Origin of the sequence: Flavobacterium ovatum (assembly GCF_040703125.1) — a bacterium.
Lineage (GTDB): Bacteria > Bacteroidota > Bacteroidia > Flavobacteriales > Flavobacteriaceae > Flavobacterium > Flavobacterium ovatum.
In genome coordinates, this window is record NZ_CP160035.1 from 2,827,057 (window position 1) to 2,942,399 (window position 115,343).

Genomic DNA, 115,343 nt, shown 5'->3' on the forward strand with positions numbered 1-115,343 from the left:
CAGCGCTACTTCTTTTAAAGGCATTGCATCCTGTTTAGCATTTTCAATACCAATTTGAACGTCATTTATATTGTTTATTTCCATCATTAAAAGGATTTAGTGAGATAAACAATAGTTTGAGTATGACTGTCAAAAAATGGTTTTGTGCCATCAGGTCTATTTGCTAGGTTTTTAACTGGTTGATACCGTTGTTTTAAATTAGCTAGTAAATCTTTCATATCTCCTTTCGTAGCTACTTTGTCTTCCTCCTTTGTAAATAGCGAAGTAATTGCATTTACCGCTAGTGTTCCAACAGCAGCATTACCCACACCTGCAAAACTCATTTTTTCGACTTTTAAAGGAGCTTTTTTTTCTACTTCATTTACTGGTAAGCCAAGGCCTTTTTCTTTTTTAAGATTGAATGCTCCAACTCTACAACTGTTGGAGCAAAATTTTTGTTTATTTCTTCTGTTTGGTCTGAATTCTTTGCCACAGTACTGGCATTTGTATAAATAATTGTCCATTGTGCGTAAGTATAACGTTAGGTTAACGATTAAAAAAGTTTGTTTTTCAATAAGTAAGCATCAGCTAGATCTTCTTGTTCACATTTAGTTTGATGCTTTCCACTCTTTAACCATGTTAAAATTTCGGACTTTAAAAAGTATAAACGCTTTCCTTTTTTGTGGTAGGGGATCTTGTTTTTGTGCACGAGACCATAGACAGTTGGTTTTGTAAGATCGATGAGTTTTGAAGTTTCATCGATGTTCATAAAGGTATCTTCACTGGAAGGAGTTGAGGGAGTAAGGTTCTTTAAAACCTTTTCGGCTACTTGGTCAGAGATTAGATTTATAATCTCTGAAAATGGCATGTTAAAATTGGTCATAATTTTTTGGTTTAAATATTATTGTGTTTTTATTTGAAACCAAAAGTATGAGGGATGTAAGGATAATTAAATGGGTGTCGGATAGCGGTTCATCAAAACTTTGTTTTATAAGTTTTTGTTTTTTAGATGTTTAGTGTTTTTTTTGGTTGTGTTTGTACATGAAAAAACATCTGATATTCTTCAGATGTTTTATTTTTGTTGTTTTCTTATGTAGATGTTTTATTTTGTACCTATTGAAATACTTTTAAGTTTTCTTAAAAACCCTTTTGTTATATTGAGTTCTAATGTTTCAATTTTAAGCAAAATACTATCAAGATAAACTTCCTGATTCTTCTTTCCATAATGATCGATTCCTGAGGCTACTTTTTTGTAAAAAGTACTATTTTTTGCAAGCCCTTCGAATAAACTATAATCAGTTAGTTCTCCAATTAGCAGAATTAATTTTAATTTTTCTGTTTTCTCAATTGTATCGCCCTGAAAAAAAGCTAGATTCAATAATATTATCTTTTCATTTTCATCAAAAGTTGATTTAATTTTATCAATAATTGATTTTTCATTACTAGACTTATGAGTAATTTTTTTCAAGTCAAATTTCCGTCCATATTTTTTGAAAATATTATTGATTTTAAGAACTGTAATCTTTTCACTTTCGTCAATTAAAAAAGTAGTACTAAAATCAGTGTAATTATTTAGCTCGTAAAAAAGCTTTATAGCTTCTATTAAATGTGGAATCGAATTTTCTAATCTTGCATTTACTTTTTGATACAAAGTGTATTTTAATATTTGAGAAAAAAAACTTTCATAAGTCAATTTTTCAAATATTTCATAATCTTCTATTTTATGTTTAGAAAAAGTTTCTTTGATTTCCATAAAATTTCCATAAACTTCATTTTCTAATGTTTTAAGGATCCTGTCAACTTTTTTAGGATCATAGTTATAGCTGTGAAATCTTAAATCATTAATGATTTTTTTGAAATATTCTTTATGTTTTTCAATTAAGTTGCTTGAAAGGTATTCTTGATAAAATAGATCTGCTAAATCAGAAACTGCTCTATCAGTATTTCTTCCTTTTTCATCCTCATTTTGTAAAAAAGTAATTATAAATTTCTTTACCGAATTAGCTTCTTTTTTGATAATGTTTTTATGTTCTTTAAGATATTCCATCTAAGTCTAAATTTATTCGGTTTGCGGCTTCAATTTTATTTTTGTCTAATACTTTGGTGTAAATCTGCGTAGTAGAGACGTTTTTATGTCCTAGTAATTTTGAGACTGTGTATATGTCTGTTCCATTAGCCAATTGCAATGTAGCATAACTATGTCGAAAGTTATGATAAGAGATCTTTTTTCTAATACCTGATTTTTCTATCCACTCCTTCATAGGTCTTACTATTTGGTGGTACTCAATTTTTCCAAATATGAATCCATCTGTAGTATCTTGTTTCTTCAAAATATCATAAGCTGTTTTGGATATAGGATGATTCTGAATAGATTTTGTTTTCTGCTCCCGTAGAATGATGTAATGATTTTGATGTTTGTCGTTAAAAACATCATTCCAATCTAGGTTATTGACATCCACAAAACGAAGACCTGTTAGTGCCGAAAAGAACGCCATGTGTTTTACTTTTTCAATTTTAATCTCGGTATTCCATAAGACACCGAGTTCTTCTTCGGTCAAGTATTGTCTATGTGTTTCTTGCTCTTTAATGTATTCTGCTTTTTCGGCTAAATTTTCAGTTATTATTTTTTCGTCAAACGCTAATTTTAAAATAGCTATGAAATTCTTGAAGTAAGAGGAAGCGGTATTTACAGATAATTGCTTTTCAGCTTTTCCTCTAGTGGTTTTTGCCGTCAATAGGTAAGCACGATACTTTTTGACATGGTTAAGGCTAAGTTGTTGGCTCATAATTTTGTCACCATACAAGAATTTAAAGTGATTCAAAGAAGCTTTCCACGACTGATAATTTGAGTTACTTCCTTTGTTGAAATAATCATCAACAATAGATTGATAAAATGTAATAAAGTTAACGTTCAGATTTATGTTGTCTTTCAATCCGAACTCTCTATTTCTTAGCTGCACTAGTCTTTTAGCTTTTACAATTTCAGCCAAATCGTTTGTTTGTGAATTGTGTTTTTTTTCCTCAGCATTCTTAGGGTTTTCATGAATGTGGAATTTGAGGAATTCACGTCTGGTTTCTTTTCCTGTTTTTGAATCTATGATGGGAGGATAGTAATCTAAGTAAAGACTTAGTTTGTCTCCACTAATCTTCTTGTATCTTAATGTTACGTTGCTCATAGTTTTTTATGTTAGTAATTTTTCTATGTGTTCTTTTTTGACCAAAGTGTATTTTCCCTGCTTCCTTTTTGGAATTTTAAATTTAATAATGATATTGTATAAAGCAGCACTTGAAATTTTGAACTTTTCTTGAATTTGTTGAATGCTATACGAATTTTCAAAACTGTAATCAGCTACAATATCTAGTTTGTTTTTCTCTAAAATTTTGAGGTTGGCATCAAAATAAAAATCGATATCCTTTCTTCTAATAGTTGTTTTTCTATCAGAGAAATTAAAGGAATTAATATCATTTCTTTCGATCAGTCTGTAAATAGTTTTTGTTGACATATTCAATAGGAGGGAAGCCTCTTTGACAGTTAAAAAATCTTTGTCTTTTACGGGCTCTTTTATCTTATGAATTTTCGAAAATGATTCATCATTAGTTATTTGGATTAACTTCTTTCTTTGCTTGGTTTTATAGTGCTTACTGTTGCAAGATAACGAACAATATCTTGTTTGAGTTGTTTTTGCTGTAAACGCATTCTTGCAATTCTCGCATATTCTAGTTACTGACATGTTTGAACTCATATAAATAGACTTAAGATGAAGTAAGGGTATTTAAGGGTAAATAAGGGACATAATTTGGCCACTTTTTACAAATATAGAAATATCATCATTTCGAGGTACAAAATCGGTACAAATAATTGCGAAAAATGTAAAAATAGTACGTAATTAGAAAATAGTAAAAATGAAAAAACCCTTTAAAATAAAGGGTTTGCTGTGTTTTGTTTTGTGATTTTTTGTGCTGCTATTTGCCAATACAGAAATTAGCAAAAATATTCCCCAGCAATTCATCATTGGTAACCTGACCGGTGATCATTCCAAAATGGTACAAAGCTTCTTTGATATCGATCGCCATAAGGTCGCTGCTGAGGTTGGTTTCGATACCGTATTTTACTTTTGATATTTCGTCCAAAGCTTTAAGTAGAGAATCGTAATGTCTTGTATTGGTAATGATTGTCTCGTTGTTTCGCAATGCTCCGGTGTTTACAAAAGACAGTAATTGATTTTTGAGTTCCTCGATACCAATGTTTTGTTTTGCCGAAATTTTTAAGAGTGTAACATTCAAAGATTCCAGTTGGTTTTCTATGGTGGCAACTTCTTCTTTAGTCAGTAAATCAATTTTATTGATTACTACAACTAATGGTTTAAGAGGGAACTTGTTCTTGATTTTTTCGATTTCAACTTGAAATTGTAAACCGGATATTTTAAATTCCAAACTATTAAACAAGTAAAGAACAACTTGTGCTTGCTCAATTTTCTCGAACGTTTTCTTGATTCCGATACTCTCAACTACATCTTGAGTTTCACGAATTCCGGCAGTGTCTATAAAACGGAAACCGATTCCGCCAATAGTCAATTCGTCTTCAATTGTATCACGAGTAGTTCCCGCGATATCAGATACTATGGCGCGTTCTTCGTTTAACAAAGCATTAAGTAAAGTCGATTTCCCAACATTAGGTTCTCCAACAATAGCAACTGGAATTCCGTTTTTGATTACGTTTCCAACTGCAAAAGAGTCGATTAAGCGTTTAAGGACAAACTCAATGCGGTTGAGCAATTCGTTGAATTGCGTACGGTCAGCAAATTCTACATCTTCCTCGGCAAAGTCCAGTTCTAATTCGATTAGTGAAGCAAAATTCAATAACTCCTCACGAAGTTTTGCAATTTCGTTAGAGAAGCCACCACGCATTTGCTGCATGGCAATTTGGTGACTGGCTTCATTGTCAGAAGAAATCAAATCGGCAACGGCTTCGGCTTGTGATAAATCCAATTTCCCGTTCAAGAAAGCACGAAGTGTAAATTCTCCCGCATCGGCCATTCGACAGCCTTTGCGAAGCAATAACTGAATGATTTGTTGCTGAATATAAGTAGAACCGTGGCAGGAAATCTCAATGGTGTTCTCGCCAGTATAGGAGTTTGGGCCTTTGAAGATAGACACCAAAACCTCATCTAGGGTTTTAGTGTCATCCATGATATGACCAAGGTGTAGCGTATGTGTTTTTTGGATAGTTAAATCTTTGTTTTTTATAGACTTAAAAACCGAATTCCCAAGGGTAATTGCATTATGACCTGAAATTCGGATTACAGCAATGGCTCCCGCACCAGATGGTGTGGCCAAAGCCACTATAGAATCGTTGTTTAGCATTTTGTTTTGTATTGGCTGCAAAGGTACTAAATCTAATGTAGTATTGTCAAAAGGAAAACTATTAAGCAGTAATTACTGGGAATTAATAGGTTAAAATTGTATCTTTATGGGAGAGTAAGTGTTTAATCTTTTAAATGATTTAAAATGAAACGCATTCTATTTCCTACTGATTTTTCTGAAGTTGCTACCAATGCTTTTGTTCACGCTTTGGAGTTTGTCAACGCTGTTCAAGGTGAGATTATTTTATTACATTCCTATGATTTACCTCCTATTGACGATCAATTTTTTCCTGAAAACTTCACTGAAGTATATGATACAATGGAATTAGCACATTTTGATTTGTTTAAGGATGAGATTCCCAAACTTCGCGAAATAATCGAAGAACATCATTTTACTAAGATTAAAATGACCCATCGCTTAATGGAAGGGGATTTGGTCGAAAATATAAAAAAATCAATTAAAGAGGATGCTATTGACATTGTAATCATGGGAACCTCTGGCGCAGCCGAATGGGAAGCACTATTTGCAGGGTCTAATTCGGGATCGGTAATTTTAGGATTATCAGTTCCTATGTTGTGTATTCCTGATGGCGTTCAGTATAAAAAAATAAAAGACATTGGTTTCATAACCCATTACCGTCCTGAGGATAAGAAAGCGCTACATACTACATTGGACATAGCCAAAAGTTTAGATGCAAGAATCAAATGCTTACATATAAAAAATGCTAATACTGAAGTAACTACAGGTACCATTAGAGAATGGGATAATGAATTTAATAAAGAACCTATCACATTCTTTACGACTCAAAGCGACCAAATCAAACAAGTGACTTTGGATTTTATAGAACATCATAACATAGAAGTTTTATCTATGTTGACCTATAAAAACAGTTTTTTTGAAGCTATGTTTGTGCCTAATTATTCTAAAAAAACACCATCAGATATCCAAATTCCTGTTTTAGCAATTCATGCCTAATGAAATTTAGAAAATTTATGCAATATATAATTAAAAAAAATCTTATTTTTAAATCTGATTTGAAACTATCTTACCGTAAACCTTTGTAATATGAAACGTATTTTATTTCCCACTGATTTTTCCGAAGTCGCAAATAATGCCTTCGTTCATGCTCTAGAACTAGCCAAAACCATGCAAGGCGAGTTGATCGTGCTACATAGTTTTGAATTGCCAGTAGTGGACAATCAGTTTTTTCCAGAAAACTATATGGTCATTTATGAATCGTTAGAATTGGCGCAATTTGACATGTTTAAAGATGAAATTCCTAAACTTCGTGCCATTGCCGAAGAACGAAATTTAGACAAGATTAAAATGACCCACCGATTAATGGATGGAGATTTAACGTTTAATATTAAAAAAGCCATTAAAGAAGATCATATCGATTTTGTAGTCATGGGGACCTCGGGGGCTTCAGGTTGGGAATCTTTTTTCCTAGGGACTAATTCGGGTAATGTGATAACTGATATCAGTGTGCCCATGCTTTGTGTGCCGCATGATGTGCCTTTTCGAAAAATTCACACCATTGGGTTTACCACTCGCTTTAGGCCTAAAGATAAAAAAGCATTAAAAAATGTCTTGAAAATTGCTCGTAAAACAAATGCTGAAATCAAGTGTTTGTATGTGAAAACAAATGAGTCAGATGTTGATGAAGCTACTGTGAAAGAATGGGAAAAAGAATTTGAAAATGACTCTGTGACTTTTACTATAATTATTTCTAATGAAGTTAAAGAAACGATTCTGGATTTTATTTTACAAAGAGACATCGATATACTTACAATGCTCACCTACAAAAAAGGCTTTTTTGAAGGCTTATTTCATTCTAGTTTGACTAAAAAAATTGCTACGGAATATTCGACTCCTGTGTTGGCTATTCCTATTGAATAATTTTTTAAGGGCCTAATCCAGCACTATTCTATAGCCCTCATTCATAAAGCATTTTTTACAAGGGAGTTACAGGAGCTTCCTTCGGTCGCTCTGTAACTCCCGTAAAAAAAAGCTTTTTTTCACTCGGGGCTGCCGCTTCGATCTGGGGCAAAAAACACCCCGTTCACCCACCTATTTATTGAAAATTTAAGCTATTGGGTTTATAAGGATTTGTGTGTCCCATCGCAAAATGGTACGTTACCAGACTGCTTGCATCCACACCAAGCCACTGTTTTTTCTTAGGTTATGATTTCTATAATAGGACTAAGGTCTGTTTTTTTATGTGAGCCGTCACGGTAAGGTTGGTTTTTACTTTCGCCGCAAGCGCACCACGCATAAGTACCGGCAGAAACCTTAATTACATAAGGTTCTTTTTGAGGAATACTTGGTTTTTTCATAATCTTATTTTTTAGAGTTTTTTATCTTAATTTGGATTGATATAAGGTTTTGAATTTCTTTAATTTAGGGTCTATTATACTTTTACAATAACCACCATTAGGGTTGCGGTTGTAATAATTTTGATGGCGTTCTTCTGCTTTGTAGAAATACTCAAAAGGAACAACTTCAGTTACAATTGGATTGTCGTACGCTATTTGAATTTCCTTGATCATATCGTTTACGGCGTCTTTCTCTATTTGATTTCTATAAAATAGAATACTTCGATATTGAGTTCCCCATTCTTTCTCCTCTAATTGTGGGCGAGTAGGATTGTGGGATGTCAAATGAATCCGTACCAAATCCGAAAAGCTAATTTCATTAGGTAGATAACTAATCTCTATAACTTCAGCGTGACCCGTGGTACCACTACAAACTTCTCTATAAGTAGGATTCGAAATTCGTCCACCGCTATAACCACTTTCAATTTTAATAATACCTTTCAATTGTTGAAAAAGGGCTTCTGTACACCAAAAGCAACCGCCACCAAAAGTGCATTTTCTTTCTTCCGAATCAATTTTTTTCAAAGCAATAGCATTAATACAAAACCGCAAACCGCTTGGTGGTGGACCATCAGGGAATACATATCCTAAATGCGCTTCGCAACTATTGCAAACTACTTCAATTGCCGAACCGTCTTTATGAAAAGCAACAGCATTTTTATTTAAAGGTTGCGTAAAACTAGGCCATCCTGTAGTACTCTTGAATTTTTCGTTACTATTAAATAAAAGGGTTTGGCAGCAGATACAAGCATATTTTTCGGCGCTAATTAAGTTGTAACTCTCGGAACTAAAAGCTCTTTCATTTCCCTTTTGACGGGTAATAACAAACTCTTCATTGGTCAAAACTAGTTTCCATTCTTCCTCTGATTTCTCTATTTTATTATCCGAAGCAGGGTTTCCGTAGTTTGCATATTTGATGATGTCGAGCCATTTAAGCATAATTAATCTTGTGTAGATTGTAAATAACCTATTGCCGTTTTTGAATTGAGATGAAAGTCATTGAAAACAACGATCCCGTTTGAATCAATAATAACAAACCAAGGTGTCCCTCTAGTTTGATAATGCTGCATTGTTTTAGAAATAAAAAGGGTAGTCGCATCGCCACTATCGTGTCCAAAAGGTATTTTTAAAGCGTATTTTTTTTGATTTACGAGGAGTTTGTCAAAGGTATTCTCAAGTTGCCCTTCAAAAACAGTTTGAATAGCAAAAATAGCAATATTTTTATTTTTAACTAATACTGTTATCAATCTCTTTAAAGCCGGAAATCCAATAGTGTGACAACCTTGACACCAATCTTGGAAAAAGAACAAAACTCTTTTTTTACCTATATAATTTCCAAAATCAATACGGTCATCAAGTTCCCCGTTTTCATTAATCCAACTGGAAACTTCCCATTTTGGAGCAGTCTGTCCCAAAATTCCATAAGAGTGGTTTTGGTTCATAATAACATTTTTAGGTTAAATAAGTGACTTTTTACATGAGGCTTCTAATTAGTTAAGCCTGTTATTCATATGAATATGCTGAACTATTTTTATAAGATTTTAAATAGGTTCAGACTGATATTTTACAATCTTATAAACAAATTTTGAATTCTAATTAGCGAACTATGATTAAGAGGGCGCAATTGTATTCATAGTTTATCGTACTATTTCTATCAACTATTTATAACGGTCTTTGATGCTGATTTGAATAAGCACTTCGTGAGCTTCATTGATAGAATTTGCCGCAAAACCAGCCACATAAACCCCTTTCTTTCCAGAACTACATTTAATGCCATAGACTACCGCTTCGTCATCAGGATTCGAGTCGCCTTCGTATCTGTAAATGTGTACAATCTCGTACTTACTGGGATCTTTAACGATTTCAGCTTCATTTATATTATAATCATAAGTAAAGCCTTTTTCATTTAGTTGGTCTAAAGCTTTGGATACGGAGGTATAGTGATACATTCGGGACATAATAAGGATGTTTTAAGTTGATGTTTAAAGATAACTGTTTTAAAATTAATTCTTTACAAATCTCTTGTTAAAGTATATCATTAAAAATGAAAAAACGCTTGAAATAATGTAAATTTGCATCACAGACCGCCTTATCGCTTTGTGCTGAACTCGTTTCAGTACCTGCTGATTTTTAGTTTAAATTTCATAAGGTTCCGAATCAAGTTCGGAATAAAGAGGAAAGTCCGGACACCATAGAGAAGCATAGCGGGTAACACCCGTCGGTTTGTTTTGAATTTATTCAGGATCGATTAGGACAAGTGCAACAGAAAGTATGTACAGGTAATGCTGTAGTGAAACCAGGTAAACTCTATGCGGTGAAATATCAAGTATATCAGCATTTAAGGATTTCTCGTCCGTTGCTGAAGGGTAGATAGCTTGAGCTTACGAGTAATTGTAAGCCTAGATAAATGATAAGGCTCCGATTTATCGGTGACAGAATCCGGCTTATAGGTCTGTTTTTTTTATTAGGTTAAAGTTTAAATGGTTAGGGATTAATTGTTTAAAAGTTTAGGGGTTAATTGTTTAAGTGTTACTGTTTAACTAATTAACCACATAATCGATTAACCGTTTAACCCTTTTTTAACCAACTAACCTCTAACCTTTAACTTTTTCAAAAAATGCATACTCGAATAGGAATATTAGGATTAGGTGGAGTAGGAGGTTACTTTGGTGGACTTTTGGCCAAGGAATTTGTTGATTCGGATACTGTCGAAATTGTATTTATTGCTCGTGGGCTAACCCAAAAACAAGTTATTGAAAAGGGGTTGAAAATTGTAGATGATAAATCAGAATTAACTGTTTTTCCATCTAAAATATCTGATAAGCCTGAGGAAATTGGGAAACTCGATTATTTAATTTGCGCTACTAAGACCTATGATATAGAATCTAGTTTGGCTTCAATAGCAGGTTGTATTACCAAGAATACACTAATCCTTCCTTTATATAATGGAGTAGATGCTGCCGAACGTATCCAAATTTTGTTTCCAGATACTGAAGTTTTGTTGGGCTGTGTTTATATCGTCTCTAAGATTGAAACTCCAGGTGTAATTCGCAAAATGGGATTATATGAAAAATTGTTTTTTGGTTCGTCAACGGCTCCTATGGGGAAATTGAAAAAACTGCAAGTGCTTTTTCAACAAGCCAAAATCCAGAGCTATTTGGTTGATACCATTGAAGAGACCGTTTGGGAGAAATTTATTTTTATTTCAGCATTAGCTTCGGCTACCTCTTATTTTAATCAAAGTATTGGTCAGATTTTAGAGAATGCCGAAAGTCGCCAACTCTATATTGCCTTATTACACGAAATCACTTTGTTAGCAGCAGTTAAAGGCTTGGATTTACCTAATGATATTATTTTGCAAACGATTTTGAAACTTGAAAAATCTCCTCATGATGAAACTTCATCAATGAATAGAGATATTCGAGCAGGAAATAAATTTGAATTAGCTTCGTTAATAGAGTATGTTGTTAATGAGGGGCTTAAATACGAGGTGGAAACACCAAGCTATAAAATGGTTTGGGAAAGGTTGTCAACTATCAAAGCTGACGTTTAATACTATGTTTATTCTGGAAAAAATAGCGAAGTAATTACTCCTCTTCGCCATTACCATTTTCCTCTAAAACTTCTTCGGTAGCATTATTTATCTCAAAAAAACTAAAGATAGATCCTCCGTACGTTTTTTTGAAGGAGAAATGAATCATGTGATCCAGTTTGGTGTATTTAGAATGTTCAATAACCATCATTCCATCATCATTCAAACTGTTTCTTTCAAAGATTAAAGAAACTATTTTTTCAAAAGTTTTTTGATCAAAATTATAGGGAGGGTCAGCAAAAATAATGTCGTACGAAGCATTGTTTCTTTCTAAAAACTTAAAAATATCACTTTTAGTAGCAGCAATATTAAAGTCATATTCGTCTGCCGTTTGTTTTATAAATTTTACACAACCAAAATCACCATCAACTGAAGTTATAGGCGAACTTCCTCTAGAAGCAAATTCGTAACTGATATTTCCTGTTCCTGAAAATAAGTCTAAGACTTTTAATCCTTCAAAATTGAAATGGTTATTCAATACATTGAATAAAGCTTCCTTTGACATGTCGGTTGTGGGACGCACGGGAAGTCCTTTTGGAGGAGAGATGCGTCTGCCTTTGAATTTTCCTGAAATGATTCTCATGAGTTGAAAAGTATAAAATGTTTTCTGTTTTCGGCCTCAGAAAAATAATTGTTCCATCGCAAATCTTCAACCTCTTTTAAGTTGATATTGCGAATGTATTTATAAGCTATTTTGTAAAATGGGCAGTCTGTAGTAATATCTCCAATTAATTCCAAAGGTAAATTTTCTGGATTCATTTGGAGTTGTTCGGAAGTAAATAATAAATAGTATAGGAAATCCTCCGGAGATTGATATTCAAATGAATTGAATAAAAGCAATTTTTGATTTTGAATCACAATAATTTCAAAATGCCCTTGAGCAAAATGAACCCACATAGTTTTAGTGTCATTATTTTTGGATTCATCCATTAATTTGGTAACCAAAATACTATTTGCATGCTTGTAATCAAAACTTCCATACTTATCAATAAAATAGTTATTCATATTGACGTATGGAATATAAACCGAATTGATTTGGTAATTGCTGATTTCATCGAAAGCAAAAAAATCCGTATCAAAAACCTTGGTATTATATTGTAAATAACTGCCTAAGAAGTTTTCATCAAATAGAGCAGTAGGAACTAAAGTAGAAAGGTTATTGTTGTGTATAATCATTACATCATCATAGCTTTCGCTCAACTCAGGGTGTTTTTCAAAAGCATCAGAAAATAACTCTTCAATCTTAATTCCTTTATCGATAGTATCAAAACCAACTTCATTGAAAGAAGATATCGTGTTATTCAAGGTGTCAAAACAACAAAAAGAAAGCCCAGTCAAGGAAACTTGAATGGATAGTTTTTTATATTTCTTTTCGGTGATGCTCATGAATAACGCATTTTATTTGCTACGGCAAACTTACAAATTCAAAAATCAATTGCAAAGGTCAATTGCAAAAATCAATTACAAAAATCAATTACAAAAATCAAATTCATAAAACAATTACAAAAATCAATATCAACTACAATAATAATATTAATTAAATATTCAATTTTTGCTCAACTTTCACATTGAGTACAGTCGTGATTTTTTTATGTGAGGAAGTTTTATAGAAATGGTTTTCGACTTCGTTCGTACTGACGAGCGTTTGGTTTGTAAAGTTATAATTAGCTCTTTTTATATTGCCTTTATTGGTCTCAAATTATAGTTAAAACTATGTACTTTAGTGCATTTCGCTTTAGCTTCTAAAAACTTTTTGCCACAGATTATTTGAATTAGAAGGATTTAATCTGTGGAAATCAATTTGATCAGTGGCTAATTTTCTTTTTTTGTAATTCATCCTTGCAGACTTTAAGTCTGCCAACCAAATCTATGGATTTTAAGTCCATGGTTTAGTTTAATTGAGGAAACAATAATAGCTGGTTTTCTCAATTGTCACATCGAGGAGTAATTTTTATTCTAAAAAAAGCAATATAAAATGACGTTATTTGAATGTTAGCACTTCTAATTCCCCTCTTGAGAGGGGCTAGGGGTGTGTTTTTTTTAAGTATCTATAAGTCAGATGTTTAAGCTAAAAAGTCATAGGTAGTGCAGTCGAGATACACTTAAAAATTTTCCCTCAAAATTTTATAAACCAGTTCTTTGCTAGGTTTTTGGTCTTTTAATTTTTCTCGAACCAAATCAAAAAGTACTTTAAAATCACAACCCAGTTTGTAGTTGCTACAGCCATAAGCCGTTTTTCCCTTGATAACGATTCCTTTTTGGCATTTTGGACAAGGTAAATCATCTGAACTAGATTTCTTATCTGTTGGTGGAGTAGGAGTCGCTGTTTTTTTAGTTTCTAGTTTTAATTTGAAATTTTCATCCAAACGCAATAAACCTTCTACCGTTCCAGCATCGGTTTTAAAGTCTTTTAAGTTGACAGTAGAACCTTTTTGTAACAATCGTAAATATTGGTTTTCGGATATTTTTTTATCGGCGAATGTAAAAGGCAAAACAAAATCACAGCCAGAGCTATAATTGCCACAGCCATAAGCCGATTTTCCTTTAATCAGGGTGTTCTTTTTGCATTTCGGACAAACTTCAGCCGTGATTCCAGCCGTTTTCTTTTTCTCAACAACCGCTTTCTCTTTCTGAACGTTCCCTGCATGTGAAATATTGGCACGAACGGTTTCACTTCGAACTTCATACACCAAAGCATCCACCATTTGCTTCATGTTCTTTATGAAGGCTGCGGCTGAGTAAGTTCCTTTTTCTATGTCTTTCAACTGCTTTTCCCAAGATCCCGTCAATTCCGCCGACTTGATTAAATCGTTCTGAATCGTATCAATCAATTGGATTCCGGTTGGTGTGGGTAAAACCTGTTTTTTATTTCGAACAATATACTGGCGTTTGAAAAGCGTTTCAATAATATTCGCTCGCGTTGACGGACGTCCTATTCCGTTTTCTTTCATCAATTCCCTTAAATCTTCGTCGTCGACTTGTTTTCCTGCCGTTTCCATAGCACGCAATAAAGTTGCCTCCGTAAACTGATTGGGTGGTTTGGTTTCTTTTTCTAAAAACGAAGGTTGGTGTGGCCCTTTTTCTCCAATGATAAAATCAGGTAATAAATCCGCTTCTTTTTCTTTAACATTAGGACTGTCCTTTTTCGATGTCTCAAAAACCACTCTAAATCCTTTTTTTAGAATTACTTTACCTGTCGTTTTAAACATAACTTCAGCCGCTTTTCCTATTACTGTTGTATTAGCGACTAAACAATCGTCATAAAAAACAGCAATAAAACGCTTGGTAATCATATCATACACCAATTGCTGGTTGTGTTGTAAATTGGCTTGTATTCCCGTTGGAATGATAGCGTGGTGATCTGTTACTTTTTTATCATTAAAAACCTTGGTCGATTTTTTAATCTTTTTTCCCAAAAGCGGTTCGGTCAATGCTGCATAATTCGTCAGCTTTTGTAAAATACCAGGGACTTTCGGGTAAATGTCATTCGGTAAAAAAGTAGTATCTACTCTGGGATAGGTTACTACTTTTTGTTCGTACAAAGTCTGAGCTATCTTCAAAGTTTCCTCTGCCGAAAATCCAAATTTCGTATTGCAATACACTTGTAAACCCGTTAAATCAAATAGTTTGGGAGCAAATTCGTTTCCATTCTTTTTTTCGATAGAAACAATTTCGAACTCGCTTTCTTGGACTTTATTCGCCAAAAGCTCTCCGTCTTCTTTCTTTAAAAAACGACCTTCTTCATAACTAAAAAGCGTTTCTCTATATAATGTTTGTAATTCCCAATAAGGTTGTGGTTTGAAATTTTCAATGTCTTTCCAACGATCGACGACCATTGCCAAAGTAGGCGTTTGCACGCGACCAATAGATAGTACTTGTTTGTATCCGCCGTGTTTTACAGTGTACAATCGGGTAGCATTCATGCCTAATAACCAATCGCCAATGGCTCTAGAAAAGCCAGCGTAGTATAAATTATCGTAGTTGGCAGAGGGTTTTAGGTTTTCAAATCCTTCTTTTATAGCTTCGGTTGTAAGGGATGAAATCCACAGTCGTTGTACTTCGCCTTTGTAATTGGCTTCGTTCATCACCCAGCGCTGAATCAGTTCTCCTTCTTGTCCAGCATCCCCACAGTTGATGACCAATGTGGCTTTGTCAAACAAACTTTTGATGATTTTGAATTGCTTTTGAATTCCAGAATTCTCCACGACTTTGGTCTCGAATTTTTCTGGAAGCATTGGTAGGTTGTTCAAGTCCCAACTTTTCCAATAGGGTTTGTAATCGTTGGGTTCTTTGAGGGTACAAAGGTGACCAAAAGTATAGGTTACCGCATAGCCATTCCCTTCAAAGTAGCCATCATGTTTGGTGTTGGCTCCTAATACGGATGCAATTTCTCGTGCTACACTGGGCTTTTCGGCAATACAAACCTTCATTTATTCCTTCTGTTTTGAGGGTGCAAATTAGGAATTTAGAATTTGGTATCGAAATGGAAAGCGGTCGATTGCCTAATTTTTGTTAACATAAAAAAAAATCGCAAAGACCCACAAATAGTGCGGAGTACTTCGCGAAGCTTTTATAATGAGATATGATTTGAAAAAAAAATATGTTTTACTAAATAAATGGACCAATACAAATCTGCTTTCCTCAAGGAAATCAAAAGGGATATTGAGAAAATTTAGCTCTTGTTTAGTTGTTTAAATCGTCTCAATTACATTTTCTAATAATCGTCTCGATTTTGGTGTTTTATCAATATGGTTACTATCATCTTCTGCACCGTAACCAACTGCCATTGCAAATAGGGGTTTGTGTGAGGACATATTAAGAATCGCCATGTACTTATCTGATTCGATTCCTTCCATTGCAGTAGAATCTAGTTCCATTGCTATACTTGCGGTCAAACCTACTCCCAAGGCGATATACACTTGCTTTGCAAACCATATTTTTAAATCGGCTTCAGAGGTGCTTGCTTTTATTTTGTTGTACCATTCTCTTCTTGCTTGTGGTAATTCAGTATCAACTACTTTTTGAAAAGCATCTAAATCCTCAACAGCACTAAAAACAACCAACAATTTAGCTTGATTAATTTTGTCGCCATTGTGCATAGATACCGCAGCTAGTTTCGTTTTTACTTCTTGATTTTGAACGAAAGTAAATTTCCAAGGCTGAATATTAATAGACGAAGGGGTAAGACGCAGAATTTCTTTCAAAGAATCAATTTTGTCTTGAGGGATTTCTTTGTCAACATTATAGTGCTTTGCAGTGTATCTTTTTTCGATTAATTCTAAAATATTCATAGTTGTTTTTTCTAATGGATTCTACTGCAAAGTTAAGTGATTTGAATGTTTTATTAGTAGATTTTGGTTTCGCAAGCCAACTATTTCAAACTTTATGAATAATTAGAAGTAGGTGTAAAATCATGAGACATTTGCGAAGCTTACAAAATGCTATTTTGTTTTAGGTTTATAGGTTTAAAAAGAGGTATTGTGTCGTTAAATACTATAAATTTTGAATTACTTTTTGAAGCTTCTCTCTAATTTCTATCGCAATTTCCCCAAGTGCATCATTTTCTACCGCTTGCATGGATGCAGCTGGATCAACCGCCGAAACTTCAACTTGACCTTTTACTTTCTCCTGAACAATTACATTGCACGGCAGCATCGTTCCTATTTTATCTTCTGCCAAAAGTGCTTTATAAGCAGCATGCGGATTACAAGCACCCAGAATGGTATAATTGTAAAAGTCTACATCCAGTTTTTTCTTAAGGGTTGCTTTCAAGTCAATTTCTGTTAATATTCCAAAACCTTCCTCTTTAAGGGCTTCTGTAACTTTTTGGATTGCATTTTCGAAACTGTCATTTATAGTTTTACTGAAATAATATTCCATGATTTTGTGTTTTTAAAATTAAATTATTTTCTATTATTTTTTCTATATCGGTGCGCTACCGCTAAAATTACAAGTGCAAAAAGTAAAATTGAAGCCCACCAAAACCAATGCATTCCCATAAATGAGTAGCCCTCCATCTGCATTCCTTCATGTCCTGTCGTATTCATAATTGTATAGTTTTAGTATTTAATTGGCGAACTGTTCTTTTTGACGCTATTTTGATTTGTTATCTATTTCTTCTTCCTTTATCATGGTGGCTTGATTATAAAAGTTCAAACAGGACTCTGTTTTTAGCATTTAATTATCTAAAAAAGTAGCTGTCCTTTTCGTTAAGTTTGAAACAAACAATTGTACAGACTTTCAAATACTTAGATTTATTTATAATGTGTACTCGAATAGCATTCATCTTAAAAACAACTATAATTTAGTGACTGCATTGCCCCAATAAAACCCAAAGGAGTATAAAAATTAAGACAGTACTAAAACAACCTCCACCTAATTTTTTCGCACCATAACCTGCTAAAAGGCCTTTAAATAAATTATTCATAATGCTAAGTCTTAAGTTACTAATAATTTTTAAATGGTGGATTCAAGTAACAAATGCAACATTATGCACATTGTTTAAGTTTTTGTTCAAAAATTTCATTTGGACTTTTAAATCCAAACCTTTTCCTGGGTCTATTGTTTAATTTATTTGTTACTCTTAAAACCTCTTCTTCTGTTATTAAATCAAAGTTATATTTTTTGGGGAAATATTGCCTTACTAGTCCATTTAAATTTTCATTAGCACCTCTTTCCCAACTACAATATGGGTTGGCAAAAAAGTATTTAATTTCTAGTATTTCTGACACTTTTTTGTGGTTGGCAAACTCTTTTCCGTTATCAGAAGTGATAGTGTGCAAAATAGGTTTCCATTCCATTAATAATTCAATTAATTTCCCCTGAACTTCTCGTGCTTCCTTACTATATATTTTAGCCATTTTTAGCACGCCTGTTGCTCTATCATTTATTGTTAATAAAGCTCCTTTGTGATTTCCACCAATAACCAAATCTATTTCAAGATCACCTATTCTTTGCTTTTCTTCTACAACTAAAGGTCTGTTTTCGATACCTTCTCTGTCTTTAATAATACCTCTCGACCCCTTTAAAGCTCCCCTTTTAGCATATCTCTTACCTTTTGAGCGAAGGTGCTTATAATGTTGACCTCCTTTCTTTTTATCATCCCAAATGAATTGATAAATTCTTTCAGCAGAAACACATTTAAAGTCTTTTATTTTGCAATGACCAACTATTTGTTCGGGACTAAAATCTTCCTTTAATAGTGATGTTACAAGTGTTTTAATCTCTTCAGTAAAGTGTATTTTCTTTGCTTTTTTTCGCTGTCGAAAATGGAATTTACTTTGAGCTAAATCTGCTTTATATACATTATTTCTTTGGTCTGAATTTCTAGAAAGTTCTCTTGAAATTACAGATTTGTCTCTACCTACAAACTCTCCAATTTTACTCATGGAAAATCCTTGCGAACGTAGTGTAGCAATTTCGTATCTTTGTTCAATCGTTAAATGTGACATCTTTTTTTGTGCTTAGTAACCCAAAAATAAGTGAAATTTTTTTCGTAGCCTACTGATAAGTCTTGAAGATCTAGATCTGCAAGACTTATCAGTAGGCTTTATTTAATCAATTTCTAAGTGTTGCATTTATTACTTGAATCTAAGAATCATTAAAATTTCATTACGTGAAGTTCGGGATTTAATTGCAAATCGTATTATATAAGTATTAGAAAATGTATCAAAATTAGCACTTAAAAACACAATTTAATATCGTGCTTAATTTTACAACATTGACTTCGAAACTATTTTTATTTTGTAATTTTTTAACTTGTATAAGGTACGAAAACGAGCCAATTTGAAATTAGTTTTTAAAAATTAGTTTTTTATGCGCCTATTCCAGGACTCCGCTATAGCCCTCCATTCGTTGGCTTTTTTTACTAGTCGCTAGAGGAGCTTCCTCCGGTCGCTCTCTATTGACTGTAAAAAATAGCCACCAAATTCTCGGGGATGCCACTACGGTCTGGGGCGTAACGTGCAGTTCTTATAATTTTGTAAAGAATTCCTTTTATTATTTTTCACTTTGAATTGTAAGGGTTAGCGGTTATAAAGTATAGTAATTGAGAAAACTAAAAAATTTAATCGCATTGCAAATGATACGATTTCGTTTATAAATAAAGTAAGTACTCGTTGCAAACGAGCACCAGATTAGGGAAATTATTACATCCTACCACCAAACAATAAAAAAAGTAGAATACGAGTCTTTGTGTTTTTGCCAGCACAAAGGAGATTGTTTTTCTAGCATATTGATTTCAACTGTCTTTTTTATACTTTCAAATTCAGACCAAATTTTGCTGTTTTTGGGATCTATTCCCCATTCTTTTTTGGCGGGTAAACAATAGGTTTTCTCTTCATTGTGTTGACTGATGAAGGTTTCAAAGTTGATGTAATAACCCTTTATGGCTTTTTGATAAATAGGACTAAAATAACCTTTGTATTCATAAGGAATAAACAAGGAAACTAATAAACATAACGCTTGTGAAAATTTATCAATTGGTAAAGTACTTAAAGTTGATTGCGTACACTTATGGTATAATAAAGGGAATTGCTTTGTTTTTAATTTTTCTAATTTCTCTTTTAAATAATCATTTCTGTTCGGGCCAATCCAGTTGTTTATCGGTTCTGTAGAAAGGGTAGGGTCAAAGAGGTAAAATTTATAAGCTAATTCCATGTGAATTAACTCTTTTGATATTTTATTTTCGATAATGAAATCAATTTCCCCAATGGTCTTTTTACCTTCAATGATCTGAATGTTTTCAGCTATTATACTATAGTTGGTAGAGGATTTAATCAATTCAGAAACAATTTTCTCCACTAGATGACCCAATCTTAGTTTAGTGGGCAACTCAAATTCCAAATCATCTTGAAGGTTCAAAACCGATAACTCAAAAGTAGGCACAGCAGTAACCGAAAAGTCGAGACTATTCGCTTGTAGTATTGAAGCTATTCTTGGGTTGGTTTGCATTTTGTTTTTCAAATTATAGCGTAATTGTGCAAATTAATAGATAGGAAATGAAAAGACAAATAGGAGTGTGTAGTAGTTGCAAAAGTTATAGGCTACAGTTCGCACAAGAATCGACTAACTCTGCGCTTAGATAAACAAAAAGAGTTTACAACTCATTCACCAATATATACATCTAATTCTTTTCGAAAGGAGTCACTGTTCCAATCTGCTGTTCCAATTTTAGCCAAAACAATATTGCCATGCGCATCAATGACATAAGTAGCTGGAATTGTCGAAGACTCCAATTCTACAGGAGGGTTGGCAGCAGCTTGATAGATGGGCAAGTTTAAATTCTGTTTAGCCAAAAAAGCATTTGTTTTTGTAAAGTCATCATTGGTAACAAACAAGAACACCATTTTGTTTTGATAATCATCATATAACTTTTGCATACTCGGCATCTCAGCAATGCAGGGAGGACACCAAGTAGCCCAAAAATTAATGAATATTATTTTGCCCTTATAATCGTTTAGCGAAACTGTCTTTCCGCTAGCATCCATCAATTGCCAATGGTAGCTAGAGAGTTTCTTTTGATCTGTAACCGCAATCGTTTTTGGGGAGAACGCTATTAATCGGTTTAGTTGCACTTTTACAAAAGTACCCATAGGACTGAACAATAGTAAACCAATGAATACGAAGAAAATTATGTTGTGAACGGTGGATTTTTTTATATTTCTTAAATTCATTTTTTATATTTTAGCAGGAAAGCTGTTTATTGCGATTACAAGTTAGGATAGCCTTATTAATTGTGCTAACATATTAGGAAAGTTTTATACTTATAAGTTGTTTTTACTTTCCATTTTCTTCATGGCAGGCGAATAGTTCCTTATATTTTCAAACCCATTACAGCCAATTCTGTTCAGTAGTAATAAATTGATTTTTCATCATTGAAGATTTGATGATATACTTTGAAGGAGTTCAAAAATTGGTGTTAAGGATTGTTTTTATATCTGCCTATCGAAGAGTATTAATCGTAATGATGTCTACATTTTAAAATTTGAATTTCATCATCGATAAATCGGTAGATCAATCTATGTTCGTCATCAATCCTTCTTGACTAAAATCCAGCATATTTAGGTTTCAACCCTTCTGGTTTTCCTATTCCTTCAAAAGGATTTCTAGCAATATCTTTAAGTAGATCATTTATTTTCTTAACTTTCTTTTTGTCGATTTTCTGCCAATACAAATAATCTTCCCATGATTCATCTACAAATACATATTTCATTCTATTCTTCAATTAGGTCTTTAGAAAACGTATTTCCGTTTTTAAATTTATCAATTGCAGCATCTAATCTTCTTTCGTTAGTCCTGCTAGATAATTCATAATTTGTAGCAATAAGCGAATTGTATTCCTCAAGAGATATAACCACAATTCCTGAATCTTTACCGCGATTGATTATTAGCGTTTCAAAGTTGATTGCTACTCGATCAAAATACGATTTGATATCTTTTCTGAATTCTGAAATATTTGTAACTACCATAATTAATGTATTTTGTACAAATTTATGTACAATACTTGAGTATTTTATAGTTTTTAACGATTTATTATGGGCAAAGACAGTTTGTCATTGTTTAAGTATCTCTAGATTACCGAACGTCTTTTAAACTATCGCCTAACGTTTGGTCGCTTGGCGATGTGGCGATTTTTACCACAAATGTTGATGCGGAGAACCAAACTTTGATTAACCACAAAACTGTCTGCGGAGCACTGAACCGCCACTTTTGCCAAACGCCTGTTATGCCTTCGTTCTTCTTTCTGCAGTGTCATTGTCTGTTAAGGTTAGTGTTGTATTTCATTTATTCGCTTTTGCAATTCAGTCAGTCTGTTTATGAGTTTATCAAATTCTAATGGTTGACCGTAAATCATACTACCTTTCATTTCTTCATAGTCAGCTTCCCACATTTTTATGATGGAATCGGGTGGAATAAATTTGATGTTTGCAGGATTGTGTTTTGCATAATCAATACCTGAAATAGCATTGAATTTACTGCGATGTTTTACGATTGTGTTATATAGCTCCGTGTCTTGCAATGCAATTTCTGCATATTCCGTTTGGCTTAGTTTTTCAATGTCGTAAAGGTGCCTGCTAAGACGTTCAACTCGTATTTTGTCAAACGGTTTCTGAAATTCTTCGTGCAATAAAAATATCTTCTCTAAAAATGTCCGTTCAGGATTTACAATAGGAATTGTTATTGGTTTGTCTGTGAAAGGATTATCTGTGTAGATTTCAGAAACAAACGTACCGAAAGTCCTTTGTGTAAAAGGTTCTTTCAATGAGCGACTGCCAACTTCCACCAGAACACCTGGTTTTAAATAAGTATCTGTCTCTGTGAGTTTGTTGTAATAGATTTCAATAATTAGAGGGTCTTGGTCGTGATTTTCTACTTCACGAGGTTTTATAGTTACATCTTTGAAACCCAATTCGACAAATTTATTTTTCAATTCTTCGGTAAAAACTTCTGAGATAAATTGAAACGATTTTCTTCTAAGTTTTCTGACGTCGCCTTTTGTGAGTTCGCCCGAAAAACCAAAAAATTCTCTATCTAATGCCAAATCAATATCTTCTGAAAATCGGTGTATTACGTTCCAACCTTTGCTTAATGAAGTTCCGCCTTTAAAAATCAGGGCATTGGCACATTCCATTGAAAAAATTATTGCCAATGTGTGAACTACCCACCAATCTTTTTCTGCGGCTGATGTAGAAGGCAAACCAATTTGTCGGCTTGTTTCTGCAAACAATCTGATTTTAGTTTCATCGGGTAGTTGAAACCATTCTTGTAAATGTGTAAACTTATTCATTGTCCAGAATCAATTTTCTAATCCAAACAGGTGCTAATTGCAAATCGTGTTGTAAGTGTTTTGGATTTTCATTTTTCAAAATCTTCTTTATCTGTTTTATTTCTTCTGCCGACGCTTGGTCTTTGCCGATTGTCCGTAATGCTTGAATTGCCAATGTGCTGATTTCGCCAACAAACGCCAAGTTCTTGGAACTCGCTTTTTTAAACGTAATGGTTTGTTTTCCGATTTTTATTTTTCGTGCTGAAGTGTCCGAATAAAAAACAATGTTTAGCGGCACTTGCGTTGTCAAGCCCAATTTATACATTGCGTAACTTCCTGTCGGTACAATCGTAGCTCTGTCTCTTTTTGCTATTGCTATGGCAATTTCTTCAATGCTCGGTAACACTTTCCCGATATAATCGTCAATGACAGGACGAACATAAATACCTTGTGCAACTCGTTCTATTTCACCCGACTTTACTAAGCGTTCCAATGCCTTGTTTGCTGATTTAGCATTAGCAATTTTGGTAAAACTTTCCACAAAGAAAAGCGTTCCTCTTGGACTTCTCTTTAACTTATCTAACACTTGTATTTCAATGCTTTTTGACATTTTTACGCTTTAATTTTGTCGCAAATTTAGTAAATATTTGCGACAAAAAATGAATTGAGAATAATGTTTATATAAAAATTGAAGCGGTTACTTTTCTGAATATTCATAAATGCTTTTTTTGCCCGATTTTAAAAACTCAAAGAAATTTGTGCCTTGATATTTACAAGTTTGAAGTATCGAAAGCAAAATCAAGTGATGTTCTATGTTTTTCTTTGAGAGGCTTTTGCTGACTTTCTTTCTCCATTTGGCAAATGGTTTTATGGAGTGTTCTGCATTATTGTTATTCCAAGGAATACCATCGTGATTTAAAAACAAAAATAATTTCTCTTTGTATTTGATAAATCGTTTTTGATAGGAAATGGCTAAGTCAGATTCAAATTCTGGTAAAATAACTTTCTTGTAAAATTTTTCTACTTCTTTTTTGTGCTTATTCAAATGAAACTTTTTTAAGCCATATTTGTCAATCGTAGCAATGATATTCCGCAGTAGGTTTCCAAATTCTGATATTATCTGTTTAAATTCTTCGTCCAATTGATGTTTCATAAAATCTTCATTCAAATCACGAATAAGATGAACTAAACATTTTTGTTGCTCGCACTCCATAGAGTCATATCCTGTATAAAAATCAGAAACCAGAACACCTTTGAAGTCCCTTAAGAGTTCTTTCAAAAACTCAGGTTCTCTTGTTTCTCGAAATTGGTAATAAACACTATCATAATTGGCAAATACCCAAACATATCCATCAATTCCATTTATACGTGCAATAGTTTCATCTGTATGAATGAGTTTTGACTGGCTCATTTTTTTGATAATTTCATTGTACGTTTCTTCATATTTTGTTGCTATGATTTCTTTGAAACGAGTCATTTGAGTAGCCGAAACACCTATGTTGAATGAGTCTTTCAGTAAGTTTATAATACTTTCCGTACTAAGTTTGTATTGAATTTTTTGGTTGACTGACCACAACATTAAATTATACCCGTAGGTAGGCAATCTTCTCATATCCTCTACCATAAAGTTTTTTTTACAATTTTTACAAAAATATGCTCCACCTTGGTATTCTATAACTTGTTTTTTTATCCCAGACTTCATAAATACCAAATCAATTTGTGGCTTTTTGCTACTTCTGATTATTTTGATGTCTTTGTTACTGCATTTTTCACATTTATCAGGGAATAGGTTGATTTTTTTGTCAATGCGATTGTATTGCTTTGAAGTTTGTTTGGTTTTTGAAATGGCTTTATAAACTTTTCGTTCGGTTCGCAAAAAAACATGTTGTCTTTGGTAGTCAAAATAGGCTTTTGCATTGATTTCGTTAAAATGCTCAAGAGCAAAGACAGTTACGCCCCACTTGAAAATATTTTGCTGTTTAATGCTATTAGCTAAAACCGTTTGGTCATTATTTTCGGAAAGTGAAATAAGCCATTCCTGAACTTTTATCAAAGCCCTACAATCCTCGATATTATAGGTAATCAATTTTTCTTTCAGGTAGTTTGTCGGATTCAACTCCCAATTATATCTCCAAATAATGCTTTGTAATCCTGATGCTTTTTCATCTGTCCAATTAAATTCCATATAGTTTCCTATATCTTTTAATCCGTTGGTATATGTCGGAGTGTAGATATCATTCGAAAATAGTGTAAGTACATTGAACGAATTTTCAATGATTTTCTTTATTCTGTTTTGATAGGGCAGAGAAACTTTCTTGGCGATTCGTTTTAACACCTGAATTTCATAAGAACCATAATGATAAAGAATAAAATCATTTTGCGTGTTAATTAAATCAATGAATTGTATAAAAACATTCTGTTGTTCAGTAACATTATTTGCCCAAAACGAATATTCTGTTGCTGAATTTTCTGTTTTGACGATTACTCCAATTAAGTAATAAAAATCTCTGTCGGGAATACTCTCAATATCAAAGAATATTTCCGTTGTTTTTTTTACTAATTCAGGCAATTTTTGAATAAAAACTTTTTGCTCCCTAATTGCCAATGCCTTTAATTCAGGTAGAAACTTACGTCTTCGGTATGGGTTTTTTTTCGGTCGAAAATTATATGATAACTGCTTTACAGAGAAAATACCTCTGTTGTTTTTTTGTTCAATTTCTTTCGGTTTTAAATTTCCTAAAAGGCTCAAATCATCTCTTTCTTGTAGCTTTTTGATACATATCGGATTAAACTCGCATACTTGACAATGGCTAATTTTATAAAATACAGGATGAGTTTCAAATTTTTTAATTTGCTCAATCGTAGCAATTATTTTCTTTACATCTTTTGAGAGATTTCTCAATATTACTTTTGTGCTTTTCTGTTGACTGCCAAATATTATTCTGACTTCTTCAATTTTGAGGTTGAAGTTCTGTTGCAGGTAATGAGATTGTAACGCAATGAATAGTTTGTCTGATTTTTGGACTTTCTCAAATGGAGAAATAAGAATAGGTGCAAAACTGTTTCTATGGTCGTAATAAATTCCGTCCAATTTCAAATCTACTTCTGCATTTTTGAATGAAATCTGAAGATAGGTTTTTCCTTTTTCAAACTTTAAATTAGATGAATAATCAATATTTTGAAAATCTAATGAGAGTTTAGTTTGTATTACTGATTGTTGTTTTTGTTTTAGCGTTTCAAAAATAGTTTGAAATTCTGTCTGAGGTAATTGATTTCCTTGAACCTTTTTTAAAAAGGCTTTGTGGTTGCAATGAATAACAGCGTGTAGAATTTCATTGGTTATTTTCATTTAGCCAAGTGTTTACATTTCGTTTATTCTTTTAACATTCTTTGATGTTTAGCACGGTCGTTTTATAGAATGAGGCATAACGTCTTGGCGCTTGCCGAGGTTGGGGGCTTTTGAAACCTAGTATTTTCGGCTTAACGTAAATGTAGTTAAAAAACGCTAATTCCACTAAATCCCCAATCTTGGCAAACGGCTGTTGAACTAAACCTTCGGTAGTGTATTGGGTTAAATAGCAGTCCTTTGTAAAAGTAAATAAAAACTTTATAGGATGAATAAAAAAAACCACTAGAAGAATTAAAGTACAACAAAATCATCAATCAGGCCATACGAAACGTACCTGATTTTGAATCCTTGTTGGGCAGATTTGAACGCACAATTTCAGTTTTAGGACGCAGTCAGAGCACTTTTTCTAATTACTCCCGCCATGTTGCTTCGATGGCGTTGCATTTTGGTAAGATTCCAACAGAGTTGGATGTAGAGCAAGTACAGGAGTACCTGTTTATGCTACAAAAACGATCTAAGACACCTTCTCAAACTTACTTTAAACATTGTGTTTATGGACTGAGATTTCTACTCAAGTCCGAAGGATTGCCTTATGAGTACCTGCATTTACCTTCGATTAAGCACGAGAAAAAACTCCCTACGGTACTCAGTAAAGAAGAAGTTTGGCGGATGCTCAAAAGTTGTCAGTTGCTCAAACACAAAGTCCTAATCGGACTTTTGTACGGCTGTGGACTTCGTTGCATGGAAGCGCGATCGGTACGCTTACAAGACCTTGATTTTGACCGTCAGCAACTTAAAGTAGTTCAGGGAAAAGGCAAAAAAGACCGCTATGTTCCGCTATCGGAGCATCTTATTCGGGTGCTAAAAGTATATATTGAAGCCGAAAAACCAAAAACCTATCTCTTCAACGGGCAACCTGTAGAACGCGCAGGTGGAGACTTTGACTCTCGTTATTCCCAACGTGGCGTGCAATGGGCAGTCAAACAAGCTAGTAAAGCTGCTGGAATCACCAAAGAGGTTTGCGTACATACGCTCCGACACACTTTTGCCACGCACTTACTCGAGGATGGACTTGATATTGTGAGCCTAAAAAACCTTTTGGGACACGAACAAATCGAGACTACGATGGAATACCTGCATATCGCTCAACTCGACACCCAAAAAGCTTTTAGTCCGCTCGATACCTTGTTTGCCAAGTGCGGCAAGAAGTAGCCCATGTACTAGAAAAACTCGGGACAAAGATTGATGATTTAGGACTCAACAGTTGGCAACTGCGCACCTTATCGGCAGTTCGTAGGTGCAGAACGGCAGCTTTGGGAGGTCATATTGACGCTTGTGATTCCTGCGGAAACATCAGCATAAGCTACAACTCCTGCCGCAATCGGCATTGTCCTAAATGTCAAGGCAAAAACCGAGAAGATTGGATACAAGCACGGCAAAGCGAACTCTTGCCTGTGCCGTACTTCCATGTGGTTTTCACATTGCCTGAAGGGATTAATCCACTTGCGATAAAGAATCCAAGATTGGTGTATAATTTGCTGTTCGAATCGGCTTGGGCAACGCTCAAAACATTTGGAGTACGAAAAGAAATCCAAAGCGGAATGATTGCTGTTTTGCACACTTGGGGACAGAATTTATCACTTCATCCGCACCTGCATTGCATTGTGCCGGGTGGTGGAGTTGACAAAGGCGGCAACTGGAAAAGTATTCGAGGAGATGGGAAATACCTCTACAATGTCAAAGCGTTGTCCAAGGTATATCGAGGGAAATTCTGCGATGCTTTGAAGCAGCGAGATCCTGATCAGTACACCCGAGTGAAGAAACAACTATGGGAGAAACCTTGGGTGGTATTTGCCAAAAAGCCTTTTGGTAATCCGAATTCAGTTGTTGAGTATCTTGGTAGATATACCCATAAAATAGCGATTAGTAACAACCGATTAAAAAGCATTGATGATCAAAATGTAAGTTTTCATTACAAAGATTACCGTCAGAATGGGCAACGCAAAAGCATGACCCTCACACATGAGGAATTTATCCGACGTTTTACGATGCATATTTTGCCTAAAGGATTTGTAAAATTACGGCATTATGGCTTTTTGAGTAGCAATTGGAAACGAGAGAAACTAAAGATTTTACAAGAAAAACTAAAGGTACAACCCCAAATAAAAGTAGCCAAAGAATCGAAAATAAGAAAGTGTCAATGTTGTAAAACGGGCAATTTGCACACAATTCTAATGTTCGACCAACGAGGACCGCCTACTTGGTATCTTGGCAGTAGCCAAAAATTAGCTCCCTGTAACAATTAACGTTGTGGGTAAGGGCATTTGTGTCCAACGGTGAAGGAAAATACAATAAAACCAGCCTAATTTACGGCTCAAAAAAAAAAGAGGACGTTTTGTCCTCTTAAAATCCCTAAACTTGTTTATCGATATCCCCATAGTGGCGGAAGTAGAGCGGTTCCGTTCAACCGCGGTTTCATTGTTGGCTTTTCAAGCCCAACGAAACCTTAGCTGTTATGTGCCGTTTTTATTCGTCTTCTAATGTAAAATCTAATATTCTAGCTTTAAGAACATAGCCTTTTTTGAAGCTATCCATAAAAATAGTATGATTACATTCTATCGTTTTAGCCAGAAATGGCTTAATTCCGTTATCTTTTCTATAACCACTAAAATAAGTATCTTCATAATAATTCACAATAACTCCTGTGTTATCATAAACCAAAATCAATACTTTTATGCCACTTACAGATACAGGAAGATTATTTTTTATTGAAAAATTAAAACTAAATTCGTGACTACAGCCCCAAGCAAGGTTTCTTATTATTACACCTTCTTTAATATTAGGCTTTATTACATTTGTTTTTGTAGACTTTAAAGGTTTCTTTACAGTTGAGACTGGAGTTAAAACTCCTAAATTGTTCATTAATGCTGATAAATATTCAACTGGAATTGCAAAATTTAAGTTTTGCCCTTCACTGTAAGTTGCGAAAGCAACCCCAACAACTTCGCCTTTTAGATTTACAACAGGACCACCGCTACTACCTGGCGATATTGGAGCAGTAATTTGCAAAACTTGATTTTTATCAAAATTTCGAATTCCACTAATTATTCCTTCTGAAAAAGTTCCATTAAATCCTTTTGGATTTCCTATTGCATATATTTTTTCTCCAATTTCAGGAATATTTCCTTTATTTAGAATCATACTCTTATGTTTTAGTCCTGAAACCTTTAAAATCACTAAATCATTTGATTTGTCTATTGACAAATATCCATCTATTTTATATTTTTTTTCTTGACCATTTACTAAAACATAGGCTGAAGAACTTCCTTCAATAACGTGAACATTAGTTGCTATTAATTCGTCTTCAATAATAAAACCTGAACCAAATCCTAATGGTTGTGAAGTGTTATCTAATGCGACTATTGAAACAGTTGATTGGATTGCATTTTTTGCTATTTCAGTAGCAGATTGACTAAAGGCAAATGAAGAGGAGAGTAAAACTGTAAGTATTAATAAATAATTTTTTTTCATCGTGTTTATTTTAATATAGAGTATTTTATTTTTTTGTTTAGGTTGTATTTTATAGTTAAGTCTTGAATTATATCATAAAACCATTTTGGAGAATAAGGACTTAAAATTATTTCGTCAATCAATATTTCTAAATTATTATTTAATTGCTTTCCTGAACTATTAGCTTCGGAATCCCAATCGTATACAAGACCATTTTCTGCTTTTACTAAATGAATTAATCTCAACTCATCTTCATAATTATAAGCAATATTTTTATGAATAATCGGATAGTTTAGATTGCCTTTTCCAATTAAGTCAGTTTCGTGATTTATATATCTAACTTCACTTAATTGTATATTTTCAGTCGTTGTCTCAAATGATTTAATTAAATTTTCAATATTTGAGGTTATCATAATTCCTTTATTTATTTCAGAATAAATTTTCCACAAAGCATAAGATTCTGAATTATATTTATTCCAACAACAAATGCAATTTAAGCTTTTAAATTTCTCTTCGATATCTTTTCTATCCGATACATCTTTTGCAACGGATTCGTCAATATTAGAAGATTTTAAATGTTTTTGTTCGTAAAGTTGTCTATACCAATATTCGTTATATTCTAAATTAAGTTTAGGAGAAGAGCCTTCAAATTTATCTTCTAATTTATCTAAACGACAAAAAAAGAGAGATTTTGAATGTAATAAAGAGATGAATTTTGCTAAATCCATATATTTTACAATATTGTAATTGTCCTCTGGAAAGAAAACTGGTGCTGTTTGGTCAGTTGGTTTTTCAATTGGCATAAATTCAATTTTATGGTTTTATTTTTCTGCGATTTTTTGGCAAAATGGCACATAACGTTCCCGTGCTTTGCGAGGTTTGGGACTAAATTAAGATTTGTTTTTCGGTTAAACACAAGTTTTCCAAGTACAAAACCAACTTTAAATTAAGCCAAAAACCCAAATCTCGCAAAACATCGTGTTAGTGGCTGGTTTTGTTTGTCTAAATTCTAATACTGTTCAATTTCGACTATTTCTTCAGCAGGTGTTGGTTTTCCATTTAATTGTAATTTAGTATACTTAATTGCTAACTTAGAGTTTAGCTCAATAAAACCCCATCTATTCCATCCTTGGTCAAAATTATAAACGGATAAAAAGAATTGATTTTTCTCATTATCTTCTGCAAAAAGAAAATTTGAAATACCAAAACCACGATCATCTGGAATATGATAAACTTGAACAATTATAAAGCCTTTTTGAATAAGTTCTTCAATATGTTCACTATCATAAGTAGTTTCTGTTTGATTAACGTACCATTTTACTGAATGTAATGGATTTGGATTTAGTTTTAAATTATATATTCTTTCTAAAAATTTTTGATTTTCAAGTGAACTAATACTTTCGTTTTTCAATCTACTCAATATGTTAAAATAATGATTTGATATGAACTTTACCCAAGAAGAAATAAAATTTTCACTAAAAGTCTTTTTTGATAAAAGTATTTCAATTTCTTTTATTAATTTATTTGACTCAATACATGCTACATCTTGATAATTTTCTGTGTTAAAAATATTTTCAAAAATTTCAATTGATTTCAAAATTGTACTTTCGGTATCTTTATCAGATAAACGACTAAATTCTACACTTCTTTTGAGTGCTGAAGCTCTGTAAACGCCATACATTACCTTCCATATTGGAGAATTTTCCCAATTTTCAGTTATAGTAATAATCTTATCATATTTGCCTAAATATAATAGGCTTAAAAAGTATAATTTAGTTATGCTATAACTAAATTTATTAGACGAAATTAACGGGTCATCATATTTTTTACTTAATAAATATTCAAATACTTTTAATGCTTCATCATAATCACTTTTGTAAAAATGATGTAAAGCAATTGCCATTTTAATTCTTGGAGATTCAGAATTTATTTTTTCTGCGTTATTTAGAATTTCTAATTCTCCAGTTGTATCTTTTAGTTGTTTTAATATTCTAGAATAATGATATAAAAGTTGAATATCGTTAGCTCTATATCTTATAGAATCTACAAATCTGGTTTTTAATTCAATTAAATCATTATGATTTCTATTTGAAGGATGTATCGCAAGAAATTTATTGAGGTCAACAATTAATCCGTGAACAGTTGAATCTGTTTCTGTAGAAACAAATTCATCATCAAATTCAGAAACACCTAATTGTTGATTTTTTTTTGTTTGCTCAATAATTTTTTCTTTTCTCTTTTTTAAACTTTCAGAAATTTGATTTCTTATTTCAATGTTTTTTGGATTAATCAATAGTAAGTCTCTAATTGACTCACTCAATTTATAACTGTCATTACCAAACTCTTCGGTTCTTCTAATTATTAAACTTGTTTTAGATAATTCGTTGATTGATTGAGTAATCTCTTCATTTGAAAGGTCTAGAAAATCGATTAATTCGGATTTAGTAGAATCGCTAATTACATAAATTGCTTCTAAAATAGAAATAGAATGATTACTTAAAGATTCTATTAAATTCTTATATGAAAAAGATGCAATATCTTTTTGAGATTTTTGTATTGATTGAGATATGTCAATACCTTTATTATACAAATCTATTGTTAATCTTATTGCTAATGGGTTATTATTAGCAGCATCAGCAATTTTTTCTAAATCCTCTAATTTAAAATCATTAACACCTCTTTTTCTTAAATAATTTCTACTCAAATTAACTGCATGCCTTTTAACTAATGGCTCTATTGGAACAGTAGTAGCTGAATCGATGGATATTCTACTTGTTACCATTACTCTCCATAATAGAGGAAGGGACTCATTAAATTCAATAAATTCTGTTTGAGAATGAACTAGAAGTGTTTCAAGGTTATCAATACAAATTAGAATTTTCTCGTCTTGTAATTTATTACAAGCATCCTCGAAATCATTTAGTTCTTTTTGATTGTATAATTTTTTTAAATCTTCAAGGATTGATTCTTTTATTTGTTCAATACCATTTATTGCTTCAATAATTTCTATTCCATTAGCGGTTAACCTTTCATTTTTGAGTGTGCAAAAAAGTATAGAGCTAATTTTATTACTCCAATTAGGACTTAAGCTTAAATCTTTAAGGAATTGTAAAATTAAAGCAGTTTTACCAATACCACCAGGTGCAACAATTGCAATTAAATTATTTCTTACTTTAGAAAGAACAGAATCTAAATCTTTAAATTCCTTTTCTCTACCTAATAAGCCTGTAATTTCATGGTCAAATGAGTGAGGCAATGTATTTGGAATTGCCCAACTAACATTTGAAATCCAGTCTTCTGGAGGCATATTTAAATTTTCTTCAACAGCAAAATTTAATGCTTGTCTAACGCTATTTAAACCAACTTTATCAATTAGTGGATCACTTGCTATAGTTGCAGCTCTGAACCAATAGCAATCGGGGAAAGGACGATTTGGATGGCTTATAGCATTTCTAATGTCAAAAACTCCTAATATTGAGCATAGCAATTTTAAATCTGTAATGTGTTTGTTTATTGAAATTCCTTGTGTTGAATCAATTGCAAAATTGAAAATTTCATCTAAATAGCTTGATTCAACAATTAAATTAATATTGTCTTTTGAAATCTCATTTCCTTTTCTTTTTTCTCTATCAATTATTGTCGTTTTGCTTTCTTCACTAATATTGTCAAGCACTTCATTATCTAAAACATAATTACCAAGTGCTAATTCAAGTTCATAAATAATCATAGCACTTTTAATTCTTAATTTTTGTTGAGCATCCATTAATTTATTTTTATTATTTTCTAGACAATATTTTCTTCTGTATTCGGTAATAAACTTGCCACTAACGGTAAGCATTGTTGCAGTTGTGGTTTTGACTGCCTAATATCTTGATTTAAAAACCATAAAAACAAGTACAAAAAATAATAACCAAAGCCAAATGCCACAATTGCTACAATGCATTGTTAGGGAATCGGCTTTTTTAAACTAAATATTATGAATATTCAAGACGAATTACAAAAAATCCATCATCAATATGGAACTACAGAAAAAGCTAATTATGAGATACAAAAAATGTTTGATTCTGAAATTAACAAATACAAGAAAAAAGCTGAGAAATGGGATAAACTGGGTGATGAAATCGAAAAATATTATGAATCAGAGGACGAGGACAATGATGACGATGAGTATGATAGAGAAGAAGGTAATTTACTAGATATAGGAGAAGCGGCAGCTAGTGCTTATGGGTATCTTTAACCGTTCCAACTAAGCTGTTCCCTAACTAGTATATATGTGTGACAAAGTCACACAAAGCCACCCATTTATGGGTGTATATGTGTGATAACTATCACACAATATTTACTTTCAAATATATTATTTTTTTCTTACAAATCATCAAAAGGACTTTTTATTTGTTGCAAACTTTTTGTACTTACGTGGGTGTAGATTTCGGTTGTTTTGCTACTGTTGTGGCCTAATAGTTCTTGAATATAACGTAAATCGGTTCCGCTTTCTAATAAATGGGTGGCGTAACTGTGTCGCAGCCAATGTAAGGTAACGGGCTTTGTATTGCCTATTTTTTTTAAGGCTTGTTTTAAAACACTTTGCAAACTATATTCAGAGTACATTTCTCCTGCATTTTGTCCTTCAAACAGCCATATTTTAGGCTTGTACGCGATGTAATATTCACGAAGCATTGCTAATATTTTGGGTGATAAGGGTGCGATTCTGTCTTTTTTTCCTTTGGCGTTTTTTAGCAACACAATATTTCTTTTAGAATCGATATCTGAGAATTTTAAATTTAAAAGCTCACTTCTGCGCAATCCACAACTGTAAATCATGCTTAGCATCATTTTGTGTTTGATGTTGGAGTGAGCATTGAGTATCAGTTTTACTTCTTCTTTGCTCAAAACATTGGGTAAAACTTTGGCACGTTTTGGACGATGTATTTTATCAACTAACATCTTGGTGTCTCTAATGGTCTGAAAAAAGAGTTTTACCGCATTTACCGTTTGGTTTTGATAAGAAGCTGAAAGATTATTCTTTAAGATATAGTCATTATTATAGATAATCACATCTTCATTAGTGATTTCGGCAATTGGTTTTTCTCTATAAAACACCAAAAAAGATTTTAAAGCTTCGCTATAGGTCACAACTGTGCTTTGGCTATATCGTTTGGAACGCAACCATTGCTTAAATTTTTCGATTTGTTCCATTCCTTCGGATGACGGAAGGTTATTGGATTGTGGCACTATTTTAAATCGAATTCGGTTTTCGACGGTGTCGGGAAGATGCCAAGCCACGAGTGAAGGACTCCATCTAGCGCCCTCGACTTGTTTTATGCGACGGATTAAGTCCGTGTTTTTTTCAAAATACACGGCTATTCTGTTGTTGCCTTTGTATTTTATGGGTTTTGCTGACCAATTCATTTCTACTGATTTATAAAATAAAGGTAGTTAATTTTCTTATAAAGTAGTTTGTGTTAAAATAATTGATAATATGATGTAATAACAAATGCCTATCCAATATAGTCCAATCTAATTTTTGTCAGATCGAGGAGTAATTTTTATTCTAAAAAAAGCAATATAAAATGACGTTATTTGAATGTTAGCACTTCTAATTCCCCTCTTGAAATCGGAGATTCAACGATTCCAAAAACAAATATCAACTAGAGTTATAGGGGCTAGGGGTGTGTTTTTTAGGTGTCTGTAATTTAGGTATTTAAATCAAAACGTCATAGGTAGCGCAGTCGAGATGCTATGTGTGGTTCTCGACTGCACTCGACCTCAATGTCATTAAGTTAATGTTTTATTTAGTTGATTAACAGTTATTTAATTGATTTTAAATTGGTCATATCGTATTATTTTTCTTATATTTATACTATAAAATATATAGTTTTGAATATGCCAAAGAACTCAATCGCGATAGTTGAAATATTAAAAGAAGTGATATTTAGTGATAAAATAAGAATTGAATTTAAAATGAATGATAAAGATTTTAGTCGAAAACGTAAACAGCCTTTTGGAGAAGTTTTACTTTTCATGTTCAATTTATTGAGAAAAAGTTTGGCAATAGAAATTGATAGTTTTATAAATCATCTTAATTCAAAACTCGAATCCGAGCCTATTAAAAATTTCACTAAAAGTGCTTTTGTTCAGAAAAGACAAAAGATAAATCCAGAGGTTTTTAAATATTTATCGAGAGTAATTATGGAAAATACTTACATTGAAAGAAATAAAAATGTCCAACTATTTTATGGTTATAGACTCCTTGCAGTTGATGGTTCTATGGTTACTCTACCATATACAGAGAATTAAAGAATGTATTTGGAGTATCAAAAAACAACACTAAAACAGTTCTAGTGCAAGGAAGGGCTTCTGTTTTGTATGACGTACTGAATCGTCTCGCATTGGATTCGTCGTTGAATAATTCAGCATTGGGAGAAAGACAATTGGCATTGAAACATTCTGATTATTGGGCCAAGAACGATTTGATTATATATGATAGAGGCTACGTGGGTTATGATTTTCAGTATGAACATTTTAAAAAGAATATAGATTATTTAATCAGAACAAGTGTTTCCCATAGTGACCTAATAAAAGATTTTGTAAAAAGCAAGAAACAATCAGCCATAGTTGATTTATTTCCAAATCAAAAACACGCTATAGTTGATAAGCAATACACAAAAGAGACATCGCTAAAAGTTCGATTAATTAGAATCGTTTTGTCTAATGGAGAAATTGAAGTTTTGATAACATCTTTATTGGATAGTCAAACTTTTCCAGCCAGTATATTTAAAGAATTATACTTTTTGAGATGGGGCATTGAGACATTTTACGACGAATTGAAAAACAAACTGAAATTGGAATACTTCACGGGTTATTCCAAAGCAAGTATAGAACAGGACTTTTTCTGCACGATATTCATAAGTAATTTGCAATCGACCATTGTAAATGACTTACAAGATGACTTAAAATTAAAGAACAAAACCACAAAACTGGATTACAAGATAAACACAAACTTGTCTTACGGTTTTTTAAAAAATAGAATACTAGAGTTGCTTTTTAAAGAAGCTCCTTTGGATGAAGTATTCGAAGAATTAGAAAATCTATTTCTTAAAAATACAATTCCAATTAGATTAAATCGGAATAATAAACGAGAAGCAGGTAAATATCTCAATCGAAAAAGACCTTTAGTACTTAAAAATCAGAAAGATGCAATATGAAAATTGCTTAACTTAATGACATTGCAGTCGAACTGACAAATAGGATTATTTTATAAAAAGTGTTGGTATTACAAAAAAAAATCCAAATCTTTCTCTCTAGCCCCAATAGCAGTGAAAATCCTTTTTATCCCGACTTTTTCGGGATAAAAAGATTGTAACGAATAGCGGGAACCCAATTTTCCTAAAAGACCAAATCATTCGCTCCCCGAAAAAAAAGACAATGAATAATTTTGACTCTTGGACTGATTGTTTATTTTTGGTGGACTAAAAAAAACGACAACCATGTATAATTTATTGAAAGGGAAAAGAGGGATTATTTTTGGCGCTTTGGACGAGAGTTCTATAGCATGGAAAACGGCCGAACGGGTGCATGAAGAAGGCGGTGTTTTTGTGTTGACCAATGCTCCGGCATCGATACGATTGGGGAATATTGAGGCTTTGGCGCAAAAAACCAACTCGCAAGTGATTGCAGCAGATGCAACTTCGGTGGCCGATTTGGAGAACTTGGTAGAGCAAGCCATGCTGATTTTGGGCGGTAAGATTGATTTTGTTTTGCACTCCATCGGGATGTCGGTGAATGTGCGCAAAGGGAATCACTACACCAATCAGAATTATGAATTTACTGAGAAGGGGTGGAATGTCTCTGCGGTTTCGTTTCATAAGGTGATGCAGGTTTTGTATAAAAAAGATGCCATGAATGAGTGGGGGAGTATTGTGGCTTTGTCTTATATGGCGGCGCAGCGAGTGTTTCCTGACTACAATGATATGGCCGATAATAAAGCGTTTTTGGAATCGATTGCCCGTAGTTTTGGCTACTTTTTTGGGAGAGATAAAAAGGTGAGAGTCAACACGATTTCGCAATCGCCTACAGAAACGCGTGCGGGTACCGGAGTGAAGGGTTTTGGTGGTTTTATCGCTTTTGCCGATAAAATGTCGCCTTTAGGAAACGCTACTGCTGAGGATTGTGCCAATTATGCCATCACGCTTTTCTCTGATTTGACCAAGAAAGTGACACTGCAAAACCTACTACACGACGGCGGATTTTCGAATATGGGCGTGAGCCAGGAAGTGATGGAGATGTTTGAATAAGTCTTGAAAGATTAACGAATTGAGATTTCTGATTTTTGATTTGTTGGAATGTATAAAAAGATTAACGATTTTTGATTAACGATTTCTGATCTTTGATTTGTTGGAATCTGTAAAAAGATTAACGAATGATGACTAACGATTTTTGATTTTTGAATTGTTGGAATCTGTAAAAAGATTAACGATTTTTGAATAACGATTTTTGATTTTAGATTTGTTGGAATCTGTAAAAAGATTAACGATTTTTGATTAACGATTTCTGATTTTTGATTTGTTGGAATCTGTAAAAAGATTAACGAATGATGACTAACGATTTTTGATTTTTGAATTGTTGGAATCTGTAAATAAGTTTAACGAATGATGATTAACGATTTTTGATTTGTTGGAATCTGTAAAAAGATTAACGATTTTGGATTTGTTGGAAATTGTATTAATGCGAATCAAGGTTTGAAATGTTTCGTAGGTTTAGGTTTTCTTGCGTCAGTACGAGTGTTTTTTGATAGTAATGCGATAGCTTTACTATCAAAAAATGTATCGAGAAGATACAATCAAGACCGTTCTCGATACATTTTATTAAAAAAGCTGTCGCATTCGCCGAGGCGAACACTCGAACTGACGAATCGTTAACTTAATATGTCCATTAGTCCTTGAGCCACATAAACAATTAACGATTTGTGATTATGGATTTTGGTTTTCTACTGATTGCTCAAAAAAACATGATTTGATAGAAAAATATGATTTTACAACGATTTTACATCGTTAATGCTTCGCCAGTTCGCACTTTCAGGCTCGGGTCAAAAATCGTTGATCAAAAATCTTAAATCATTTTATCAAGTCTGTTCCAATATCCATTATATTTGCGGTCAATTTCTATTTTAATTTAATCCTTGTTTGAGTATGTTTTTCTCATTAATAATACCGGTGTATAATCGTCCTGACGAAGTGGCTGAACTTTTAGAAAGTTTGACGCTATCAACTTACCAAAATAAATTTGAAGTGGTCTTGGTCGAAGATGGTTCTTCGATTCCCTGTTTGGAGGTTGCTAATAAGTATGTTGATAAATTGGCAATATCCTATTATAATAAGGAAAACTCAGGACCTGGAGACTCTAGGAATTTTGGAATGAAAAAGGCGCAAGGAGATTATTTTATCATCTTTGATTCTGATTGTATAATTCCCGCTCAGTATTTGAATGAAGTCGAAAAAGCATTAACAGCAGATTATGTGGATTGCTTTGGTGGACCCGATGCGGCTTTGAAGAGTTTTTCGGACATTCAGAAAGCGATAAATTTTACCATGACTTCGTTCTTAACCACTGGCGGAATCCGTGGTGGATCAGAGAAAATTGGAAAGTTTCAACCCCGTAGTTTCAATATGGGATTGTCTCGCAAAGCGTTTGAAGCTTCGAAAGGTTTTGGAAACATACACCCAGGAGAAGATCCAGATTTAACTATTCGTTTATGGGAATTGGGTTTTGAAACCCGATTGTTTACCGATGCTTTTGTGTACCACAAACGCCGAATAGACTGGGATAAATTCACACTTCAGGTGAGTAAATTTGGCAAAGCACGCCCTATTTTGAATAGCTGGTATCCTAAGTACAGTAAGTTGACTTTCTTTTTTCCATCTCTATTTGTGATTGGATTTTTTATTGCGGTACTCTCGTTGATTTTTAATAATGACTATTTGCTAAAATTATATTTCTTATATTTCTTCTTTATATTTTTGGCTTCGACTTTCAAAAACAAGAACCCTAAAATTGGATTTTTTTCGGTTGTGGCGGCATGGAAACAATTTTTCGGCTATGGTCTTGGTTTTATTGAATCCTACATCAAAGTAATTATTTTGAAGCGAAAACCAGAAGTCGCATTTCCAGCGTTATTTTTTAAAAAATAAATTATGACAAAAACCATCGGATTGACAGGAGGTATCGGCAGCGGAAAGACAACGATTGCCAATTATTTTCAGTCAAAGGGAGTCCCTGTATATATAGCTGATAATGAAGCTCGAAAGCTAATGCAGTCGGAAGTGATTCTTGAAGCTATAAAAAACAGTTTTGGAGAATCTATTTTTGAAAATGGCGTTTTGGTTCGACAAAAATTAGCCGGAATTGTGTTTAACGATGCCGAACAACTAAAACGCTTAAACTCCATAATTCATCCTGCAGTAAAAGAACATTTTGAGGAGTGGTTAGCCCAAAAAAAAGACATTCCGTTCATCATTTATGAAGCGGCCATTTTATTCGAAAATGGCAATTATAAAAATTTTGATACAATAATCACCGTTACCGCTCCGTTAGAAACTCGAATACAGCGAGTTATAAGTCGTGATCAAACGAATAAAGAACAGGTGATGAAGCGGGTTGCTGCACAATGGACTGATGAAGAACGCATTTCAAAAAGTGATTATGTTATTGAAAATACGGACTTTGTGGAAACCAAAATAAAAATCGATGAAATTCTTAAAATTTTAAAGATTAAACAAAAAGATTCTTAAATGTTAATCTTTGGTTAATGCATTATTGTCTAAACTGTTAAAATGCTAATTTTGCTTTGATGAATAAATTATTTTTTAAATTACTGGTTTTATTAATGAGTTTATCTCTGATAGGCATCATTCTAGTTCAGGTATATTGGTTCAATACGTCATTTAAAAATAACGATGAGCAATTTAAATTCCACGTTAAGCAAGTAATAGGCAATGTTGCTGACAAATTACAAAAGCAAGAGGCATATAGTTTTTATGATAAATACAATCATTATAAAGACAGTACAGGTAAAATTCCGCAAAAAAATGATTTGTTAGAGTTTTATTATGTACAAAAAAATCCAAAAACAAACGAAACTATTGTGTATACTAATAGTCTAATGGCGGAGGATTACAATATTTCGGCGACGCTTTTTGATAAAAAGTTTAGCACGGATAGGTTTAAAAACTTTAGCAGTCGTAGAACTACAGAAGTTTATAATAATAGCGGAATTGATAAATCAGGTTTACAGCAAAGCTTAACACCAGATGTTAAAATTGAAAAAAGTGGTAGCTTAGACATCTTAGATAATGCGCAGTTTGAAATATTTTTCAAAGACATTGCTTCAGTAATGCCTATTAATGAACGAATTTCGAAAGAGAAATTAGCGAAATTAATAAAAAAAGAATTAGAGCAATACGGTGTGAATACCAAGTTTGAATTTTCTATTTTCAATAATGGAGTTCAAACAAAAATAATGTCCAAAGGGTTTTGTCATAAAGAAGAAGGGTATTCTATCCCGATTTTTACAGACAATGAAGGAAACGAAAAGTATAAGTTATTTGTAATGTTTCCTTATAAGAAAAAGTTTTTGCTTTCAGAACTATTGAGTATTACGATATTATCCATCGTTTTTACCTTAATCATACTTATAGCATACACCAGTGCGTTAAATCAATTAATTAGACAGAGGCAAATATCAGAGATTAAAACCGATTTCATCAATAATATGACGCACGAGTTCAAAACGCCAATAGCGACTATTAACTTAGCACTAGACGCGATAAAGAACCCTAAAATAATTGATGACAAGGAAAAGGTCTTTAAGTATTTACAAATGATTCGGGATGAGAATAAGCGAATGCATGCCCAAGTGGAAAATGTATTGCGTATTTCTAAACTAGAGAAAAGAGAGTTAGATATCGAAAAAGAATCTAGCAATGTAGAAGATGTTATAAGCGACGCAATCGAACATGTAGGTTTGATTCTTGAAGATAGAGGAGGAGCAATCACCACTCATTTTGACGCTGCTCGCACCACTGTATTAGTAAATGAGGTTCATTTTACCAATGTAATAGTGAATATCCTAGAAAATGCAATAAAATACACCGCAGGAATTCCTGAGATTGATATTTTTACAGAAAACATCAAAGACATGATTTTGATAAAAGTTCAAGATAATGGATTAGGAATGAGTAAGGTGGCTCAGAAAAGAGTTTTTGAAAAATTCTATAGAGAGCATACCGGCGACATCCACAATGTAAAAGGGCATGGTCTTGGATTAGCGTATGTAAAAAGAATTGTTGAAGACCATAATGGTCAAGTATATGTAGAAAGTGAAAAGGGAAAAGGAAGTACCTTTATTATAAAAATACCCCTAATAAATTAAGATATGGAAAGTATAAATAAAAGAATACTCTTAGTAGAGGATGATTTGAATTTTGGAGCTGTTCTAAAAGATTATTTAATGCTAAACGACTTTGATGTTACTTTAGCGAAAAATGGTATGGAAGGTTTTGAAAAATTCAAGAAAGACACCTATGATTTATGTATCCTAGATGTCATGATGCCATACAAAGACGGTTATACATTGGCCAAAGAAATTAGAGAGAAAAATAGCGAAGTGCCTATTATTTTCCTAACGGCTAAATCAATGAAAGAGGATGTTTTGAAAGGATATAAAGCAGGAGCAGACGATTACTTGAACAAACCGTTTGATTCTGAAGTTTTGTTGTTGAAAATCAAAGCGATTATCCAGCGCAAATCATCTGATGTAAAAGCAGAGCAAGTGCAGTTTGAATTCAATGTGGGGAAATTTCACCTGAACTCTAAACTGCGTTTCTTAACTTTTGATAATCAAGAGCCATCTAAATTATCTCCAAAAGAGAACGAATTGTTGAAAATGTTGATTCTTCACGAAAATGATTTGATGCCAAGAGAATTGGCCTTGACAAAAATATGGAGAGACGACAACTACTTCACCTCTCGTAGTATGGACGTTTATATCGCCAAATTACGTAAATATTTAAAACAAGACGAAAACGTCGAAATCCTAAACATACATGGAGAAGGTTTCAGACTAGTAGTCAAAAAATAATACGCAGTACTAATTGTAATGCTAAAAAGCTTCGAGAAATCGAGGCTTTTTTTTTAGGAACTATTTCCTGTTCCCGAGACTTCGGGACATTACAATATTTTTTATAAAAGCCTCAATTTTAAAGATCTAGCAAGAGCTTCCTCCGGTCGCTATGCTAGACCAAGAAATTGGGTTTTTTATTTCAAAATGCTTTCCACTACAATCAGGGTTAGGGGAGTTGGGAGTGATTGGTTTTTTGTTTTTATGAGTTGTATAAAGGAAAGATAGAGATTCGCAAAGTTTTTCAAACAGTTTGATGCTTTGAATGAATCAGTAAGGGTTTTTAAACCATATAAGTCATATAAGATTTTAGAACTTTAAAGTTAAATAGAAGTTCATATAAGTAAAGTCGCTTAAAAGCGCCTAATTAAACACAGATCATTGTGAGGAACAGCCTGTCCCGATTTTTCGGGAAAGCAATCACGTAAGCTACTTCGACACAGTTTGTTATTCTGAAAAAATCGCTACCCATTTTTGATTTAGACAATGTAATAAAGGAATTTTTAATGTATTTTTCTTAAAGTTTGTCATTCAAAAAAAATTTCAAAGCTCTTGATTTGTCTCAAATCGATTGGTTTACTTTCCGTAAGATCTACAAAATAGTCAGCTTGCCAAAACTGCGTTTGTTGTGCTTGTTTACTAGTAGTTTTATCCCAAATCGGATACACTCTAAAACCCCGTTTCCCATCTCTAGAATCGTCTGATAAAATACGGTTTTCGTGTAAAACAGCTTTCGGAAAAAGGAAAATCCCAAAATTTCTGTCTTGTCGTGTTACAATAATATAAAAATAAAAATCGTCCGATATGCTATGCGGTGCTGTGATTCCTTGATTGTCGCGTTTCCAGAGCGTTACAAATTGCCCAGTTTTTGTTGGAGTGATTTTTGCAGTCCTGAATTTTACTTTATATTGCCCCAATTGAAAAGTATGTGCAAAATATTCTTTGCTTTCTAATTCTGTTTGCAAAATTGAAAGTTCAAGCCCAGAAGGTTTGAAAACTAATTCGTTAAGGTTTTGCAGTTCGGGATACATGTTTTTATTTTATGTATAAATAGAAAAACTTTGTTACACCAAATTCAATTGCAAAGCAAAGCAGTTTTTGTCCTCCTTAGTGATACTGAAAACAATCGATTCATCAGATATATTTTCGTGAATGACTACTTGATCTCGAAGGGAGAGCTCTCGCATGAAGTTCATTTCAAAACTATTTATTTTTTGGTTCAAAATAATTTTTTCATCCACCACATCCATGCACCATTCTAGGTATTTTACATGATTCACATGATTGACGATATCTAAGTCAGATAGAATGACAGATTTACCAAAAACTTCTTCTTTTTCAGGGTTTATGATGATTTTGGAAAAGCTTTCTTCTGTGGCTTTTAAGTCTGGGAATAATTCAAAATGTTCGTGTTCCAAAGCCAATGATTCGGGACGACGTTTCTCAGTATTGAAAACAGCCCAAAAGGTCTCACAACCTATTATTTTTTCACCATTAAGATGTATTTCTAAGGCACGAATGGAACGAGAGTTCTCTAAGGTGTTAATCCATGTTTTGACAGTTACAATATCCTTCCATTGTGGTAAGGCTTTAATTTCAACGCGCATGCGGCTCAAAACCCATGCTTGGTTGAATTTTTGCATGTCTGTAAAGCTAATACCTCCTAAGTCAGCGTGAATAGCTGCCGTAAGTTGCAAAAGATTACACAATTCGGTGTATTTCAATCGTCCTGATGGCAAGCATTGGGTGAAATTGATTTCGAATTCTTTGTGAAATACAGAGCTGAAAGTAGGGTCTATTAGCATTTGTGAGTAGTATTCGGTTTGGGTTGGCAGTTTTTTTAGACAGTTTGGTTAATTACAAAAATAATGAAAACTATGGATTTTTTACTAGTTTTCAGCCACTGATTAAAAGGATTAAATAGATTTTTTTATACGTGTTTCTGAGAATCGTCAGTTCGATTAATTTTAACTTAAAAAGCGACAGTATTTGGCGTCAAAAGAGTGTCGATAAATTTGGCAAAAACAAGACAAATTCTCAATACCTGTTTGTGGATATAGGCATTTTTGGTACCATTTAATTATATGAAAAAAAAACTCATACGGATGGTTATAAAAGCAGGAATGATATTTTAAATCTGTGATAATCTGTGATAATCTGTGTTGCGTTTTAAATTTTACTCTTTATATAATCAATAATTTTAGGTGTCGGCGTTTGAAAATCGAACCATTTTGTATTCTCATCTCGTTTGAACCAAGTGAGTTGTCGTTTGGCAAAACGACGGGTGTTTTTCTTGATTTCTTCGATGGCAAATTCTAAACTAATCTCTTTGTTAAAGTATTGAAATAACTCTCTGTAACCAACAGTTTGTAAGGCATTTAGATCTTTGTTTGGAACTAGGTTTTTAGCCTCTTTTAAAAGTCCTTCGACCATCATGATTTCCACACGCTGATTGATGCGATTGTACATGACAGAGCGTTCCGCTTCCAGTCCAATAAGAATAGGAGTGAAGGAACGGTTGTTTTTTTTCTGATTCAAAAAAGAGGAATAGGGTTTTCCTGTTCCGATGCAAACTTCTACAAATCGCATCATGCGTTGTGGGTTCATTAGCGTTTGCTGATTTTCGGTCGTGATGCTTTCGTAGTATTTCGAATCTAAAACTTTAAGTTGTTCTTGGAGATAACCAATACCTAGTTTTTCGTATTTGTCATTGACAGCAGTTCGTACCGATGGGTCAATTTCTGGAAATTCGTCAAAACCTTTTAAAACGGCATTTACATACAAGCCCGAACCACCAACCAAAACTACATAATCATTGGTTTGAAATAATTGTTCGATTTTGGCAATGGCTTCTTTTTCGTAATCGCCAACGGTATAATTTTCGAAAATGGATTTATTTTGAATAAAATGGTGCGTCGCTGCTTCTAGTTCTTTTTGATTGGGAACAGCAGTTCCAACAGTCATTTCTTTGAAAAACTGACGGCTATCACAGGAAACGATGTCGCATTGAAAATGATTGGCCAATTGAATGCTCAAGGACGTTTTGCCAATAGCTGTGGGACCGATAATGGTAATAAGATATTTCATATTGTGTGTTTAGCCCAGATAAAAACGAAAACCCCGGACGGTTGCAAGTTAGTATTTCTTGCTATAAAAGAGCGATTTTATGAGCTCCTTTTATGGCTTAGAAATACAAATTGCAGACGGAGGAGTTGTAGTATATAGCTGGAAATAGCTTCAAATAAAACTAATTGTCTAGAGAATGTCCGCATTTGTGACAGAAATTCGAGTTTTCGGGATAATCATCGGTTCCGCAACCTGCACAAGGTGTTTCGGGATGTAGTGTCGTTTTTTGATGTGATTTGGCGATTTCAGCTGTTACGATTCCGGTGGGAACAGCAATGATGCCGTAACCCAAAATCATCACTAGGGATGCTATAAATTGCCCCAGTGGTGTTACGGGCGAAATATCGCCATAGCCCACGGTGGTAAGTGTTACAATGGTCCAATAAATTCCTGCAGGAATGCTGGTAAATCCGCTTTCGCTGCCTTCGACTACGTACATTATCGAGCCGATCAGGATAGTGATTATTAATACAAAATAAATGAAAACGACTATTTTTCCACGGCTGGCATTGATGGCTTGCTTGAGTTGAATGGACTGACTATGGAATTTAGGGTGGTTTAATATTTTAAATAGTCGTAAGAGTCTTAAGGAGCGTACGACTGTAAAAATATTGGAACCTACAAATACAAAAGTTAGGTACATGGGTAAAATAGCAAGAAAATCAATTACACCGTAAAAGCTAAAAATGTATTTCCAAGGTTTGTTGATGCTGATAATGCGCATAGCATATTCGATAGTAAAGAAAATGGTAATGATCCACTCTAGGAAAACTAGTTCAGAATGGTATTTTAAATTGAAATCGGCTACGGTTTCCATCATAACCAAAAGTACGCTCAGCATGATGAGTCCTAGTAAAATAAAGTCAAATATACGTCCCGCTCTGGTGCTAGTCCCGTAGATGATGATGTAAGCACGCTGTTTGAAGAGATCGTATTTAGACTTGATATTTGGCATACGTTAGAATTTCATGATTTTGTAACCCTTATTTTTCTTGAGATAGGTTTGTATGATGTGTTTTGTATCTCGATTGTTAGGCATCGCGATCAAGATGTTTTTCAATATATCGATATTGGTGATTTGGTAATTCAAATCATAGAAAGCATATCCTTTCAATTGTCCGTTTTCGATCAAAATGGCCGAACGTTCGCTAACAGTCCTGCCACGGTCAATGATGACGATGTTAGTATTGTCGAAATTGTTTTTGGTAATGAATTTTTGAACACGTTCATTGTATTCGGCTGGCGAAACTTCGCCTAAGCAAGCTCCGTCGCATTCCTTAATTTTATGCTTAAAGCAAGCAGTCTTAGTTGGGTATAAACCAGTAAGTTTTTGGCATAATTTGTAGTCATCAGTAATTCTGAAAAGAGCATTCTTTCCATCAGTTTCGTTATTGTATGAAGTGATATCTTTTTTGCGTCCGTCTGTTTTTTGAAGCTTTAAATTTAGGTAGCCGTTACTGTCTTTTTCGGAGTAAATTGACCAGGGTAAAGTGTTTCTTCGGGGAATCCTATTGTAAACAGGGCGGTTGGTTTTGACAGCTTCTGTTTCCTTTAGGACTGCTATGAGTTCGTTTCCGGTTTCTTCGTAAGTCACCTCAAAAACTTCTTTTTGAATTTTCTTGGCGGTGTTTGTAATGCCCGTGAAAATCTGATTTACTCGTTTCTTGATGTTTCGGCTTTTGCCAATATTAATAATATTTCCCGCTTGATTGTGAATGTAATATAGTCCTGTTTTAGCAGGTGTTTTATTGATGATGTCTTGTAGTTTGGGGGTAATTCCTTTTTCGATTTCAAGTTTAATGAAATCTTTGACGATGTTTTTCTCCACGTCTTTTTCAAGTAACATTTTGAATAACTTGACGGTTGCCAAAGCGTCACCACTAGCACGATGTCTGTCGGTTACAGGAATTCCAAGCGCTCGAACCAACTTCCCTAAACTGTAAGAAGGTTGCTCTGGAATCAATTTTTTGGCCAATTCTACAGTACAAATCGTATGAGATTCAAAATCATACCCCAAACGGCGAAACTCTGTGCGTAGAATGCGATAGTCAAAACTCGCATTATGAGCTACCACGACGCAATTTTCAGTCATTTCGACGATGCGCTTTGCTACTTCGTGAAACTTAGGTGCCGATTTCAACATGGCGTTGTTTATTCCTGTAAGTTGTACCACAAATGGCTGAATCGGAATTTCAGGGTTAACCAAGCTGATAAATTGATCCACAACGTCGTGTCCATCAAATTTATAGATAGCGATTTCCGTAATTCCCTCTTCGTTGAATTGCCCTCCGGTGGTTTCTATGTCTAGTATTGCGTACAAAATAAGTATTCAGTTTACAGTTAAAAGTGTTCAGTTATTGTAAAGTCCCAAATTCGTTGTGAACACAAAATCAAAAATCGTTAATCCCTAATCAGAAATCGTTAATCATTATCTTCCTCCAAATATACTACTTCCAATGCGAACCATGGTGCTACCACATTCAATCGCTAATTGATAGTCTCCTGACATTCCCATCGAAATGGTATTGAGATTACAATGTACAGGATTTTGTGCTTTTAAATTGTCGAAAATCGATTTTAAATGCGTGAATTCCTTTTTTACTTGGTTTTGGTTGTCAGTAAATGTTGCCATTCCCATTACGCCTAGAATTCGGATGTTTTGCATTGCTGAAAATTCGGGTGAAGCTATAATTTCGTTGAGTTCTTGCTCGTCCAAGCCAAATTTAGTTTCTTCCTTTGCAATGTGAAATTGTAATAAGCAATCAATAATTCTGTTGTTTTTGGCGGCTTGTTTGTTGATTTCTTTTAGTAGCTTGAAACTATCTACACCATGAATCAAACTCACAAAAGGAGCCATGTATTTTACTTTGTTCGTTTGTACGTGTCCAATCATGTGCCATTGAATGTCCTTTGGCATTTCTTCCCATTTGTCTGCCATTTCTTGGATTTTGTTCTCTCCAAAAACACGCTGGTTAGCTTCATAAGCTTCAGTTAAGTCGCTTATTGGCTTAGTTTTAGATACCGCAACTAAAGTAACAGTTTCAGGTAATGTAGATTGTATATGTTGTAAGTTCTGGGCTATTGTCATTGTGTATATTTTTTATCGCATTAGAATTTTATTCCAAATTGATTTTATTTAACTTCTAAGATTTCTCTAATCTGTGTTCCAAAAAGGATGTATTCGAGTTTAAAGATTTTATTGAGTAACAAATTAAAAATCTCTTTTTATTTCTAATATTTCTCCAATCTGTGTTCCAAAAAAAAGATTATTTAGAAAACTGCTTCGAAACCTTTTCAGCTTTTTTGCTTTCACGGTAATCATAAAAACCTTCTCCAGATTTTACTCCCAGTTTTTTAGCATTCACCATATTGACTAATAAGGGGCAAGGTGCATATTTAGGATTTTTAAAGCCATCATGCATCACATTCATGATTGATAAACACACATCAAGACCAATAAAATCGGCTAATTGTAGCGGTCCCATTGGGTGACTCATTCCGAGTTTCATCACAGCATCAATTTCATGAACTCCTGCTACTTGATTGTAAAGCGTTTCAATCGCTTCGTTAATCATGGGCATCAAAATTCTATTGGCAACAAACCCAGGGTAATCTTGAACTGTTACCGCTGTTTTTTCAAGTTTTTTAGCTAAGGCTAAAGTAATTTCAACCACTTCGTCACTCGTATTATATCCTTTAATCACTTCTACCAAAGGCATTAGCGGAACAGGATTCATAAAATGCATTCCTATCACGCGCTCTGGATGTGCCACGACTGCTGCAATTTGAGTAATCGAAATAGATGAAGTATTCGTTGCGAAAATCGTATTATGAGGACAAAATTCATTTAACTGCTTAAAAATAGCCAGTTTTAAATCTAGGTCTTCAGTCGCCGCTTCAATCACAAAATCTACTCCCGTAACGCCATCTTTCATGTCGGTATAGGTGATGATATTGGTAATTGTTTTAGCAAAAATATCAGTAGTGATGGTGCCTTTGGTGACCATGCGATTCAAATTATTAGCTATGGTTTCCATGGCTCTGTCCAAAGCTTTTTCCGAAACATCAATTAATTTGACTACAAAACCATTTTGAGCAAAAGTATGTGCAATTCCGTTGCCCATTGTTCCAGCACCAATTATAGCTATTGTTTTCATTCTCTGAATTTGTTTAAAGTTAAAAAGTTTAAAGTTTAAAGTACTCATCAGCAACCTTAAACCTTAAACTTTAAACTAAATTTTTATATTTATTTCTTAAAACAATCAATAATTTGATAAGCAATTCGCAATGCTTCTGTAGCTTGTTCAAGCGTAACTACCGGTTCCGTATCGTCAATAATGGCACCCGCAAAACTTTCTAATTCGTCCAGAATAGCGTTATTTTGATTCACATCCGGATTTGAGAAATAGATTTGTTTTTTTACACCTTCGGCATTTTGTAAAATCATATCAAAATCACCTGGATTTTCAGGTGCATCTTTCATTTTTACCACCTCACATTTTTTCTCCAAGAAATCAACCGAGATGTAAGCGTCTTTTTGAAAAAACCGACTCTTACGCATGTTTTTTAACGAAATACGGCTCGCAGTTAAGTTTGCTACACATCCGTTTTCAAATTCCAAACGAGCATTAGCAATATCTGGAGTCTCACTAATAACTGATACGCCACTAGCAGAAACATTTTTTACTGGAGAATTCACAACGCTCAAAATCGCGTCAATATCGTGAATCATCAAGTCTAAAACTACAGGAACGTCTGTTCCTCTAGGATTGAATTCCGCCAATCTATGCGTTTCTATAAACATCGGATTTTCAATCATGTTTTTAGTCGCAATGAATGCAGGATTGAAACGCTCTACATGTCCCACTTGTCCTTTTACGTTGTATTCCTGGGCAAGTGCAATGATTTCCTCGGCTTCTTCCACTGTATTCGAAATTGGTTTTTCGATAAAAACATGCTTTCCAGATTTGATAGCCGCTCGTGCACATTTATAGTGGGAAAGTGTAGGAGTCACAATATCTATCACATCTACAGCGTGAATTAGTTTAGCAATAGTTTCAAAATGCTTATATCCAAATTCCTTTGAAATCTTCTCTGCATTTTCTTGATTAGGGTCGTAAAAACCCACCAATTCATATTTTTCAGATTGTTGTAATAATCGCAAATGTATTTTTCCTAGATGACCAGCACCTAATACTCCAATTTTCAGCATAATGATGTAATTTCTACAAAAATAACAATTATAAACTAACATCAAACAGCTATTCACTACAAATATCTACCAAAATTCATTTCATTTCGATAGTTATTTGGGTGCCCCAGAAGTATCGGAGCTCTCCAGAAAAAAGCACCAGTTCAGTTTACGCTTATAAGTTTTTTTTGGCTGCTGTCGTACTATCCGGATCCGACACGGCGGATGGCTTTTATCACTCTCACGAGGTACAGGTTCTCCAAATATCTATATATCTAAAAGATCAATCTATTTATCTCCATGAACTCCAATAGCTTATAACGAACATCAAAAATAACGGCTAATTGTTAAAAACAGCTTTCATTTGAATCCATAATATTAGAAATTCTTTCCTATTTTTACCAAATATAAATACCTCACATTGAAAGACACCGCCAAACATCAAGGACTTCGAAATCAACTAGTAAACGTTTTACACGAAAAAGGAATTACAGATAAAAATGTTTTAGAAGCCATAAAAAAGATTCCAAGACACCTTTTTCTGAATTCTAGTTTTGAAGATTACGCTTATCAAGACAAAGCATTTCCTATTGGTGCAGGGCAAACGATATCACAACCTTATACCGTAGCTTTTCAATCCCAATTATTAGAAATTCAAAAAGACCATAAAATTTTAGAAATAGGTACGGGGTCAGGATATCAAACCGCTGTTTTGTGTGTGATGGGAGCAAAAGTGTTTAGTATTGAAAGACAAAATGAGTTATTCAAACAAACGTCTGCGTTATTGCCCAAATTAGGAATTCGTCCTAAGCACCTCACTTTTGGTGATGGTTACAAAGGATTACCTGGTTTCGCACCATTCGACAGTATTATTGTAACAGCTGGAGCCCCTTTTATTCCCAAACCACTCATGGCACAGTTAAAAATAGGAGGTAGGCTTGTTATTCCATTAGGAGATGAAGTTCAAATAATGACGTTGCTAATTCGTAAAAACGAAACCCAATTTGAAAAACATGAACTAGGAGAATGTAAATTTGTCCCTTTACTAGAAGATAAAAATTAAGTTTGCTAAATTTGAGAGATTTTTTTTGGACACGAACCTGTCTGCCTATAGATCGATTACACGAATTGCCACCAATTAATTTAATAAACTCGTTCGTCATTAAATTAAAAAATCCGTTTAATCCACCTCCCATTTCACGTCACAATTAAAACACAAAAGCCGTTCGCAAAACGAATGGCTTTTCTTACTGCCCAATAATCCCGATATAACGCTCTAAAGATTCTTTTTCTATTTGAGCGATAAATAACAAAAAATCTTCTTTATTATTTTGTGTTTGGGCCGTTTCTAGTGATTGATAATAACGCATCCTATTGTCATAATCACCTTTAATATTAGCAATCACATAACCATGTTGCAATAAAATCAAGTTCATCACCAAACGAGAAGTTCTACCATTACCATCAATAAAAGGATGAATAGTAACCAGTCGCTCATGCATCTCAGCCGCCAAAACTACAGGATGAAGGTTGTTTTTATGGGTTTCATACCAAATGTAGAAGTCTTCCATATCCTTGGCAACCATATAAGGCTGTGGTGGCAAATAACTACTTCCTTTGATCATTACTTGTACTTTTTTTCTATAACGTCCAGCATCTTCGGGATTAATCCCTCTTAAAATCAAGTTATGAATAGACAATACTTCTCTTTCATTCAAGGAGCTGTTTTTCTCCATCAAATGTTTGATGTGGGCTATGGCTTCTTGATGGTTAATCGCTTCAAGGTGTTCTCGCATGCTTTTTCCAGAAATGGTCAATCCTTCATTGATAACCAAATCGGTTTCACGAAGCGTAAGTGTGTTACCTTCAATACGATTACTTTCAAATGTATATTCAAGTTCTAAGGCTTGTGCAATCCTATAACTATCAAATTGGCGAAATTGATCTAATTTTTTTTTCAAAGCATCAATTTCATCCAATACTACTTGTAGTTGTTTTGAAATAATATTATTCGTGGCGCTTCTTAGGTATTTGATTTCTTCTTCGGCTTCTTTTAAAGCTTTTAAGGCTAGTGCATCGTCGCCAATTTCATAAAGGATTTTTTCTTTTAACCAAGCCACCATCAATGTCTCATAGCTAATTTCTAGAATTGTCGACAGTTTTAAAACTTGGTCTTTAGTTGGTTTACGAGTGCCGCTTTCAAACTTACTTACTAATGCTTGGTCTATACCCATCATTTGGGCCAGTTCTCTTGTTTTGAGTCCTTTTTGTTCTCTAGCTGTTTTTAGTAAGGTTCTCATAATTTATATTATTTTTGCACTTAAAAAGTGTCATGACAAATTTAGTCATATTTTATAAGTAAAAAAAACATTACCCAATTTTAATTAAATAATGTTCTAATTTATAGCTATTTATATATTTTCTTGATTCGGTCTAAATCTCTTTTGGTATCTTGTTCTTTCAAAGATTCTCTTTTGTCATAGGTTTTCTTACCTCTACAAAGACCTATTTCTAATTTGGCTAATCCTTTTTCGTTAGTAAATAGTCGTAAAGGAACTATTGTGAGTCCTTTGGATTCCACGGCACGGCTTAAAGTTTTAAGCTCTTTTTTGTTAAGTAAAAGTTTCCTTTCGCTACGTGCTTTGTGATTGAATTGATTACCAAAGGTATATTCTTCAATGTAAGTATTAATAGCAAAAAGTTCAGAGTTACTAAATTCACAAAAACTTTCGGTGATATTGGCTTTACCCAAACGGATGGATTTGATCTCAGTTCCTGCCAAAACAATTCCAGCAGTATATTTTTCGATTATTTCATAATCAAATCGAGCGCGTTTATTAAGTATGTTAACAGTTTTTAGCATAGGTTTGCAAATGTAGGAACATTTAGTAAAAGTCCACAACTTTTTAACGAAATTGAATTAAATTTGTAAAATGGAAAAACAAACTTCAAAAGATCCGCTTCACGGAATCACTTTAAAAGTCATCGTAGAACAGTTAGTCGCTTTTTACGGATTCGATACTTTGAGTGAATTAGTCAACATTAAATGCTTTAAAAGTAACCCATCAGTAAATTCATCGCTTACTTTTTTACGGAAAACTGATTGGGCCCGTCAAAAAGTTGAGGAATTATACATTAATACTTTACCCAAATTTTAAACGATTTCAATAGTATATTTCGATTGAAAGTTTTGTTTGGCTTCTAATGTTAGAATGCCTTCTTTCTCAGAAATATTTCCTGTACAATCAACCGTGTCGGCATAACCCAACCATGGTTCAATGCATAAAAACGGAGCATTCACCATTGTCCAAATTCCTAAACTCGGAAAATCGTCGTAATGTACTCTTAGTAAAGCTTTTTGATTTTCTAAAATACTTAAAGTTTTAGATGCTAAAGATTTAAAAATTAAAGCATCATTTTCAAACAATTGGTACAATAGAGCTATCGAATTGTCATTTTTTAAAGGTAGTTTTTTGGTTGTATTTGCAATTAAGTTATTTTCTAATAAATGATAATTCAAAGATTCCTTTTTACTAAATTGAATAGAATAGTCCTCAAATTTCTTGGGTAACGCAAAGGCAGGATGCGCTCCAATAGAAAATGGCATCTTAAAATCATTGCGATTGATTACCTTATATTCGATATGAAGACTTTTTTCTTCCAGAGTATAAATAATTTGTAATTCAAATTCAAAAGGATAATTCAGTAAAGTATTTTCATTGGATTGAATTGAAAAAACAGCTCTCGAATCGCTTTTTTCGATTATATTAAATTCCATTTCTCTCGCAAAACCATGTCTAGAGAGTTTGTATTCTTTACCGTTATATTCATAAGTGTCTTTTTTCAAGGCTCCAACAATAGGAAAAAGTACTGGAGAATGTTTACTCCAAAACTCAGGATTTCCTTCCCAGATATATTCTGTGTTTTCGTTGTTTTTTATGGAGATTAATTCCGCACCAAATGAATTTATTTGAGCAGATATAAATGTGTTATGAAGTGATATTTTCAAAGGAATGAGATTAATTTTTATAAAGAAATATTAAAAATAAGCCAAAATACAGTTATAGATTTCAAATATAAGTCTTCTGTCCAATTTTTTTTCATTAATTTGTTTTTCAAAATTGAGTTTTATGAATAGAATCAAGTGTACAACCATAATTTATATGGGGTTATTTTTAGTCAGTTCAATATCTTGGGGGCAACAAGCAGCTTTGCCAACGTCAGAATATAATTATAATGAGGCTTTTGCTTCTAATTTTTATACGAATAACGGAACAATGACACGCTCGTCAAGTGGACAACCAGGTGTTGCTTATTGGCAAAATCGAGCGGATTATCAATTGACAGCGAAATTAAACGAACAGAAGAACGAAATTGCAGGAACAGCGGTTATCAATTACACTAACAATAGTCCTGATAAATTATCTTTTTTATGGTTAAATCTAGATCAAAATTTATTCAAAGCCGATTCAAGAGGTCAAGCAGTTGTTCCTGTAACAGGTAGTCGTAACGGAGCACAAGGGCAGATTTTTGATGGAGGTCATAAAATTAAATCGGTAAAAGCAATTTTTACATCTAAAAGAAAAATGACCGAAACTGAAGTAAAGTTTCTAGTTACAGATACTCGCATGCAAGTTTTTCTTCCGTCTGAATTAAATTCAAAAGGTGGTGCGGTAAAACTAAAAATAGATTTCTCCTATATTTCTCCGAAGCAAGGTTCAGATAGAACTGGAGTATTAGAAACCAAAAATGGTAAAATTTTCACCATTGCGCAGTGGTATCCCCGTATGTGTGTCTATGATGATGTAAGAGGGTGGAACACTAATCCTTATTTAGGGGCAGCTGAGTTTTATTTAGAATATGGAGATTTTGATATTAATATTACTGCTCCAGCCAATCATTTTGTGGTATGTTCGGGAGATTTATTAAATACAAAATCCGTTTATACTACTGCTGAACAAAACCGATTAGCACAAGCAAAGGCGAGTGATAAAACGGTTTTTATCCGAACTGTCGAGGAAGTAGAAGCAAATGTAAAAACAGTCGCTACAACTACAAAAACCTGGCATTTTGTAATTAAAAATGCTCGTGATGTTTCTTGGGCATCTTCTGCTGCATTTATTGTTGATGCGGCTAAAATCAATTTACCGTCTGGCAAAAAATCATTGGCAATTTCAACTTACCCTTTAGAAAGTTCAGGAGATGCGGCTTGGGGAAGATCTACCGAATATACAAAAGGCGCCATAGAACATTATTCTAAGAAATGGTTTGAGTATCCTTATCCAACTGCTATAAATGTAGCGGGTAACGAAGGAGGAATGGAATATCCTGGTATCGTTTTTTGTAATTGGGAGTCCAAAGGGGAACGTTTATGGGGGGTTACAGATCACGAATTTGGACACACTTGGTTTCCTATGATTGTAGGTTCTAACGAACGTCTTTTTGGATGGATGGACGAAGGATTGAATAGTTTTATCAATACCTTAAGTGGCGAAGAATTCAACAATGGAGAATATAAAGACGAAAAAGATGATTTACATAAAAGCGCGGATTATTTCACAAATGAAAAGTTAGAGTCTGTAATGAGTTCTCCTGACAATATGAAGGAAGCGAATATTGGGACTTTGTTATATGCAAAACCGAGTGCTGCTTTAAATATTCTGAGAGAACAAGTACTAGGTAAAGAACGTTTTGACTTGGCTTTTCGCACTTATATTGATCGTTGGGCTTTCAAACATCCACGTCCAGAAGATTTTTTTAGAACTATGGAAAACGCTTCAGGGGAAGATTTAGGGTGGTTTTGGCGTGCCTGGTTTATCAATAATTGGCGATTTGACCAAGGTGTAACGACTGTCAAATATTTGAAAAATGATCCTGCCAAAGGAGCAATTATCACCATTGAAAATTTAGAACAAATGGTACTTCCAGTGGTTTTGGATATAAAAACCAAATCAGGAAAAATTACTCGCGTGAATTTACCAGTTGAAATTTGGCAAAAAAATAAGCAATGGTCATTCAAACAAAATACGACTGAGGAAATAGAGAGTATTATTTTAGATCCTGACCATGTTTTTCCAGATTATAACGTGTCCAATAATATTTGGTCTAGTGCTACTGGAACAATAGAAAAAGACATTATTTTAGATGGTTATTTAGGGACGTATAGCAATTCTAAAGCTCCAATTAAAATTGTAATGACTGAGAAAGCGAACACGATTAGTGTAGATATAACAGGGTATCCTAAGTTTACATTAGCTTCTGTTGGTAAAGATTTATTTGAATCTAAAGCTGCAGGACTTAAATTTCAATTCAATGAAAAATTATCTGGATTTGATATGATCTTAAACGATGGACAAAAGATTCCTTTTACAAAAGATAAATAGTTAGTAATGTCTATAAAAGAAAATACCAGCCGTCGAGCTGGTATTTTTTTTTGGTTTATATCTAAGCCGGAATCTGTTGGCTTAAACAATGTAAAGTCCCAAATCCCCATATCAAATCAATGGCGCTAATGCCTATAATTTCTCGGTCTGGGAAACATTCTGCTAGTATGTTGAGTGCTTTTCTGTCGTTCGCATCATTAAAAGTGGGAACTAAAACACATTTGTTCAATATCAAAAAGTTGGCATAACTAGCTGGCAAACGCAAATCTTCAAAATCCAAACGCTTTGGCATTGGCAAGGTTACAATCACTGGCGATTCACCATTCTCTAGTTTTGCATTCTGCAAACGCTTCAAGTTGTCTTGCAAAGGTTTGTAGTTGGCATCATTTTTATCCGTTTCTACTATGGTTACAATCGTGTCGTCATTTATAAAACGTGCTAAATCATCAATATGACCGTGTGTGTCATCACCTTCAACTCCATCACCCAACCAAATTACATTGGTTACGCCCAAATATTCTTTAAAAACAGCCTCATAATCGTCCTTGGTAAATCCTTCATTTCGAACTTGAATACTCGGATGCATCAGACATTCCTCAGAAGTCAAAAGTGTTCCGCAACCGTTCACATCAATAGCGCCACCTTCTACAATTACAGGTTTGCCTTTGTACATCACTTGTGTTAAGGGAATTTGCAAAAAGTCAGTTACTTTTTCGGGTACATGCTTGTCTAATTGGTGATTTTTGTATTTCGCCCAACCGTTAAAGTTGAAGTTTAAACCTTCTCTTTTTCCGTCGTTATAGACTACAATCGGCCCCGAATCTCGCATCCAACTGCGGTTGGTTTTATGAATAATATAGGATACTTGTTCCAAATTGACACGGGCACGTTCGAGCATATCGGCTACTTTGGACTTTAATTTTTCGTCAGCCACTACCAAAAATACTTTTTCGTAAGTCGCTACTTTTTTAATAAACTCTACAAAAGCCCATTGAACTGCCTCGTATTTTCCTGGCCAATCGTTTCCGTTATGTGGAAAACAAAGTAAAATTCCATCTTGTTTTTCCCATTCTGCAGGGAAACGTCTGTTTGTAGTTGTCATAAAAAGTGGGTGCAATTATTTGAACGCAAATATAAGCATTCACAAGGATTATAAAAATGAACCTCCTTTTTTTTAGGAGCTATTCTCGCTATCCGCTACAATCTTTTTTGAGACAGAAAAAGTATCAAAAAAGGATTTCCACTACTATCAAGGCTAGGGGAGTTGTTTAGGGAAAATGCATAGATCTTTTTTTGACACGAATTGCACAAATTTGCACAAATCCCCATAATTCTTAAAACAATAATTTCATAAATTTTATCTACTTAGCGTTAATTCGTGGGATTTTATACTTTCAAATTCTATCTAATAAAATATTTTTAACCGCAAGGGACGGAAAGAATGATTTTATCTTGTCTGTAAAAAACGCAATGAACGCAAAGCTTTGTGTCCCTTGCGTAATGCTTAGCGTACTTAGCGTTTAAAAGTTAGTAACCCTTTGTCAAAATCCCAAACGCACTTTCTTTAAATTCGTGTCTTCTTTTTTAAATCCCACTTTACATTAGGTTAACAGGAGCGTTTTCAACTTAAAGATTTTATAATATTTAGATAATCAAAACCCATGATTCGAAATCTATTTTTGCCCGAAACAAAAAATAGAAAACATGAAAAATTTTGGTATTTCAGTATTAACTGCGCTTTTTATCTTAACGAGTTGTGAGAAAGATACAGTTGAAGGCAGCGATAATCAAGAAATGGAAGTAAATGAAGATGCAGCCACATTTGCAGAAATTGGAAGTATCACCATTGGTGGTGAAGGCGCTGCCGAAATAAGTGCGTATGACGAAACGACTAAAAAGCTATTCACGGTAAACAATAGCGGAACGAATCAAATTGATGTAGTAGATTTGACTGACCCAACAAACCCAAAAAAATTAACGGCAATTAGTCTAGCGACCTATAATGGAGCATCAAACAGTGTGGCTACTTACGGAGGGAAACTTGCTGTAGCGCTAGAATCTACTATTGATAAACAAGCAAACGGAAAAGTAGTGGTTTTTAACACGGCTGATAATACTTTAGTTAAAGAGATTACGGTTGGTGCTTTGCCAGATATGGTAGCTTTCTCCCCTGATGGAAAATGGTTGATGAGTGCAAACGAGGGAGAACCAAATGCAGATTATACGGTTGACCCTGAGGGTTCTATTTCTATAATTGATATGGCAAATAATTACGCAGTTACGACCTTGAACTTTGCAGGTTTCGAAAGTCAGTTGGCGATTTTGCGAACAAAAGGTTTTAGAATTTCCAAAACTGCTAAAAGTTTTGCAGCCGATATCGAACCAGAATACATTACAATTTCTGCTGATTCTAAAACTGCTTGGGTAACATTACAGGAAAACAATGGTGTGGCAAAAGTAGATTTGACATCAAAAACGATTTCAGCAATTTTTGGATTGGGGTACAAAGATTTTAACTCTACTGCAAACGGAATAGATATTAGTGATAAAGACGGAAGTATAGTATTTAACTCTTGGAAAGTAAAAGGAATGTTTATGCCAGATGCTATTACCAGTTATGCTGTTAATGGAACGCCTTATTTTATTACAGCCAACGAAGGTGACGCTAGAGAATACGGAAGTTATGCAGATGTAAAAAGATTGGCTAAAATGACTTTTGACCCAACGGCTTTTCCAGACGCAGCGAGTTTTAAAGCAGATGACAAAATGGGACGTTTGAACTTGATTTCAACAGAAGGAGATATAGACGGTGATGGCGATTTGGATGAATTGATTTGCTTTGGAGCACGTTCATTCACAATTTGGAATGGTAACACAGGAAGTTTAGTTTTTGACAGTAAAAACGATATAGACAAACGTTCAAACGATTTTGGAACTTATGATGATGGTCGTAGTGATGATAAAGGATCTGAACCTGAATCAGTAGTTGTGGCTAAAATGGGAAGTAAAAACATTTTGTTTGTAGGACTAGAAAGAGCAGATACAGTGGTTGTGTATGATATTACAAATCCATCAGCTCCAATATACTTGCAAACTATCAAAACGGGAGATGCACCAGAAGGATTGCTTTTTATTCCAGCATCTAAAAGTCCAACAAAAAGAAGTTTATTGGTGGTGAGTAGTGAAGGAGATGGACAAGTAAAACTATTTCAACCTAACTTGAAATAATAGAGTATATTATTTTTTTAAGGGGTGAAATCAACTTTTTGATGTGTTGGTTTTGCTTGATTACAAAGATATGGCCTGGAAACAATTGAAGCGATTGCTGAACTTGTTTCCAGGCTTATTACATCACCTTATTTATTTTCTGAACGTTGTATTAATTGAATCTAGTTAAAGAAAAAATTATAATATTCTTATTTTATTTAACGTATAGTCAATCAATTTCTCAATAGCTAAGTTAGGGGCACTACTAAAAGTTCCGTTAGTACGATTAGCTATAATAGCGTTTAGTGAAATAGCATGATGTCCCAGTAAAGCTGAAAGTCCATATATAGCAGCTGTTTCCATTTCGAGATTGGTAATGTTATTTTCGACGTAACTAAAACTATCCATTTTTTTGTTTAAATTATTGTCCTGAATCACCAATCGTAAAATGCGTCCTTGAGGACCGTAAAATCCACCCGCGGTTGCTGTAATTCCTTTAAATATTATTGGGTTTTCAAAATGTTTTTCAAGCTTTTCTGAGCAAGCTACTGCATAAGGCCTTCCTTTATCACTGTCCCAATTTGTATGTTTTATAAAAGCATTTTCCAGATCTGGAATGGTAATATAATCTGTTTGATAGGAGCGAAGCATGTTATCTAGTCCTAGTCCTATTTTTGACATCACAAAGCTATCTACAGGAATCCCTACTTGCAACGAACCTGAAGTACCGATACGAACAATATTTAAAGAGGTGAGTTTCTCTTTTATTTTACGAGTTTCTAAATTTATATTAACCAAAGCATCCAGTTCATTCAAGACAATATCGATATTGTCAGCACCAATTCCTGTTGAAATAACAGTGAGTCTTTTTCCTTTATAAATTCCAGTCTGAGTTTTGAATTCTCTTTTTTGAGTCGAAAATTCTATTAAATCAAATAGTTGTGTAATTTTTTCCACCCGATCAGGATCGCCAACGAATATAATGTCGTGGGCAATATTTTCTGGTTTGAGGTTTAGGTGGTACACACTTCTGTCAGGGTTCAATATCAATTCTGATGCTGCTATCATTTTATATAAATATTAACCACCTACACGTTTTACTTTAAAGCCTTTTTCTTTTAGTATGATCATGATTTTGTCACGATAATCTCCTTGAAGGATTAGAGCTCCGTCTTTGAAACTACCACCAACACTCAATTTAGTTTTGAGTTCTTTAGCTAGGATTTTGAAATCTTCTTCCTCGCCTTCATAACCTTCAATAATGGTAGTGGCTTTGCCTTTTCTTTTTTCGTACTTACAAATCATAGGTTCTTTTTGAACGTATAATTCGTGTGGTGTATCGTCTATTTCTTCTGGCTCGTTGCTTGGAACGTGGTCAGGAAATAAGTTTTTTAATTGGTCTTCTAGATTCATTTTTTAATTTTTTTGTACATATAAATGGTACACTGATGAAACGGATTCGCAAAAGCGAAAACGCGGATGAAACAGATTTTTTGTATTTCTAAAATTTCTATAATCAGTGGTCCAAAATATTATTTTTTTATCAATCCCAATTCAACCAAGCGTTCGTAAAGAAAATCACCAGCAGTAATATCTTCAAACTGTTTTGGGCTAGCGTCATCAATACAGTTTTCTAAGCAATTTAGTGGCATATCGCTCACAGGATGCATGAAAAACGGAATAGAATATCGAGATGTTCCCCATAATTCTCTTGGCGGATTAACTACTTGATGAATAGTCGATTTTAGTTTATTATTAGTGTGTCGTGATAACATATCACCAACATTTATGACTAATTCATCAGGCTGTGCGATGGCATCTATCCAATCACCGTTGTGGTTTTGAACTTGTAATCCTTTGCCTTGAGCGCCCATTAATAAAGTAATCAGGTTGATGTCTCCGTGGGCTGCTGCTCGAATGGCATTTTCGGGTTCAGTTGTAATAGGTGGGTAGTGTATCGGTCTCAAAATAGAGTTTCCTTGCTCTGCATATTTATCGAAATAAAATTCATCTAATCCCAAACGCAAAGCCAAAGCTCTCAGTACATAAATCCCCGTTTTCTCCAGCATTTGATAAGCGTCTTTCCCTGCAATATTGAAACGTGGCAATTCTTCCACATCGATATTTTTAGGGTATTCAGAAGCGTATTTAGAATCTTCGTAAACATATTGACCAAAGTGCCAAAACTCTTTTAAATCACCTTCTTTACGACCTTTGGCGTGTTCTTTTCCAAAGGAAACATATCCTCTTTGTCCGCCAAGATTTGGGTCTTCATATTTCTGTTTACTTTCTAGTGGTAATCTGAAAAAATTTCTAATTTCAGCATACAATTCTTCCACTAAATTTTGATCCAAAAAATGACCTTTTAATGCTACGAATCCAATGTCTTCAAAAGCAGCACCAATTTCGTTTACAAATTTTTCTTTTCGCTGAGGATCATTAGATAAAAAATCTCCTAAATCTACGTTGGGAATGTTTTGCATAAGTTTGTATTTTATAATAATTGAATTAATTTTTTTAGAAATTCTACTTCATTCTTTTATCGAAGCGCCAACTTCTAACTTTTAACCTCTAACTTTCTACTTAAATCAACGGTTGTATAATTTAGCTTTTTCTTTAATAATATCTCCAATTTTTCGGTTTTCAATTTTACTTTCTAACCATGAAATAATATCAAGATAAAGGAATGCTCGTTTTTCATAAGGGATTTTTTCCAACTCAATAAAACGTTCTCTCATTTTGATAAATTCCTTTTTGATGTCAGAAGGATAGATTGAATTTAAATTTTTCATAAAACGAATGATTTCCTTTTGTACCTCATGTAAATCATTCATTTTAAGTAAGAATTTATACGTATTTTTGATTTGGGTTTCCAAGTGAAAATCTTTACCCAATTCATAGTGAACAATTAGATACAACAAACGGGCAAAACACATCAAATCCTCTCGCATAGAAAGGTTTTTGTTGTTGATTATTTTTTCTAAATAAAAGATAGATTCGTTGAATTTATCAGAACCAAAGTACATACAAGCTATTTTATAGTAAAACAACATTTCGTGATGTTCGTCTAAGTGGTCGCTGTGTATTTTTATTTTCTCTAAAACGATAGGAATTAAATATTCCCCTTCTTCAAAAGAACCTTCCAGAATATGGTAATTTAATTTACTATTATACAAATACAAAAATGTCAATGAAGCAATGTTGTCATTTACAGGAAAACGCGGATCTTCAGTAGTTTCTTCTAATAAATCCAAATATATTTTAAATTTGGTTTGGTACTTGAGCATAAAAACTGATTCCAAGAAATAGTTATTTCCTTTTAGGAAAAAAACAGGATTCTGGTAAATCATATTGGGATTATCGTAAAATAGAGTGACCCATTTATAAGCAAATTTATAACTAGCCAAAAAATCTTGAACCAAGAAACTACGCCATAAATTGGCATTGTAAAACCAATATTTTTCTCTAAAACCAAATTTGGTTTCATCTAATTTAGCGGTGTGTTTGACAAAATAATCATCAATATATTTATATTCTTCATCGTTTTTTACATAGCCTGTTTTAAGCAATATGCCATACAATTGCAACGATAAATTAGATAATTTACTGGAAATAGTATTGCGATAATTGAGTTCTTTGGCTTGAACAACAAGCTCATCTGCACGTCCTTGAATACTTCTGGTGATGTATTGCGATTCGATCAGTTTTTCAAATTCAACTATTTCAAAAGCCATGTATTTTTCGTCATTTTCCAGTGCTTGCATTTTAGTTTTATCTAAAATTTTCAAACTCTGTTTGTACAGACCTTTGTTATATAAAATAGTAGCAAAATCAATTTGTTCTCTTAACTGGTATCGAATGTTTTGACTAGGAATATTCAATCGAATACTTACTAATATTTGCTTATATAAATAGGATTTAAGGTTCGATAATTGAACCTTTTTGATTACGCCACTTTTTAGAATTAATTTTTCATCATAAACGTCTGATTTATCTAGAATATTGAATAATTCGATGAATTTTGTATTTGAACTAGTCTCCAATCGACTTGCGAAAATCTTAAACTGTCTTTTTTCAGATTTTGAAAGTGATTTTATTAATACAAATAAGAAATCTTTTTGATGGTTAGCCATTGTAAAATATATGAGCTTAATTACTTGTTTTGTAGTGCTTTGCGAAGTTTTGGTTCGCTTTATAAGCAGTATATTTCATTAAATTGAATTTTGTGCTAAAGTAATGAAATGTATTTTTGTTATCAAGTTGTGAAATTACATTAAATAAATTAAAATGAATAGAGAGAAAGTTCAAATTTTTGATACCACTTTAAGAGACGGAGAACAAGTTCCAGGATGTAAATTAGATACCAAACAAAAACTCGTTATAGCAGAACGATTGGATGGAATGGGTGTTGACGTTATTGAAGCTGGATTCCCTGTTTCTAGTCCTGGTGATTTTTTATCTGTTTCTGAAATTAGTAAAATTGTAAAAAATGCAACCGTATGTGGATTAACACGTGCAGTGAAAAATGATATTGATGTAGCAGGACAAGCATTGAAATATGCTAAGAGACCTCGTATTCATACTGGAATTGGGACATCTCAATCTCATATCATTCATAAATTAAATACAACACCTGAAGATATTATTGCTAGAGCAAAATTTGCAGTAGCACACGCTAAAACCTATGTTGAAGACGTTGAGTTTTACGCAGAGGATGCTGGTAGAACGGATAATGCTTTCTTGGCACGAGTCTGTGAGGAAGTTATTAAATCTGGAGCGACAGTACTTAATATTCCTGATACAACCGGATATTGCTTGCCTCACGAATACGGTGAAAAAATAAAATACCTAAAGGAAAACGTAAAAGGAATTGAAAATGTTACAATTTCTTGTCACTGTCATAATGATTTAGGAATGGCAACTGCTAATTCAATCGCAGGTGCAATTAATGGAGCACGACAAATAGAATGTACGATCAACGGAATAGGTGAACGTGCAGGAAATACAGCCCTTGAAGAAGTAGTAATGATTTTTAAACAACATCCTTATTTAAATCTTTATACTGATATTGATACTAAACAGTTGAACGAAATGAGTCATTTGGTTTCTGATAGTATGGGAATGATGGTACAACCAAATAAAGCAATTGTAGGTTCTAATGCTTTTGCGCATAGTTCTGGAATTCACCAAGATGGTGTGATTAAGAACAGAGAAACTTATGAAATCATGGATCCATTAGATGTTGGTGTAAATGAATCATCTATTATCTTAACTGCAAGAAGTGGTAGAGCAGCATTGGCATACAGAGCTAAAAAAGTAGGTTATGAGTTGACAAAAACACAATTAGACCTTGTTTATGTTGAGTTTTTGAAATTTGCAGATATCAAAAAAGAAGTAATGGATGATGATATTCATCAAATCATTGAAGCTTCTAATTTAAAAGACGATTTAGTTAGAAATTAAACCTTAAAGCCATGAATTTAAAAATAGCAGTACTCGCAGGAGACGGAATAGGTCCTGAAGTGGTTTTGCAGGCCATGAAAGCATTACATGCTACTGCTGTGATGTTTGATCATGAGTTTATTTTTGAAGAAGCTCTTGTGGGGGGTGCAGCTATTGACAAAACAGGAAAACCGCTCCCGGAACAAACATTAAATTTATGTTTGAATACAGACGCTGTTTTGTTTGGTGCTATTGGAGAGTTAAAATATGATAACGATCCAGAAGCGAAAATTCGTCCAGAACAAAGTTTGTTTCAACTACGAAAAGCCTTGGGGTTGTTCGTTAATAGTAAGCTTATAAAACCATACGAAGGGTTATTAGAGAGTTCTCCTTTGAAGAAAGATATTATAGAAGGAACGGACTTTTTAATTTACAGAGAACTTTCAGGCGGTATCTACTTTGATGAAAAAACATTAAGTGAAGATGGTAAAGCTGCTACTGATTTATGTAAATATACAGAGGAACAGATTTTAAAAATTACACATCTAGCTTTTAAGGCAGCTCAAAAACGAAGAAAAATTGTTTCCCTAATTGATAAGGCAAATGTTTTAGAAACTTCTAGATTGTGGAGAAAAGTAGTTACTGAGGTAAGTAAGGAGTATCCAGAAGTGGAATTGAATTATTTATATGTAGATAATGCGGCTAAGCAAATTATTGCTAAACCCAAACAGTTTGACATCGTTTTGACTGAGAATTTATTTGGAGATATTTTGTCAGATATGTCAAGTATTATTACAGGGTCAATAGGTATGTTAGCCTCAAGTTCTTTAGGCGATAATCACGCTTTGTTTGAACCTGTTCACGGCACATTTCCTCAAGCTAAAGGAAAAAATATAGCCAATCCGTTTGCGTCTATTTTATCTGCTGCTTTATTGTTAGAACATTTTGGTTTACATAAAGAAGCAAAAAAAGTACATGAAGCTGTTGAAAAAGCCATCGCGCTAAAAGTCGTCACAATTGACTTGAATCCAGAGTCAAAATTCGGAACCAATGAAGTTGGAGATTTTATTTCTAATTTTATTTTAGACAAAGAAGATTTATTATACTTCAACAATGACAATGTAAGTATAGGACAATCAACAATAGTATAAAAAATAATAATACACATACAACACTATATAATGGAATTAAATAAATACAGCAAGACAATTACCCAAGACGAAACACAACCAGCTTCTCAAGCGATGTTATACGCACTTGGATTAACTGAAGAGGATTTAAAGAAAGCACAAGTTGGTATTGTAAGTATGGGTTACGATGGAAATCCTTGTAACATGCACTTAAATGATTTGGCTAAAGATATTAAAACAGGTGTATGGAAAGAAGATCTTGTCGGTTTGATCTTTAATACTATTGGTGTAAGTGATGGAATTTCTAATGGTAATGACGGAATGCGTTTTTCATTAGTTTCTCGTGATGTAATTGCTGATTCAATTGAAACAGTTATGGGAGCACAATGGTACGATGGTATGATTGCTGTACCAGGATGTGATAAAAATATGCCAGGAGCTTTGATGGCTATGGGTAGAGTGAACCGACCATCAATTATGGTTTACGGAGGTTCAATTCACCCTGGGAAATGGAAAGGGGAAGATTTGAATATCGTTTCTGCTTTTGAGGCTTTAGGAAAGAAAATTAAAAATACGATTACACCAGAAGATTTCAAAGGTATAATTCAAAATGCTTGTCCTGGTGCAGGTGCTTGTGGTGGTATGTACACTGCAAATACAATGTCATCGGCAATTGAGGCATTGGGAATGAGCTTGCCATATAGTTCTTCTAACCCAGCTTTGAGTGAAGAAAAGAAACAAGAGTGTGTTGATGCTGGAAAAGCAATCAAAATACTACTTGAAAAAGATATCAAACCAAGAGACATTATGACTCGTAAAGCATTCGAAAATGCAATTACGATTGTAGCTGTTCTTGGTGGTTCAACAAATGCAGTTATGCACTTAATAGCAATGGCTCATTCAGTTGGTATTGAGTTGACATTGCAAGATTTTCAAGATATTAGTGACAAAACACCATTGTTGGCGGATTTAAAACCTAGTGGAAAATACTTGATGGAAGATTTGCATAATGTAGGTGGAGTTCCAGGAGTAATGAAATATTTATTGAAAGTAGGATTGTTACATGGAGACTGTTTAACAGTAACAGGAAAAACTATAGCTGAAAATTTAGCTTCAGTAGCCGATTTACAAGATGGTCAAGATGTTATTTTCGAAATTCAAAAAGCTTTAAAAGCAACTGGTAATATTCAAATCCTTTATGGAAATATTGCATCAGAAGGATGTGTAGCCAAAATTAGTGGTAAAGAAGGAGAGTTTTTTGAAGGTACAGCAGTAGTTTTTGAAGGCGAAAAACAAGTAATTAAAGGAATACAAGCAGGTGAAGTAAAAGCAGGAAACGTTGTAATTATTCGTTACTGTGGTCCAAAAGGAGGACCTGGTATGTCTGAAATGCTTAAACCAACGTCTGCCATTATGGGAGCTGGTTTGGGGAATACAGTTGCCTTGATAACTGATGGACGTTTCTCTGGAGGTTCTCACGGTTTTGTGGTAGGACACGTTACACCTGAGGCTTATGAAGGTGGTGGAATTGCATTGATCGAAAATGGAGATGTTATTACAATCGATGCTGTGAAAAACACAATCGACATGAAGATCTCTGATGAAGAGTTTGCTAGACGTAAGGCTAACTGGGTACAACCAGTATCACCAATCAAACAAGGAGTTTTACTTAAATATATGAGATCGGTCTCTAGCGCTTCTGAAGGATGTGTTACCGATAAATAATTTAATAAAAATACAAATAACCAAGATTTTAGTTAAGTCTTGGTTACATAATAAAAGTACAAAATGGAAACAACTAAAATAAGCGGTGCAGAAGCCGTTATTAGGTGCTTATTAGAAGAAGGTGCAGATTTGGTTTATGGTTATCCAGGTGGAGCAATCATGCCAGTGTATGACGAATTATATAAATTTCAAGATAAATTACACCACGTTCTTGTTCGTCATGAACAAGGAGCGGCTCATGCTGCACAAGGTTTTGCAAGAGCTACAGGAAAAGTGGGTGTTTGTATTGCAACTTCAGGTCCTGGGGCTACAAATTTAGTGACAGGTATTGCAGATGCTCAAATTGACTCTACGCCATTAGTATGTATTACCGGTCAAGTAGGGAAACATTTATTGGGTTCTGACGCTTTTCAAGAAACAGATATTATCGGAATTTCGACTCCGGTAACCAAATGGAATTATCAGATTACAGAGGCTCATGAGATTCCTGAGATTATGGCAAAAGCATTTTATATTGCCAGATCAGGTCGTCCAGGACCAGTATTGATTGATATTACTAAAAACGCACAGTTTGATACTTTGGATTTTAGTTACAAAAAATGTACTGATATCCGTAGTTATCATCCAAAACCTATTTTGAATAAAGATAAAGTTAAGGAAGCTGCGGAAATAATTAATAAAGCTAAAAAGCCTTTTATTATTTTTGGACAAGGAATTGTTCTAAGTCAAGCCGAAGAGCAATTGAAAGCATTGATTGAAAAAGCAGGAATACCTGCAGCTTGGACTATTTTAGGTCTTTCAGCTTTACCAACAGATCATGAATTAAATGTCGGAATGGTAGGAATGCATGGTAATTATGGTCCTAATATGCTGACTAACGAATGTGATGTGCTGATTGCATTAGGAATGCGTTTTGATGACCGTGTTACAGGTAACTTACAAACCTATGCTAAACAAGCCAAAGTACTTCATTTTGAAATTGATGCAGCAGAAGTAGATAAAAATGTTAAAACAGAAGTAGCTGTTTTAGCAGATTTAAAAGATGCCTTGACAGAGTTGTTACCACTGATCGAAAAGAATTCTCATACAGAATGGCATAATGAATTCAAAAGACATTACGATATCGAATTGGATGCTGTAATTAATGAAGAATTAGCCCCAACTAATGGAAAAGGAATTTCTATGGGTGAAACTATCGAAATGATTAACAAACACTCAAACGGAGATGCAATCATGGTTTCAGATGTTGGGCAACACCAAATGTTTACCTGTCGTTATTCAAAATTCAATACAACAAAAAGTAATGTGACTTCTGGAGGATTGGGTACCATGGGATTTGCTTTGCCTGCAGCTATCGGAGCGAAAATGGGAAGACCAGATCGTGAAGTAGTAGCAATCATTGGAGATGGTGGTTTTCAAATGAACATACAAGAATTAGGAACTATTAATCAAACCAAAGTTCCTGTGAAAATTGTTGTATTGAACAATGAATTCTTAGGAATGGTTCGCCAATGGCAAGAATTATTTTTTGACAACAGATACGCTTCTACTGTGATGGTAAATCCTAACTTTTGCGCTATTGCTGAAGGATATTATATTAAAGCTAGAAAAGTAACTAAAAGAGAAGAATTAGATGAAGCGGTTGCTGAAATGATGGCTTCTAAAGATGCTTATTTCTTAGAGGTTATGGTAGAAAAAGAAAATAATGTATTCCCAATGATACCTACAGGAGCTTCGGTTTCAGATATCAGATTGAGATAAAAATAGTTTAAACAAAAAAAATGGAAAATAAAACATTCACCATTTCAGTATATTCAGAAAACAACGTAGGTTTGTTGAATAGAATATCAGGTATATTTTTGAAGAGACACATTAACATATTGAGTTTAAACGTTTCAGAATCAGAGATTGAGAACGTTTCAAGATTCATTATTGTGGTTGACACAACCGAAAAATGGGTACAAAATATTGTTGGTCAAATCGAGAAACAAATCGAAGTGATCAAAGCATTTTATCATGTAGACGATGAAACCATCTTCCTTGAAAACGCCTTGTTCAAAATTGAATCAGGTTTGCTTTTTGACGAAAGACAAATTCAAAACATTATTAAAGAAAGTAATTCCGAAATTGTAACCGTTTCAAGAAAGTTTTTCGTGATTTCAAAATCAGGAAGACGTTCTGAAATTACGGAATTACACGCAAAATTAAAACCTTTTGGAATCATGCAATTCGTCCGTTCAGGTCGAATTTCAGTTTCAAAAGAACCAATGGAAATATCAACATTATTACAAGAATTAAATATAAACAAATATTAAAAAATGGCAAATTACTTCAATTCATTACCACTTAGATTACAGTTAGAACAATTAGGCGTTTGCGAATTCATGGATAAATCTGAATTCACTGACGGAATCACTGCTTTAAAAGGAAAAAAAGTAGTTATTGTAGGTTGTGGAGCGCAAGGTTTAAACCAAGGTTTGAACATGAGAGATTCAGGATTAGACATTTCTTACGCTTTGCGTGCTGAAGCTATCGCTCAAAAAAGAGTTTCTTATACAAATGCAGCTGATAACGGTTTCACAGTTGGAACTTATGAGGAATTAATCCCTACAGCTGACTTAGTGTGTAACTTAACTCCAGACAAGCAACATACTGCTGTGGTAACTGCAATCATGCCTTTGATGAAACAAGGAGCTACATTGGCATATTCTCACGGTTTCAACATTGTTGAAGAAGGAATGCAAATTCGTAAAGACTTAACGGTTATTATGTGTGCACCAAAATGTCCAGGTTCTGAAGTACGTGAAGAGTACAAAAGAGGATTTGGAGTACCTACATTAATCGCCGTACACCCAGAGAATGATCCAAACGGAGAAGGTTTAGCGCAAGCTAAAGCATATGCTGTTGCAACAGGAGGAGATAGAGCAGGAGTATTACGTTCTTCTTTCGTAGCAGAAGTAAAATCAGATTTAATGGGTGAGCAAACAATCCTTTGTGGTTTGTTGCAAACTGGTTCTATCTTATGTTTTGACAAAATGGTAGCGGAAGGCGTTGACGCTGGATATGCTTCAAAATTAATCCAATACGGATGGGAAACTATCACAGAAGGATTGAAATATGGTGGAATCACCAACATGATGGACAGATTGTCTAATCCAGCTAAAATTGCTGCATTCAAAGCGTCTGAAGAATTAAAAGACATCATGCGTCCTTTGTTCCAAAAACATATGGATGATATCATTTCTGGAGAATTCTCTAGCACAATGATGGCTGATTGGAACAATGATGATAAAAACTTATTATCTTGGAGAGCTGCAACAGGAGATACTAACTTCGAAAAAACTCCAGCAGGAGAGGTTGAAATCTCTGAACAAGAATACTACGATAACGGTACGTTAATGGTTGCTATGGTAAAAGCGGGTGTTGAGCTAGCTTTTGAAGCGATGACTGAGTCAGGTATCATCGAAGAGTCTGCTTACTACGAGTCTTTACACGAAACGCCACTTATTGCAAACACAATTGCAAGAAAGAAATTGTTCGAAATGAACCGTGTGATCTCTGATACAGCTGAGTACGGTTGTTATTTGTTTGATCACGCTGCTAAACCATTAATCGCTGAGTACGTTAAAAACGCGCCATCAAACATGGTAGGTCGTCCATTCGGAAATACATCTAACGGTGTTGATAACAAAGAATTGATCGAAGTAAATGCAATCATCAGAAACCACCCAGTTGAAGAAGTTGGAGCTTGGTTGAGAGAGTCAATGACAGCAATGAAAAAAATCGTATAATTTAATATACAATTTTAATAGTTTGAAAGGCTGCGTATTTTTACGCAGCCTTTTTGCGTTTAGATAGGATTTATTTACGGTTATTTTTGGGCGTGCCCCTTCGTAATCCCGAAAGGTCGGGACTGCGGGTCAGGCTATTCGTTGCAATCTTGTGGGGGCATAAATGCTAACCCCCACAAGGATTTTCACTGCTATCCTTCACGCAACTTCAAAACAACGATAAGTATTTGTTTTGAAAATTACTGATAACTATTTTGAATATTTATTTTAAAAAAAGGATTATATTTGGGAAACCAATTTGGTGCGCCAATTATTTAAAAAGTACTACAGCTGGTACAAATAGTTGAATCGCTTTTTACAATAATATAATTAACATTTTAGTCATTTTTAAAACCGTTTTCCATGACAACAAGACGTGAATTTATTACAAAGTCAGCCTGTGCTGCAGGAATACTTCCCCTATCGGGCTTTTCTTTACCAACTCTGTTTGATTTTGATGATAATGATACTCTAGATGTTAGTATATTTTCAAAACACCTTCAATTTTTAGATTATAAAACTACAGGCGAAATCGCTGCCGAAATGGGTTTTTCAGGTGTCGATTTAACTGTTCGTCCTGGTGGCCACGTTCTTCCAGAACGAGCAAAAATTGATTTACCTCTGGCTATCACTGCCATTAAAAATAGTGGTGTTCATTGCAAAATGATTACAACTGCTGTTGAAAGTGTCAATAATCCTTTAGATATAGATGTCTTAGAAAGCGCTTCTGCTGCAAAAGTAAATTTCTACCGCACCAATTGGTACAAATATAAAGAAGGCTTGTCTATGCAAGATTCATTGCTATTCTATCAAGAAGAAATAAGAAAGCTAGGCGAAATAAACAAAAAACTAGGTCTTGTAGGGAGTTATCAAAATGTGGATGGGACAAATGTGGGAACTTCTTTTTGGGAAGTAGAAAAAATTCTCGAGACCGTAGATCACAAGTGTTTTGGTGCTCAATATGATATAAGGCACGCCGTGGTCGAAGGCGGGTATTCCTGGGAGAACGGATTTCGTCTCCTTCATGAAAACATTAAAGTAATTGTTCTAAAGGATTTTAAATGGGGTAAGGTAAATGGAAAATGGGAAGCTATTAATGTCCCTATTGGCCAAGGAATGGTCGATTTTAATGCTTATTTTAAACTATTAAAAAAACACAAACTTAAACCACCAGTTTCCTTACATATTGAATATGATTTGGGAGGAGCTGAACAAGGAAAAAAAATCATTATAGTTGATAAAAAAGTAGTTTTTGATGCAATTAAAAAAGATTTAGTAAGCATTCAAAAATTATGGAAAGAAGCATAACCACTATAATTAACAAAAAACAAAAATAATGAAACAAATTGTATCGATATTTATCTTAATAACTAGTTTTTGTGCTCAGGTTGTATTTTCTCAAAGTATTCCTTCCGAAAGCATAATTGCAACAAACAAACTTGCTACTTACTTAAAGCCAGAGGTACAGCAAGAATTAGGCGGACTTAACGCAATTACGCCAGCCAAACTAGCGGACTACTTTCGAACTAAATTTTCGGAACGTTATTTTTATGATTGGAAAAATAATGACAGTCGCTTCCAACAATATAAAAATACTTATCCCAACGCTAAAGCTAATCATACTGAGAGGGCTTTAGATCATATGACAAAGTTTCCTGCAATTGCCCAATGGAAACTACCTTATAATTACCAAAATGGAGAACCAGTAGATTCGTATGCGATGCGCCATTTGGCACGTCAACATAAAATGGTTGATATAGCCTTTTACTACAACTACCAAGATAAAAATCCTGAGTATTTGAACTATTTTAAAAACCAATTAAAGTCTTTAAATACCGCTTTGGTTGCTAATAAATATGAAATTATTGAAGATGGTAACGGTACGTATGAAGCGTTCCGTTCCGGATATCGTGTGTTAAACTGGTTGGAAATTCATAATATGTTCTTAGGTGAAAAAGCCTATTCAGATGAAGATCAATTAGTAACTATTGCTACTTTATTGCAACATGCTTCTAATTTGTATGAAAGCAATACCGAATTTGTTCCAGGGAATCACCAAACAAGAGGAATGTCGGCTTTGGCCATGTTGTCGATAGTATTCAACGATTTCAAAGATGCAGACAAATGGAATGAACGTGCGATGCATTTATTAGAACAACACCTTACCAAAGAAATAAATACAGATGGTTTTCAATTTGAACGCACTGTACATTACCACATCAGTGATATTGATACGTATTATTATGTCTACCAATTGGCAAAAAATAGTAATATAAAAGTGGATGAGTTTTGGGAAAACAAGTTGAAATCTTTGTTTGTTACTTTAACCAAAATTGCTTTTCCAGATAAATCGGCTCCTGTTTTTTCTGATGATACCAACGAACCTTGGGCTGAGACTAACAATATTTCGGGAGCACTGACTTTGGGATATTTGCTTTTTGAAGATCCACAAATGGGTTATTTTGCGAATAATTTTGTCGAATCGGATATGTTTTGGTACTTGAATGATACACAATTGAAAATGTTGGGGAATATTAAGAGCAAAACACCCGAATTCAAGTCGGTTCATTTTCCTGTAACAGGATTTTATTTCATGCGTCAAGGTTGGGAAAAGAACGATATGATGATGGCAATTTCAAACGGTTTGGATCCAGAAAAACCAGATCATCAGCATGGAGACATGTTGGGCATTCAAGCTATGGCAAACGGTCAAGTAATTTTACCTAATTACCAAGTACGCTATTCGTTGAAAGATTTTGAATTTTTCAAAAATTCGATGGTCAAAAATGTAGCCTTAGTTGACAACGAACAACAAGGAAAAGGATACGGAGGCAATCAAGGTGGTAGTGGTTTTGGAAAGTTTAAAAAATTTCCACAACCCAAAAACATCGCATGGAATACGAACGAAGATATAGATGTTTACATAGGAAGTCATAATGGATTTGAAAACATTGGAGTCAATTATTCGAGACAAGTAATTTATTTAAAAGGGGATCTGTGGATTGTAAAAGACAATTTTAAAGCTAATTCGCCACATACTTACAAACAAGTTTGGCAAGGTCATTATAGTATGGAGAGAGCGCCAAATTTATTGCGTTCTAGTTTTAATGATGGTTCAGGAAGTGATATTTATCAATTGGTTTCGACTGATTCTGTTGCAACAGAGGGTAAAAACGGAAAAGAATGGTCTGTGGTTTCCAAAAAAAACAAATCAAATTACAGTTTTATAACAGCCATTGTTCCTTTTAAAAAGTTTGACGATCGAATAGATGAAGATAAAAAGAACCCATCATTAAAAGGATGGGAGGTTAATAAATCAAAATGGACTATTGAAGGATCTGATCCTATTTCGTTAACAAAAGAGAATAGTTCAGTGTTTTTTGCTGTTAAAAAAGTAGTTTTAAATTCTGTTCAACTATTATTTTCTGATGAAGCAGATATTTTTATTAAACAAGAAAAGAATAAAATAACAATTGAATCTTTGAGTGAAACAGATTTGAAAATGACTTTAATCAACCAGAAACAAAAGAAAACAGTTTTACTTAAACCCGGAGAATTAATGGCATTTGAAGTAAAGTAAAATGTAGATGCTATTTCAGCAACTTTTGAGCAAAAGCAGTTCCTAGATTTTTTTGACCTAATGCATCGTAATGCACTTTATCTGATCGTTTAGGGAAATCTTTATAATCACTATTCATTGAGGTTAGTATTATTTCTGTGTCCGAAACATTTTTGGCAACATTTACCATTGCAGTGCGAACAATTTCGACACCTTCAATGTATTGACGGGGAGGACAATTGATTTGACCGATTATAAACGGCATTTTTGGTAATTTAAATTCAGAACGATAGGATTCAATTAATCGCTTCAAATTTGCTTCATAGGCTACGGCCGTAAAATCTTTGCGAGTGTCTGTTTCTCCTTGCATCCACGCCATTCCTATAATGACATACTTTTTGTTTTCAGATCGTAGTGCATCCAAACATTTGTGAATGCTAGTACTATGCTTTTTATAGAGTTGCATTTGTTTGCGCTTTTCATCTAGTTCTGCTGCATTCGCTTTTTCAGCAGTCCAATCTGGATTCCATGCACCATACAAGGTCGTGCCACCAACAGCTTCCTTAATGAGTAAATACTGTTTGTAAGGATTTTTTTCAGCTAATGTGAGACCGATGAACAATTCTGGACCAAATTCAGTAGCTATTTTGTCAGCTTTAAAATAGGAAAGAGGTTGTGCATCTCTGCCATCAATAACTACCGAAACACGGTTTTTGACTGCTTCAATTCTTTGAATATCTTCTGGCTTTACATCAGCCATGATGCCATGACCCGCCATATTTGATTGACCTCCCAGTAAAACAATTTGTAAAATTGCATTCTTGGATATTGCTTTTTGACCCTTTACTTCATTCGAAATAAAGGTCAAAAACAGCAATACTATAATTTTAAATTCATTATTAATTTTCATCACTTATTATTTAACTTCCAGGAAATAAACTTGATTAATGTTCATTTTGAAAGTAGGAGCTAATTTTTCGCCAGTAAGATAGTTCACTACTGAGGTAGGTGTTTTTCCGTTTGGAAGAGTTATCGAAATAGCAGCTTCATTTTTGCCATAATTAGCAATATTCAAGAACGAATTTCCATTTGTATCTGAAAGAACTCTCCAATCACATCCTTTTTGTTCTAATCCATTGCTTTCTTCCACATTCAAAGCAGGCAATTTGTTTTTTTCTTTTAGAATCGAAAAAGCTTTATTTTTCATTTCGTTTACTGATGCTACAACTATCACTTTTCCTTTAGAGTCTTTCAAACTAGCTTGTAATGGTCTTCCGTATTCATCAGTTTTTAAACTTTCTTTGTCCATGATAACGACACCACCAGTATCAATATACGATTGTAGTGCTTTAATATCAGATTCGAAAGCAAAAGGAGTTTTAGAAATTAAAATTGTTTCCCAAGTTTTGTTGTCGTTATTTTCGATAATTCCTTTTGTGGCAAATCCAATAGGAGTACCTTCAAAAAACACCTTTTGATACGCTTTGAAAACATCATCCATATGGGTTGGTTTGTTGATAGACGAAGCCTTCGTATAAAAAATACGAATTGGTTTCTCTTGACGTTGCAATTCCATGATTTTATCCGAAATCGAATTTAAATCCAAAATGGTGGCATGAACTTCGTTTACCACACGTGGTTGGTGGTTGTTTGAGGCTGCGTAACCGTTGCTGTCTTCGCTTTTTCTGCTAGAGCCATCTTCTCTTCTGGCCCAATACCAGGTTTGAATAGCGGTTAATCCATGCACATAAGCTTGCCAATAATTGCAACGAACGTATTCTTTGGTTTGGTATAAATCTCTGTATTTACCTGTAGAAAGAAAATGTCCTTCAGTGTTGTACATGATTTTGTCTGGACTTATTGATTTATAGAAATCATAGGACATACACATTTCTACCCAATCATAGTTGAAGTTTTTCTCCCATTCTTTTGGTTTCCCCCACATCCATGGCCCGCCAGTGCTACAATCGTTACCTATAATGTCACTATTACGAGTCAAGGCTTCCATATCAATACCGTGGTCTCTTTTGTTTTCTGTCCATAGGTTAGGCATGATTTTGATATGCGTTTTCGCTTTTGGATCGTATTTTTTTATTTCAGATCCTAGGAACGAAAACCAATCAGTAACTCTGTCCATATTATAACTCTCGAAATCAAACCAAGTTGCGGTTCCTTGTTGTGATTCGATAACATCTTTTGGGACTACCAATGTTTCAAAACTGCTATAATTTGTTTTCCAAAGCTTATTAACTTCATCAATATTTCCATGGCGTTTTTGTAGCCATTTTTTAAAATCGAGAACGGCCAAATTAGAAATAGGAGCATAAGCCCAAGTTTTTTGAATCGTATTCCAATGCGGTTCGTTACATAACATATAGCCCAATTTGGTATATTGTTTGCCAGCCATTAGTGGCACAACAGATGCGATTAAGTCTGATTGAATTTTACGAGCTACAGGATGATTGATATCGTACATTGTATATTTTATTCCAGGACCTTCTTCTATTTCTGGGTATTTCTTTTTTGCCCAAGCAGGGCTAGAGGAGTGGTTAAAGAAGATGAACCCCATACTACCATTCTCTTTGGTCGTTAATTCTTTTATTTTTTGAGGACTAACCTCTCCTTTTTCGTTTATAACATAAGAAGGTGTTAGAAAATAGCCGTCTTGATTTCCGTGAAATTCATTGTACTTTTGACCACTTGGCTTCCAAGTCCAATCGGCTAGAAAAACTGGTTTTCCGTCATAAGTAATGGCATCTTTTTTTATGTCTGTTTTAGACCAATCAACTTTAGGAGTAGGCAAACGCTTAATTTTTCCGCTAGCTATTTGTTTCAATTCCGTTACAGCATCATCCAACATGATAGCCATTTCTTTACGCTCAAATTCGGGTAACAATTTTGCATATTTGTCTGCTTCCTTTTTATAAGCGGTTACCAATGCAAAGCTTTTTTTATTAGCTTCAAAATTAGCGTCGTCCCATTTGGCATAATCCATAAATATTTCAGCAGTTCGCAACGCTGTTTCTTCTTTCAGCGTATTTACTTTTTTTGATTGCGCTTTTTTGATTTCCGTTTTTAAAAGCCCCATTTTTTCTTTAACGTCTTTTTCTGTGGTTTGCGCAGTAAGCGTTCCTAAAAACAGCAAATTGATAAAAGTGATTTTTAAGAATTGTGGGTAAGTGAACTTTGGTTTCATAAATTTGAGTTTCATAGATTCTGACATTTTATTAATTCTGTCAGGAATTTTTTTCGATTATCAAATTAAATATATTGTCAATCAGTAAATGTATTAGTGCGTATATAAAATGTATGTATCAATCCAAATAGTATAAAAATCAATAGTAATAACGCTTAAACGCTTCAATAGCTTCGTATTCGGCTAGTCCTAGTTGGTCGTATTTGTGAGCAGTTGATTTGTTGCGGTCTTCGGCTCTTACCCAAAATTCCCTTTCATCATTACCTGGAAATAAGGCAGAATCTTTTTGGGATTGATGTTTAAAAATCGCTTTTCGTTTTCGTAATAATTCTTCTGGACTCAATGGGACTGCCATATCAATTTCATCAATTGGCCATTCTTGCCATGCGCCTCGATAAAGCCAAACCCAACAATCTTTGATGAAATCTTCATTGTTTAACTGTTCTAAAGCCTGAAAAATAATAGATAAACACACTCGATGCGTTCCATGTGGATCTGATAGATCACCTGCTACATAAATTTGATGAGGCTTTATTTTCTGAATTAATCGGATAGTAATATCAATATCTTCTTGACTGACGGGTTTTTTCTTCACTGTACCAGTTTCATAAAAAGGGAGATTTAAGAAATGCATTTGTTCGTCAGCAATTCCCACATATCGCGCTGCGGCTTTAGCTTCACTTTTTCGAATCAATCCTTTGATTAATTTAATTTCGTCCGAATCAACATCACCTACATTTTTTTCTTTTATCGATTTTTTGACCATTTGATATATTGAAAAATCATTCTCGTTTTTGGTATGCCCCAAATGCCTTTCAATATCCTCGACAAAATCTGCAAACCGAATCACATCATCGTCAAAAACGGCAATATTTCCAGAGGTTTGGTAGGCAACATGTACTTCATGTCCTTGATCCACCAACCGTATAAAAGTTCCACCCATCGATATCACATCGTCATCAGGATGTGGACTGAATAACAGTACTCTTTTTTTGGCGGGTATGGCTCTTTCGGGTCTATTGGAATCATCTACATTGGGTTTTCCACCTGGCCATCCCGTTATAGTATGTTGCAAATGATTAAATACTTTAATATTAGTAGAATGTGCATTTCCTTTTTCGAGTATTAAATCATTCATTCCGTAATCAGAATAGTCACGATCGGTTAATTTCAAAATAGGTTTTTGTGTTTTTTGGCTAAGCCAAATAACGGCACGTTTTGCTAATTGTTCGTTCCAATTGATATTACCTAAAGTCCAAGGTATAGCAATTTGTGTCAATTCAGCACTGGCGGCACTGTCCATTACTAAAACCGTATTGGAATGTGCTTGTAAATAAGTAGCAGGTACTTGATCATTGATAACACCCTCTACAGCACGCTTTATAATGGGAGCTTTTCCTTCTCCCCAAGCCATTAAAATGATTTTTTTAGCTTTTAATATCGTTCCAATTCCCATGGTGATGGCCTTGGTAGGGACATTTTCTTCTTTAAAAAAATCACTTGCGGCATCCAATCTAGTAATATGATCTAAAGTAATCATTCGGGTTTTAGATGTTTGTAATGATCCTGGTTCATTAAACCCAATATGACCTGTTCGACCTATTCCCAAGAGTTGAATATCAATTCCGCCAGCTTGTTCTATTTGTCGTTCATAATTGATACAATATTCCTGTACTTGATCCTTTGGAATGGTTCCGTCTGGAACATGGATGTTTTCGGGTTTAATATCAATTGCGTCAAATAGATGTTCTTTCATGAACCGTACATAACTTTGTACTTCATAAGGTTGCATGGGGAAATATTCATCAAGATTAAAACTAATTACGTTTTTAAAACTCAAACTTTCTTGTTCATGTAATCGAATTAATTCTTGGTAAATCGTGATAGGAGAGGAGCCCGTAGCTAATCCCAAAACACACATTTTACCTTGGGAAGCAAGTGATTTGATAGTGTCTGCTATTTCATTAGCTATTTCCTTAGATGCCTTTTCTGAACTGTTGAAGATTTGAGTATGAATTTTTTCTTTTGTAGTAAAAGAAGATTGTTCCCAGTTTTCACGATTAAAAATTTCCATTTTAAACTTGTTTTGTAGTTTGTTATTTATAAAGTTAGGGAAAAAATTGTACAATTTCATTTTATAATTTAATACTATTTCTGTCTTCATTAAAGATAAAGCGATTTAGGTTTAATACATCTATTCTTTTAAAAAATAGTAATAGACAGTTGTCTAATAATTTAGTTTAATTAGATACACTGTTTTTTAAAGTGCATTAGTAAATCATAAAAAAAAATATTAGTTTTACCAATCTTGATTTTTGAACTATTTTTAAGATGTTTAGAGGTTTTTTTCAAGAATTAAAGGAGGTTTAATATATTTATGCAAAATTTGAAAAGATGAGTTATTACAAAATAGACAATTTAGAACAATATTTTAAGCACTATAATAAATCGGTGCGTGAACCAAGAAAATTTTGGGGAAAAATCGCCGAAGAAAACTTTACTTGGTACCAACAATGGGACAAAGTAGTAGAATTCAATATGGCTGAAGCTGAAATCGAATGGTTTTCAGGGGCTAAGGTGAATATTGTGAAAAATTGTATTGATAGACATTTAAATAAAAGAGGAGATAAAACGGCAATTATTTTTGAGCCAAATAATCCTGACGAAGAAGCGTTACACATAAGCTATAACGAATTGCACCAACGAGTGTGTAAAATGGCGAATGTTTTGCGTGAACAAGGAATCAAAAAAGGAGATAGAGTTTGTATCTATTTGCCAATGATTCCGGAACTAGCGGTTTCAGTTTTGGCTTGTGCGCGTATAGGAGCAATTCACTCTGTGGTTTTTGCTGGATTTTCTGCTTCGGCAGTGGCGAGCAGAATCAATGATAGTGAATGTAAAATGGTAATCACTTCTGACGGTGGATATCGTGGTCCAAAAACCATCGAGTTAAAACCTATTATTGATGAAGCATTAGAAAAATGTCCTTGTGTAGAATCTGTTTTGGTGGTTAAGAGAACCAATACAGCAATAAAGATGAAAGAAGGTAGAGATATCTATTTACAACCTTTATTAGACGAAGCGTCGGATAACAGCGTTGCTGAAATCATGGATGCCGAAGATCCGTTGTTTATTCTTTACACTTCTGGTTCTACAGGAAAACCAAAGGGAATGGTGCATACTACAGCTGGTTATATGGTGTATTCTGCTTATACCTTCAAAAACGTATTTAATTACGAAGAAAATGATATTTTTTGGTGTACTGCCGATATTGGGTGGATTACAGGACACTCTTATATTTTATACGGACCATTATTGAACGGAGCTACGACGGTGATTTTTGAAGGAGTTCCTTCATATCCTGATTTTAGCCGTTTTTGGGAAGTGATCGAAAAACACAAAGTAACACAGTTTTACACTGCTCCAACAGCAATTCGCGCATTGGCCAAAGAAAGTTTGGACTTTGTATTGAAATTCCCTTTTAAATCATTAAAAGTGGTAGGGTCAGTAGGTGAACCTCTAAATGAAGAAGCTTGGCACTGGTACAATGACCATGTGGGTGCTAAGAGATGTCCAGTGGTAGATACTTGGTGGCAAACAGAAACAGGTGGAATTATGATAGCACCAATTGCCTTTGTAACTCCTACTAAACCTACTTATGCAACTTTACCTTTGCCAGGTGTTCAAGCGGTTATTATGGATGATAAACGCAACGAAATTGAAGGTAATCAACAAGAAGGTAGTTTGTGTATTAAGTTCCCATGGCCGGGTATTGCTCGTACCATTTGGGGAGATCACGAACGCTATAAAGAAACTTATTTTTCACAATTTCCTGGTAAATATTTTACAGGTGATGGTGCTTTGAGAGATGAAGTAGGTTATTACCGAATTACAGGTCGCGTGGATGATGTGGTAATTGTTTCTGGACATAATCTAGGTACAGCACCTATTGAAGATGCTATTAACGAACATCCAGCAGTGGCTGAAAGTGCCATTGTAGGTTTTCCTCACGATGTGAAAGGTAAAGCATTGTATGGCTTTGTGATTTTGAAAGAAACTGGTGAACTAAGAAATAAAGAAAATTTATTTTTAGAAATCAATAGCCATATTGCAGATCATATTGGGCCAATAGCCAAATTGGATAAAATTCAATACGTATCAGGTTTACCTAAAACACGTTCTGGTAAAATTATGCGCCGTATTTTGAGAAAAATTGCCGAAGGTGATTATTCTAATTTTGGAGACACGAGTACTTTATTGAATCCAGAAATTGTGGACGAAATTAAAGAAGGTAGAATAGAATAAAGACTGTTTTTTATCTATAAAATTAAAGGCTCAAGATTTACTTCTTGAGCCTTTTTTTAGTTTTGGCCAAGAAGGTTTACAAGTGTAAAATAGATTTGAAATCTGCACTGAATTTAAAACACAAAAAAACCATTAAAAAATTAAGTCTCAAAGAATCTTAATTTCTTAATGGTTTATAAAAAGTATATATTTTAAATACCTTCTAGCTATTTACTTTGGTATTTCTTTTTCTTCAAAATATCCGAAGCCGTTTGATAGTACGATATCGTTTCGTTGATTAAATCAGGACGTTCTTTAGTCAATGGTTTTTGATCGTAATACAATTGGAAATCGGATTCAACTCCAGCTTTAGGTTGTAAAACCAATCCGAATTGTTTTACTTGTTGTTTTGGCGAAATAATCGTTAATACATTATCTTTTAACAATCCTAAATCTTGGTAGGTAGCTATCAAAGCTCTTGGTTGGTAACCTGGATTAAACACGTCTTGTCCAAAAAACTTAGATTGATAATCAAAATGTAGCAAACCAAACAATGTAGGCATAATGTCAATTTGTGACATCACCTGAGTAAAATGCTGCGGCTCCACGAAACCAGGGCTGTAAATCATAGCTGGAATTCTATATTTATCAACAGGCAATTCTGTTTTTCCAGCGCTTGAAGCACAATGATCAGATACTATTACAAAAACTGTATTCTTGAACCAAGGTTGTTTTTGAGCCATTGCAAAGAATTTTTTAATCGCATAATCCGTGTATTTTACGCCACCTTCACGAGATTTTGCATCGCCAGGAATATCAATTTTCCCATTAGGATAGGTAAAAGGTCTGTGGTTAGAAACTGTCATCCAATGGTTGAAGAATGGTTTTCCTGTTTGTGCTTCGGCATTCATGGTTTTTATGGCTTTGTTTACCATATCTTCATCACATACGCCCCAAACATTAGAAAAAGTAATTTCTTCAGGTTTGAAGGTTTTTTTATCTACAATATCATAGCCATTTCCAGAAAAGAAATCTTCCATATTGTCAAAGAATGCATCACCACCGTAAAGGTATTTTACTTGATATCCTTTCGATTTAAAAACACTTCCGGTAGTAAATTTATTTTTATTGTCCTTGCGTTTCACCACACTTTCTCCTGCAGTAGGAGGTAAGCATAAAGTTACTGCTTCCAATCCACGTACTGTTCTGTTTCCAGACGCATAAAAATTGGTAAACAATAGACTTTTAGTAGCCAAATCATCTAGGAACGGAGTGATATTTTGGTCGTTGCCGTACATTTTCATAAAATCAGCACTATAACTTTCGATAGTAATCAAAACTACATTTTTATGAACCTCGGTACTATCAGACTGTATTGTTCTTGTTGAAGATAACTTTTGAAGACCAGGAATTTGTTTGTCCAACAAAGCATAAGCTTCATTTTCGGGCAACGTTTTATAGAATTTAAAGTAGTCCAACTCGCTATTCATAAACGCCAAGTAGAAACGGTACATTCCGTTTGCTTGTAACTCATTGGTAAATACATTGGTTGCATTTTCGGTTTTAGCTAAGTTCGGAATGCTCCAAAGTGCCAATCCAAATAAAGAAAAGTAAATTACTGTAAGTTTAATTTTTTCGAAAATAGAAGGGATTTTTTGTACATAAATTTTTGATTTTTTTACAACGAAATAAGTAATCGTTCCAGCGACCAAAAATAAGGCCGAAAAAATAGGAACAACAGGATAAGATTCCATGATATTTCCAATAACCTCATTGGTATAAACCAAATAATTCACTGCGATAAAATTGTATTTTACTCCAAATTCATTCCAGAAAAAGTACTCACTAATGGCGTTTTGCAGAATTAAAACTACAAATAAGAACATTACAAATGAAAATAACCAAAATCTAATTTTATCTCTTTTTCTAGGTAAAAACAGTAATAAACCAAACAAAAAAGTTTTGATTCCAACAAATGCCAAACCAATTTCTGGCAAGGCTCCACCATATTCTGTCAAAATTGATTTTCCTGAATAAATATAGGCCAAGAGCCCAATTAACAATCCAAAATGAATGTATCCATAAGGTTTTTGATATTTCCCATTAGAAATAAAAATAAGGTAAAGCCATAAAAAACCACTGGCTAAAATGAATACAAACACATCTGAAACTAGCCCTAACGTGAAAATTTTTGCAGTATCAAGAAACGAAAAGGAAGATTGTGTAATGGGGTGAAAAAGCAACACCAACCTAAGAATTACACTTATAACGACATAAAAAATGGTAAGCGTGTAAAACGGAGCTAATTTTTTGGAAAAATTCATACTTATTGTTTTGTTTGGCTGCAAAATTAACATTTTTAAAGAAATTCTGTTACTATAAAGGAATCCTTTTCTTAAAGTTGACTTAAGATGAGATTTAATTTACACCGTTTGGCTAGTTTTCTTTAAGTTTGTTGTGCAATGTTCCCTTAAAGAAGTATGATAAATGGCTATGAAAATTTTAATTGTAGAAGATGAATTAGGAATCATGCAGTTTTTGCAGCAAGGACTTGAGGAAGAAGGGTATCAAATAACTACCGCTTCTGATGGAATGGCTGGACTTGAATTGGCACAAAAAGAAAAATTCGATTTACTACTGCTAGATTGGATGCTTCCAAAAATGTCTGGATTAGAGCTCTGTAAAGCCTTTCGAGAAAAAGATAAAACAACTCCAATATTGTTTTTGACTGCCAAAGATACCATCCAGGAAACTATAGAAGGTTTGCAAGCAGGAGCAAATGATTATATCAAAAAACCATTTGATTTTGCCGAATTATTGGAACGTATCAATATTCATTTTCGAAATAAAAAAACAGAAACCCGATTGCAATTGGGTGAAATCGCCATCAATGTTGCCGATTATACTGTAACCAATGCTGGTCTGGAGGTTGCATTAACACAACGAGAATTTGAATTACTAAAGTTCTTGGTCATCAATAAAGGGAAAGTTTGCACGCGAAAACAAATTATTGAAGAAGTTTGGGACATCCATTTTAATTATGATACTGGTGTGATAGATGTTTTTATCAATGCAATCCGAAAAAAATTAAAACTAAAAGTAGAACAAGATTACATCAAAACTGTCCGTGGAGTAGGGTATACTGCGTCTGATGTATTGTGATAAATAATTAATTGCTCAATGAATAGTTATTAGTTTAGAAATTTTAATTTGTAAAATTATTATTTTTAGGTTCAAACATTAGTGTGAATTCGTGAAATTCGTGTCACCTTTTTATCTCACCAAAACTAGCGTCATCTTCGTCCCAATATGCACGAATAGCAGTAATAAAGTAAACAATTATGAAGCCACTTTCATTCAAAAATAAAATTGCGTTTTACTACATCATAACCACGGCAATCCTTGTTTTTGTGGTGTTTTTTTCGATTTATACCATAGTGAAAAACAATGTAAATGCGCATTTGAATAATGACATTCTCAAAGAAGTCAAAAATCACTTGAACGAAATCACCATCAAAGAAGGGAAGTTTTACTTAATACATTTCGAAGAATGGAAAGAGAGAGAGCATAATACGGTAGACGTAAACCCTGTTTTTATCGAATTCCTGAATCAAGATAAACAACTTATAGCTAAGTCTCCCAATCTCAAAAAGCACAAATTAGTTTTCGATGCCACTAAGCCCGATAATGATTTGTTTGATGCCGAATTGGTACATGCCAAAATCAGACAGATTCAAGTTCCTATTTTAGAAAAAGGAACAACCATTGGCTATTTGGTAATCGCCATGTCTCTTGAAGGGACTTTGGTAGTGCTCAACGATTTATCACATATTTTGATAGTTTCTTACCCTGTAATCTTATTGGTTTTATTTCTCATTGCGCGATTAATTGCGGGCAGGAGCATTCAACCCATCAACGCTATAATCAAAACTTCAGACAAAATAACCAAAGACAATCTGTCGGCACGCATTCCGTTGCCACACAATAAAGACGAACTATTTGTTCTTTCGGATACCATAAATAATTTATTGAATCGAATCGAAAATGCTGTAGAACGGGAAAAACAGTTTACCTCTGATGCTTCACATGAACTCCGAACACCGTTGACTGTTATTAAAGGAACACTTGAAGTACTTGTTAGAAAACCTAGAACAGAAGCAGAGTACCACGAAAAAATAAAGTATTGCATTGCCGAAGTAAATCGTCTGAATCAGCTGGTAGACCAACTCTTGCTCTTGGCTCGTTTTGAAAACCAAAAGCAATCAATCCATATTCAGCAACTCGACCTACTTCCAGTCATTGAGGAAATTGTTAACAGAAAAAATGCGGAAAGTCAATTGGACCGATTGAAAATAAACATCCAGACCACTGTCCCAACATTGGTGCAATCTGATGGGTATTTACTTTCGATTATTCTAAATAATATAATCTCCAATGCCTTAAAATATTCCAATAAAGACCAAAACGTATTAGTCGAAATCCATTCGATAAACCAAAAAATAGAATGTCATATCATCGATTCAGGAATTGGAATTCCACCAGCCGATTTAGAAAAAGTATTCCAGCCTTTCTTTCGTGCCAAAAATCATGACGGTAGCACCAACAAAGGAATAGGTTTGGGATTATCTATTGTGAAACGACTTAGTGATTTATTGCGAATAGCCATTGTGGTAGAAAGTATTGAAAACAAAGGAACAATCATAAAACTACGATTCAACTAACTTTACAAAAAAGTAAAACAATGCAAACAGATATAGCAAAAGAAGATAATTATCTAGATAACCATTATATTGATCGTAGCAACTGGTTGCGAGCCGCAGTGCTTGGTGCCAATGACGGCATTATTTCCATCTCCAGTCTTGCCATTGGTATTGCCGCTGCAAGTAGTACTCGCGAACCGATAGTTTTGGCAACAATTGCAGGCTTGGTGGCAGGCGCTTTATCTATGGCGGCAGGAGAGTACGTTTCAGTAAGTTCGCAAACAGATATTGAAAGTGCCGACATCGAAAGAGAACGAATTGAACTCGCAGAAATGCCAGAAATAGAGTTGCAACGTCTTGCCGATATTTACGAAAATCGAGGTTTAAAAAAAGAAACTGCCATGATTGTAGCAAAAGAATTAACTGCCAAAGACGCTCTCGCAGCTCACATACGAGACGAATTAGGTATAAATGAAATTAGTCAAGCAAACCCTATACAAGCCGCATTTGCTTCAGGCGCAGCTTTTACCATCGGCGGAATTTTACCGCTATTAGTCGTTCTTATTACTTCAGTCAAGGGTATGGAATATTGGCTTTATGGAGCAACAATCGTGTTCTTAATCATCCTCGGTACCTTATCTGCCAAAACCGGTGGTTCCAGTATTTACAAAGCCATCATCCGCATAACTATTTGGGGAACCATCGCCATGGGATTGTCGGCATTGGTAGGGTATGTCTTTGGAGTAAATGTATAATTAATGGGTAGTGTACTAAAAATAATTTGGGCGTGCCCCTCCCGTAACCCCGATAGCTATCGGGGACGGGTCAGGCTTTTCGTTCCAATCTTGTGGCGGCATAAATGCCCGCCGCCACAAGGATTTCCACTCCAATCCTTCACGCAACTTCAAGTAGTCAAAAAAGATTCTGATAGAAATATTAATCTTCTCCTAAGCAATCCTTAAGCCAATCTTAAGTCTGTTCTGTTTTTTATAAATTAGTTTTGTAGAACTAAATTAGAATAGAAATGTTAGAAAAAATTATTGCTTTTAGTCTCAAAAACAAACTGATTATAGGCCTAATGGTATTGGCTTTAGTCATTTGGGGAGTTTATTCCGTTAGAAATTTACCTATAGACGCCGTTCCCGACATCACAAACAATCAAGTTCAAATCATCACCACTTCACCAAGTAATGGAGCCGAAGACATCGAAAGGTTTGTAACATTTCCTGTCGAGCAAACGATGGCAACCATCAAAGGTATTGAAGAAGTACGTTCTTTTAGTCGTTTTGGACTATCGGTTGTAACGGTAGTTTTCAAAGAAGAAGTGGATGTTTATTGGGCAAGGCAACAAGTAAGTGAACGGTTAAACGATGCTATTAGTCAGATTCCACAGGGTATGGGAACACCATATATGGCTCCAGTAACAACAGGTCTGGGAGAGATTTACCAATATGTAATTCATGCAAAAAAAGGGTATGAGTCCAAATACAATGCTACCCAATTACGAACTTTTCAAGATTGGATTGTACGTCGTCAATTATTAGGTGTAGAAGGAATTGCTGATGTGAGTAGTTTTGGTGGGTTCCTAAAGCAATACGAAATAGCATTAAATCCAGATAAATTGCGAAGCATGAATATTAGCATCAAAGATGTTTTTGATGCTTTGTCCAAAAACAACCAAAATACAGGTGGTGCTTATATTGATAAAAATCCAAATGCTTATTTCATTCGATCAGAAGGATTAATCAAAAGTATTGATGATATCGAAAATATTGTTGTCAAAACCAATACTAATAGCGTTCCTGTCCTGATTCGTAATGTGGCCGAAGTACAAATAGGCGCAGCCACACGTTACGGCGCCATGACTAGAAATGATGAAGGTGAAGTAGTTGGAGGATTGGTATTGATGCTTAAAGGTGCAAATTCCTCAAAAGTGATTGAAAGTGTAAAAACGCGAATGGCACAAATTGAAAAAACATTACCCGAAGGTGTAGTTGTTGAGCCCTTTTTGGACCGAACGAAATTAGTCGATAGCGCCATCAAAACCGTGTCTACTAACTTATTGGAAGGTGCCTTAATCGTAATTTTTATTTTGGTTTTATTTCTAGGTAATTTAAGAGCAGGTTTGATTGTAGCCTCTGTCATTCCCTTAGCCTTGCTGTTCGCTATTTGTCTAATGAATTTGTTTGGTGTAGATGGTAATTTAATGAGTCTTGGCGCTCTCGATTTTGGGTTAATTGTCGATGGAGCCGTGATTATCATTGAAGCGACCATGCATTATTTATATGTCAAACACAAAGGTCAAGTCTTAACGCAATCTCAAATGGATGAAAGTGTATTGAGCAATGCACGTAAAATGATGAGTTCGGCAGCATTTGGACAAATCGTAATCTTAATTGTGTATTTACCAATTTTAGCCCTTGTTGGTATTGAAGGCAAAATGTTTCGTCCTATGGCGCAAACTGTTTCCTTTGCTATTTTAGGAGCTTTCATATTGTCTTTAACCTACGTTCCTGTAATGAGTTCGTTGTTCTTGAGCAAAAAAATAGCGCATAAAGAGAATATTTCGGACCGAATCATTCAAGCTATTCAAAGAGTGTACACGCCAATGCTGAATTTCGCATTACAATTTAAAATGCTAATTATCAGTATTGCTCTTGGTTTATTGGTAATTAGTGGAATTATTTTTACTTTTTTGGGTGCGGAATTTATCCCAACTTTAGACGAAGGTGATTTTGCAGTGGAGATGCGAGTACTTACAGGAAGTAGTTTATCCTACACAGTAGAGCAAGCACAAAAATCAGCAAAGGTTTTAAAGGATAACTTTCCTGAAGTAAAAGAAGTTATAGGGAAAATAGGGTCATCAGAAATTCCAACAGATCCTATGCCTGTGGAAGCTACTGATCTAATTATAACTTTGAAAGATAAAAGTGAATGGACAACAGCTGATAACAGAATTGATTTGGCAGAAAAAATGCAAACGAAATTAGAGCAAAGCATAGCTGGAGTAACCTATAGTTTTCAGCAGCCTATTCAAATGCGTTTCAACGAATTAATTTCAGGTGTAAAACAAGATGTTGCCATAAAAATCTATGGTGAAGATTTGAATAAATTAGCTCAATACGCCAAACATATTGGTAAAATTGCCAGTAAAATTGAAGGCGCTTCGGATATTTACGTGGAGCAAGTTTCGGGTTTACCACAAGTGGTAATTAAATTTCATAGAGATAAAATTGCGCAATTTGGTTTGAATATAGAAGATGTAAATACCGTTATACGTTCTGGTTTTGCAGGCGAAACAGCAGGATTGGTTTTTGAAGGCGAAAAGAAATTTGACTTAGTGGTTCGTTTAGATAATGAAAACCGTCAGAGTTTGGATGATGTTCGTAACTTATTTGTAACCGCACCAAATGGAAATCAAATTCCACTAGACCAAGTTGCAAGTATTGATTTTAAAGAAGGACCAAACCAGATTCAGAGAGAAGATGCCAAACGTAGAATAATTGTTGGGTTTAATGTTCGAGGTCGCGACGTAGAAAGTACCGTTATAGAAATTCAACAAAAAATCAACGAACAATTAAAATTTGATGTAGGCTATTATGCCACTTATGGTGGTACTTTTGAGAATTTAATTGCTGCCAAAGAGCGTTTGGCTGTGGCGGTTCCAGCTTCATTATTATTAATTTTTATATTGTTGTTTTTTGCTTTTGGTTCTATCAAACAAGCTACTTTAATTTTTACTGCTATACCGCTTTCTGCAATTGGGGGCATATTTGGGCTTTGGCTTCGAGGAATGCCTTTTAGTATTTCGGCAGGAGTTGGATTTATCGCTTTGTTTGGAGTGGCTGTTTTGAACGGTATTGTACTTATTGCCGAATTTAACGCACTCAAAAAAGAAGGAATGACCGATTTGAGAGCCATTGTTCTCAAAGGAACTACAGTTAGACTACGACCTGTAATTATGACGGCATTGGTAGCTTCCTTAGGCTTTTTGCCAATGGCATTGTCTCATGGCGCTGGTGGCGAAGTGCAAAAACCATTAGCAACTGTAGTCATTGGAGGGTTATTTACCGCAACGTTATTGACACTTTTGATTTTGCCAATTTTGTATATATGGTTCGAAAAATTTAATAAAAAAACGATGAAAACAAATGCAACAGTTGTTACAATAATTTTGTTGCTTACTGCCAATTTTGCCTCAGCACAAATACAATCATTAACTTTAAACCAAGCAATAGCACAAGGATTGCAGAACAATAAGGAAATTATCAATTCGCAGCTGGAAGTGGAATACCAACAACAACTGAAACGAGCGAGCATCAATATTTCAAAAACGCATTTTTCAGGGCAATTTGGGCAATTCAACAGCTATGTTAAAACGGATAATAGTTTTAGCGTTTCTCAAACGATACCGTTTCCAACAGTGTTTGCTGCCAATGCGTCTTTAGGGAACGCATTGATAAAAAGTAGTGAACTAAAAGCGAATATTACAAAAAGTGAATTGGTTTATCGTATTAGCCAAACCTATTCGAATTTACAATATTTATATACTAGAGAATCTCTTTTGCAAAAACAAGATAGCATTTATCAAGGTTTTGTAAAGTCGGCATCATTGCGTTATAAAACAGGGGAAAGTACTCAACTAGAGCAAAGTACTGCTGAAACCCAATTATACGAAACGCAAAATATTCTAAAGGAAAACAAGGCAAATGTTAATGTCTATTTATCGCAATTACAAACACTTTTAGGAAGCCAAGAAGCGATTGTAATAGCAGATAGAATACTTGTAGAACAATCTTTTTTAGATACAAATAAGGATAAAGCAATAGCTGAAAGCCCTATTTTAGCGTACGTTAATCAACAGGTAGAAGTAGCCGAAAAACAGAAAAAAGTAGAAACAGCCAAAGCACTACCAGATATTACTTTTGGTTATTTCAATCAATCGCTTATAGGTTCTCAAATTAATGCTACAAGTTCTGATTTGGCCACATCTAACAATCGTTTTCAGGGAATTAATTTAGGATTGTCGATTCCAATATTTTATGGTTCGTACAGCGCTAAAATAAAATCTGAAAGTACAAATCAAGAAATCGCTAGAATGAATCTAGAGAATAATGAAATTAGTTTGAAAGGGCAATATGCACAAGCGGGAATGGAGTTTCAAAAAAACAAAACCAGTTTGGAATATTATAAAAAATCGGGAGTGCCAAATGCTAATTTGATTTTGTCGAAAAGTCAATCGGCTTACAAAAATGGAGAAATCAGCTATTCCGAAAATCTTTTAAATTTAAGAACGGCCAACGGAATTCAGGAAAATTTCTTGTCAGCAATTTTACAATACAATCTAAGTATCGCACTTTTAGAACATCTTTCAGGAAAAACGAATTAAATAAAATCAACAGAACATGAAATCAATATATAAAGTAATATCCTTATTAATCGTAACTGCAATCGTAATTAGTTGTGGGAACAAAAACAAGGAGGAAACAGCAGTAGCTGAAGAGCCAGCTGTTGCTGCTAATATGGTAGAATTAACAGCGGAGCAGTACAAAACATCTAATATTCAATTTGGAGTAATTGAAGAAAAAGAATTAAGTGGCACCACCAAAGTCAACGGAATGCTCGATGTGCCTCCGCAAAATTTGGTTTCCGTTTCTGCACCTTTTGGTGGATTTGTAAAAAGCACGGAAATGCTTCAAGGTCTGAAGGTGAAAAAAGGGCAAGTAATCGCGATGATGCAAAATCCAGAATATGTACAACCACAACAGGATTATATCGATTACAAAAGTCAATTAAATTACCTGAAATTGGAGTATGAGCGTCAACAAGAATTAGCTAAAGAAAACGTGAATGCCCAAAAAACGCTGCAAAAATCCAAATCGGACTATGACAGTATGAAAGCAAGAGTGTTGGGCTTAAAAACTAAGCTTCAGTTGATGAATGTTAACATGGCAAGTTTAGAGAAAGGGAATATTCAGAGTGTACTTCCACTATATTCGTCTATAAATGGTTATGTTACGCAAGTGAATACCAATGTGGGTGCCTTTGTAACACCTACAGATGTGTTGTTTAAAATTGCTGATACAGAACATTTACACGCTGAATTGACCGTTTTTGAAAAAGATGTTCCTAAGCTTAAGATTGGTCAAAAAGTTCGTTTTACCTTGGCTAATGAAAGTAAGGAACGAATGGCAACGGTTCATTTGGTTGGGAAAGAAATAAGTCAAGAGAGAACCGTTCAAATTCATTGTCATTTAGACCAAGAAGACACTCATTTGTTACCTGGAATGTTTTTAAAAGCTTTGGTTGAAAGTGGGAGTAACAAAGTGCCTGCAGTAATTTCAAAAGCTATTGTCGAATTCGAAGGGAATAAATATATTTTTATTGCAGAAAAGAATACGTCAAAAGAAAGTGGAGTAACCCAATACAAAATGGTGCAAATAAAAGCTGGAGTTTCGGAACTGAATTATACCGAACTTATTTTTGATACTCCAAAGGATTGGCAAAACTGGAAAGTAGTTACTACTGGTGCTTATGATTTACTTTCGAAAATGAAAAACAGCGAGGAAGAGGAATAAAACAATTGAATTATTGGTATGGAAAATACAACTTTAAAACAACAATGTTCACCAAGTGATGAAAAAGGAAGTAGTTGTTGCACAACAGATGAAAAAATAACTTTCAATACAAAGCATCGACATAATGACGATGATGGTCATAATCATGGTGGTGATGATGAAAACGAATCTACTTTCATAAAATACCTACCTGCATCCATTAGTTTTATGCTTTTGGTTTCAGGAATCATTTTTGAACAAACGGATAGAGGTTTTTTTAAGTATCCAATTAATTTAATTTGGTTCGGAATCGCTTATGTTTTTGTTGGACTTCCAGTAAATATTCAAGCTTTAAAACAAATCAAAAAAGGAAATTTCTTCTCAGAATTCTTCTTAATGTCTATTGCTACAATTGGAGCTTTTTTTATTGGGCAATATTCTGAAGGAGTGGCTGTAATGTTATTTTACGCTGTTGGCGAGTTGTTTCAAGATGCAGCAGTAAACAATGCTAAACGAAGTATAAAAGCCTTGCTAGACGTTCGACCTGACACGGTAAATGTTTTTCGAAAGGGAGAATTAAAAACTATTAATCCTTTTGAAGTAGCTATTGGCGAAACAATTCAAGTGCGTGCAGGAGAAAAAGTAGCCTTAGATGGAATATTGATTTCAGATAGTGCTTCCTTCAATACAGCTGCGCTTACGGGCGAAAGCAAACCTGATACCAAGAAAAAAGAAGAAGTTGTTCTAGCAGGAATGATAAACTTAAATTCAGTTGCGGAAATAAAGGTAACTACGCTTTTTAAAGATAGCAAACTGTCTAAAATTCTCGAAATGGTACAAGATGCCACGGCTCGAAAATCAAAAACGCAATTGTTTATTTCTAAATTCGCAAAAATCTATACACCAATTGTAGTGTATTTAGCCATTGCAATTGTAATAGTTCCCTACTTTTTTGAACAAAATTATGTGTTTTCAGATTGGTTGTATCGTGCTTTGGTTTTCTTAGTTATCTCTTGCCCTTGCGCCTTGGTTATTTCGATTCCACTAGGTTATTTTGGTGGAATAGGTTTGGCTTCACGAAACGGAATACTTTTCAAAGGAAGTAATTTTTTGGATGTAATGACTACAATCACAGCAGTGGTCATGGACAAAACAGGAACCTTAACCAAAGGTGTATTTAAAGTTCAAAAGGTGGTTGCTCAAAATTATGATGAAGAAGAATTAATCCAACTTACAGCAGCTTTAGAAAGTAAATCTACACATCCTATTGCCATTGCAGTTGTGCAATACGCAGCTGATTCTTATAGTAATGTGACAATTGGGCAGGTTGAAGAAATTGCAGGCCATGGACTAAAAGGAATAGTAAACGGAAAAGAAGTTCTAGCAGGGAATGTCAAATTACTCAAAAAGTTTAATATTGAGTATGACTCAGCAATTGAAACTGTTGATGACACAATTGTAGTCGTGGCTGTAAACAATGTTTACGCAGGATACATCACTATTGCCGATGAAATCAAAGAAGATGCACTCCAAACTATAAAATCATTACATCAATTAGGTATAAAAACAGTTATGCTTTCGGGTGACAAACAGACTGTAGTAGATAAAGTTGCAAAAACTTTGGGAATTGATACTGCTTTCGGGAATTTATTACCTGAGGATAAGGTCGAAAAAGTACAGGAACTCAAGAATCAGAATTACAAAATTGCTTTTGTTGGAGATGGAGTAAATGATGCGCTGGTCATTGCTTTAGCAGATGCTGGTATTGCCATGGGAGGATTAGGAAGTGACGCTACGATTGAAACAGCTGATATTGTGATTCAAAACGACCAACCTAGAAAAATACCAATTGCAATTCAAATTGGGAAAGAAACCCGAAAAATTGTAATTCAAAATATAAGTTTTGCTTTTGCTGTTAAAGTGATTGTTCTTTCACTAGGGGCAGGTGGACTTGCAACATTATGGGAAGCTGTTTTTGCAGATGTAGGTGTGGCCTTATTGGCGATTTTGAATGCCGTTAGAATTCAGAAGATGAAGTTTTAGTTATTACAAACAGTCTTCATTACAGTATAAAACGCAATTGAATAGCATAAAAAAACAATAAAATGGATTATTATTTTTCGTACCAAAAAAAACTATTCTATATTTGAATTCAGAATAAATTATTGAGACACTTTTACAATTAATAGAACATAATATGAACGACGCACATTTGCATTTAATGGTCAACCATTTTCCAATCGTTGGAGTGGTATTTGGTTTTGGGATTTTAATTTCAGGCATCTATTTTCGAAATAACGGAATAAAAAACACGGCCTATTCGGTATTTATAGTTGCTGCCATCGCGGCTTTTTTGAGTATGTACACTGGAGAAGGAGCAGAAGAATTAGTCGAAGATATGCCAAATATCGGACATCAAATCATTCACGAACATGAGGAGTATGCAGAGAAATTGGCATTAATTCTATACGCAATGGGACTTTTGTCTATTTATGGTTTTTATTTGAATGTAAAAACGCATGCCAAAGCAAGGTTATTATCAATTATTATTTTGGTTATTGCAGGAGTGGCTCTTGTTTTTGCATTGAAAACGGGCAAATCTGGAGGTGAAGTGAGACATACAGAAATTCGTGATACTACAACGGTGTCAATTCCTGTACAAAGTCCTGACGGGGATTAAATTATTGTTTTAAAATAAAATAAAAATTGCTTATTTTTAAAATAAAAAGTATATTTGCAATCGAAATAAAGTAGTTAATTTTACAAAATATGTTATCAAATCAAGTACATCATCATCATTCTCATTTTTGCTCTCAAGCGATGTGTTAATGGTATGCGTGTAATCATCATATTAAAAAACCCGTTTGAGTACATCAAACGGGTTTTTCATTGTGTGTTAAGTCCTTTGTACTCAAGCACATTAAATAAAATATAAAAAAAACAAAACAATGAGTACGTTAAAAATTGCAATTCAAAAATCAGGTAGATTAAACGAAGAAAGTATTCAAATCCTTAAAGATGCGGGGATTTCTATCAACAACGGTATTGACCAATTAAAGGCAGAAGCTTCTAATTTCCCTTTGGAAGTGTTGTATTTACGAAATTCAGATATTCCTCAATATTTGATTGATGGAGTAGTAGATATCGCTATTGTTGGTGATAATTTATTGGTTGAAAAAGGAAAAGATATTGAAGTTATCCAAAAGTTAGGATTTTCAAAATGTAAAGTTTCGATTGCAGTTCCTAAAGCTTTCGAATATAATTCTATTCAAGATTTGAACGGATTGCGTGTTGCAACTTCGTATCCAAATACAGTAATTGATTTTTGTAATTCGAAAGGAGTGTCTGTTGATATTCACCAAATTTCGGGGTCAGTAGAAATTGCTCCAAATATCGGTTTAGCAGATGCTATTGTAGATATCGTTTCTAGCGGAAGTACTTTGTTTAAAAACAATTTGAAAGAAGTAGAGGTGATTTTCAAAAGTGAAGCAGTTTTGGCGGTTTCTCCAAAAGTTTCTCCTGAATCTCAAAAAATCATTGATACTTTAAAATTCAGAATCGAATCTGTTCTAAGAGCGCGTAAATCAAAATACATTTTGATGAACGTACCGAATGATAAAATTGAAGCGATCAGCAGTATTCTTCCAGTTTTGAAAAGTGCAACGGTAATGCCATTGGCTCAAGAAGGTTGGAGTAGTGTGCACACGGTAATTGATAAAGATACTTTTTGGGAAGTAATCGACCAATTGAAAGAAGCTGGTGCCGAAGGAATTTTGGTTTGTCCAATTGAGAAAATGGTGCTTTAAATAAGTTAGAAATTAGAGGGTAGAAGTTAGAGGTTCTGGGAGTGAACTTGAAACTTGAAACCTTAAACTAAAAACTATGAATAAAATATACAATCCCGTTAAGGAAACTTGGGCTTCTATTTTAGAAAGACCCACCAAAACGGTAAACGATATAGAACAAACGGTAAAAGAAATTTTTGCGGCTGTTCAAAAAGACGGAGATGCGGCTGTGGCCAAATATACGACGCAGTTTGATGGAGTGTACTTTGAAAATAGCGAAGTGACTTCTGAAGAAATTGAAACGGCAGTTGCTTCTATTTCAATTGAATTAAAGGAAGCTATTGCTTTGGCAAAAGCCAATGTAGAAAAGTTTCACCAAGCACAAAAAACAGCTCGTGTTTCTGTAGAAACGGCGCCTGGAGTACAATGCTGGCAAGAAAAAAGACCAATTCAAAAAGTAGGTTTGTACATTCCGGGAGGAACTGCACCTTTGTTTTCGACGGTTTTGATGTTGGCGGTTCCTGCTAAAATTGCCGGTTGTAACGAAATTGTTTTGTGTTCACCACCGGATAAAAACGGAAATATAAATCCTGCGATTTTATATGCTGCTAATCTATGTGGCGTAACCAAAATTATCAAAGTAGGCGGAATACAAGCCATCGCTGGAATGACGTTTGGAACAAAAGCGATTCCGAAAGTGTACAAGATTTTCGGACCAGGAAACCAATATGTGACAGTAGCCAAACAATTGGCAACGCAGTTTGGTGTAGCGATTGATATGCCAGCTGGACCTTCTGAATTATTGGTTGTTGCAGATGATACTGCAATACCTGCTTTTGTAGCTTCTGATTTACTTTCTCAGGCAGAGCACGGTGTTGATAGTCAAGTGATTTTGGTTGCGACATCTAAAGTGATTATTGATGCAGTAGAGAAAGAGATTGAACTGCAATTAGAACAATTACCTCGTAAAAATATTGCCGAAAAGGCCATTGCTAATTCCAAATTAATCTATGTCGAAAACGATAAAATCGCTTTAGAATTAATAGATGAATATGGTCCTGAGCATTTTATTGTTTGCGTGAAAGACCAAGATTTTTATGTAAATAATATTGGGAATGCAGGTTCGGTTTTTATTGGAAATTACACGCCCGAAAGTGCAGGTGATTATGCTTCGGGAACCAATCATACTTTACCAACAAATGGCTATGCAAAGAACTACAGCGGCGTAAATTTGGATAGTTTTATGAAATCAATGACGTTTCAAAAAATATCAGCCGTTGGAATTCAGAACATTGGAAACGCAATCGAACTAATGGCAGAAGCCGAAGGTTTGCAAGCGCACAAAAATGCAGTTAGTTTGAGGTTAGCAGAGATAAAAAAAGGAAAATAGAACAAAGAATATAGAGAAGAGAGCGAAGACATGATGAAAGATAGGTGTATATTAAAATCTATTTTCTATTCTCTATATTCTAATCTCTTTTAAAGATAAGAAAGATGAAATTTGATATAAATACACTTGTTCGTGAGAACGTAAAGGTTTTAAAACCATATTCGTCAGCGAGAGATGAGTTTGAAGATTTTGATACTGCTCAAATGGTTTTTTTGGATGCGAATGAGAATCCGTTTGAAAATGGAGTGAATCGTTATCCAGACCCACAACAAGCTTCAGTGAAAGCAGTTTTGGGAAAGATGAAAAACCTTAGTACCAAACAAATCTTGTTAGGAAACGGAAGTGACGAAGTATTGGATTTATTATTTAGAGCTTTTTGTGAGCCTAAAATAGATAATGTAATCACTTTGCCTCCAACGTACGGAATGTATGGTGTTTTGGCAAATATCAATAATGTTGAAAATAAAGAGATTTTATTATCGAATGACTTTCATCCAGAAGTAGAAAGCATTTTGGCAGCAGTAACGCATTCGACAAAAATCATCTTTTTGTGTTCGCCAAATAACCCAACCGGAAATTCATTTTCGACAGAAAGTGTTACTACTTTGTTGGAGAAATTCAACGGATTTGTGGTTATTGATGAAGCGTATATCGACTTTTCAGAAAAGGCGAGTTGGTTGGCAAAATTAGACCTATATCCAAATTTGATTATCACGCAAACCTTATCAAAAGCGTATGGTTTGGCGGGAATTCGTTTAGGAATATGTTATGCTTCTGCAGAAGTAATTGCAGTTATCAACAAAATTAAACCTCCTTATAACGTAAACGAATTAACGCAACAAAGAGCTTTAGAACGTTTGAGTAATGAAGCTAAGATTCAGAACGAAATAACCTCAATTATAGCACAAAGGACTGAATTGCTTCAAGTTTTAGATAAAGTATCTTTCGTAGAGAAAATCTATCCAACCGAAGCAAATTTTATTCTAATTAAAGTTGATAATGCTAACCAACGTTACGCTGAATTAATTGCCAAAGGAATTGTAATTCGAAATAGAACTACACAACCACTTTGCGAAAATTGTTTGCGTTTGACTATTGGAACTGCAGAAGAGAATAAGAAGTTGATGGAAGCTTTGAAAAATTGTTAAACTAACTAACCCTCTAAGGGTTAAAACCCTTAGAGGGTTATTATTTAAAATAAAATGAAAAAAGTACTTTTTATAGATCGTGATGGAACGATTGTTTTGGAACCAGCAGGATTGCAATTAGACAGTTTAGAGAAATTGGAGTTTTATCCAAAATCGTTTCAATATTTGGCTAAAATAGCTACCGAATTGGATTATGAATTGGCGATGGTAACCAACCAAGACGGTTTGGGAACAGATAGCTTTCCTGAAGATACGTTTTGGCCAACCCAAAACTTTATATTGAGAGCGTTTCAAAATGAAGGAGTGCTTTTTGATGATATTTTTGTAGACCGCTCTTTTCCAGAGGACAATGCGCCTACACGTAAGCCACGTACAGGAATGTTAACTAAATACATAGGAAATCCAAATTATGATTTGGCAAACTCTTTTGTATTAGGGGACCGTTTGACAGATGTGGAATTGGCAAAAAATTTGGGTGCAAAAGCAATCTTCATGAACACTACTGATGGAGCTGGAAGCGAAGAAATTAGTGCTAAACGTGAAGAGTTAGACGAAACAATCGTTTTGCAATCTACAGATTGGAAAAAGATATACGAGTTCTTAAAGCTAGAAGAGCGTACGGCTTCTATCACTAGAAAAACACACGAAACGGATATTTACATCAAATTGAACTTGGACGGAACAGGTCAAAGTAAAATTGATACCGGAATTGCTTTTTTCGACCATATGTTAGACCAAATTTCGCGTCACGGGCAAATGGATTTAGAAATAAAAGTAGTAGGTGATTTAGAAGTTGACGAACACCATACTATTGAAGATACAGCAATTGCATTGGGAGAAGTCTATGCAAAAGCATTAGGAAATAAACTAGGAATTGAGCGTTACGGTTTCTGCTTACCAATGGATGATTGTTTAGCGCAAGTAGCGATCGATTTTGGAGGAAGAAACTGGTTGATTTGGGAAACGGAATTCAAACGTGAAATGGTGGGTAAAATGCCAACAGAGATGTTTTTCCACTTTTTTAAATCGTTTTCTGATGGTGCTAAAGCCAACATCAATATAAAAGCGGAAGGTGATAATGAGCACCACAAAATCGAAGCCATTTTTAAAGCTTTCGCGAAAGCGATAAAAGTAGCGGTGAAACGTGATACAGAAAAAATGATTTTGCCAAGTACGAAGGGAATGTTGTAAAATAAAGTTAAAAGTTAAGAGTGAGGAGTTTGGGTACTTCTGACTTCTAACTTTTAACTTCTAACTTAAGTTAATGAAAATAGTAATCATAAATTACGGAGCAGGAAATATTCAGAGCATTATGTTTGCCATCGAAAGATTGGGATTTCATGCCGTTTTGAGTAATGATCCTGACGAAATAAGAGCAGCTGATAAAGTGATTTTCCCAGGAGTGGGAGAGGCGAGTTATGCAATGAAAATGTTGAAAGAAAGTGGATTGGATAGTTTGATTCCGACCTTGACGCAACCGGTTCTAGGAATTTGTCTCGGAATGCAATTGATGTGCCATCACTCGGAAGAGGGCGATACAACTGGTATGGGTATTTTCGATGTAAATGTATACAAATACACCAACAAAGTAAAAGTCCCTCATATGGGGTGGAATACCATTTATAATTTGAAATCGGACTTGTTTAAAGACATTGCCGAAAATGATTATATGTATTTGGTACACAGTTTTTATGCGCCATTATGCAAAGAAACCATCGCAACGACAAATTATGAATTAGAATATTCATCGGCATTAGAAAATAAAAATTTCTTTGGAACTCAATTTCACCCAGAGAAAAGTGGTGATGTAGGAGAACAAATTCTTAAAAATTTTTTACTTCTAAACTCTAACTTCTAACTTTTAACCTCTACCCTTATCATGAGAATAATACCAGCAATAGACATCATCGACGGAAAATGTGTTCGTTTGTCCAAAGGAGATTATAATACCAAAATTATTTATAACGAAAATCCATTGGAAGTTGCCAAAGAATTTGAGGCACATGGAATAGAATTTTTGCATTTAGTAGATTTGGATGGAGCAAAATCAAGCCGCATTATCAATCACAAAATTTTGGAGCAAATTGCTACTCAAACCAAATTGAAAATCGATTTTGGTGGTGGTTTAAAATCGGATGAAGATTTAAAAATAGCTTTCGAATCTGGAGCAAACCAAATTACAGGAGGAAGTATCGCGGTTAAAAACCGTGAAGTTTTCGAAAAGTGGATATCAAAATTTGGTGCAGACAAAATCATTTTGGGAGCTGATGCTAATAACGAAAAAGTTGCAGTATCTGGATGGTTGGAAGAGTCAGACCAAGAGTTAGTTCCTTTTATTCAAGGTTATCAGTCGAAAGGAATTCAGTACGTAATTTGTACGGATATTGCCAAAGACGGAATGTTAGAAGGTCCAAGTTTTGATTTATACGAAAAGATTTTGAAACAAGCGGAAGGTTTAAAACTAATCGCTTCGGGTGGTATTTCAACTTTCGACGAATTGCCTAAATTAGCCGAATTGGGTTGTGAAGGTACCATCATTGGTAAAGCGATTTACGAAGGAAGAATATCGTTGAAACAATTGGAACAGTATATCATATCGTAGAGACGTTGCATTGCAACGTCTCTACGCAAACAACAAAATCATGTTAACAAAAAGAATCATACCCTGTTTAGATATTAAAAACGGTCGAACGGTAAAAGGCGTAAATTTTGTAGATTTGCGTGATGCAGGTGACCCTGTGGAATTGGCCAAAATTTATTCTGACGAAGGTGCAGATGAATTGGTGTTTCTTGATATTTCGGCAACCGAAGAAAGAAGACGTACCTTGTTTGATTTAGTTCGAAAAGTAGCGGCAACTATAAATATTCCGTTTACTGTTGGTGGTGGAATCTCAGCTGTGGAAGATGTAGAAGTATTATTGCAAAACGGTGCTGATAAAGTTTCTATCAATTCCTCAGCAGTTAAGAATCCGCAGTTGATTAACGATTTAGCTCAGAAATTTGGTAGCCAATGTGTGGTTGTTGCTATAGATGCCAAACAAATAGATGGTCAATGGATTGTGCATTTGGTTGGTGGAAAAGTACCAACGGAACTGAATCTTTTTGATTGGGCTGTAGAAGTAGAACAACGTGGCGCAGGAGAAATTTTGTTTACCTCGATGAACCATGACGGAACCAAAAATGGATTTGCAAATGAAGCTTTGGCAAAATTATCAAGCTTAGTTAATATTCCAATTATCGCTTCAGGTGGTGCGGGTAATGTGCAGCATTTTATCGATACTTTTGTGGACGGAAAATCTGATGCAGCTTTGGCAGCAAGTGTTTTCCATTTTAAGGAAATCGAAATCAAAGCATTGAAGCAAGAATTAAAAAATAATAATATAGAAGTAAGACTTTAGAAGTAAGAGGTAGAAAGTAAGAGGTTTGAAGTGTAAACATCGAACTCTAACTACTGATACTTAATTTCTAATTTCTAACTTCGAATCTCAAACTTTATATAATGGAAATAGATTTTTCAAAAAGTGCACACGGATTAATTCCAGCAGTTATCCAAGATAGTGAAACTAAAAATGTCTTGATGTTGGGTTACATGAATGCCGAAGCGTATCAAAAAACAGTTGAAACAGGAAAAGTAACTTTCTACAGCCGTTCGAAACAAAGACTTTGGACAAAAGGCGAGGAGAGCGGGAATTTCTTGAACTTAGTAGATATCAAGAATGATTGTGATGGTGATACGTTGTTGATTCAAGTACAACCTGTGGGACCAACTTGTCACACAGGAGCAGATACTTGCTGGCAGACGCCAAATGATGCAAACTATGGTTTTATTTCAGACTTAGAAAATACTATTGAGTCTAGAATTAAAAATGCTGATTCTGAAAAGAGTTACGTAGCCTCGTTATTCAAATTGGGAATGAATAAAATTATTCAGAAAGTAGGTGAAGAAGCAGTGGAAGTTGTAATCGAAGCTAAAGACACTAATGATGATTTGTTCTTAGGTGAAAGTGCTGATTTGTTGTTTCATTACTTAATGCTTTTGCAAGCCAAAGGTTTTAAGATGAACGACGTAATTTCGGTCTTAAAAAGTCGTAAGAAATAACATACGTGTATTATTATAAATACTTTAAACCCAATAGTTCTAAAATTAGCTATTGGGTTTTCTTTTTTTAAAATCCAAAAAACTATCTTTGTATTATCCTTAAATTTACCTATACAATTTTGCAAATAATGGAACCTGATAATACTACAATTAATTTTAACACAAAATATACAACTAATACAAGCAGTCTAACTATTATTTTACGAACTGATGAAGTAGATGGACGCCCTATTTACATAGCTGGGAATTTTAATAATTGGAATACACAAGATCCTAATTGTGTTTTGGAACAAATTGGAGAAAATACCTATCGCTACGATTTTAACCTTGACCATACCTTCCCTGATACACTTTTATATAAATTTACCAAAGGTGATTGGAGTGCAGTTGAAATAGGCGAGAATGAAGAGATTACTTCAAATCGTTCTACTAAATTAAAATCAGGAATTCAAACTGATTTTGTACCCAAATGGAGAAGAAATTGGATGCCATTTAAACCTAATTTTTTGCCACAAGTCGTATTGCTTTCAGATGAATTTGAAATTCCGCAATTGAATACCACACGAAAAGTATGGGCTTTATTGCCACATGATTATGATAATACAGAAGAGAGATACCCAGTAATGTATTTGCAAGATGCTCAAAATTTATTTCATGAAAATGCGCCTTATGGAAATTGGGAAATTGATAAAAAACTAGCCGTAATGGCAGAGTATCAAATTGGAAGAATCATTATTGTAGCTGTTGAACACGCTGATGATGACAGATTGAAAGAGTATACGGTAGGTAAGACCATATTAGGAAAAGGGGAAGGTAAGAAGTACATTCGGTTTTTAACGGAAACCTTAAAACCCTATATTGATGAAAACTTCAGAACTCTAACCGATAGAAGAAATACAGGTATAGGTGGAAGTTCTATGGGAGGATTGATAAGTATCTTTAGTGGTTTACGTAATCCCGAAATATTTGGCAAATTAATGATTTTTTCACCATCATTGTGGGTTGTACCACAACTCAAAATTGATGTGGATGTTGAAAATACAGATGATACCAAAATTTATCTTTATGCAGGAGTTGAAGAGAGTGATAATATGGTAGAACATGTTAAAAAATTTAAAGAAAGACTACTTCATAGTGAGTTTGTCAAAAACAAAATGAAAATTAATTTGAGCATCAATAAATTAGGAGAACATAACGCAACCTATTGGAGTGATGAATTTCCTAAAGCTATCGAATGGTTGTTTTTTAGTATAAAAGATTAAATTAATACGATGAAAACAAAGCATATAAGTAGTTTAAGTGGTTTTTTAGGGACAGTTATTGTTCCAGTTTATGAAACGAATTCTCAATCCATTACTTTTGAAGGTATTACAGTCACAGCTAAAATTTTTAGTGGTAAAAAAGATTCTTTTTATATATCGGAACAAAACGAAAACTTATTTCTTTTTGTAGGGATTGGAAAGCAGATTGATTATAAGTCTTTAAAAACTATTTTTCGTCGTGTTTCCAATAATCAAAAAGAGATTTTAGATAAAAATATCGCATTATTTATTCCAAATGAAATTGAGGGTAATAATGTGGAAGCTATTATTTCAGGAATGGTATTAGGAACCTATGATTTAGGACATTTTAAAAATATAATTACTCATCCTTTTTTAAATCCTAATTTTGAATTACAAATTCTAAGTAAACAGGAATATAGCTCGGTAATTAATAAAGCAATAAAAATTGCTAGCGCACAGCTTGAAACGTTAGTATTAGTGGATTTACCTCCCAATAAAGTGACGCCGAAATATTTGGCTGAATGGGCGCAAAATAAAGGTGCTAAATTTGGTTTTGACGTCAAAGTTCTTGGTCGTGAAGAAAGTGAAAAAGAAGGTTTAGGTGCTTTTTTAGCCGTTGGAAAAGGAAGTGAGAATGAACCCCAATTTGTGATCATGAGTTACGAACCAAAAGGAAGTAGTTCCGATTTGAAACATATTGGTTTAGTTGGTAAAGGAATCACTTTTGATACAGGTGGGTTGAATATTAAAACAGCGGGAATGCTACACATGAAATGTGATATGGCAGGAGGTGCAGCTGTTTTTGGAACCATGCAGTTGATTGCTGACTTGGAATTACCAATTAAAGTTACAGCAATTGTGCCTTGTGCTGAAAATTCAGTGGATGCTAAATCGTTTTTACCATCAGATGTGATTACGAGTTATAGCGGAAAAACTATTGAAATCATAGATACTGATGCTGAAGGACGTTTAGTTTTAGCGGACGGTTTATCGTATTTAATTCAAAATTACAATCCAGAATATATTGTTGATGTTGCTACCTTAACAGGAAGTGCTGTTGGGACTTTTGGATATGAATGTGCCGCTTTGTTTACCAATAATACTGAAGTTTCTAAAAAAATTCAAGCTTCTGGAGATGCCGTAGGAGAACGATTATGGCCTTTGCCTTTATGGGATGCTTACAAACCAGACATTGAAAGCGAAATTGCTGATGTCAAAAATTATAGCGGTAAACCCGTTGCGGGAGCTATTAGTGCTGCTAAATTTTTAGAGTTTTTTACCAATGAACATCCCGCTTGGGTACACCTTGATATTGCAGGAGTTGCCTTTGGAGATGATGAATTTGCAAAATCGAAGCATGCAACTGCTTATGGTGTTCATTTATTGACTAAATTCATAGAAAATTTATAAACTATGTCACAATCCAAAACCTTCGTTTGTATTTCAAATTTCTTTAAAGGATCAGATTTTTTAACACATTTAAATCAACTAGGGAATAAAGTCTACTTGGTCACGAGTGAAAAAATGAAAGACAAACCTTGGCCTACAGATTCTATCGAGGAGATTTTCTATATGCCCGGACAAGATGTGGACTGGAATATGGAGCATTTATTGTTAGGGATTGGAAATTTGATGAAATCTAAAAAAGTGGATGCTATTGTTGCACTAGATGATTTTGATGTAGAAAAAGCGACTTATTTACGTGAAAATCTACGTATTGACGGAATGGGACAAACCACAGGAAGGTATTTTAGAGATAAATTGGCCATGCGTATGAGAGCTAAAAGTTGTGGGATTTCTATTCCGGCTTTTGTTTCCCTATTTAACGACCATGATATCAATACTTTTTTGGACACGATTCCAGCTCCTTGGATTTTAAAACCAAGATCAGAAGCCAATTCACTTGGGATAATAACAATAGGAGATAAAGAAACAGCTTGGATTCATATTAACGGAATGGGGAATAATCGTTTTAAATACCTGTTGGAGAAATTTATTCCAGGCAACGTATTTCATTGCGATAGCTTGATTAAAGATAAAACAGTACTCTTTAGTTTGACTTCACAGTATTTAGCCACACCACTTGAAATTTCGCAAGGAGGAGGTGTTTTTAGAAGTGTTACTATCGTTAAGGAGTCTGAAGATGACAAAATCATAAAAGAGAAAAACGAGCGAGTAGTTAAAGGTTTTGGACTTAAACATGGTGCTTCACATACGGAGTTTATTAAATCAAAAGAAACAGGCGAAATATATTTTCTAGAAACCTCTTCTAGAGTAGGAGGCGCACATTTAGCGGAAATGGTAGAAGGTGCTTCTGGACTCAATTTATGGAAGGAATGGGCTGCTATTGAAGATGTATTAGTCAAAGATAAAAAATATAAACTACCTAAAGTGGTTGATGGGTATGCTGGAATAGTTTTGACTTTGGCTACTAGTCAATTTCCAGATTTATCTTCATTTTCAGATCCTGAGATTTGTTTTAGAGTTTCATTAGAATATCATGCAGGTTTGGTAGTGAAGTCAGAAAATCAAGAACGTGTATTAACACTTTTGGACGACTATACCAACCGATTGACAAACGGAATATCAGCTATTGGACAACAAAAAACAGTTTCTAATTTACATTAAGTCCTTATTTTAATTTTTAGTTATCTATGAAGAATGCTTTGATTTTTCATTGTTTCTTATTCTTTTTTGCAAATTCTATTTTTGCACAAATCAATCATTTAAATAGTGAAAATAAATTCACGATTGACGATAGTTTGCGGGGAAGTATTACTAACGAAAGAGCCTGGTGGGATGTAAAAAAATACAATCTTAATTTAAAAACAAACCTAAAAGACAGTTCGATTGTTGGTTCAAATGAGATTACTTATTTAGTTTTAAATGAGTCTACTGTCATGCAAATTGATTTGCAAGCTCCATTAAAAATAACTAAAATAATTCAAGATGGTAACTCTTTAAATTTCAATAAAAACGGAAATGCCTTTTTTGTGAATTTAGAGAAATTTCAAAAAAAAGGAGATCTAAATGTAATCACAGTTTTTTATCAAGGCAAACCTAGATCAGCTATTCGCGCACCTTGGGATGGAGGAATAGTTTGGGATAAGGATGCTAATGGTAATCCTTTTATAGCTTCTTCTTGTCAAGGAATAGGAGCGAGCGTTTGGTGGCCAAATAAAGATCATTTGTACGATGAAGTCGACGGCATGGATATTAGTATCAATGTTTCTTCAGGTTTAGTTGCTGTTTCCAATGGGAGATTAAAAAACAAGGAAGTGTTAAGTGACGGTACAACAACTTATAATTGGTCGGTTGTGAATCCTATTAATAATTACGGGGTTAATTTTAACGTAGGGGATTATGTTTCTTTTTCTGAAAAATATCAAGGAGAGAAAGGTAATTTAGATTGTACTTATTATGTGTTGAAACCAAATTTAGAGAAAGCTAAAATTCAATTCAAAGATGTTGGTAGGATGTTGAAAGCTTTTGAATATTGGTTTGGACCCTATCCATTTTATGAAGACGGGTATAAATTGGTAGAAACGCCCTTTTTAGGAATGGAACATCAAAGTGATATTAGTTATGGTAATGGTTTTAAAAATGGTTATCAAGGTTCCGATTTAAGTAGAACAGGCTGGGGGATGAAATTTGACTTTATTATTATTCATGAGTCTGGGCACGAGTGGTTTGGGAATAGTATCACAAACCAAGATAGAGCAGATATGTGGATTCATGAAAGTTTTACGAGCTACTCGGAAAGTCTGTTCGTAGAATATTACTACGGAAAAGAGGCTGGTTTTGAATACGTAAGAGGTACTCGACGTAATGTTTTAAATGATAAGCCTATCATTGGTAATTATAATGTAAATAATCAAGGTTCCGGTGATATGTATTTTAAAGGTGCCAATATGTTGCATACACTTAGGCAAATTGTGGATAATGATACTAAATGGAGGCAAGTTTTACGAGGTTTAAATTCTAAATTTCACCACCAAACAGTTACCACCAAACAAATTGAGGATTATCTCTCTAAATCTGTTGGCATTGATTTAACTCCAATTTTAAATCAATATTTAAGAGATATTAGAATACCAACTTTAGAATATAAAATCATAAAAAACAAACTTCAATTCCGATGGGCTAATTGTGTTTCCGGTTTCAATATGCCGGTAAAAGTTCTTATTGGTGCTGAAATGTTGTGGATCAAGCCAAATCAGGATTGGAAATGTAAGTCAATTTCTTCAGAAACTACTAAAATTAGAATTGATAACAATTTTTATATAATCGAAAATCAAATTAGAAAGTAAAAAAGACTAATTTTACCTTTTAGTTGAAAAATCAACTTAGTTTATTTTATGAAAAATACAACCACACTTTTATTTGCTTTTCTATCTTTAGGTATGGCTACTTTGGCACAGAGCAGCGCTAAGGCTAAAGAAGTATTGATAAAAACGAATGTTTCAAACGAAATTATTCCAGTTGTTGTTTTTGATTCGATTCATTTTGAAAAATCTTCCGAAATGCTTGACGAAGATCAGTATTGGGGGATTATTGATAAAACTATTATTGCTAATTTAAGCCAAGCAGATCAAGAAATATTTTTAACGAATGAGTTAGAAAAATTGACTCCAAAAGAGATTATAGGTTTTCGTTTAAGAACGGATAAATTACTTTTTGACACCTATAAATCCAATTTGTGGTGTGCTGCATATATCATGAATGGCGGAAGCACAGATGGCGGTTTTGACTATTTCAGATGTTGGGTTATTTCTCAAGGGAAAGAAGTTTTTTACAATGCAGTAGCTAACCCTGATAGTTTAATTAGTCAAGTAAAAGAAGGTAAAGATACTTATGAATTTGAAGGTTTTTGGTTTGTTGCTATGAATGCTTTTTTAAATAAAACAGATCACGAAATTTATAATTTTATTGATTACAAAACATTTGTAACTAATGATGAACATTATCCATTTTTGACCTTTAATTGGAGTGTTGACGAACCGAAGACAATGGGAAATATTTGTCCACTCTTGTTTGAAAAATTATGGAAAAATTAAAAATGTACTAAAGTCTTTTTTGTGGCTTTAAATTAAAGTTTTTTATTCTTTTGCTAATGTTTCTTCAGAAAAAAAAACAGTTAGATAACCCTTCAGTTCTTCACATTAGAATTAAATATCACAAATAGTTATTGCTTCTTTTAAAGATTTTAATTTGTCTGGATTTTTAGCTAAGAATTCTTGTCCCACGTATCCTTTGAAGCCAGTTTCGGCTATTGCTTTCATGATTGCAGGGTAATTTAATTCTTGCGAATCGTCAATTTCATGGCGTCCAGGTACCCCCGCAGTATGATAATGTGAAATGTATTGATGGTTTTCTTTAATTGTTCGAATAACATCACCTTCATCAATTTGCATGTGATATATATCGTAAAGTAATTTGAAATTTTCTGATTTTATACGTTTGGCTAATTCAACACCCCACGAGGTTTTGTCACACTGATTGTCTTTATGGTCAATTTTGCTGTTTAATAGTTCCATTACCAATGTAACATTGTGTTTTTCGGCTAAAGGAATTAATTTTTGCAATCCAATAACACAATTATTCCATCCTTCTTCGTCTGTTTTACCTCTTCGTTTACCACTAAAACAAATTAGATTTTTATACCCCGCCTTCGCTACTAAAGGAATCATTTCTGTATAATTAATGATAAGTATTTCATGAAATTGTGTATCATTAAAACCGTCAAGTAAATTGATTTCGGCACCATTACACATTGTAGAAGTGATTCCGTATTTTTGTAATAGAGGCCAGTCTTTTGGTCCAACTAAATCAATACCCCTAATTCCCATTTTTTTTACTTCAATACATAGTGTTTCTAATTCAATATCTTTAAAGCACCAACGAGCAACCGAATGATTGATATTTCCTTTTAGAGGACTTACTGTTTCATTATTAAGATTATTTTCTGCTGAAAGGGCGAAAAAGCGATTAGAGATCCCAAGAGTAAGTGTTCCTGCTAAGATACTTTTGAGTACAGATCGTCGATTTGTTGGTCTTCTCATTATGTTAGATTTTCAAGTCATAGGATAATGGGGGGGATAATCAAATATAAGCAATTGATTCATCCATTATATTCTATTCGATTCGATGGTCGCAATAAATAAGTTATCTTATTTATCTTTTTTATTATTAGTATTTAAAAACCATAACTGATTTTTAAATAAGTTGAATTGTAAGCTAGTCATAAACTAAATAAACCTATATAGTATGAAAAGTAAAATTTCATCAATAATACTAGTTTAGCGCTACTAATTTAACATTTGGACAAACAAAAACCAAATTAAACTATAGAGATTATTTATGAAACATGCGGATCGTGCTTTGATCGCTATAGAAGTAAAAGCTAATGATATAAATGCAAAGGGTGTTGCAATAGTCTGTTTTATTTCTGGAAATAGTGTTCAATCATGGATATCAAAAATAAAAGTGATAGGAACTTTGTCTGATGAAAAAGCAAATTTATTAGCCATTACCAGTGCAAAGGCTGCCGAAATTGCTGAAACACTTAAAAATAGTGACGATAAAAACAGAAAACTGAAAGTAGGCGAACTAGGCTGGATAGGAGTAGTAGTCTGGTTATCTTTTAGCGTCTTTTTCAGGAGCAGTGAGTGAACAAGATGTGGTACTTTCTACTATTGGTGTTGATATTCTTGTACCGTTTTTTAAATAACTTTAGAATGGTTGGTCATCTTTCAAACAGTCCAATCGTTCCACCAACCCAGTTTTTGTCTTGGTTATATTTTACACCAATCATTTCACCGCGACTCAATCGCACTAAATTGCATAGTAGAATAGGGTTTTCATCTCCATTTTTCCAAGTGCATAACATTCTCACTTCTACTTTTATTTTGCCTTCAGGAGCTTGTAGAATCGGGAAGTAATTTACTTTTTTCTGTAGGATATAAAGTTCTTTCTCAACGACGGATTCAATATCTTCTCTCTTTACATGAAAAATAACACCTGAACCAGAGAAAGAGAAGAGTGGTTTTAATACATAGTTTTCTAAATCATCTGGAATTTTTTTTAATTCGCTTAATAAAGTTGTTTCAATGAAATATTTCCCTTTGAGGAGCGGAAGAATAAATTTACTAATTCTAAAAAACCAATTGGGGTGTCCCGCCCATTCCACATCTAATTCGTCAGTGAAGTGGAAATTCAATTGTAAGTCGGTTCTTGCGTTTAGTTCGTCAAAAATTACTCGATTGTAGATTCGTTTAATTAAAACATCAATACCTTTTTCATTGGTGTAAAACAATTGATTGTCTTTCTTGATAACCTCAGTAACACAGACAAAGTTGACACCCAAGTCCCTTTTACAATAATAAAAATCAATTTTTGTATTTTGTTTTTCAGGCTCAATTTCGAGTAGAATTACATTTTCTTTTGGGTGGCCGTTGCAAATAACTTCCTCGAGAGTTTTTAGATATTCATCATTCGTAATTTTGTTTACAAAAGGAGAAAATTCACTTAAAAAGGGATACTGATTTGTGAATTTTTCAAATAAATTATTTTGATAATTAAACAAAGAAGGGAATCCTTGTACTTCAATTAATTTAGGAATCACCTGTCCTTCTTCTTCACAAATTCCAAAATCTATCGCAATAAAGTTAGTGTGATTGTCTTCGTTAGGCACTCTATTATTTAGTTCTAATGATTTGTTTGTAAGTTGTTTGAAGTTGTTACTCTTAATTAAAGCTATAACTTCATTGGAGCCTTCAATTAATTGTGATTTTAATTCTTTTGAAATAAAAAAAGGAGTTTCTCCGACTCTAAAAGTTGGGGAGTAATCAAAGTCAGAGGTAACATCAATTTTTAGATTTCGATATTTTTCTTCTGAAAATTCGGCATTGAATTGTTCCCTATATTTCGCAATCATACAAAGGTAATTTACTTAATTGGACATAATTTTTTTAGTTTTCATCAAATCATTTACTGCAATTCGAAGAAAATTTGGAATCAATGTTTCGTTAGTTTTATAAATTTTATCATCGTCTAATAAGTCCTCTAACATGTTTCTAAATTTTCTTTTCCCTTTCATTTTTCGGATTTTATCTTTGGCTTCCTTATCTCTTAAATGAGCAACAAAACTAATAGGATCTGCTTCAGGGTGAAATTGTGTTCCAACGAAATAATCGGTG

At 34.1% G+C, this 115,343-nt stretch carries 99 protein-coding genes, 1 other RNA gene and 1 pseudogene (2 of these 101 only partly in view); 48 read left to right on the plus strand and 53 right to left on the minus strand.

Translation table 11 applies throughout. From position 1 onward, the window contains the following. The 7 genes from ABZP37_RS11910 to mnmE all read right to left on the minus strand — a co-directional run. A protein-coding gene (locus ABZP37_RS11910; protein ID WP_366183273.1) for a DUF3987 domain-containing protein crosses the window boundary here: on the minus strand, window positions 1-87 show its 5' portion. The gene continues 1,227 nt to the left of window position 1, outside the view; only the first 87 of its 1,314 coding nucleotides appear in the window; its start codon is at window positions 85-87; its stop codon lies beyond the left edge, outside the window. Beyond that, window positions 87-503: a hypothetical protein gene (locus ABZP37_RS11915; protein ID WP_366183274.1), complete on the minus strand. Its 417-nt coding sequence runs from the start codon at window positions 501-503 to the stop codon at window positions 87-89. The genes ABZP37_RS11910 and ABZP37_RS11915 overlap by 1 nt, the downstream gene beginning before the upstream one ends. A 29-nt stretch (window positions 504-532) precedes the next feature. Next, window positions 533-862, minus strand: a complete 330-nt coding sequence (locus ABZP37_RS11920) for a helix-turn-helix domain-containing protein (RefSeq protein WP_366183276.1) — start codon at window positions 860-862, stop codon at window positions 533-535. 219 nt (window positions 863-1,081) lie between these two features. Continuing rightward, a complete protein-coding gene (locus tag ABZP37_RS11925) occupies window positions 1,082-2,026 on the minus strand; it encodes a hypothetical protein (protein WP_366183278.1) in 945 nt (314 codons plus the stop codon). Continuing rightward, complete coding sequence (locus ABZP37_RS11930) at window positions 2,013-3,155, minus strand: site-specific integrase (protein WP_366183280.1); 1,143 nt, start codon at window positions 3,153-3,155, stop codon at window positions 2,013-2,015. The genes ABZP37_RS11925 and ABZP37_RS11930 overlap by 14 nt, the downstream gene beginning before the upstream one ends. A gap of 6 nt (window positions 3,156-3,161) precedes the next feature. Next, window positions 3,162-3,722: a helix-turn-helix domain-containing protein gene (locus ABZP37_RS11935; protein ID WP_366183281.1), complete on the minus strand. Its 561-nt coding sequence runs from the start codon at window positions 3,720-3,722 to the stop codon at window positions 3,162-3,164. A 220-nt stretch (window positions 3,723-3,942) separates the two neighbouring features. Further along, window positions 3,943-5,343 carry a tRNA uridine-5-carboxymethylaminomethyl(34) synthesis GTPase MnmE gene (mnmE, locus tag ABZP37_RS11940; protein WP_366183283.1) on the minus strand — a complete coding sequence of 467 codons (1,401 nt, stop codon included), beginning with the start codon at window positions 5,341-5,343 and terminating at the stop codon, window positions 3,943-3,945. A 144-nt stretch (window positions 5,344-5,487) separates the two neighbouring features. Here mnmE and ABZP37_RS11945 point away from each other — a divergent pair, with 144 nt between their 5' ends. Then, window positions 5,488-6,318: a universal stress protein gene (locus tag ABZP37_RS11945; protein WP_366183285.1), complete on the plus strand. Its 831-nt coding sequence runs from the start codon at window positions 5,488-5,490 to the stop codon at window positions 6,316-6,318. Window positions 6,319-6,408: 90 nt separating this feature from the next. Beyond that, on the plus strand, window positions 6,409-7,242 hold the full coding sequence (locus tag ABZP37_RS11950; protein WP_366183287.1) for a universal stress protein: 834 nt from the start codon (window positions 6,409-6,411) through the stop codon (window positions 7,240-7,242). Window positions 7,243-7,442: 200 nt separating this feature from the next. Here the strand turns inward: ABZP37_RS11950 and ABZP37_RS11955 are convergent, their stop codons facing one another. The 5 genes from ABZP37_RS11955 to ABZP37_RS11975 form a co-directional block, all read right to left on the minus strand. Continuing rightward, complete coding sequence (locus ABZP37_RS11955) at window positions 7,443-7,511, minus strand: CDGSH iron-sulfur domain-containing protein (RefSeq protein ID WP_366187534.1); 69 nt, start codon at window positions 7,509-7,511, stop codon at window positions 7,443-7,445. Between the two features lie 9 nt (window positions 7,512-7,520). After that, the gene (locus ABZP37_RS11960) at window positions 7,521-7,679 is read right to left on the minus strand and encodes a CDGSH iron-sulfur domain-containing protein (RefSeq protein WP_366183289.1); all 159 of its coding nucleotides are present in this window, start codon (window positions 7,677-7,679) and stop codon (window positions 7,521-7,523) included. A 21-nt stretch (window positions 7,680-7,700) separates the two neighbouring features. Beyond that, window positions 7,701-8,657 carry a peptide-methionine (S)-S-oxide reductase MsrA gene (gene msrA, locus ABZP37_RS11965; protein WP_366183291.1) on the minus strand — a complete coding sequence of 319 codons (957 nt, stop codon included), beginning with the start codon at window positions 8,655-8,657 and terminating at the stop codon, window positions 7,701-7,703. A 2-nt stretch (window positions 8,658-8,659) separates the two neighbouring features. Further along, window positions 8,660-9,160 (minus strand): thioredoxin-like domain-containing protein, encoded by a 501-nt coding sequence (locus ABZP37_RS11970; RefSeq protein WP_366183293.1) that lies wholly within the window; start codon window positions 9,158-9,160, stop codon window positions 8,660-8,662. A 216-nt stretch (window positions 9,161-9,376) separates the two neighbouring features. After that, entirely contained in the window at window positions 9,377-9,676 is a 300-nt protein-coding gene (locus ABZP37_RS11975; RefSeq protein ID WP_366183295.1) for a hypothetical protein, read from the minus strand. A gap of 157 nt (window positions 9,677-9,833) precedes the next feature. Here ABZP37_RS11975 and rnpB point away from each other — a divergent pair. Together rnpB and ABZP37_RS11985 are read left to right on the plus strand one after the other, a co-directional pair. Next, window positions 9,834-10,181: RNase P RNA component class A (rnpB, locus tag ABZP37_RS11980), an RNA gene on the plus strand. A gap of 154 nt (window positions 10,182-10,335) precedes the next feature. Next, window positions 10,336-11,271 (plus strand): 2-dehydropantoate 2-reductase, encoded by a 936-nt coding sequence (locus ABZP37_RS11985; RefSeq protein WP_366183297.1) that lies wholly within the window; start codon window positions 10,336-10,338, stop codon window positions 11,269-11,271. Window positions 11,272-11,305: 34 nt separating this feature from the next. On the opposite strand, the gene ABZP37_RS11990 is transcribed toward ABZP37_RS11985, so the two are convergent. From ABZP37_RS11990 to ABZP37_RS12055, 14 genes and pseudogenes are all read right to left on the minus strand, one after another. Next, window positions 11,306-11,893 (minus strand): RsmD family RNA methyltransferase, encoded by a 588-nt coding sequence (locus ABZP37_RS11990; protein ID WP_366183299.1) that lies wholly within the window; start codon window positions 11,891-11,893, stop codon window positions 11,306-11,308. Further along, a complete protein-coding gene (locus ABZP37_RS11995) occupies window positions 11,890-12,696 on the minus strand; it encodes a DUF3822 family protein (protein ID WP_366183301.1) in 807 nt (268 codons plus the stop codon). The genes ABZP37_RS11990 and ABZP37_RS11995 overlap by 4 nt, the downstream gene beginning before the upstream one ends. A 716-nt stretch (window positions 12,697-13,412) precedes the next feature. Then, a complete protein-coding gene (locus ABZP37_RS12000; RefSeq protein WP_366183302.1) occupies window positions 13,413-15,740 on the minus strand; it encodes a DNA topoisomerase 3 in 2,328 nt (775 codons plus the stop codon). Window positions 15,741-16,001: 261 nt separating this feature from the next. Beyond that, the gene (locus ABZP37_RS12005; RefSeq protein WP_366183304.1) at window positions 16,002-16,601 is read right to left on the minus strand and encodes a nitroreductase family protein; all 600 of its coding nucleotides are present in this window, start codon (window positions 16,599-16,601) and stop codon (window positions 16,002-16,004) included. Window positions 16,602-16,803: 202 nt separating this feature from the next. Beyond that, on the minus strand, window positions 16,804-17,190 hold the full coding sequence (locus ABZP37_RS12010; protein ID WP_366183305.1) for a DUF302 domain-containing protein: 387 nt from the start codon (window positions 17,188-17,190) through the stop codon (window positions 16,804-16,806). Window positions 17,191-17,213: 23 nt separating this feature from the next. Beyond that, entirely contained in the window at window positions 17,214-17,357 is a 144-nt protein-coding gene (locus tag ABZP37_RS12015; protein WP_366183307.1) for a hypothetical protein, read from the minus strand. Between the two features lie 441 nt (window positions 17,358-17,798). Then, entirely contained in the window at window positions 17,799-18,761 is a 963-nt protein-coding gene (locus ABZP37_RS12020; RefSeq protein WP_366182577.1) for an IS30 family transposase, read from the minus strand. Between the two features lie 703 nt (window positions 18,762-19,464). Next, window positions 19,465-20,262, minus strand: coding sequence for a DUF1853 family protein (locus ABZP37_RS12025; RefSeq protein WP_366183309.1), 798 nt, complete (start codon window positions 20,260-20,262; stop codon window positions 19,465-19,467). A 152-nt stretch (window positions 20,263-20,414) separates the two neighbouring features. Further along, window positions 20,415-20,984: a TlpA disulfide reductase family protein gene (locus ABZP37_RS12030; RefSeq protein WP_366183311.1), complete on the minus strand. Its 570-nt coding sequence runs from the start codon at window positions 20,982-20,984 to the stop codon at window positions 20,415-20,417. A gap of 281 nt (window positions 20,985-21,265) precedes the next feature. Beyond that, window positions 21,266-21,523: pseudogene (locus ABZP37_RS12035) on the minus strand (Txe/YoeB family addiction module toxin). Window position 21,524: 1 nt separating this feature from the next. Next, complete coding sequence (locus ABZP37_RS12040) at window positions 21,525-21,779, minus strand: type II toxin-antitoxin system Phd/YefM family antitoxin (protein ID WP_366183312.1); 255 nt, start codon at window positions 21,777-21,779, stop codon at window positions 21,525-21,527. A 299-nt stretch (window positions 21,780-22,078) separates the two neighbouring features. Next, a complete protein-coding gene (locus ABZP37_RS12045) occupies window positions 22,079-23,098 on the minus strand; it encodes a nucleotidyl transferase AbiEii/AbiGii toxin family protein (RefSeq protein ID WP_366183314.1) in 1,020 nt (339 codons plus the stop codon). Then, window positions 23,091-23,687 carry a DUF6088 family protein gene (locus ABZP37_RS12050; RefSeq protein WP_366183315.1) on the minus strand — a complete coding sequence of 199 codons (597 nt, stop codon included), beginning with the start codon at window positions 23,685-23,687 and terminating at the stop codon, window positions 23,091-23,093. The genes ABZP37_RS12045 and ABZP37_RS12050 overlap by 8 nt, the downstream gene beginning before the upstream one ends. A gap of 87 nt (window positions 23,688-23,774) precedes the next feature. After that, the gene (locus ABZP37_RS12055; RefSeq protein ID WP_366183316.1) at window positions 23,775-26,426 is read right to left on the minus strand and encodes an IS66 family transposase; all 2,652 of its coding nucleotides are present in this window, start codon (window positions 26,424-26,426) and stop codon (window positions 23,775-23,777) included. A gap of 351 nt (window positions 26,427-26,777) precedes the next feature. Here ABZP37_RS12055 and ABZP37_RS12060 point away from each other — a divergent pair, with 351 nt between their 5' ends. Continuing rightward, a complete protein-coding gene (locus tag ABZP37_RS12060; protein ID WP_366183318.1) occupies window positions 26,778-27,638 on the plus strand; it encodes a tyrosine-type recombinase/integrase in 861 nt (286 codons plus the stop codon). Next, window positions 27,623-28,732 (plus strand): IS91 family transposase, encoded by a 1,110-nt coding sequence (locus ABZP37_RS12065; RefSeq protein WP_366183319.1) that lies wholly within the window; start codon window positions 27,623-27,625, stop codon window positions 28,730-28,732. Before ABZP37_RS12060 ends, ABZP37_RS12065 begins: the two co-directional genes overlap by 16 nt. Before the next feature lie 220 nt (window positions 28,733-28,952). Here the strand turns inward: ABZP37_RS12065 and ABZP37_RS12070 are convergent, their stop codons facing one another. The 3 genes from ABZP37_RS12070 to ABZP37_RS12080 form a co-directional block, all read right to left on the minus strand. Beyond that, window positions 28,953-29,957 (minus strand): S1C family serine protease, encoded by a 1,005-nt coding sequence (locus tag ABZP37_RS12070; protein ID WP_366183321.1) that lies wholly within the window; start codon window positions 29,955-29,957, stop codon window positions 28,953-28,955. A 5-nt stretch (window positions 29,958-29,962) separates the two neighbouring features. Beyond that, window positions 29,963-30,739 carry a hypothetical protein gene (locus ABZP37_RS12075; protein ID WP_366183323.1) on the minus strand — a complete coding sequence of 259 codons (777 nt, stop codon included), beginning with the start codon at window positions 30,737-30,739 and terminating at the stop codon, window positions 29,963-29,965. Between the two features lie 206 nt (window positions 30,740-30,945). Next, entirely contained in the window at window positions 30,946-33,699 is a 2,754-nt protein-coding gene (locus ABZP37_RS12080; RefSeq protein ID WP_366183325.1) for an ATP-binding protein, read from the minus strand. A gap of 213 nt (window positions 33,700-33,912) precedes the next feature. On the opposite strand from ABZP37_RS12080, the gene ABZP37_RS12085 reads away from it, so the two are divergent. Beyond that, the gene (locus ABZP37_RS12085) at window positions 33,913-34,173 is read left to right on the plus strand and encodes a hypothetical protein (protein ID WP_366183326.1); all 261 of its coding nucleotides are present in this window, start codon (window positions 33,913-33,915) and stop codon (window positions 34,171-34,173) included. A gap of 128 nt (window positions 34,174-34,301) precedes the next feature. Here the strand turns inward: ABZP37_RS12085 and ABZP37_RS12090 are convergent, their stop codons facing one another. Continuing rightward, window positions 34,302-35,345, minus strand: a complete 1,044-nt coding sequence (locus ABZP37_RS12090) for a site-specific integrase (protein WP_366183327.1) — start codon at window positions 35,343-35,345, stop codon at window positions 34,302-34,304. A 474-nt stretch (window positions 35,346-35,819) separates the two neighbouring features. Here ABZP37_RS12090 and ABZP37_RS12095 point away from each other — a divergent pair, with 474 nt between their 5' ends. The 7 genes from ABZP37_RS12095 to ABZP37_RS12125 all read left to right on the plus strand — a co-directional run bounded on the left by ABZP37_RS12095 (window position 35,820) and on the right by ABZP37_RS12125 (window position 43,071). After that, window positions 35,820-36,233, plus strand: a complete 414-nt coding sequence (locus tag ABZP37_RS12095; RefSeq protein WP_366183329.1) for a hypothetical protein — start codon at window positions 35,820-35,822, stop codon at window positions 36,231-36,233. A gap of 44 nt (window positions 36,234-36,277) precedes the next feature. Beyond that, the gene (locus ABZP37_RS12100) at window positions 36,278-37,141 is read left to right on the plus strand and encodes a transposase (protein ID WP_366183331.1); all 864 of its coding nucleotides are present in this window, start codon (window positions 36,278-36,280) and stop codon (window positions 37,139-37,141) included. A 282-nt stretch (window positions 37,142-37,423) separates the two neighbouring features. Then, window positions 37,424-38,230, plus strand: coding sequence for an SDR family oxidoreductase (locus tag ABZP37_RS12105; protein WP_366183333.1), 807 nt, complete (start codon window positions 37,424-37,426; stop codon window positions 38,228-38,230). Window positions 38,231-39,124: 894 nt separating this feature from the next. Further along, complete coding sequence (locus tag ABZP37_RS12110; protein ID WP_366183335.1) at window positions 39,125-40,123, plus strand: glycosyltransferase; 999 nt, start codon at window positions 39,125-39,127, stop codon at window positions 40,121-40,123. A gap of 3 nt (window positions 40,124-40,126) precedes the next feature. Next, complete coding sequence (coaE, locus tag ABZP37_RS12115) at window positions 40,127-40,723, plus strand: dephospho-CoA kinase (RefSeq protein ID WP_366183337.1); 597 nt, start codon at window positions 40,127-40,129, stop codon at window positions 40,721-40,723. A 59-nt stretch (window positions 40,724-40,782) separates the two neighbouring features. After that, entirely contained in the window at window positions 40,783-42,363 is a 1,581-nt protein-coding gene (locus ABZP37_RS12120; protein ID WP_366183338.1) for a HAMP domain-containing sensor histidine kinase, read from the plus strand. Window positions 42,364-42,366: 3 nt separating this feature from the next. Further along, window positions 42,367-43,071, plus strand: a complete 705-nt coding sequence (locus tag ABZP37_RS12125) for a response regulator transcription factor (protein WP_366183340.1) — start codon at window positions 42,367-42,369, stop codon at window positions 43,069-43,071. A gap of 566 nt (window positions 43,072-43,637) precedes the next feature. Here the strand turns inward: ABZP37_RS12125 and ABZP37_RS12130 are convergent. The 8 genes from ABZP37_RS12130 to ABZP37_RS12165 all read right to left on the minus strand — a co-directional run bounded on the left by ABZP37_RS12130 (window position 43,638) and on the right by ABZP37_RS12165 (window position 51,448). Further along, window positions 43,638-44,141: a MepB family protein gene (locus ABZP37_RS12130; RefSeq protein WP_366183342.1), complete on the minus strand. Its 504-nt coding sequence runs from the start codon at window positions 44,139-44,141 to the stop codon at window positions 43,638-43,640. 33 nt (window positions 44,142-44,174) lie between these two features. Further along, window positions 44,175-44,915, minus strand: a complete 741-nt coding sequence (locus ABZP37_RS12135; protein WP_366183343.1) for an acyl-ACP thioesterase domain-containing protein — start codon at window positions 44,913-44,915, stop codon at window positions 44,175-44,177. 364 nt (window positions 44,916-45,279) lie between these two features. Continuing rightward, a complete protein-coding gene (gene miaA / locus ABZP37_RS12140) occupies window positions 45,280-46,197 on the minus strand; it encodes a tRNA (adenosine(37)-N6)-dimethylallyltransferase MiaA (RefSeq protein ID WP_366183345.1) in 918 nt (305 codons plus the stop codon). A 160-nt stretch (window positions 46,198-46,357) separates the two neighbouring features. After that, window positions 46,358-47,191: an ion transporter gene (locus ABZP37_RS12145; RefSeq protein WP_366183347.1), complete on the minus strand. Its 834-nt coding sequence runs from the start codon at window positions 47,189-47,191 to the stop codon at window positions 46,358-46,360. Window positions 47,192-47,194: 3 nt separating this feature from the next. Beyond that, window positions 47,195-48,556: an exonuclease domain-containing protein gene (locus ABZP37_RS12150; protein ID WP_366183349.1), complete on the minus strand. Its 1,362-nt coding sequence runs from the start codon at window positions 48,554-48,556 to the stop codon at window positions 47,195-47,197. A 108-nt stretch (window positions 48,557-48,664) separates the two neighbouring features. Beyond that, window positions 48,665-49,324: a YggS family pyridoxal phosphate-dependent enzyme gene (locus ABZP37_RS12155; protein WP_366183351.1), complete on the minus strand. Its 660-nt coding sequence runs from the start codon at window positions 49,322-49,324 to the stop codon at window positions 48,665-48,667. Between the two features lie 178 nt (window positions 49,325-49,502). After that, window positions 49,503-50,393 carry a 3-hydroxyacyl-CoA dehydrogenase NAD-binding domain-containing protein gene (locus tag ABZP37_RS12160; RefSeq protein ID WP_366183353.1) on the minus strand — a complete coding sequence of 297 codons (891 nt, stop codon included), beginning with the start codon at window positions 50,391-50,393 and terminating at the stop codon, window positions 49,503-49,505. Between the two features lie 89 nt (window positions 50,394-50,482). Further along, window positions 50,483-51,448 carry a Gfo/Idh/MocA family oxidoreductase gene (locus ABZP37_RS12165; RefSeq protein WP_366183355.1) on the minus strand — a complete coding sequence of 322 codons (966 nt, stop codon included), beginning with the start codon at window positions 51,446-51,448 and terminating at the stop codon, window positions 50,483-50,485. 400 nt (window positions 51,449-51,848) lie between these two features. Between ABZP37_RS12165 and ABZP37_RS12170 the strand changes: the two genes are divergently transcribed. After that, window positions 51,849-52,490 (plus strand): protein-L-isoaspartate(D-aspartate) O-methyltransferase, encoded by a 642-nt coding sequence (locus tag ABZP37_RS12170; protein WP_366183357.1) that lies wholly within the window; start codon window positions 51,849-51,851, stop codon window positions 52,488-52,490. Between the two features lie 184 nt (window positions 52,491-52,674). Here the strand turns inward: ABZP37_RS12170 and ABZP37_RS12175 are convergent, their stop codons facing one another. Together ABZP37_RS12175 and smpB are read right to left on the minus strand one after the other, a co-directional pair. Next, a complete protein-coding gene (locus tag ABZP37_RS12175) occupies window positions 52,675-53,727 on the minus strand; it encodes a Fic family protein (RefSeq protein WP_366183359.1) in 1,053 nt (350 codons plus the stop codon). Between the two features lie 107 nt (window positions 53,728-53,834). Further along, window positions 53,835-54,290, minus strand: a complete 456-nt coding sequence (gene smpB, locus ABZP37_RS12180) for an SsrA-binding protein SmpB (protein WP_366183361.1) — start codon at window positions 54,288-54,290, stop codon at window positions 53,835-53,837. 70 nt (window positions 54,291-54,360) lie between these two features. Between smpB and ABZP37_RS12185 the strand changes: the two genes are divergently transcribed. Then, a complete protein-coding gene (locus ABZP37_RS12185) occupies window positions 54,361-54,585 on the plus strand; it encodes a VF530 family protein (protein ID WP_366183362.1) in 225 nt (74 codons plus the stop codon). Here ABZP37_RS12185 and ABZP37_RS12190 read toward each other — a convergent pair. Then, on the minus strand, window positions 54,582-55,436 hold the full coding sequence (locus ABZP37_RS12190) for an aldose 1-epimerase family protein (protein ID WP_366183364.1): 855 nt from the start codon (window positions 55,434-55,436) through the stop codon (window positions 54,582-54,584). The two genes, ABZP37_RS12185 and ABZP37_RS12190, sit on opposite strands and share 4 nt — an antisense overlap. A 154-nt stretch (window positions 55,437-55,590) precedes the next feature. Between ABZP37_RS12190 and ABZP37_RS12195 the strand changes: the two genes are divergently transcribed. Continuing rightward, complete coding sequence (locus tag ABZP37_RS12195) at window positions 55,591-57,810, plus strand: M1 family metallopeptidase (RefSeq protein ID WP_366187536.1); 2,220 nt, start codon at window positions 55,591-55,593, stop codon at window positions 57,808-57,810. Window positions 57,811-57,871: 61 nt separating this feature from the next. Here ABZP37_RS12195 and ABZP37_RS12200 read toward each other — a convergent pair whose 3' ends face one another. Then, complete coding sequence (locus ABZP37_RS12200; protein ID WP_366183365.1) at window positions 57,872-58,912, minus strand: agmatine deiminase family protein; 1,041 nt, start codon at window positions 58,910-58,912, stop codon at window positions 57,872-57,874. A gap of 602 nt (window positions 58,913-59,514) precedes the next feature. Between ABZP37_RS12200 and ABZP37_RS12205 the strand changes: the two genes are divergently transcribed. Then, window positions 59,515-61,038 carry a choice-of-anchor I family protein gene (locus ABZP37_RS12205; RefSeq protein ID WP_366183367.1) on the plus strand — a complete coding sequence of 508 codons (1,524 nt, stop codon included), beginning with the start codon at window positions 59,515-59,517 and terminating at the stop codon, window positions 61,036-61,038. A 177-nt stretch (window positions 61,039-61,215) separates the two neighbouring features. Here the strand turns inward: ABZP37_RS12205 and ABZP37_RS12210 are convergent, their stop codons facing one another. The 4 genes from ABZP37_RS12210 to ABZP37_RS12225 all read right to left on the minus strand — a co-directional run bounded on the left by ABZP37_RS12210 (window position 61,216) and on the right by ABZP37_RS12225 (window position 65,150). After that, window positions 61,216-62,085 (minus strand): nucleoside phosphorylase, encoded by an 870-nt coding sequence (locus ABZP37_RS12210; RefSeq protein WP_366183369.1) that lies wholly within the window; start codon window positions 62,083-62,085, stop codon window positions 61,216-61,218. A 12-nt stretch (window positions 62,086-62,097) separates the two neighbouring features. Then, window positions 62,098-62,430: a translation initiation factor gene (locus tag ABZP37_RS12215; RefSeq protein WP_366183370.1), complete on the minus strand. Its 333-nt coding sequence runs from the start codon at window positions 62,428-62,430 to the stop codon at window positions 62,098-62,100. 119 nt (window positions 62,431-62,549) lie between these two features. Then, complete coding sequence (locus ABZP37_RS12220; RefSeq protein WP_366183372.1) at window positions 62,550-63,500, minus strand: 2-oxoglutarate and iron-dependent oxygenase domain-containing protein; 951 nt, start codon at window positions 63,498-63,500, stop codon at window positions 62,550-62,552. A gap of 105 nt (window positions 63,501-63,605) precedes the next feature. Further along, complete coding sequence (locus ABZP37_RS12225; protein ID WP_366183373.1) at window positions 63,606-65,150, minus strand: hypothetical protein; 1,545 nt, start codon at window positions 65,148-65,150, stop codon at window positions 63,606-63,608. A gap of 154 nt (window positions 65,151-65,304) precedes the next feature. Between ABZP37_RS12225 and ABZP37_RS12230 the strand changes: the two genes are divergently transcribed. From ABZP37_RS12230 to ABZP37_RS12265, 8 genes are all read left to right on the plus strand, one after another. After that, window positions 65,305-66,480, plus strand: a complete 1,176-nt coding sequence (locus ABZP37_RS12230; protein WP_366183375.1) for a 2-isopropylmalate synthase — start codon at window positions 65,305-65,307, stop codon at window positions 66,478-66,480. A gap of 11 nt (window positions 66,481-66,491) precedes the next feature. After that, window positions 66,492-67,610, plus strand: a complete 1,119-nt coding sequence (leuB, locus tag ABZP37_RS12235; RefSeq protein ID WP_366183377.1) for a 3-isopropylmalate dehydrogenase — start codon at window positions 66,492-66,494, stop codon at window positions 67,608-67,610. A gap of 30 nt (window positions 67,611-67,640) precedes the next feature. Further along, on the plus strand, window positions 67,641-69,314 hold the full coding sequence (gene ilvD / locus ABZP37_RS12240; protein ID WP_366183379.1) for a dihydroxy-acid dehydratase: 1,674 nt from the start codon (window positions 67,641-67,643) through the stop codon (window positions 69,312-69,314). A gap of 63 nt (window positions 69,315-69,377) precedes the next feature. Beyond that, complete coding sequence (ilvB, locus tag ABZP37_RS12245; RefSeq protein ID WP_366183381.1) at window positions 69,378-71,075, plus strand: biosynthetic-type acetolactate synthase large subunit; 1,698 nt, start codon at window positions 69,378-69,380, stop codon at window positions 71,073-71,075. 20 nt (window positions 71,076-71,095) lie between these two features. After that, the gene (gene ilvN, locus ABZP37_RS12250) at window positions 71,096-71,629 is read left to right on the plus strand and encodes an acetolactate synthase small subunit (protein WP_366183383.1); all 534 of its coding nucleotides are present in this window, start codon (window positions 71,096-71,098) and stop codon (window positions 71,627-71,629) included. Window positions 71,630-71,632: 3 nt separating this feature from the next. Then, the gene (ilvC, locus tag ABZP37_RS12255; RefSeq protein WP_366183385.1) at window positions 71,633-73,105 is read left to right on the plus strand and encodes a ketol-acid reductoisomerase; all 1,473 of its coding nucleotides are present in this window, start codon (window positions 71,633-71,635) and stop codon (window positions 73,103-73,105) included. A gap of 402 nt (window positions 73,106-73,507) precedes the next feature. Then, on the plus strand, window positions 73,508-74,452 hold the full coding sequence (locus ABZP37_RS12260) for a TIM barrel protein (RefSeq protein WP_366183387.1): 945 nt from the start codon (window positions 73,508-73,510) through the stop codon (window positions 74,450-74,452). Between the two features lie 28 nt (window positions 74,453-74,480). After that, window positions 74,481-76,724: a heparinase II/III family protein gene (locus ABZP37_RS12265; RefSeq protein WP_366183389.1), complete on the plus strand. Its 2,244-nt coding sequence runs from the start codon at window positions 74,481-74,483 to the stop codon at window positions 76,722-76,724. 10 nt (window positions 76,725-76,734) lie between these two features. Here ABZP37_RS12265 and ABZP37_RS12270 read toward each other — a convergent pair whose 3' ends face one another. From ABZP37_RS12270 to nagB, 3 genes are all read right to left on the minus strand, one after another. Continuing rightward, window positions 76,735-77,613, minus strand: coding sequence for a sialate O-acetylesterase (locus tag ABZP37_RS12270; protein WP_366183391.1), 879 nt, complete (start codon window positions 77,611-77,613; stop codon window positions 76,735-76,737). A 6-nt stretch (window positions 77,614-77,619) separates the two neighbouring features. Further along, complete coding sequence (locus ABZP37_RS12275) at window positions 77,620-79,914, minus strand: beta-galactosidase (protein ID WP_366183392.1); 2,295 nt, start codon at window positions 79,912-79,914, stop codon at window positions 77,620-77,622. A gap of 124 nt (window positions 79,915-80,038) precedes the next feature. Further along, on the minus strand, window positions 80,039-81,973 hold the full coding sequence (gene nagB / locus ABZP37_RS12280) for a glucosamine-6-phosphate deaminase (RefSeq protein WP_366183394.1): 1,935 nt from the start codon (window positions 81,971-81,973) through the stop codon (window positions 80,039-80,041). Between the two features lie 320 nt (window positions 81,974-82,293). Between nagB and acs the strand changes: the two genes are divergently transcribed. Then, the gene (gene acs, locus ABZP37_RS12285) at window positions 82,294-84,204 is read left to right on the plus strand and encodes an acetate--CoA ligase (protein WP_366183396.1); all 1,911 of its coding nucleotides are present in this window, start codon (window positions 82,294-82,296) and stop codon (window positions 84,202-84,204) included. 206 nt (window positions 84,205-84,410) lie between these two features. On the opposite strand, the gene ABZP37_RS12290 is transcribed toward acs, so the two are convergent. Then, the gene (locus ABZP37_RS12290; RefSeq protein ID WP_366183398.1) at window positions 84,411-86,507 is read right to left on the minus strand and encodes a sulfatase-like hydrolase/transferase; all 2,097 of its coding nucleotides are present in this window, start codon (window positions 86,505-86,507) and stop codon (window positions 84,411-84,413) included. 169 nt (window positions 86,508-86,676) lie between these two features. On the opposite strand from ABZP37_RS12290, the gene ABZP37_RS12295 reads away from it, so the two are divergent. The 20 genes from ABZP37_RS12295 (at window position 86,677) to ABZP37_RS12390 (ending at window position 112,202) form a co-directional block, all read left to right on the plus strand. Further along, window positions 86,677-87,345 (plus strand): response regulator transcription factor, encoded by a 669-nt coding sequence (locus tag ABZP37_RS12295; RefSeq protein ID WP_366183400.1) that lies wholly within the window; start codon window positions 86,677-86,679, stop codon window positions 87,343-87,345. Between the two features lie 179 nt (window positions 87,346-87,524). Next, window positions 87,525-88,904, plus strand: a complete 1,380-nt coding sequence (locus tag ABZP37_RS12300) for a HAMP domain-containing sensor histidine kinase (protein WP_366183402.1) — start codon at window positions 87,525-87,527, stop codon at window positions 88,902-88,904. A gap of 20 nt (window positions 88,905-88,924) precedes the next feature. Next, the gene (locus ABZP37_RS12305) at window positions 88,925-89,638 is read left to right on the plus strand and encodes a VIT family protein (protein ID WP_366183404.1); all 714 of its coding nucleotides are present in this window, start codon (window positions 88,925-88,927) and stop codon (window positions 89,636-89,638) included. Between the two features lie 269 nt (window positions 89,639-89,907). Next, on the plus strand, window positions 89,908-94,272 hold the full coding sequence (locus ABZP37_RS12310; protein ID WP_366183406.1) for a CusA/CzcA family heavy metal efflux RND transporter: 4,365 nt from the start codon (window positions 89,908-89,910) through the stop codon (window positions 94,270-94,272). Between the two features lie 16 nt (window positions 94,273-94,288). Next, on the plus strand, window positions 94,289-95,461 hold the full coding sequence (locus ABZP37_RS12315) for an efflux RND transporter periplasmic adaptor subunit (protein WP_366183408.1): 1,173 nt from the start codon (window positions 94,289-94,291) through the stop codon (window positions 95,459-95,461). Between the two features lie 18 nt (window positions 95,462-95,479). Next, entirely contained in the window at window positions 95,480-97,483 is a 2,004-nt protein-coding gene (locus tag ABZP37_RS12320) for a heavy metal translocating P-type ATPase (protein ID WP_366183410.1), read from the plus strand. Between the two features lie 154 nt (window positions 97,484-97,637). After that, a complete protein-coding gene (locus tag ABZP37_RS12325; RefSeq protein WP_366183411.1) occupies window positions 97,638-98,120 on the plus strand; it encodes a hypothetical protein in 483 nt (160 codons plus the stop codon). Window positions 98,121-98,388: 268 nt separating this feature from the next. Continuing rightward, window positions 98,389-99,246 (plus strand): ATP phosphoribosyltransferase, encoded by an 858-nt coding sequence (gene hisG / locus ABZP37_RS12330; RefSeq protein WP_366183413.1) that lies wholly within the window; start codon window positions 98,389-98,391, stop codon window positions 99,244-99,246. Between the two features lie 76 nt (window positions 99,247-99,322). Beyond that, window positions 99,323-100,615, plus strand: coding sequence for a histidinol dehydrogenase (gene hisD / locus ABZP37_RS12335; RefSeq protein ID WP_366183415.1), 1,293 nt, complete (start codon window positions 99,323-99,325; stop codon window positions 100,613-100,615). A 104-nt stretch (window positions 100,616-100,719) separates the two neighbouring features. Beyond that, on the plus strand, window positions 100,720-101,763 hold the full coding sequence (hisC, locus tag ABZP37_RS12340; RefSeq protein WP_366183417.1) for a histidinol-phosphate transaminase: 1,044 nt from the start codon (window positions 100,720-100,722) through the stop codon (window positions 101,761-101,763). A gap of 54 nt (window positions 101,764-101,817) precedes the next feature. After that, a complete protein-coding gene (gene hisB, locus ABZP37_RS12345; protein WP_366183419.1) occupies window positions 101,818-102,954 on the plus strand; it encodes a bifunctional histidinol-phosphatase/imidazoleglycerol-phosphate dehydratase HisB in 1,137 nt (378 codons plus the stop codon). 73 nt (window positions 102,955-103,027) lie between these two features. Then, on the plus strand, window positions 103,028-103,621 hold the full coding sequence (gene hisH, locus ABZP37_RS12350; RefSeq protein ID WP_366183421.1) for an imidazole glycerol phosphate synthase subunit HisH: 594 nt from the start codon (window positions 103,028-103,030) through the stop codon (window positions 103,619-103,621). Window positions 103,622-103,642: 21 nt separating this feature from the next. After that, window positions 103,643-104,365 carry a 1-(5-phosphoribosyl)-5-[(5-phosphoribosylamino)methylideneamino]imidazole-4-carboxamide isomerase gene (hisA, locus tag ABZP37_RS12355; protein ID WP_366183422.1) on the plus strand — a complete coding sequence of 241 codons (723 nt, stop codon included), beginning with the start codon at window positions 103,643-103,645 and terminating at the stop codon, window positions 104,363-104,365. A 40-nt stretch (window positions 104,366-104,405) separates the two neighbouring features. Further along, complete coding sequence (hisF, locus tag ABZP37_RS12360; RefSeq protein WP_366183424.1) at window positions 104,406-105,161, plus strand: imidazole glycerol phosphate synthase subunit HisF; 756 nt, start codon at window positions 104,406-104,408, stop codon at window positions 105,159-105,161. A gap of 101 nt (window positions 105,162-105,262) precedes the next feature. Next, window positions 105,263-105,862, plus strand: coding sequence for a bifunctional phosphoribosyl-AMP cyclohydrolase/phosphoribosyl-ATP diphosphatase HisIE (hisIE, locus tag ABZP37_RS12365; protein WP_366183426.1), 600 nt, complete (start codon window positions 105,263-105,265; stop codon window positions 105,860-105,862). Between the two features lie 128 nt (window positions 105,863-105,990). Then, window positions 105,991-107,124, plus strand: a complete 1,134-nt coding sequence (locus ABZP37_RS12370; protein ID WP_366183428.1) for an alpha/beta hydrolase-fold protein — start codon at window positions 105,991-105,993, stop codon at window positions 107,122-107,124. A gap of 9 nt (window positions 107,125-107,133) precedes the next feature. Then, complete coding sequence (locus ABZP37_RS12375) at window positions 107,134-108,555, plus strand: leucyl aminopeptidase family protein (protein WP_366183430.1); 1,422 nt, start codon at window positions 107,134-107,136, stop codon at window positions 108,553-108,555. A 3-nt stretch (window positions 108,556-108,558) separates the two neighbouring features. Continuing rightward, window positions 108,559-109,773 carry an ATP-grasp domain-containing protein gene (locus ABZP37_RS12380; protein WP_366183432.1) on the plus strand — a complete coding sequence of 405 codons (1,215 nt, stop codon included), beginning with the start codon at window positions 108,559-108,561 and terminating at the stop codon, window positions 109,771-109,773. Between the two features lie 26 nt (window positions 109,774-109,799). Continuing rightward, complete coding sequence (locus ABZP37_RS12385; RefSeq protein ID WP_366183434.1) at window positions 109,800-111,455, plus strand: M1 family metallopeptidase; 1,656 nt, start codon at window positions 109,800-109,802, stop codon at window positions 111,453-111,455. A gap of 48 nt (window positions 111,456-111,503) precedes the next feature. Continuing rightward, window positions 111,504-112,202 carry a DUF4240 domain-containing protein gene (locus ABZP37_RS12390; RefSeq protein WP_366183436.1) on the plus strand — a complete coding sequence of 233 codons (699 nt, stop codon included), beginning with the start codon at window positions 111,504-111,506 and terminating at the stop codon, window positions 112,200-112,202. Window positions 112,203-112,313: 111 nt separating this feature from the next. On the opposite strand, the gene ABZP37_RS12395 is transcribed toward ABZP37_RS12390, so the two are convergent. Further along, on the minus strand, window positions 112,314-113,207 hold the full coding sequence (locus ABZP37_RS12395; protein WP_366183438.1) for a TIM barrel protein: 894 nt from the start codon (window positions 113,205-113,207) through the stop codon (window positions 112,314-112,316). Between the two features lie 298 nt (window positions 113,208-113,505). Here ABZP37_RS12395 and ABZP37_RS12400 point away from each other — a divergent pair, with 298 nt between their 5' ends. Next, window positions 113,506-113,817, plus strand: coding sequence for a hypothetical protein (locus ABZP37_RS12400; RefSeq protein ID WP_366183440.1), 312 nt, complete (start codon window positions 113,506-113,508; stop codon window positions 113,815-113,817). A gap of 73 nt (window positions 113,818-113,890) precedes the next feature. Here ABZP37_RS12400 and ABZP37_RS12405 read toward each other — a convergent pair whose 3' ends face one another. Together ABZP37_RS12405 and ABZP37_RS12410 are read right to left on the minus strand one after the other, a co-directional pair. Continuing rightward, on the minus strand, window positions 113,891-115,081 hold the full coding sequence (locus ABZP37_RS12405; protein WP_366183441.1) for a hypothetical protein: 1,191 nt from the start codon (window positions 115,079-115,081) through the stop codon (window positions 113,891-113,893). Between the two features lie 15 nt (window positions 115,082-115,096). After that, window positions 115,097-115,343, minus strand: the 3' end of a protein-coding gene (locus ABZP37_RS12410; RefSeq protein ID WP_366183442.1) for a GMP synthase. The gene runs 587 nt beyond the window's last position; only the last 247 of its 834 coding nucleotides appear in the window; the start codon falls outside the window, past its right edge; it ends in the stop codon at window positions 115,097-115,099.

Bases quoted from the DNA above. Each gene is read 5' to 3' on its own strand.
- ABZP37_RS12130 (WP_366183342.1), bottom strand. From the start codon at position 44,141: ATGTATCCCGAACTGCAAAACCTTAACGAATTAGTTTTCAAACCTTCT.
- ilvC (WP_366183385.1), top strand. From the start codon at position 71,633: ATGGCAAATTACTTCAATTCATTACCACTTAGATTACAGTTAGAACAA.
- ABZP37_RS12005 (WP_366183304.1), bottom strand. From the start codon at position 16,601: ATGAATATTTTAGAATTAATCGAAAAAAGATACACTGCAAAGCACTAT.
- ABZP37_RS12095 (WP_366183329.1), top strand. From the start codon at position 35,820: ATGCCAAAGAACTCAATCGCGATAGTTGAAATATTAAAAGAAGTGATA.
- ABZP37_RS12265 (WP_366183389.1), top strand. From the start codon at position 74,481: ATGAAACAAATTGTATCGATATTTATCTTAATAACTAGTTTTTGTGCT.
- ABZP37_RS12385 (WP_366183434.1), top strand. From the start codon at position 109,800: ATGAAGAATGCTTTGATTTTTCATTGTTTCTTATTCTTTTTTGCAAAT.
- coaE (WP_366183337.1), top strand. From the start codon at position 40,127: ATGACAAAAACCATCGGATTGACAGGAGGTATCGGCAGCGGAAAGACA.
- smpB (WP_366183361.1), bottom strand. From the start codon at position 54,290: ATGCTAAAAACTGTTAACATACTTAATAAACGCGCTCGATTTGATTAT.
- ABZP37_RS12120 (WP_366183338.1), top strand. From the start codon at position 40,783: ATGAATAAATTATTTTTTAAATTACTGGTTTTATTAATGAGTTTATCT.
- ABZP37_RS12025 (WP_366183309.1), bottom strand. From the start codon at position 20,262: ATGCAAACCAACCCAAGAATAGCTTCAATACTACAAGCGAATAGTCTC.
- ABZP37_RS11970 (WP_366183293.1), bottom strand. From the start codon at position 9,160: ATGAACCAAAACCACTCTTATGGAATTTTGGGACAGACTGCTCCAAAA.
- ilvB (WP_366183381.1), top strand. From the start codon at position 69,378: ATGGAAACAACTAAAATAAGCGGTGCAGAAGCCGTTATTAGGTGCTTA.
- ABZP37_RS12375 (WP_366183430.1), top strand. From the start codon at position 107,134: ATGAAAACAAAGCATATAAGTAGTTTAAGTGGTTTTTTAGGGACAGTT.
- ABZP37_RS12225 (WP_366183373.1), bottom strand. From the start codon at position 65,150: ATGGCTAACCATCAAAAAGATTTCTTATTTGTATTAATAAAATCACTT.
- ABZP37_RS12290 (WP_366183398.1), bottom strand. From the start codon at position 86,507: ATGAATTTTTCCAAAAAATTAGCTCCGTTTTACACGCTTACCATTTTT.
- ilvD (WP_366183379.1), top strand. From the start codon at position 67,641: ATGGAATTAAATAAATACAGCAAGACAATTACCCAAGACGAAACACAA.
- ABZP37_RS11990 (WP_366183299.1), bottom strand. From the start codon at position 11,893: ATGAGAATCATTTCAGGAAAATTCAAAGGCAGACGCATCTCTCCTCCA.
- msrA (WP_366183291.1), bottom strand. From the start codon at position 8,657: ATGCTTAAATGGCTCGACATCATCAAATATGCAAACTACGGAAACCCT.
- ABZP37_RS12145 (WP_366183347.1), bottom strand. From the start codon at position 47,191: ATGCCAAATATCAAGTCTAAATACGATCTCTTCAAACAGCGTGCTTAC.
- ABZP37_RS12070 (WP_366183321.1), bottom strand. From the start codon at position 29,957: ATGAAAAAAAATTATTTATTAATACTTACAGTTTTACTCTCCTCTTCA.
- ABZP37_RS12315 (WP_366183408.1), top strand. From the start codon at position 94,289: ATGAAATCAATATATAAAGTAATATCCTTATTAATCGTAACTGCAATC.
- ABZP37_RS11920 (WP_366183276.1), bottom strand. From the start codon at position 862: ATGACCAATTTTAACATGCCATTTTCAGAGATTATAAATCTAATCTCT.
- ABZP37_RS12205 (WP_366183367.1), top strand. From the start codon at position 59,515: ATGAAAAATTTTGGTATTTCAGTATTAACTGCGCTTTTTATCTTAACG.
- ABZP37_RS12090 (WP_366183327.1), bottom strand. From the start codon at position 35,345: ATGAATTGGTCAGCAAAACCCATAAAATACAAAGGCAACAACAGAATA.
- ABZP37_RS12125 (WP_366183340.1), top strand. From the start codon at position 42,367: ATGGAAAGTATAAATAAAAGAATACTCTTAGTAGAGGATGATTTGAAT.
- ABZP37_RS12185 (WP_366183362.1), top strand. From the start codon at position 54,361: ATGGAAAAACAAACTTCAAAAGATCCGCTTCACGGAATCACTTTAAAA.
- miaA (WP_366183345.1), bottom strand. From the start codon at position 46,197: ATGAAATATCTTATTACCATTATCGGTCCCACAGCTATTGGCAAAACG.
- ABZP37_RS12305 (WP_366183404.1), top strand. From the start codon at position 88,925: ATGCAAACAGATATAGCAAAAGAAGATAATTATCTAGATAACCATTAT.
- hisG (WP_366183413.1), top strand. From the start codon at position 98,389: ATGAGTACGTTAAAAATTGCAATTCAAAAATCAGGTAGATTAAACGAA.
- ABZP37_RS12075 (WP_366183323.1), bottom strand. From the start codon at position 30,739: ATGCCAATTGAAAAACCAACTGACCAAACAGCACCAGTTTTCTTTCCA.
- ABZP37_RS12230 (WP_366183375.1), top strand. From the start codon at position 65,305: ATGAATAGAGAGAAAGTTCAAATTTTTGATACCACTTTAAGAGACGGA.
- ABZP37_RS12160 (WP_366183353.1), bottom strand. From the start codon at position 50,393: ATGAAAACAATAGCTATAATTGGTGCTGGAACAATGGGCAACGGAATT.
- ABZP37_RS12380 (WP_366183432.1), top strand. From the start codon at position 108,559: ATGTCACAATCCAAAACCTTCGTTTGTATTTCAAATTTCTTTAAAGGA.
- hisD (WP_366183415.1), top strand. From the start codon at position 99,323: ATGAATAAAATATACAATCCCGTTAAGGAAACTTGGGCTTCTATTTTA.
- ABZP37_RS12295 (WP_366183400.1), top strand. From the start codon at position 86,677: ATGAAAATTTTAATTGTAGAAGATGAATTAGGAATCATGCAGTTTTTG.
- hisC (WP_366183417.1), top strand. From the start codon at position 100,720: ATGAAATTTGATATAAATACACTTGTTCGTGAGAACGTAAAGGTTTTA.
- ABZP37_RS12155 (WP_366183351.1), bottom strand. From the start codon at position 49,324: ATGACAATAGCCCAGAACTTACAACATATACAATCTACATTACCTGAA.
- ABZP37_RS11960 (WP_366183289.1), bottom strand. From the start codon at position 7,679: ATGAAAAAACCAAGTATTCCTCAAAAAGAACCTTATGTAATTAAGGTT.
- ABZP37_RS12300 (WP_366183402.1), top strand. From the start codon at position 87,525: ATGAAGCCACTTTCATTCAAAAATAAAATTGCGTTTTACTACATCATA.
- hisB (WP_366183419.1), top strand. From the start codon at position 101,818: ATGAAAAAAGTACTTTTTATAGATCGTGATGGAACGATTGTTTTGGAA.
- ABZP37_RS12015 (WP_366183307.1), bottom strand. From the start codon at position 17,357: ATGAATACGACAGGACATGAAGGAATGCAGATGGAGGGCTACTCATTT.
- ABZP37_RS12080 (WP_366183325.1), bottom strand. From the start codon at position 33,699: ATGGATGCTCAACAAAAATTAAGAATTAAAAGTGCTATGATTATTTAT.
- ABZP37_RS12110 (WP_366183335.1), top strand. From the start codon at position 39,125: ATGTTTTTCTCATTAATAATACCGGTGTATAATCGTCCTGACGAAGTG.
- ABZP37_RS12055 (WP_366183316.1), bottom strand. From the start codon at position 26,426: ATGAAAATAACCAATGAAATTCTACACGCTGTTATTCATTGCAACCAC.
- ABZP37_RS11975 (WP_366183295.1), bottom strand. From the start codon at position 9,676: ATGTCCCGAATGTATCACTATACCTCCGTATCCAAAGCTTTAGACCAA.
- ABZP37_RS12195 (WP_366187536.1), top strand. From the start codon at position 55,591: ATGGGGTTATTTTTAGTCAGTTCAATATCTTGGGGGCAACAAGCAGCT.
- ABZP37_RS12220 (WP_366183372.1), bottom strand. From the start codon at position 63,500: ATGCAAAACATTCCCAACGTAGATTTAGGAGATTTTTTATCTAATGAT.
- acs (WP_366183396.1), top strand. From the start codon at position 82,294: ATGAGTTATTACAAAATAGACAATTTAGAACAATATTTTAAGCACTAT.
- ABZP37_RS12030 (WP_366183311.1), bottom strand. From the start codon at position 20,984: ATGAATTTAAGAAATATAAAAAAATCCACCGTTCACAACATAATTTTC.
- ABZP37_RS12135 (WP_366183343.1), bottom strand. From the start codon at position 44,915: ATGCTAATAGACCCTACTTTCAGCTCTGTATTTCACAAAGAATTCGAA.
- ABZP37_RS11985 (WP_366183297.1), top strand. From the start codon at position 10,336: ATGCATACTCGAATAGGAATATTAGGATTAGGTGGAGTAGGAGGTTAC.
- ilvN (WP_366183383.1), top strand. From the start codon at position 71,096: ATGGAAAATAAAACATTCACCATTTCAGTATATTCAGAAAACAACGTA.
- ABZP37_RS12400 (WP_366183440.1), top strand. From the start codon at position 113,506: ATGAAACATGCGGATCGTGCTTTGATCGCTATAGAAGTAAAAGCTAAT.
- ABZP37_RS12270 (WP_366183391.1), bottom strand. From the start codon at position 77,613: ATGAAAATTAATAATGAATTTAAAATTATAGTATTGCTGTTTTTGACC.
- ABZP37_RS12320 (WP_366183410.1), top strand. From the start codon at position 95,480: ATGGAAAATACAACTTTAAAACAACAATGTTCACCAAGTGATGAAAAA.
- nagB (WP_366183394.1), bottom strand. From the start codon at position 81,973: ATGGAAATTTTTAATCGTGAAAACTGGGAACAATCTTCTTTTACTACA.
- ABZP37_RS12000 (WP_366183302.1), bottom strand. From the start codon at position 15,740: ATGAAGGTTTGTATTGCCGAAAAGCCCAGTGTAGCACGAGAAATTGCA.
- ABZP37_RS12020 (WP_366182577.1), bottom strand. From the start codon at position 18,761: ATGTCACATTTAACGATTGAACAAAGATACGAAATTGCTACACTACGT.
- ABZP37_RS12325 (WP_366183411.1), top strand. From the start codon at position 97,638: ATGAACGACGCACATTTGCATTTAATGGTCAACCATTTTCCAATCGTT.
- ABZP37_RS11995 (WP_366183301.1), bottom strand. From the start codon at position 12,696: ATGAGCATCACCGAAAAGAAATATAAAAAACTATCCATTCAAGTTTCC.
- ABZP37_RS12085 (WP_366183326.1), top strand. From the start codon at position 33,913: ATGAATATTCAAGACGAATTACAAAAAATCCATCATCAATATGGAACT.
- ABZP37_RS12105 (WP_366183333.1), top strand. From the start codon at position 37,424: ATGTATAATTTATTGAAAGGGAAAAGAGGGATTATTTTTGGCGCTTTG.
- ABZP37_RS12390 (WP_366183436.1), top strand. From the start codon at position 111,504: ATGAAAAATACAACCACACTTTTATTTGCTTTTCTATCTTTAGGTATG.
- ABZP37_RS12175 (WP_366183359.1), bottom strand. From the start codon at position 53,727: ATGAGAACCTTACTAAAAACAGCTAGAGAACAAAAAGGACTCAAAACA.
- hisH (WP_366183421.1), top strand. From the start codon at position 103,028: ATGAAAATAGTAATCATAAATTACGGAGCAGGAAATATTCAGAGCATT.
- ABZP37_RS12010 (WP_366183305.1), bottom strand. From the start codon at position 17,190: ATGGAATATTATTTCAGTAAAACTATAAATGACAGTTTCGAAAATGCA.
- ABZP37_RS12210 (WP_366183369.1), bottom strand. From the start codon at position 62,085: ATGATAGCAGCATCAGAATTGATATTGAACCCTGACAGAAGTGTGTAC.
- ABZP37_RS12200 (WP_366183365.1), bottom strand. From the start codon at position 58,912: ATGACAACTACAAACAGACGTTTCCCTGCAGAATGGGAAAAACAAGAT.
- ABZP37_RS12275 (WP_366183392.1), bottom strand. From the start codon at position 79,914: ATGAAACTCAAATTTATGAAACCAAAGTTCACTTACCCACAATTCTTA.
- ABZP37_RS11945 (WP_366183285.1), top strand. From the start codon at position 5,488: ATGAAACGCATTCTATTTCCTACTGATTTTTCTGAAGTTGCTACCAAT.
- ABZP37_RS12165 (WP_366183355.1), bottom strand. From the start codon at position 51,448: ATGCTGAAAATTGGAGTATTAGGTGCTGGTCATCTAGGAAAAATACAT.
- hisF (WP_366183424.1), top strand. From the start codon at position 104,406: ATGTTAACAAAAAGAATCATACCCTGTTTAGATATTAAAAACGGTCGA.
- ABZP37_RS11925 (WP_366183278.1), bottom strand. From the start codon at position 2,026: ATGGAATATCTTAAAGAACATAAAAACATTATCAAAAAAGAAGCTAAT.
- ABZP37_RS11935 (WP_366183281.1), bottom strand. From the start codon at position 3,722: ATGAGTTCAAACATGTCAGTAACTAGAATATGCGAGAATTGCAAGAAT.
- mnmE (WP_366183283.1), bottom strand. From the start codon at position 5,343: ATGCTAAACAACGATTCTATAGTGGCTTTGGCCACACCATCTGGTGCG.
- ABZP37_RS12310 (WP_366183406.1), top strand. From the start codon at position 89,908: ATGTTAGAAAAAATTATTGCTTTTAGTCTCAAAAACAAACTGATTATA.
- ABZP37_RS12260 (WP_366183387.1), top strand. From the start codon at position 73,508: ATGACAACAAGACGTGAATTTATTACAAAGTCAGCCTGTGCTGCAGGA.
- hisIE (WP_366183426.1), top strand. From the start codon at position 105,263: ATGGAAATAGATTTTTCAAAAAGTGCACACGGATTAATTCCAGCAGTT.
- ABZP37_RS12040 (WP_366183312.1), bottom strand. From the start codon at position 21,779: ATGGTAGTTACAAATATTTCAGAATTCAGAAAAGATATCAAATCGTAT.
- ABZP37_RS12045 (WP_366183314.1), bottom strand. From the start codon at position 23,098: ATGAATAAGTTTACACATTTACAAGAATGGTTTCAACTACCCGATGAA.
- ABZP37_RS12405 (WP_366183441.1), bottom strand. From the start codon at position 115,081: ATGATTGCGAAATATAGGGAACAATTCAATGCCGAATTTTCAGAAGAA.
- ABZP37_RS11930 (WP_366183280.1), bottom strand. From the start codon at position 3,155: ATGAGCAACGTAACATTAAGATACAAGAAGATTAGTGGAGACAAACTA.
- ABZP37_RS11915 (WP_366183274.1), bottom strand. From the start codon at position 503: ATGGACAATTATTTATACAAATGCCAGTACTGTGGCAAAGAATTCAGA.
- ABZP37_RS11950 (WP_366183287.1), top strand. From the start codon at position 6,409: ATGAAACGTATTTTATTTCCCACTGATTTTTCCGAAGTCGCAAATAAT.
- ABZP37_RS12370 (WP_366183428.1), top strand. From the start codon at position 105,991: ATGGAACCTGATAATACTACAATTAATTTTAACACAAAATATACAACT.
- hisA (WP_366183422.1), top strand. From the start codon at position 103,643: ATGAGAATAATACCAGCAATAGACATCATCGACGGAAAATGTGTTCGT.
- ABZP37_RS12395 (WP_366183438.1), bottom strand. From the start codon at position 113,207: ATGAGAAGACCAACAAATCGACGATCTGTACTCAAAAGTATCTTAGCA.
- ABZP37_RS12050 (WP_366183315.1), bottom strand. From the start codon at position 23,687: ATGTCAAAAAGCATTGAAATACAAGTGTTAGATAAGTTAAAGAGAAGT.
- leuB (WP_366183377.1), top strand. From the start codon at position 66,492: ATGAATTTAAAAATAGCAGTACTCGCAGGAGACGGAATAGGTCCTGAA.
- ABZP37_RS12215 (WP_366183370.1), bottom strand. From the start codon at position 62,430: ATGAATCTAGAAGACCAATTAAAAAACTTATTTCCTGACCACGTTCCA.